The organism is Vibrio aestuarianus (assembly GCF_028858425.1).
Lineage (GTDB): Bacteria > Pseudomonadota > Gammaproteobacteria > Enterobacterales > Vibrionaceae > Vibrio > Vibrio aestuarianus.
On the sequence record NZ_JAKNYQ010000002.1, the window covers coordinates 346,028 to 461,370 of the forward strand.

Sequence of the window (115,343 nt, forward strand, 5' to 3'; positions counted from 1 at the left end):
ACCTGCTTTATCGCTGATATTTCGTAGCGAAACACGAGCATAGCCAAATTGACAAAACAGCTCAGCTGCGACCATTAAGATATCTCTTTTGGTCTGTTTGGCATCTTGGGCGCTTCTTCGGCCTTGTTTTTTTGTCATCTCACCTGCTCATTACTATTTTTTACGAGGGAGTTGTACCAGATTTACGCATCAGATTCACGGAAAAGCACATAACGAGTCGCATAAATACGCAATAATGGCACGAAATGACGTATTTATACCCAAACAACTTCAAGTCGGAAGGGTATAGATGGCGTGTGTTTTAATAATAGACGATCTCTGCTCTGGGAGGGCTAGTTGCTAAGTGTGAGCATCTGTGTTTATGAGAGTATGAGCTCCTCGAAAGAAGCTCATGTCTTATTGAATATTTCTACCACATCAACAACGGTGAGTTGTTCAGAGATAAGCCGCAAGCTTTTCCAGCAGCAAATCGATATCGCAGCGTGATACATCTTTATGAGTAACAAAACGGATAGGATTACTTGGTGAGATTGTAATACCATCTTGCGCCAGTTTTCGCGCAATTGCGTCGATATCTATCGATTGATCTAATTTAGCGAATACTATGTTCGTTTGTACAAAATCTGGGTTAACGGAGAAGCCCTTTAGCTTAGCAAGCCCACAAGCTAAGTATTGCGCATTGTCGTGATCCGTTTTGAGTTGTGCGACTTGTTCGGTCAACGCCAGTTTACCCGCCGCAGCTAAAATTCCTGCCTGGCGCATACCGCCACCGAGCATTTTCCTCAAGCGTCGAGCTTTAGCTATGTATTGTTTAGACCCTAATAACAACGAGCCGATTGGCGCGGCTAATCCTTTGGATAAACAAACCGTCATCGAGTCAAAGTATTGAGCAATCTCTTTCACATCTACCTCTAAGGCGACCGCAGCATTATAGACGCGCGCGCCATCCAAATGCATGGCAAGGTTGTGTGTATTTACAAACTCTCTAGCCTGCACTAAATAAGATAACGGGAGTACTTTGCCATTGATGGTGTTTTCTAAGCTGAGTAAACGTGTACGCGCAAAGTGGAGATCATCAGGCTTAATCGCCGCTTTTAGTTTGTTGAAGTCCAATGTGCCATCTGGATTGTTTTCGATAGGCTGGGGTTGGATCGAGCCTAAAACGGCGGCTCCGCCAGCCTCATATTTATAGTTATGCGCTTGTTGCCCACACAAATATTCATCACCACGTTCACAGTGTGACATTAAGCCAAGCAAATTTGCCTGAGTACCTGATGTAGTGAATAAGGCTGCTTCGAAACCGTGGCGCTCTGCTGCCCATTGCTCCAATGCATTAACGGTTGGGTCATCGCCATACACATCATCCCCAACATCTGCTTTTGCCATCGCATCACGCATTGCTTGAGTGGGTTGAGTTACTGTATCGGATCGAAAATCCATGATATCTCCTATAAATAGCCGCAAAGTTTTGCTTTGCTTAAGCAGGTAATTGTTTTGGAATCAGTGATTTGATCATTGATGATACGCTGTTCTAATTCCTCAATAGAAAGAAAAACAACTTCAATGACTTCATCATCATCACATCCCAAACGAGCAGTATTTGTTAGTTGTTTTGCCACGAATAGATATTGAATCTCATCGCAGAATCCGGCAAGCGGTGTTGCTTGGCCTAAATTAATCAGTTGGTTGGCTGAGTAACCAGTTTCTTCTTCTAATTCTCTGTGAGCACACTCATGAGGTTGTTCACCTTGTTCGATGGTGCCTGCAGGGAGTTCCAAAAGCCATTTCTTAAGAGATGGACGGTATTGATTGATTAAAATCACTTCACCTTGCTCGGTAATAGGCAGAATAACGGCGGCGCCTGGGTGAACAATGGTGGTGTGTTGAACGGTTTTGCCTGTCGGAAGACAAACGCTTTCTTCGACCAGTGAAATGTTTTTCCATGTATGTATGGTTTTGCTCATGCAACTCTTCTATTTATGTAGCCAACGCCGGGAATTTGATTCGACTTCCCACCTTACTGATTTCTTCTGCCAAGACAAATGAAAAATAGTCTGATGATGAGCATTTTATTGCTGCAATTAGTGATGTGTCTCTCATATTTGCAAACAATGATTCCATGAAATTTCATGTAAAAGAGATCTGCTATAAGGAGGGTTTAAAATAAAAAATCTCATTTGCAACAAAATGACAACAAATGTATAAAATTATTTATAAAGATACTATTCTGAGCCCTTTGGAGCATTGACGTGATAAACCCTAATCCTGCATCTCATGCACAAAAAGCACTGCTTTCTGAGCGTATTAATAAGCTTGCGAAAGCCTTATCTGATGGTGTTTATGAGCGTGAAGATACTATTAAGCTTTGTTTGCTTGCGGCATTAGCGGGTGAAAGCGTTTTTTTACTTGGTCCACCCGGTATTGCAAAGAGTTTGATCGCTAAACGCTTGATCCAAGCATTCGATAATAGTAGCTATTTTGAATATTTAATGACCCGTTTCTCAACACCAGAGGAAGTTTTTGGTCCTCTCAGTATCCAAGAATTGAAAGACAATGGCCGCTATGTTCGTTTAACGCAAGGCTATCTTCCTACTGCTCAAGTGGTTTTTCTTGATGAAATTTGGAAAGCAGGCCCGGCTATTTTGAATACATTACTAACCGTGGTAAATGAAAAAACATTCAAGAATGGCAGTGATATTGAACGTGTACCAATGCGCCTCTTAGTCTCCGCTTCCAATGAACTACCTGATGAAGATAGTGGCTTAGACGCACTGTATGACCGAATGTTGGTACGAGTATTTGTTAACCGTATTCAAAATAAGCAGAACTTCAAATCAATGCTGACCGTTGGTACTCCACAAGAAGCACGAATTCCAGACGGGTTAGCCATTACTGATGAAGAATACCATTCATGGCAACAGCAGCTTGATAGCTTACTATTGACTGATGACGTATTTGAGAAACTGTTTGAACTCAAAAACATGTTGGAACAATCGATAGCCAGCCTTCCCTCGGCATCAAGCAGCGATATGTATGTGTCAGATCGGCGCTGGAAGAAAGCGGTGAAGCTACTTAAAGCAAGTGCCTTTTTTAATGGACGAGATTCGATCAATCCATTGGACTTACTTTTGCTGCAAGATTGTCTGTGGAACAGCCCTGAATCTCGCGATATTGTGCGTGATGTGATCCGTGAATTTGCGCTAAAACATGCTTTTGACCAACAAGACGTTGAACAGCAAATTGAATTGTGCCGCGAAGAACTTGCCGACATTCAACAAGAACTAGAGTCTCAATTTGCTATGCCTGTTTCGCTTGAAACCTCAACGGGCTTGATTAAAAAGCAAGTATACCAATGTGACACCACAGCGGCGAAAACCTACAAAGTTGGTTCAGCATTTGATTTAGTCAAACTAGTATTGCTGCAAAGTAACATGTCGGTATCGGAATCAGAAAAAGGTGATAGTCGTTGGGTGTATGTACCTAAAAATGAGCTTGAGCGAGTGATCAAAGACGGCCATGGTGATGTTTACGGCTACGTAAACCAAAACACCAATTTGTGTCGTTTGAAGTTTGATCTGAGTGCCGACAACCACATAGTGATCAAAGACATTGCAAACCGTTCGGTGTTGGTCAGTTTAGTGACAGAACAAGGTTTAAACGATGAACTCTATCAGCAATGGGTCTCGAAAGCCGATCAAGCCGTAATGCAATTACAGCATGCAGAGCATCATTTGCGTAAAGTGCGTTCCACGTTCCATGGAGCATTGCCGCATAATTTTATTGATCCTGAATTACCAACTGCGATGGAAGCAACGTTGCAACATCTACAGCAGTTACTCGAATCGACTCAAAGGGAATGTGAGAAAACGGTTCAGCGCTTTAAAAACTTCAATCAGTTTTTTGAATAGGGGGCTGAGATGCTTGGTGCAGATGGCTTAAATTTGGCGTTAATGATTGCTGATTCTGGCATTATTGATACCGCGGTGAATGACTTGCTGGCTCGCTCTCAGGTGATGATGATGGCTGAGAATCGTGGTGTTTCAAGCACGGTTAAAAACCATCTCTCTAAGTGGCGGGGTAGTGTTAAAAAACGTATTACGCGGGTGTGTGAAACGGAACGCTTTCAGCAAGAGCTTGCGTTATACCAAGAAGTTATCCATTGGGATGAAGCGACTTTCTTTAATCAGATCAATGATGTTATCAAGAAATTAGAATGGCACTCAGCATTTTATCTTCAAGCTCGTCGTTTAATGGAAAAAAATAAGGGGTTAACTAACCCCATGTTCCCGCATTTTTTTTGCGACCAATGGTATCAAAGCCTTTCTGATGCGATTAAGCAGGCGCAAGTCAATGAGCTAGAAAGTAACAAAGAAAAGGTATTAGCCGATTTATACCAGCGCATGGAAACCATGAAAAACATGGATAAAGTGACAGAATCTGGCGATGAGTCGAGCGTTGGCCGTTTGTGGGATATGGCTTCAGCCAAACTGAGTAAGACGGATATTTCTGTCATGAAACGCCATGCTGAGTTCTTAATAAAAAATAAAGGCCTACAAGATATTGCGGAGCAATTAGGGCGAATGGCTGGAGAAGTGGATGATCCAGACCTAAACCGAGCCCCGGTTGAAGAGCTACAAATGGTGGAAGAAAAGTCTGATGAAGCAACGGATGACATTGTGGGGATTCATGAAAGCGATGATCTCAACAAACTTCTGCCAAATGAAACTATGTTTTTGGCTTATCCTGAACTTGAGGTTGTCTTTTACAAACACCTAGTCGATAAGCGGTTGATGAATTACCGCATGCAAGGAAAGTCACGTACGCTCAGAAAAGTAAAAGCCCATCGCCCTGAAAATAAACAGCATGATGTCGATAAGGGACCATTTATTGTTTGTGTTGATGCATCGGGCTCAATGAGCGGTTTTCCTGAGCAATGCGCTAAAGCGATGGCTTATGCTTTGATGCAGATAGCACTAGCGGAAGACCGTGAGTGCTATGTAATGCTATTTTCAACCCAGCAGATCACCTATGAATTAACCAAACAAGATGGTTTGCGAGAAGCGAGTGATTTTTTGAGCTACTCATTCCATGGCGGCACAGATCTAGAGCCAGTATTAATTCAGTCGATAGAATTGATGCAAGGGGATAAATATAAAAATGCTGACTTAGTGGTATTGTCAGATTTTATTGCTCCTAAGCAACCCAAAGAATTGCTCGAAAAAGTGGCGCAGTTGAAAGTACAAAAAAATCGCTTTCATGCAGTGAGTTTATCGAAATATGGTAACCCCGAATTGATGGCAATGTTTGATCATTGCTGGTCATATCACCCCAACTTAGTGGGACGGTTAATGAAAAAATGGTGATCTTAAGTATTTTAGTTACTGAGGCTGTATTATTCTTGATCAAAAACTGGTTGCCAAATAATCGTAAGTTTGCTTTTTAACCACTTGATTCAAAGAAATAAAATTTATTGTTGACTCATTTTCTCAATCCGTTAAAGTACACCTCGTTCTCACGGGGAAGCCCACAAGAACCACAGTGCGACACTAGCTCAGTTGGTAGAGCGCAACCTTGCCAAGGTTGAGGTCACGAGTTCGAACCTCGTGTGTCGCTCCAGATTTTACGATGGTGTGTAACGTTTCCGTTTACGGCATCGCAATTCAGAATTGCGTGCCCTGGTGGTGAAATTGGTAGACACAAGGGATTTAAAATCCCTCGACTTTCGAGTCGTGCCGGTTCAAGTCCGGCCCGGGGCACCATCTCTTCTTTGTTCATAAGAACAAAACACAAATAATGGCGCGATGGCAGAGTGGCTATGCAGCGGATTGCAAATCCGTGTACCTCGGTTCGACTCCGGGTCGCGCCTCCAAAAAATAAAAAGACGCTTTTTAGCGTCTTTTTTTATGCGTTAATTAAGGTTAAGTCAAACTCAAAAGCGCTTTACGAACATAAAGCGCTTTGCTGTTAGTGGTTACTAATTAGTGATCTAATTTATCCCACGCTGATTGCCAGTCAGAGCCCGTACCTGGTTCGAAGTGAGTGTCAGTTGGAGACCACTGTGAACAGTATCCACTATAAGGGAAAGCCTTACATTGGTATATAGCGCCATCTTTTGCCAAGACTTTGGTACCCGCTTTATAGTTAGTAAACTCGTTAGGGAAGACAAACTCATAATTGCCTGTTGGAGGTGGAGTAGTTTGTTCATCGACTAGGAAAAAGTTTTGTGTGTGTTGACTGATGAAGTTACCATCCATATCGAGAATTTTAGTCACCAACGTATGGTGCCCTGTCTCAGATTTTGATAACAATAATGTGGCATTTTTCACCTGACCATCTTTAATTCTTGTGCGGAAAGAGGCTAGTCTTTCACGGTCATGATTGAATACGCTTAACCTTGCTTTAATATCCCCCTTCGCTTCTAGAGCTAAATCTAGTTCTGTCGGTTGGTTGCCTACCACATATTCTTCTTTTAGCCCGGTTACCTGAAGGTCATATTCAGGACCTTCAGCGATATCATAGCCAATTTCAACACGCTCAATATTACTATTTTTGCTTCGATAAATAGGGTTTATGCCATAGAGCGGAGAGAAGTCACCAGTATCTTCATTTAACTGACCCGCTTTCATCTTGCTTTGCTTTCTGTTGATTTTTCTTGCTAATGCATAGGACCAATCATTTGCTTGCGTATGCTGTTCATCAATTTTAAATACCGTTGATAGTGTGGCGTTTTCACCAGAATGGTCAAATACACGCGTGAAAACACGATCGCCTACTCTGAGATTTTGCGCGGGAGTAATATGTCCTGCATTTATCCAGTCAGGATTTGGGGTGCCAGGATTATCACCATTAAACTGAACATCTATAACATTGTAGAAAGAAGCGGCAGTATCACCTACATCCCATACCGCTAAAATCACGTGATACCCTTCACGAGTTGGAACATCGCATTGATGTTGAACACTGGAAGGTGGTCGCTGCATATGGCCATCAACGACACAAAATGGATTAAGGTCAAAAGAACTACGGCTTAAAGTTTGATTAGGGTTCCAATTAGGCTTAGTAATGTAGTATTTCCAATCTTTGGTGACGTGAACTGCAGTAAAAGTCCACGCAAATGTTTGAAGACCAGATTGAATTGGACGTTTAACCCAACGATCACTCGTTTGTTCATCAAGCGCAGCTGCCAGGTGAACTCCAGCACTAGCTATATGCCCATCCGCAGGACCTGAGTTAGGAAAACCATCTGGTCCTTCAACACTTTGAGGCTCGTATTCAATAGATCCACATTCGATGTTTTTCTCATTAGTATCAGGTGCTGGGTTTTTACATAATGCGACACGACTACTTACTACACCTGAACCTGACTCTGAAACATAACCATGGCTTATGGCTATTGAACTGATACTGGCTAGCGCTAAAGCAAGTAATGTTTTTTGGGGAAATGTATTCATAAATATTCCAAATGAAGGTTGACAAAAATTATTACGCAACTGGGGTGCCATTTATAATGCCGGTATTCGTGTTGAGCAATTATTCAGCATTACAAAACCAAAACCCAAGATGGGAATGTGTTAAGATTCATATGATATTTAACACAGAGATGATTTCACTTCGAATGTAGGATGATAATATTGGAACTAATGTTATATTGGGTTTTTTTATCATTTTATTTCATTTGTTAAATTTTGTTTTTTTTGATTTTGCTCTTGTGCCTTACTCGAACAGTTATAAGTGCAGTAGTCTTAATTAATTTATGATATTTCATGTTTTAATGCGAAAACTAAAGTCAAATTTAATAGATTATGACTTATGATTGGGAATCTTAATCTCTGGATTGAAATATTCCTGAAGTTTCATGTGTTATTAATGCTACTCGATGTGATAATTTTTCTATTAATTCAAATGATAAAAATTTTTCATCAACATGATGCTTTATATAAAAAATTTAGTTTCAAAATTAGTAAAAGCTAATTCTGGTCAGTATGACGTACTCAGTAAATTACTCCATTGGTGTATGGCTATAATTATCATTTACGCATTAATAGCGGGATATGCCATGCATCTCGTTATGAACAAACCCAAGCTATTTCATATTCTATCGGTTCTTAATATGTCATGGGCGACGATCGGAGCATTTCTCTTGGTTTTACGTTGGATATGGCGATTTTTCCGTGTCGAACCAGAATTGCCATCTTCAATTCCAAAATTGCAAAGACACATCGCTAAATTAGCGCATAGCGTGATTTATCTTTTAATGCTAGTCGTGTTTGTCAGCGGGTTCTTAATGTTGAAAGAGAACTACTCGTTTTTTTGGCTGTTTGAAATACCGAATCCAGTAAAAAATGCTGAGGTTAATGCATTCTTCTTTTCAGTTCATCGAGTATCATGTGTTTTACTTTTGCTTATGGTAGTAATACACATTATTGCAGTTGTTAAACATCGTTATATTAATAGGAATGATGTGCTGAATAGTATGCTCATAACACGGCGCTTATCAGATTAATAATCCATTCTATAACGTGATATAAGGGTTTACGTTATGGAGCTTTCTAATGGACCTTCATAAGGGTGTGATGATGAAATTATCAGTTTTTTTTTAGTAACCATGTTTTCCTGCTCAGTATTTGCCACGGAAAAAATGTTGAATATGCGAATGTAGGAGTTGATTATCAGTCAATAATTGTGAAATTTAATTCGGACCAGAACCCATCGATGTATCTGATTCATCATTTGCCCCTGGTGTAGCTGTGGACCCTAACTGGGTAAATCAGCAATGGCAATTTCTTCGCCAATAAATAACGCCATCAAAATGATGGCGTTAACATGAAGTTTATTTCAGTGTAGTGAAGAGGTCACCGTCAAGCGGCCTCTTCAGTTTGATAATTTCCCAGTAGGGCACTATAAATTTCTTGATCGCTTAAAACACCGACGAGCTGATTATTTTCCATCAGAAGAATTGGGTTTTGAGTTCGGTGTTTCAATTCAATCGCGCTGCGCATGTCAATGTCAGGGGTAGTGACAATAATCGTTGATGAGTCGATGTTCGACATATCGCTAGCCTGAGTATCCCAATGGAGTAGTGTAGTTGATGTGGCTCCATATAATGTCAATTCTGTATCGTTTTGGGCTACCCAAACATCTTGTTTGTTGCAGATCTGCCAACGATCATCTTGTTGTTTTAACTGTTCGATAGGCTGCATTAATGAACGTCCTTTTAATACGTTAATGGGGTTAGTGTGTGCCACGAACTCTTTGACGTAGTCAGTTTTTGGAGTAAGGACTATTTCTTCAGGCTTACCGTGTTGAATCAGCTTACCTGACTCCATAATAGCGATGTTATTACCTATTTTTAGCGCTTCATCTAAATCGTGGCTAACAAATAAGATCGTCTTGTTTAATTTGCTTTGTAGCTCTAATAACTCATCTTGTAGTTGCGCGCGAATGAGTGGATCAAGTGCCGAGAATGGTTCGTCCATTAACAGGATGTCACTGTCCATTGCAAAAGCACGCGCTAAACCGACACGTTGCTGCATGCCGCCAGAAAGTTCATGGGGGAATTTATCTTCCCATTCAGCAAGGCCAACCATTGTTAGCTGTTCACGAGCACGTTGGTGGCGTTTTTTCTTACTCATTCCTTGCATTTCTAAGCCAAACGCCACGTTATCTAAAACTGATAACCAAGGCATAAGGGCAAACTTTTGAAACACCATCGAGACACGATTCGTCCTTAAATTCTGAAGCGTTGCTTTATCACAGCTGGCAAGGTCAACAAAGCGTTTGCCATCTTTTAATTCTAGTGATCCTCGGCTGATGGTATTTAAGCCATTCACCGCGCGCAGCAAGCTCGATTTCCCTGAACCAGACAGCCCCATCAAGACGCAAATTTCCCCTTCTTTAACAGTAAGGCTAACATTGTCTACCCCTACGACTTGACCGCAGGCATCGATAATCTCTTGGCGAGATTCACCTGCATCAAGGCGTTGCAGCGCTTCATTTGGATTGTGGCCAAACACAACATCGAGATTTTTAATGGTAATAGCATCCATGATTATGCTTCCTTATTATTTTGATTTGGGGTTTTGCATAAGCGATCGAGAATGATGGCGACTAAAACGATGGCTAAACCAGCTTCAAAACCTTGAGAAATATTGACGGCATTGAGTGCACGAATCACGGGTTTAACAAGGCCGTCATTATTATTTATTTTTGTTATTTGTTTAGTGTAAAAAACATTTGAAGTCGCTTTTGTTTTTGGTTTGGATGCTGGTTTTATCGTTCATCGAAAAAATCCTTATTGCGGATGTATTTACTCATGAGGTGATAGGAAAATGGGCGGACAAGCCAACTGAATAACGAACGTGCCATTCGTATCCATGTTGGTGTGTTTTCATAAATTTTACCGTTATACAGCCATAGTAATTTCCCTACATGCCAATAGAGCAATGGAATTGGTGGCATAAATGTCACAATGTCGAGATCACAGCAAATGCGGTAAGTTTTGTGACCTAAAGCATAGTGTTTGCGAAAGTTCCAATCCCCGATGGCTGGTTGACCAAAAGTCACAATTCGTTTGATAGATTTTGGGTGTTTTTTTTCTAAATAATCAGCAAATACACAACCAATCGCTCCGCCTGAAGAGTGGCCGGTAATGGTAATGCGCTTGCCATTTTGGATAAGTGGTGTAACAAAGTTTTCTAAACGCTCAATAACAGACAAACCCAACTTATCTTCATTGCGTGTAGGCTGGCTTTCTTGGTGAAGCAGATGATAAAAACCTGCATGAATGCGATAAGGTAAGCCAAGGTGCTGACAGCTTCGGGTCCACATTGCAAAGTTCAAAAGCCAATCACTTACGCTATGCGATCCTTTTATCACGACAATCACTTCTTCGTGATTTTGGCTCCACAGGACTCGTACCATGATTTTGCCAAATTGATTACGAATGATGCGTTGCCCATTAGGATCAAAACCATAACGTGTCTGTTTAAAAGTACGTTGGTACGTAAGGTTACACAGTACGGCGTAACGTTCGTACTGATAGCGTTTGAGTGGTTTCACATTCGACCTCGTTGTTGTCACGCTAACTTAACCAATGAATGTGAAGGCTTAATGAAAGGCTTGGTTAAGTGAAACACAAAAATGCTTGAAGTGAATGTTGGTTACATTTTGGTAATGTTATGAAATGTTTACAATGATACTCAGATATCTAAAAAGTCATTAATCCATACAATAAATATGGTTAATCACTGTTTTTACTGAAGAATGGCTGATTTTGTCTACCTCTTTAGGGTAGTTTGAATTTGTAATTGATTTACATCATTAATTCATTTTTCTTCATAACTGAGAATCTCGCTCAATAAATGGTTATATAAATTAGGAACCCATATGAGCAAGATGAAGCTAGTCATCATCGGTAATGGCATGGTTGGTCATCGCTATATCGAAGATTTGGTGGAAAAAATGGACGCATCAATGCTTGATGTGACGGTCTTTTGTGAAGAACCTCGTGTCGCTTACGACCGAGTACATCTTTCCTCCTATTTCTCACACCATACCGCTGAAGAGCTTTCTCTTGTTAAACAAGGTTTCTACCAAAAGCATGCCATCAATGTATTGATTGGCGAACGTGCGATTAACATTAACCGCGATAAACGCGTGGTTTACTCGAGCACTGGGCGCGAAGTGTCTTATGACAAACTCGTTCTTGCTACGGGCTCTTTCCCATTTGTCCCGCCGATTAAAGGTAATGAAAGTAAAGATTGCTTTGTATACCGCACGATTGAAGATCTTAAAGCGATAGAAGCGTGTTCGAAGAAAAGTAAAAGCGGTGCTGTGATAGGTGGTGGTTTGCTTGGCCTTGAAGCCGCTGGCGCGTTAAAAGCGCTAGGTGTGCAAACACACGTTGTCGAATTTGCTCCGGTGCTAATGGCAGAGCAACTTGATCTACAAGGTGGTTTGCAACTGCGCAATAAAATTGAGCGTATGGGAGTGCAAGTTCACACCAGTAAAAATACGTTAGAGATTGTGGCGCAAGGTGAAAACGCTCGTAATACCATGAAGTTTGCAGATGGCTCAGATTTAGAAGTCGACTTCATCGTATTTTCAGCAGGGATACGTCCTCAAGACAAATTGGCTCGTCAAATGGGCCTAGACATTGCTCCGCGTGGTGGTGTAGCTATCAACGATCACTGTCAAACTTCTGATCCTGATATTTACGCGATTGGCGAATGTGCTTCTTGGAATCAAACCTTTTTTGGTCTTGTTGCTCCTGGTTACAAAATGGCCACCGTTGCGGTTGATCATCTTGTTGGTAACGACAGCCAATTCGAAGGTGCAGACATGAGCGCCAAACTCAAATTATTGGGAGTGAAAGTTGGCTCAATTGGTGATGCGAATGGCCGAACTCCGGGTTGTAAGAGCTACGTTTATCAAAATGAAGAAGACGAAGTTTATAAACGCATTACTGTCTCGGAGGACGGCAGAAAACTGCTCGGTGCAGTTTTAGTTGGCGATACGTCAGACTACGGTGATTTACTGCAACTCAAACTCAATGAAATTGAGCTACCAAAACACCCCGATACGCTTATTTTACCGGCTCATGCAGGGGCTGAAAAACCAGCATTAGGTGCGGATGCGTTACCTGATTCCGCGGTGATCTGCTCTTGTTTTGATGTTACTAAAGCGAAAATAGCCCAAGCGGTAGCGGATGGTCACCATACTTTGGGTGCCATTAAAGCGGTCACCGGGGCAGGAACGGGTTGCGGTGGTTGTGTGCCATTGGTGACTTCGGTTCTGAATGCCGAGCTTGCTAAATCTGGCGTGGAAGTAAAAAACGACATTTGTGAGCATTTTGCGTATTCACGCCAAGAGTTATTCCATTTGATTCGTATCGAAGGCATCAAGAGCTTTGATGACATGCTGTACAAGCACGGTAAAGGTTATGGTTGTGAAGTGTGTAAGCCAACGATTGGCTCGATCTTAGCTTCTTGCTGGGGTGATCACGTTCTTGAGCCTTCACTCGTCAGTTTGCAAGATACGAACGACAACTTTCTTGGCAACATGCAAAAAGACGGCACTTATTCGGTGATCCCACGTATGGCTGGTGGTGAAGTCACACCGCAAGCACTTGCGGTGTTGGCGAATGTCGCTCAAGAATACAACCTTTACACCAAGGTTACTGGCGCGCAGCGTATCGGTTTATTTGGTGCTCAGAAAGACGATTTACCAGAGATTTGGCGCAAGCTGATTGATGCAGGATACGAGACAGGCCAAGCGTATGCGAAAGCACTGCGCATGGCGAAAACGTGTGTAGGTAGCACATGGTGTCGTTTTGGTGTGCAAGACAGTGTTGGTTTAGGTGTTCTGATTGAAAATCGTTACAAAGGTATTCGCACCCCACACAAAATGAAATTTGGTGTTTCAGGTTGTACCCGTGAGTGTGCGGAAGCGCAAGGTAAAGATTTGGGTATCATTGCCACCGATGCTGGTTGGAATATGTATGTATGTGGTAACGGTGGTATGAAGCCTCGTCATGCTGATCTTCTGGCTTCTGATTTAGATGAAGCCACTTTGCTGAAATACATTGACCGCTTCATGATGTTCTACATTCGCACCGCCGATAAATTACAACGCACCTCGGTTTGGTTAGACAACTTAGACGGTGGTGTCGATTATCTTCGCGAAGTGATCGTTGAAGACAAACTTGGCATTAACGACCAGTTAGAAGCGGACGTTGCAGAACTTATTGCCAACTACCGCTGCGAGTGGGCTGATACCATCAACAGCCCACAACAGTTGAAGCGTTTTTCGCACTTTATTAACTCTGATTTGCGTGATGACAATGTGGTTTTTGTTGCCGCACGTGAACAGCATCGTCCGGCCAGTCATAGCGAAAAATACCCACAAGCGAAAGGCGATATCCTGCATGTTGCTATTGGCAATCAAGCGACATCAACCGTTGGGGAGAAATAAACATGGTGAGCAATAAAGTATTCCAAGCAGTGTGTGACATTACTGATATCACCCCTGGTACTGGTGTGTGTGCATTAGTTAATGGTGAACAAGTCGCTATCTTTCGTCCGGCGCAAACTGAAGAAGTTCTGGCTATCAGCAACATGGATCCATTTGCGCACTCTAATGTGTTGTCACGCGGGCTCATTTGTCAGCATCAAGATCAGTTGTGGGTAGCAAGCCCACTTAAAAAGCAGCGTTTTAATCTAGTGACGGGGCTGTGCATGGAAGATGAACGCTTTAGCGTAAAAACTTACACCGTACGGGTCATGAAAGGCGTTGTTGAAGTTGCAGCGTAATCTTAAGGTCAGCGAGATTTAATAGCGAGAAGGCTTCTTGCTCACCATCCATTTACGGTGATGTTCAAAGAGCAGGAAGCCTTTGTCTATTCAATTTCATTTTTTAATTTTAACTTTTGTGACAATAAGGACCATTATGTCTTACGTAAAACCTGCTGACTTTGTACAAACTATGATTAATGCTGGCGAAAGCAAAGTATTTATGTCAACGCGCGACACTATTATCCGTGGCATCATGGCGGGGGCGATTTTGGCCATCGCTGTTGCGGTTGCAATAACCGCTGCTGTACAAACCGGAGTGCCAATTGTGGGTGCTTTGGTCTTTCCTGTTGGTTTTTGTATCTTAAACTTAATGGGTTTTGATCTTTTAACCGGTGTATTTGCTTTAGCACCTTTGGCTTTATTTGAAAAACGTCCTGGTGTAACCAAAGCCGGCATTTTACGTAACTGGGGATTAGTTGGTCTTGGTAACTTAATTGGCGCAGTATCGGTTGCTTTTCTTGTGGCTCTCACCTTCACTATGAATTTTAGTATGGAGCCTGGTGCGGTTGGCCAAGCGTTTATTAAAGCTTCTACCTCGCGCACTTTGGGTTTTGCAGAGCATGGTCTTAATGGTTGGATTACGGTATTTGTGAAAGGTATTTTGTGTAACTGGATGGTGTGTTTAGGTGTTGTTGGCGCTATGACATCAACCACAGTGAGCGGTAAAGTGGTTGCAATGTGGTTACCTATTTTTATCTTCTTCGGTTTGGTTTTTGAGCATGCGGTAGTGAACATGTATCTGTTCCCACTTGGTATGATGCTCGGGGCTGAATTTACCATTGGTGATTGGTTGGTGTGGAACCAAATTCCAGCTACGTTAGGTAACTTAGTTGGTGGTTTACTATTTACAGGTTTAAGCCTTTATATTACCCACGGTAAGACGCTTCCTCAGCGCAACGCGGCGTAACGACATATTACAAGAGAGGTTCGTCCTCTCTTGTGCATCGTATTCATTCTTCTTACCGCTAAGTAAAGGTATCATTCATGACAAACATCGTGACCTCTTGTGGTTTTGTTTCTTTAGTTGGCGCAGGTCCAGGCGATCCTGATCTATTGACGGTAAAAGGTTTGCGAGTGATAAGCCAAGCACAAGTCGTGGTATATGATCGATTAGTCTCACAACAGATTTTGGATCTCGCTCCTAAAAATGCAGAGATGATTTATGTCGGTAAGCAGCTCGATTTTCATTGTGTACCGCAAGATCAGATTAACCAAGTTCTGGTCGATAAAGCTAGGGAAGGTAAAAAGGTCGTCCGCCTAAAAGGCGGTGATTCGTTTATTTTTGGTCGAGGTGGTGAAGAGCTCGAAACGCTAGCTGAAAATGATATTGCCTATGAAGTGGTGCCTGGAATTACCGCCGCTATGGGGTGCACTTCTTACGCTGGGATTCCACTGACGCATCGTGACCATGCTCAAAGTGTTCAGTTCATTACGGGTCATTTGCAAAAAGATGGCTCAGAGATCAACTGGCGATGTTTAGCGCAAGACAATCAAACCTTGGTTTTTTATATGGGGTTAAAACAGTGCCCTAATATCACACGTAACTTGTTGGATGCTGGTCTGAGTGCAGAGACCTCTTGCGCCATTATTGAACGAGGCACAACCCCTTTACAGCGCGTTTTTAGCGGGTCTCTCAACCAATTGCCAGATTTAGCACAACAAGCCGAAAGCCCTGCATTGATCGTGGTCGGGAGTGTGACCAGTTTGCACGACAAATTGAAATGGTTTAGCGTATAATGCACTCAATTTGCAAAACAGCGGCGATGATAGGCCGCTGTTTTCGTTTCTGCTTGAGAGAAAACAGATGGAAAAAGTCGCTATTTTGGTCGACGTACAAAACGTCTACTACACCTGCAAAGAAAAGTACCGCCAGAACTTTGATTACAACCAGTTTTGGTACGTAGCTACTCATGGTCGTGAAGTGATCAAAGCTAACGCCTATGCGATTGCTAGCCAAGATCCAAAGCAACGTCAGTTTCACCATATTTTGCGTGGGATTGGTTTTGATGTGCAACTCAAACCATTTATCCAGCGTCGTGATGGTAGTGCAAAAGGGGATTGGGATGTTGGCATTACACTTGATGCGGTTGAATTAGCAGAGCAAGCTGACGTGATTGTCTTGGTGTCGGGTGATGGAGATTTTGAGCTATTGGTTGAACGCATTAAACAGCGTTTTAACAAACGAGTGGAAGTATATGGTGTGCCAAGGCTGACGGCTCAAAGTTTGATTGATGTCGCCAGCCGATTTGTTCCAATAGAGCAAGACTTACTGTTGTGATTCGCTTTCAGCAGTGACGGCATTAGTGTGCTGTTCGGTGTGCGTTGTTTCTGATGCTGTAGCTTGCTCTGCTTCTAATTTTGCTCGTTCAGCTTTAGAAATGTAACGTGGTTTGTTGCTAGGGTGCAGCTTAGCATTTTTCTTTTTAAGGTGTTTCTTCAGCGCTTGGTTGATTTTCTTTTTACGGTTCATAATGTGTGCTCTTTAACGGTGAATCATTGGTTCACAAGGAACAAGGTGGCGCAGGATACTTGTTTTTTGGTGTGAACTCAATGGAGGGATAGGGAATGAAAAAGCCGATAAGTGATCTTTTAACGGGCAAGCTACTTACAGAGTTTCGCACGGTGAAATCAATGTTAGAGATATACTGCCAGCGTCATCATGATGTGCAACAAGGTTTGTGTGATACTTGCAAAGCGCTGCTTGATTACGCTGAAATTCGATTGGATCGCTGTCCATACGGTCAACACAAACCCACTTGTAACCAATGCCCAATTCATTGCTATAAACCTGAGCCAAAAGAACAGATGAGATTGGTGATGCGTTACTCAGGACCAAGAATGCTATTACCACACCCTATATTAGCTATTCGGCATCTGTTACATGAAAAAAAGGCCATCCCTGCAAAACCAAAAGCGCACCTTTCAAATCGTCATCAACGATTGAAAAATGCGCCGTCCAGTAAGCCATCAGTTGAATAAGAGTAGGATTATTCGCCTGCAACCCATTGACGTTTGGTCTTCATACTTGCCATTAACATATAAAGACAGGTTGTCAGTAAAGCAACCAGTAGATAGCCCATCAGACCTTGCGAACGTTGCATAAACCAATCAGCAATCAGTGGCCCAGAAACAGACCCAATACTGTAGCTAAAAAGCATGACTTGTGTGGCTGATACAATGTAATTTTCATCCAGTTTGTCGCAGCCTAAATTAATGGCGATAGGGTAAAGAGCGAAAGTCGCCATTCCCAACACAAACAGACTGGCTGCCAACATCATGATGCCCGATTGCAATAGAGTCATGGCAATTGCTGCCGACCCAAGCAAGCAAAACATTGCCATCAGGAGTGTGCGGCCCATAAATTTAGATAGCCAAGGAACCATAGGTTGAACGGCCATGCCACCTAATACCACCAAAGCCATGAGGCTGCCTAAGTCAGTATGATTGATGCCACGTAATTCAAGTTCGATTGGCATTAAGCCATATATTGCACCAAGCGTTAAGCCAGAAACAGCACAGCCAAGCAAGGCGGCATGGTTAAGTTTGAAAACCTGTTTTAGTGACAAACTTGATGAGTGTTGAGTCGAAGGTTGATCAGAATCACCGTAGATTAATACTGTGCTCGCAATAAGTAATAAAGTAATGATGGCAATGAACGGTACGCCGCCGGATACTCCAAGGTAGCCAATGCCTAGTTGACCAAGTGCTGTGCCACCATAAAGTGCCGCCATATAAATACCTAAGCGTTTAGCTCGGCCTTTTTCATCACCGTGCATTAGCCAAGATTCAACCACAACAAAAACGCCAGCAACTGCAGCGCCAGCAATAAAGCGTGCTACTAACCACACTTCTGCGATGTGCATAGCAGGTAAAGCGATGATGGTGAGCATCAGGGCAACAAGACACCAAACAAATGCGATGCGATGTCCAACGCGGTTAACGAAAGGTTCCACCACTAATGCGCCAAGCAGTAGTCCCGCATAAAAGGCGCTAGCCAACCAACTGGCAAGCGAGCTTTCTAGCCCGTAATGAGGCAACATCAACGGGATCATACTCATTAGATAACCTGATGCTATCGCATAGAGCGACAGCGCAATAACAGGTACAGAGATGCGTGGAGAAGACACGTTAGCAGTGATGTTGTCCAATGACTTTGCCTCAAAATCAAAAAATAAAAGGAGGTGATTTCGGGCGAATATGGAGTTGATAGTGAAAAAGGTAAAACGAAAAATTGTGTTCTTAACGATTAATTTTATTAATCGTTGTCGTAAGGGAAGAAAACGAGCATAAAGTTGGCATAAATAATCAAATAATGCCAACTTTATTTGTGTTTTTAGAAGCTTTTTACTTAGTCAAAGCTTGGTTTAGCCATTGATTAAATTGACTTTTTGGTAGGGCGCCATTAATAACCTCTACTTTTTGACCATTTTTGAAGAGCATAACAGTTGGAATGCTGCGGATTTGATATTTTGCCGCGAGATTTTGTTGACTTTCTGTGTCAACTTTTACAAAACGCACATTACCTTTATGCTCTGTAGCAACATCAGAAAATACAGGAGTAAATCCAACGCATGGATTACACCACGGAGCCCAAAAATCGACTACCACAGGTTGGTTGCTTTTCAATAGGGCCGCAAAATTTGCTTCAGTGCCTTCGATGGGCGCACCGTCAAGCAATGACGCTTGGCATTTGCCGCAGTTAGGGCTGTCAGATACACGTTCTAACGGGACGCGATTAACACCGTGACACGCAGGGCAACGAGTATTAAATGTAGACATGATGACCTCTCTTTCCTTTTTCTAATTGTATATTGCTGACCATAAATTTAACGCTTGAGCAAAAGCACGTATACTAATTAATATTGCAAAGGCCTTTTTTCGCTCAGCTACCTTTCATAGGGCGAGTGCTTATTTAATTGAAAGTCTTTTGATCGCCTTAGAAAATACAACAAAAACAGGTTAATAATGACAAAATTTTATGCCGAAATTACAGGTTGGGGAAAATGTCTTCCGCCTGCAGAGCTCTCCAACCAAGATCTTAGTACGTTTCTAGAAACTTCAGATGAGTGGATCCGAACGCGTACTGGTATTGAAAATCGCCGCATTAGTCATGTCAATACTTCTGATATGGCCACCGTTGCCGCTCAACACGCTATTGCCTGTGCGGGCATTGATGCTTCGGAGATTGATCTTATCATCATCGCGACGTGTTCACCTGATTCGCTCATTCCCAATATCGCCTCGAAAGTGCAGCAAAATCTTGGTATTAAAAGCGCGGCTGCTTTTGATTTGAACGCCGCGTGCACTGGGTTTGTGTATGGTTTAGAAACCGCCACCCGCTTAATTCAATCGAGTCACTACCGCCATGCTTTAGTGGTGGGTGCAGAGCGTTTGTCTTTTTATATCGATTGGACCAAGCGTGATACCGCTGTGTTGTTTGGTGATGGTGCTGGGGCGGTTGTGCTGAGCAAAACAGAGCAAGAACTAGGTTTGCAAGAGGCTCAAATTGGTTGTGATGCGGAAGGGCGAGACATTCTCGCTGTGCCTAAATTTGGTTCATCAATGGACCGTTTTGCTGCTGACAACGGTTACTGGGATTTTGACTTTGTAGGTAAAGAAATCTTCAAACGAGCGGTAAGAGGAATGGGGGCGGCAGCGCAAACGGTATTGTCACGTTCTGATCTTTCAACCGATGATATTGATGTTGTGATCCCTCACCAAGCCAATGTGCGTATTATTCAAACGCTTTGTGATTTGTCGGGCATTAGCCAAGATAAAGCTTTCGTTAATATTCAACACTATGGTAACACCTCTGCCGCGACGGTGCCGATTGCACTGTGCGAAGCGGTTGAGCAAGGCAAGATCAAAGCGAATGATAACTTGCTTGTTGCTGCCTTTGGCGCAGGGTTGACGTGGGGGGCTGGGTATATCAAATGGGGGCAACGCGTGACACCAATTGCTCAAAGTAATGCTGTTTTAACTGAGTGTGAGTCAACGGCGTTAGAGCTGTTAGCCAATGCCATAGAGCATTGCCAATTACGCCCTTTAGCAAGTAAATAAAACTAAAAAGTCATTGAAAAGGCCAGACGCGATTGCAGTCTGGCTTTTTTGTTACTGCGTTTAAGCAATCGCCATCGCTAATAAGCTGATGGGGTGGATAGTCTCTAGAGCGGTATTCTCCTCGATTTGCCATTTGCACGTTTCGCAATCAGTAATGGCATAGTCTGCTTGAGAGGCTTTGATCGAATCAAATAAATGCGATCCAATTTTCATTGATACATCATAGTTTTCTTCTTTAAAACCGTAGGTTCCGGCTAAGCCACAGCACTCACTGTCAAGCACGATCAGTTCTAACCCAGGGATCATCTTTAACAGTTCAATGGTAAACATAACATTGCCGCTACGCTCTAGGTGGCAAGGGGTGTGATAGACCACTTTTAAGTTTACCGGTTTCATTCTGGGCGCATTGCCACTCATGAATTCTTTGAGTAAAAAGCGGGTGACATATTCAATTTTATTGACCACCTTACTATTATCAACGCCTAAAACATGTGGGTATTCTTGTTGTAAAGTGAATGAGCAAGTCGAAGAAGTCGACAGTACCGAGGTTTGACGATCTAACACCGCGGTTTCAATATTCTTCACATTCAATAATGCGTTTTTGCGAGCCTTATCGTGAAAACCGTTGGCAATTAGTGGCACGCCGCAACACTTCTCATTATCCAACAAACGTACACCAATATTCATCGCATTCATCACGGCAACGAAATCTTTGCCTAGTTGAGGATGGTTGTAATTCACATAGCAGCCGTGGAAATAACTAACTTGGCGTGTATAAAGAGGCTGACGAGTGCAGTTTTGTTTGAACCAACGACGAAATGTACCATGCGAATATTTAGGTAGTGATTTATGGTCGTGAACGCCAATGGTTTTATGCATCACTTTTTTAACTAGTGGCATAGAGGTAGCGACGTTAACAATTGGCGCAAATGGTGTAGCCAATGTCCCGAATAAATCGGTGTGGCTGAGCACGTAATCGCGCACCAATTTTGGACTGAATGATTTCTTGCCGTGCTTACCACGAGCAACGGCAATGATATCGCCGATCTTAACACCTGATGGACAAGCGGTTTCGCAACGTTTGCAGTTAGTACACAGCTTCAGTAAGTCATCGTAATATTCTGCACTTTTTATCCGTAGGCGTTCACCGTCCGGTCCGCACTGTTTTGGCCCTGGATAAAGAGGGTTCGCTTTCGCTACGGGGCAATACACAGTGCATACGGTGCATTTGATGCACTGATCAAATGAGGTGTTTTTAGGTGCAGCTTCGATAAAAGAGGTTGTCATGCTAAAGCCTCCTCAATGGAGTTTTTTGTCTGTGATTGGGCGATAATCTGCGATGTGGCGTGATAAGCACTCGCAATGGCAACCCCTCCGCCACTGCCTTCAAAAACAGGGTCATAGCCACCAAGCATTGAGCCACAGCAGTATAAGTTTTTGATCACAGTCCCTTGATGTATCGGATTTAAATGGTGGTTAGTTTCTACACCAAAGGTCATAAATGGATGTGATTGCTGGGCAAAGAATGCGTTATTTCGCCACTGAGTACGATCACTGACGCTGTTTACTTGCAACTGGAAAATCGGTTCAGAAACGCCATTATGCGAAGCGGATAAACCTTGACTGAAATAACTGCCTGTCGCCATTACAAAGTGATCCGCTTGAATAGGCATATCGGTGAGGTTTTGTGTATGAATCGCGGTGAGCTTGTCACCTTCAAACTCCCCATTCACGACTTTGTCACCTTTAAGATGAATACCGCCCATTGTTAAAAAGGCCCGACTTAGCGATTCTTCAATGCGAATCCCCATTAATGATGGCGGCATAGTGGGTACTTCATGCAGTTGTAGATTGGTTGCTAATTTGAGTTTGTTTAATAAGGTTAGCCCGTCACCGTTACCCATAATGGCGGGTAAAATGACAAGATCTTGCGTGTTGGCGTAGCGCATTAACTGGTCACAGAAACTGGTCCATGCTTGAGGCTGTTTTAATAGACGCGCAATATCGATTGAACGTAATTCGTTCGGGTTATGGCGAAGAGTTTCAAAACCAGGAATGGTCACTTGAATGATTTCGCTTGGTATCTCTTTAAATTCAGGTAGATGACTTAAGTTACCTTGCAACATCTGTGGTTGAAAGTCCCGGTAACCTTCAATCGCAAGCAAAATAATACGCTTAAACGGTGCTATGGTTTTGTGTTGATATACATAAGGTTGCGATAGCCAAGTGGCTTTCAGCGTGCCCATTGGCGTGATACGGTAATGGTTACTGCTGTCGGCCTGATGAGTTAATGGCATTCCTCGTTGTTGCAGCGTTTTTTGGAACCACAATAAGCTATTTTGTGTTATCTCAGCGCCAATTTTACTGTAAGGATGACTAGGTGCTTGTTTTGCTAGCTCTTTCATGGCTAAAAAAGGTGCGTCTACCGGCTGGCCTGAAGGTAATTTACCCAGAACATCAATCGAGCCTGAAGAAAAATGCAACGCACTCTGGCCTTGGCTAATTAACGCTGTCTTAAGGCCTGCTTGAAGGCAACGAATTCCAGCACTATAGCCTGCGATGCCTCCACCAATAACTGTGACGTCGTACTTAATCATAACGTCTCCTCATTTTCATTCTTGTATTGCTGCTCTGGGATATCATTAGCCCCGAACAAACCTTCGTAAATCCAATAACTGAATTCTGCCTCACGCAGAGCATCTCCCCAAAAAATGGGTTTAATACCTTTCCAACGTTCTTCTAAAAATTCAACCAACAACTGACTGGATTGCTGACCAGATACATTGCCATATTCATTAAATAAGCTGGCCGCTCGATAGCTGCATAATTCACCTTGGCAAGGGCCCATTCCTAAACGTGTACGACGACGCAAGTCGACCAAATTGTTCACGTCGAGCTGCTTAATGGCGTATTCAATTTCACCAGCGGTCACCATTTCACATTCACAAATGATGGCTTGGCTTTTTACATCATCTGTCAGGAAGTTTTTAGCACGCTCACCGTGTCGGTAGATGGCTGACTCATAGATAGGTTTGGCAATGCTGGCGGTTTTTTTCACTTGCTTTGGCGTTTCATTTGAACCAGGCAGTGGGCGAGTGTGGGTTTCACAAGCCGTCGTATTGCCCAGTTTTTTGGCAACTAAATCGGTTGCCCATTCAGCCATTAAACGGTAAGTCATTAATTTACCGCCAGTAATTGTAGTCAGCCCTTTCAAACCATCACGTTGTTGGTGATCAAGTAGCACGATACCACGGCTGATATTACGACCGCTGCCATCATCATCTACTGATACGAGTGGACGTACGCCAGCATAAGCACGCAATACCCGGGTGTTCGCCATGATTGGTGCAAGTTTAGCGCCTTCAGCAAGGAGGACATCAACCTCTTTCTCTGTGACATGCAAATTGTCGATTTGGTCGTAATCAATATGTTCAGACGTGGTGCCGATAAGTGAAATGGTATCACCAGGAACAAGAATGTCGGCATCTGACGGCTTGCGGCAACGGTTAATCACTAAGTTATTGATGCGGTAATCTAAAATGAGTAACGAACCTTTGGCGGGAAACATTTTAATGTTGAGATCGGCATATTCGCAGATGTTTTGACCCCATATTCCCGCGGCGTTAATGACTTCTTTAGCGAAGATCTCGTATTGTTGGTGAGTGTTAAGCTGTAAGCAACGCACACCCAAAATTGTATCACCTTGGCGAATGAGCGAAGTGACAATTGTTTTGTTGAAAATTCGGGCGCCATGTTCTTTGGCGTCTAAAACGTTGGAAGCACACAAACGAAAAGGGTCAAGCGTACCATCGGGCACTTTTACCGCACTAATCAGGTTGGGGTTTACGTGCGGCTCGAGTTTCAGCGCCTTTTTGGCTGAAAGTTGCTCCGTGGCGATACCCGCCTCACTGCATTTTTGAATAAAAGTACTTTGAAAATTCAGGTCGTCTTCAGGCAACGTAATGAACAAGCCATCGGTATTTTCAACACAATGCCTAGCGATATTTTTTAAAATTTGATTTTCTTGGATACATTCTTTGGCTGACTCTGGGTCTGTTACTGCGTAGCGTGCTCCAGAATGCAGCAAACCATGATTGCGTCCAGTCGTGCCCGATGCAATATCATCTTTTTCTAGCAAAATACAATTAATACCACGCAGCGCACAGTCGCGCATAATTCCAGTACCGGTTGCTCCGCCACCAATGATGACGACATCGGTTTCAAATCGGGTTGCTGTGGTCATGGTGAAACCTTATTCGATGAAAAACTTACATTCAGTGTGGCATTTTTTGTCATAAATGTTCGATATGTTGCTCACAAAAGTTCGAACGAACTATAAGTTGTATGTTTAATCGATGGGATTAATGAAAGTTTGGTGATGGATGTCAAAATGGAAAATTAATTAACATTTTTACTGTTAATGATTTAACAACTTGGTCTGTTTTGAACGTGATATGCGCTTATGAGCAGCTCAAATTACTGACGGTTAACTTGCTATTGAAAATGATGAATTATCTACTTCATGCTTTATTCTACGTATTATCCGTGATGTTAATTAGTATTTGCTTAAGTTTATGGAGGTTTGTACTGTTCATCCGTATGGGTGATAAGATCAAAATAATGAGTTAATTAACAAAATTGGATATTTGAAGTAACAAAATTGTGCTCGAACGCTCATAAATGTTGATTTTTTATTTTCGCGATACGAAAAGTGTGCAAAATGTGTCTCACACAGAAATCGTGTACATAAAAATAAACAAGGACACTTACTATGACTCGAACAAAACAACATACTCTTCTAGGAGAGTGTATCGCGGAGTTTATCGGCACCGGATTGCTGATCTTTTTCGGTGTAGGCTGTGTTGCGGCGCTGGTACTAACTGGTGCGCAATTTGGTCAATGGGAAATCAGTATCATGTGGGGCTTAGGCGTCGCCATTGCTATCTACTGTACTGCAGGGGTTTCTGGCGCACACATTAACCCGGCTGTTACTATCGCATTAGCTGCATTTCATGGCTTTGATAAAGCGAAAGTTATTCCTTACATTATCGCGCAAATGCTTGGTGCATTTTGTTCTGCCGCACTGATTTATAGCTTGTACAGTAACCTTTTTACCGATTACGAAATCGCACACAATTTTGTACGTAGCAGCCAAGAAGCGCTAGCCACTGCGGGTATTTTCTCTACTTATCCAAATGCATCTCTTTCCTTTACTGGTGCGCTCGCTGTTGAATTTGTCATAACCGCTGTATTAATGTTTGCAATTTTGGCGTTGGGTGATGAAAACAACGGTGCGCATCGTAATGCGATGAACCCACTATTTATTGGCATTTTGATTGCGGTTATTGGCGGTTCATTAGGCCCACTAACTGGTTTCGCGATGAACCCTGCTCGTGACTTTGGCCCTAAATTATTTGCTTACTTAGCCGGTTGGGATTACGCCCTGACAGGTGCTAAAGATATCCCATACTTTATTGTTCCTATTGTAGCGCCAATCGCTGGTGCCTGTTTTGGCGCTTGGGCATATCCTAAATTCATTGGTGCTTATCTACCCGTTGTTGGTGTAGGTTGTACCATTCCAAATCAATGTGATGATGTAGAAGAAAGCGAACAAGCACACATCTAACATTAAAATAACTATAACAATCGATATGACGATTAACGTGAAATAAATAAGGAAACGACCATGACTGAGCAGAAATACATTGTTGCCCTAGACCAAGGTACAACCAGCTCACGCGCTGTTGTGTTGGACCACGATGCCAACATTGTGAGTGTTTCTCAGCGTGAATTCACTCAGATCTACCCTCAAGCTGGGTGGGTTGAGCACGATCCTCTAGAAATTTATGCAACTCAAAGTTCTACGCTTGTTGAAGCTCTTGGTAAGGCTGGTATTCGCAGCGATGAAATCGCAGGTATTGGCATCACCAACCAACGTGAAACTACCGTAGTATGGAACAAAGAAACGGGTAAACCCGTTTATAACGCGATTGTTTGGCAATGCCGTCGCACGGCTTCGATCTGTGAAGAATTGAAAAAACGTGATGGTTTGGAAGCGTACATTCGTGACAATACAGGCCTTGTGTTAGACCCATATTTCTCAGGCACGAAAGTGAAGTGGATTTTGGATAACGTCGAAGGAGCAAGAGAAGACGCAGAAGCTGGCAAATTATTGTTCGGCACGATTGATACCTGGCTAGTATGGAAAATGACTCAAGGGCGTGTCCATGTCACAGACTACACCAACGCATCACGTACCATGCTTTTCAATATCAATAACTTGCATTGGGATGAGAAAATTTTAAAAGAGTTTAATATTCCACTCGCAATGATGCCTGAAGTGAAAAAATCTTCAGAAGTTTATGGTCAAACGAATATTGGTGGTATTGGCGGTACGCGTATTCCAATTGCAGGTATTGCTGGTGACCAACAAGCAGCGCTTTATGGCCAAATGTGTGTTGAAGCAGGTCAGGCGAAGAATACCTATGGAACGGGCTGTTTCTTATTGATGAACACTGGTAAAGAGAAGGTGACTTCTCATAATGGTTTGTTAACCACGTTAGCTTGTGGGCCATCCGGTGAGCCTGCATATGCGCTTGAAGGCGCGGTGTTCATGGGGGGGGCTTCGATTCAATGGCTACGTGATGAACTGAAGCTGATTTCTGATGCCCATGACTCTGAATACTTCGCAACCAAAGTTGACACTTCTAATGGTGTATACGTGGTACCAGCCTTTACTGGTCTTGGCGCACCATATTGGGATGCTTATGCCCGCGGTACGATTGTTGGTTTAACGCGTGGTGTTAACTCGAATCATATCATCCGAGCCACACTAGAGAGTGTTGCTTATCAAACTCGTGATGTACTTGATGCAATGCAAGCTGACTCGGGAATTAAACTGTCGGCTCTGCGTGTTGATGGTGGTGCTGTAGCTAATAACTTCTTGATGCAGTTCCAAGCGGATGTGCTTGATACAGAGGTTCATCGTCCTAAAGTGACCGAAGTTACAGCGTTGGGCGCTGCATATCTTGCCGGTTTGGCGGTTGGCTTCTGGGGAAGTCTCGATGAGTTAGCTAATAAAGCGGTGATTGATCAGACATTCATACCTCATCAAGATGAAGAGAAAAGAGCACGTCGTTATAGAGGTTGGAAGCGTGCAGTGAACTGTGCACAAGCCTGGGCAACTGAACACGACGAAGAATAACCCCCTAATTGCCTCTATGTGTCCCCCGCTAGAGGCTTTTTTAAATGGTACTAAAATAAAAATGCTCTGCCTGTTAAGGCAGAGCATTTTTCACACGTCGATTTTAAATGCGTTCTATTGCTTATTTACGCGGCATTTTTCGCTTCAGCTGTTTTTTTTTCCTGTTGCATTTTGACCAGGAAGTAGACATTAACACAAGCGATAAAGCTATTAGTTAAGACGACTGGCCATGCATCAATCATCAAGCCGTAAGCGGTAAACAGCGCACAACCCACGAAGTTAAGAATACGTAGCTTAACGATATCTTTCATAGTGAGAGATATGGCTACCATGATCGAAGCAGCATAACCTAAAATTTCAATCACGTTCATTTCCATAATTTGACCCTTTTTAATATGCCGAACAGTGTCAGTGTCGGTACCAATCTTCTCGTCGTGAGATAATTGAGGAAGCTCCCTGCCTCGAATGGTCATAATTGTTTAACTGTGTATAAATATAGCAATAGCTAATCTGTGATGAAAGGCTCAAAATCAGGTTCGGTGAAGGTTAGCGATTACGCAAACGTTTAATGCCTCTCACATAAAAATAATCACAGCTTTTGTTGATATAATTATTGATTGATTTTGTGAATTATTCAAAAAAGAAAAACCCGCATTAAAGCGGGTTTTAAAAGATAGAAAAGCGTTCGCTTTATTTCTTACCTTGTGTCATCTGTTTATCTTGATTAGTCAGTTCGCTAATACGACGACTGATGTCACGGCGTTCTTTTGAAATCTCTGCACTTTTAATGATGTGATCATCAACGCGATCTTCATAATCGGCTTTCATGTTAGTGACGATTTCCATGATTTCCTGATAAGTCATGTTAGGTTTGATGTAATCAAGCAGGTTCTCTAAAAGTTCTACTCTTTTACGGTTGTCGCGAACTTTTTTTTCGTTGTCTAGCAGTTCACGCTTTAGCTTGTTTTTACGGCGAGCTTGGCTAACGATTTCAAATACAATACTCATAAGTTCTCTTCCTAGCTTAAATGTAGACTGCCAATGATTAAATCATATTGGGCGGCCTCGTAACAGTCTTTAGATCAATCCTAGCGTTAACTTGACCAATAAATAGCCACACTAACGACTAGTGATTGTACTGATAAGGTTTTGCGCTATATGATGTGCGCTTCAGATGACAATGTAATTATATAAAGATGCAACTTTCAGAAATTGTAGTACCACAAATTGAGTACGCACCAGAAGAGTCACATCATAATGTCAAATTGCGCGAAGCTTATGTTAGTGAGCGTGAAAAACTAGAAATGACTGAATTAGAGCTAAGCCGCGCTAAAATAGTGATGATTGATGAAAATGGGAATGTGACCCGTATTTCACTGTTGCTAGAGCATTGAGCGTGGTGATAATAAGGGAATCCCCCTTAGAAGAAGGAAATGATAATGAATATTGAGCTTTCTCCCCTTGAAGCAAGGATCATTGGTTGTTTGATCGAAAAAGAAGTCACAACTCCGGATTATTACCCATTAACCCTCAATAGTTTAACTACTGCTTGTAACCAAAAAAGTAACCGTGAACCAGTATTATCTTTAAGCGATGCAGAGGTACAAGATGCCGTTGAAGGCTTGGTTGCTCGTCGTTTAGTTAGCGATGAAAGTGCATTCAATAGCCGGGTAAGTAAATTTCAGCACCGTTTTTGTAACACCGAATTTGGTGACCTAAAACTGACGGAGCAAGAACTTGGATTAGTCTGTTGTATGTTGTTGCGTGGAGCACAAACACCAGGGGAATTACGCACTCGTACTGCTCGTTTATGTCATTTTACGGATGTAAAAGAAGTCGAAGCGGTATTGGATAGCCTAGCTAGTCGTGAGTCTGGAGCTTTGGTCGTAAAATTACCTCGTGAAGCTGGTAAGCGTGAGTCACGCTACCAACATTTGTTTTCGGGTGAAGTTGACTTAGACGCTTTTTCACAAGCCAATAGCGTTGTATCGACTGACGCTGATACGTCTCGCATTGATGAATTAGAGCAAGAAGTTAATGCATTAAAAACTGAATTGGAAGATTTAAGAACGCTAGTTGAAAGTTTAATCTAAGCAATGCCTGAATCGTACGATATGAGTTCTAATTGGTGGGTGTATTTGATTAGGACTCGTCATCAGTCGTTGTACTGCGGTATTACGACTGATATTAAAAGACGTTTCGCCCAGCACCAAGCGGGTAAAGGTGCTAAGGCATTACGTGGCAAGGGGCCGTTGCAATTGGTGTGGTCACAGAGTTTAGGGGGCAGTAAAAGCCACGCTCTCAAAATTGAGCTAGCGATAAAAAAGCTCAACAAACGACAAAAAGAACAGTTGGTCATAACCCAAGAACCGTTTTATTTTCCGACAGATCTCCCTTCCTAAGTCAAAATGAGAGCTGCATCCTCTAATTTTGTGTCTGAATTGTAAAACTGTATTAACCTTGTTCATAGGACGACTAAAACAAGGTTGATAATGATGGATACATACAAAAAATGGTCTGTGGTAGCATTGCTTATATTGTCTTCGGCATCTGTACAATCGGCGAATACAGTAGCCGATGCGCGCGGTAATGGCATGGGGAATACTGGCGTCACAACCGCGGACTACTTAATTGCTCCGTTTTATAACCCAGCACTGGTTGCAGTCTACCGTGACCGCGATACTTTTGGTGTGCTTTTCCCTGCAATTGGTGCAACTGCAAGAGATCCTGACAAAAGCCTTGAGACAATTGACGACTTACAAGACAGCATCAAGACTTTCGAAAACACCAGTAACCCAAATCAGAGTAATGTTACACAACTGAACAGTTACCTAGATCAATTAGCTGATGATAAACCTTTGGCGGTTTCTGCTGGTGTTGGCATGGCGGTCGCTGTTCCACTCGATGTTTTGTCGCTGAATATTTTTGCACGTGGCTACGCTGAAGTTATTTCTCGGTCAGACATTGCTGCCAATGGTGGCGACAGTATCGCTGCTGTTGAAAACCGCTACCAAAACTCAACGGTTGACTTAATTGCGTTTGGTTATTCTGAATTTGGTGTGGCCATGGCTAAAATGTATATCTTGGCTGGTCAGCAATTGTCATTTGGTATTACCCCTAAAATTCAACAGCTTAGGACCTACAAGCAAACGGTTTCGGTCAAAGATTTTGACTTGTCAGATTATGATAAGAGTGAAACCAACGATAACGCTTTTAATCTCGATTTTGGTGCTATTTGGCTCATAGATAACTTTCGTATTGGTGTCGCCGTTAAGGACCTTTTTGCTCAGGAGTTGAAAACTATTGATGGCATCAGCGCCTATCAACTTGATACGCAGGTTACCTTCTCTGGTGGATACGTCACAGAATTATTTTCGGCTGCTATCGACATCGATGCGACTAAACAAGAGCGATTCAAAAATCTAAAAGATGACACACAATATCTACGTTTTGGGGTAGAAGGGAATGCTTGGGGTTGGGTGCAATTACGAGCCGGTTATGAAATGGATCTTGAAGATACATTAGATGATGCGTTTACTTTTGGTATTGGCATCAGTCCGGGGGATTTAGTGAGCTTTGATCTTGCAGGTAACTACGCGGGAGACAACCAATTTGGTGTTTCAGGTAATTTAGCTTTTACCTTTTAAATCGATCGGATAAATGGTGCTTGGTAATTGAGCAGTTATCAGTGCAAGCCAGTTTTTTTGAAGGCTTGCACTATCATTTGTATAACACATGTTTGATAATCAATACGATATGCTGCATTTTGTTTTGTGAAATATAAAACAGCAGCGTTTGTATATTTTATCAGGGTTAAGTCGATCATTATTTGTTTAAATTCTGAATCTGGTATAGAGAATTCCATGAAAAAAATTTTGCTCAATTTTTTAGTCTTAAGTTTTGCATTACTGATGACGGCTCAGGCTTCTGCTCAACTCTTAAATGGTTACTGGCAGTATCAAGAGTTTTTGGATCTGAATCCAGAGCAAAAAATTTTAACTAACAAGATGACTGAAACGGTCAGTCATGCTCCGATCCCACTTTCTAAAAAGCAAACCAAGCCAGTTAATATTTCGGTCGTGTACCCTGGACAGCAAGTTTCTGATTATTGGATCCGTAATATCAAAGCATTTGAAATGCGATTAGATGAATTAGGTATTAATTATCAAATTAATCAGGTATTTACTCGCCCTAATGTTGATATTCGCCAACAAAGCCTTTCTTTGATAGAAGCGATTAAAAATAAGTCCGATTATTTGATTTTCACCCTCGACACCACTCGCCACCGTAAGTTTATTGAGCAAATTCAAAGTGCTAAAAAAACTAAAATCATATTACAAAACATCACCACACCCTTGAAAAGCTGGGCTGATAGGCAACCTTTTATGTATGTGGGTTTTGATCATAAAACGGGTGCAATGCAGCTAGCGGATTACTATAAGAAAACAATACCGGCTCAAGGTTCTTATGCTGTGCTTTATTTTTCTGAAGGGTATGTAAGTGATGCTCGCGGTGATACGTTTATTCAAGAAATGACCCACGATGATAACTATCAGTTAGTCTCTTCCTTTTATACCAAGGCAACTCGCGAGAGTGCGTTTGATGCCACCATAGCTCTTCTTGAAAAAACACCACACATAGACTTTATATACGCTTGTGCTACTGATGTAGCATTAGGAGCTATGGATGCTTTGAAACTTCACCATAGAGAAGATATTAAATTAAACGGTTGGGGTGGGGGATCGGCTGAACTAGAAGCGATACAAAATGGAACGCTTGATGTCACTGTGATGCGTATCAATGATGATACAGGTATTGCGATGGCTGAAGCCATCAAGTGGGATCTAGAAGGTAAGCCCGTTCCGACAGTGTATTCGGGAGGTTTTGAAGTGGTCACCCAAGATGTTCCGCCTCAGCACATTGAAATGCTCAAACAACGTGCATTTCGTTACTCAGACCGTTAACGGTTGATCTGACGATGAGTTTAAGATCTAGCAGCGTTAAAAAAAAGCAGAAAATAGCCACTCTGATTACCAAGTCGGTTATCGCTGTGATCGGTATATTGACGTTGAGTGTGTTATTTCAAAGCTATCAGATCAGTAGCAATATCATTGCTCAAGAAGTGCAGCGAACAGCGGTACAAACTTCTCGTTTGATTCAAAATCTGTTTAATTTTCGACTTTCATTGTTACAAATTAATCAAGATAGCAGTGCAAAGAATGCTAATTTAGTGAAAGCCATCCGCCAAGACAGTAATCAATTATTGGATCTCTACTTTCTGGGAGTAGATCAGCTTGAACCTATCAATACTCCAGATATTCGCTTTATTTCGAATGTTGATGAGTTGATATGGGAAGATGGTAACGCTCAATTTTATGGTATAGCACGACTAGATTTAGCGAAAATGGCCCGTAAGATTGCGCTCAGTAGCAACTGGCATATGATTAAGTCTGGGTCGATTTATTTGATGGCTAGGCGTTCACCAATTATTGATTTGGTGTCTGGTGAAGTGGTTGGTTTACTGCATATTGCTACTGTATTGAATAATAATTTCATATTAGCTGAAACATTACGAGATGGCAGTAACTCAGAAAACTTACTCATTACGGCTGGTGAAAATATCTTAGCTTCAACGCTCAACGGCAATGAAATCTACTCTGAAAATGATGTGTTAGCTGATAGCATCAACCAAGATGATTTTGAAGAGCTTATCGTTAGTCGCACTAATTTGACGATTGAAGGTGTGCCTATTTATATTGATGTGCTCAGTGTTCAAAGTAATGAGAATGTACTCAAATTACGCGATAATTTCTATTTTTGGATGGTTTTCGCCTTAATTGCAATGGCGTGTATATCGGTGTTAACTCGCTGGTGGCTACACCGACGAGTTAAGAACGAAATCAGTAGTTTGATGATTTACACCCATAAGGCGGCAGAAATCGGTAGTTATGAGCTATTTTCAGGTTCTAAAATTTATGAATTTGATCATTTTGGACGAACGCTAGAGCACACTTTTAAGCTCCTGTCTGAGCAAGAAAAACAGTTTGAAGATCTGTTCAATTTCTCACTTTCCCCCATTATTGTATGGGACATCGACGGTCAACCGATCAAAATGAATCCGTCTGCGCAAAAGCATTTTATGCACCTGAATGAGAATCAGGAGTGTCTATTTGACGCTTTACAATTGGAACTACAACCTAAAATACGCCAAGCGGCGAAAGAAGAAACTTTCCGTGAAGTGAATGTAGAGGTGGGGAATAAAGTTTTCCGCTGGAATTTGTCGCCAATAGTGTTTGAACAAGAAATTGAATCGATCATTACCCAAGGACAGGACATTACGACCATTGCTGAAGCAGCCAAACAGAGTCGCCTTGCAAGGCAAGAGGCGGAAGAAACGGCCAGAATTCGTGCCGAATTCTTAGCAAAAATGAGTCATGAACTGCGAACGCCATTAAATGGTATTTTAGGGGTATCCCAATTACTCAAGCGAACCGTTCATAGCCAAGAGCAGCGTGAGCAAGTGGATGTGCTATGCAATAGTGGCGAGCATTTACTGGCGGTACTCAATGATATCCTCGATTTTTCTAAAATTGAACAAGGTCAATTTAGGATTCAAGAGGCTAATTTTAAATTGGTTGAAGTGATTTCTGCGGTTGAGAGTATCTACCGTCCACTTTGTGCAGCGAAAAAGATCGACTTCAAGATCGAAGGAAATATTGCATCAGATATGGTTATCCATAGTGACCAGGTGCGTTTAAACCAAATTCTTTTTAACTTGTTAAATAATGCAACCAAGTTCACCCATCAAGGTTCTATTTGCGTCGAATTTCTTCACAAGCAAGTCAACGATTTAGATTATCTGCACATTGCTTTGTCTGATACTGGCATTGGCATTAAAGAACAAGATCTTGAATCAATTTTTGAGCCCTTTATGCAAGCAGAATCGAATACAACTCGTGAATATGGAGGAAGTGGTTTAGGGCTTGCGATAGTGAAGAGTTTGGTTGAGATGTTAGGTGGTTGCATTAGCGTTGAAAGTCAATTTGGTGTGGGGACGCGGTTTTATATTGAGTTGCCACTTACCTTAGGTCATGCCTCCCATGATGCGTTTACTGCTGAAGGCGTACTGCCAAGCAACATGTTTGAAAGTACGATCAAAGTTTTACTTGTTGAAGATAACCATACCAACGCTTTTATTGCCCAAGCTTTTTGCAAGAAATATAAAATGGAAGTGATTTGGGTTGAAGATGGTCTACAAGCAATTGATTATTTGAAGGAGCATAGGGTAGACCTTATTCTCATGGATAACCAACTTCCATACTTAGGCGGTGTGGAGACTACACAATTGATTAAGTATGAATTGGGGTTAGATACGCCAGTTTATGCTTGTACTGCCGATGGCATGCCGTCAACCAGTGAAGCGTTTCTTAAGGCTGGCGCTGAGTATGTGATCGTCAAACCGATCAAAGAAAAAGCACTGCATGCTGCATTTAGTCACTTTCAGCAACAACGGGTTAATTTAAATCGTAACCTGAGAAGTTAAGCCTGCCATAAAAGAGTGTTCGAGCACTTCTTGTTTTAGTTCAGGTGTCATCTCGATTGGTTGTGTAAACTTAACACCAACCAAATATCCATTCTCGTGAGAACGAATGCTAATAATTTGGCTGGTTAAATCACTAGGTAGTAGCGGTGTTAAAGCTGACTTCACATTAATTATCGTTTCTTTTTCTAAGTCGTTAGTTGTTGTGATAAACAGAGCACACCCCGAAATGGAAAAGTCGACCAATTTTGCCTTTATTTTTCGTTCATTGTCAGTAATCGTAGCAGGAAGCGACAATTTATAACGTTCATGCTCTCGAATTGCTTTGGTTACAAAGTGGTTGGGGAAGCGAATGAAAAATAACCCAATAGGTTTGGACATCGAGCGAATGATTGTCGATTTAAACGCAAGAATATGGCCAAACTCAGTGTCACAGATACCACGAAGGGTGACTTGGACATTGACTATTTTACGCATTACTAAATCTTCTTGCACTTTGGTTGGCATATCGAGTAACGCATAGCGATCTCGCTTATATCCAACAACCGAGGTTGAAAAGCTATAAGAATCTTCAGGTCCGAATTCTATATTAGCCATCATTTTCATACCGGGTTTGAGAAGCCGGAGTAACTCAATTAGGTTTGTATTTGGTATCGGCATTGACGTCACGCTGCTACATTGACATATGTTAACTATAACTCGTGATGTATGTCTGAACTACTAAGATCAAGGAAAAAGCTCTTAGAATGTGAGGTTTCTAAGAGCTTACGTCAAATCATCTGCTACCTATCCACATTAACTTTCAGGCACTGATGCGTTTATCATTATCTTGCTGCAAATAAACAAGATATTCTTCGAGCTGTTGAAGTTGTGGTTTGGTTAACGTTAATCCTAACTTACTGCGACGCCAGATGATATCTTCGGCGGTAGCCGCAAATTCGTAGTGGACCAAATAATCGACCTCTTGTTGATAGAGACCTTCACCGAAATCTATGCCAAGTTCTGTTGCACTATTAACGCCATCAAGCATCACTTTAACATGGCTACCATAATTGGTGACCCAGCGTTTGATTGTGCTGCTTTCTAGTTGTGGAAACTGTTGTTCAAGATGTTGTCTCAGTTGTACTGGATAAAAATCTTCCCCGCCGGGGAGTGCTTTATCAGCGGTCCAACTGCCGGACATTTGATTGAAAAATGGTTTTAAATGGCCCATTGCCGATTCGGCTAGCTTACGATAAGTGGTTAGTTTACCACCAAAAATGGACAGAAGAGGCGCGTTATCAGCAGATTGGTCAAGAGACAAAGTATAGTCACGAGTGATCGCTTGTGGTGAGTCAGATTCATCATCACAAAGTGGTCGAACGCCACTAAAGTCAGCAACTATATCTTCTAACCCAATTTGGTGCACAAAGTGCTTATTGACGACTTCCAGTAAGTAGCGCTTTTCTTCGCCACTGATAGCCACCTGACGGGGGTCGCCTTGGTATTCTACATCTGTTGTACCAATCATTGAGTATTGATCAAGGTATGGAACGACAAAGACGATCCGCTTGTCTTCATTTTGCAAAATGTAAGCTTGTTCTTCATCGTGTATTTTCGGCACGATGATATGTGAACCTTTGATCAATCGAATGCCATAAGGTGATTTAATATCAATTTTATCATCAATAAACTGCTTTACCCATGGCCCAGTCGCATTGACTAAAGCATGACTTTGACGAATAAAATGGGTCTGCGTTCTTTCATCAAACAAGCTGACCTGCCACAAGTCACCGACACGTTTGGCTGATTCAACTCGGCAATAATTTCTTACCTCGGAACCGAGTTCACGAGCTTGCATCGCATTTAGCACAACTAAACGTGCATCATCTACCCAGCAGTCTGAGTACTCAAAACCCACTTTCATGTCAGGTTTTGTCACACTGCCAGCTTCCAAGGTGATTTTTTTACTCGCAGGAAGTGATGTTCGTTTGCCCAAATGATCATAGAGAAACAAGCCAGCGCGAATCATCCATGCTGGCCTTAAAAAAGGACGGTGTGGCAGACGAAAACGCATTGGCCTGGCAATATGCGGTGCTTTACGAAGTAGAACCTCTCGTTCTGCTAAGGCTTCTCCTACAAGGCGAAATTCATAGTGCTCAAGGTATCTCAAGCCACCATGAATGAGTTTTGAACTGGCTGACGATGTTGCGCTTGCAAAGTCTTGTGCTTCATATAAGCCAACTTTCAGTCCACGACCGGCAGCATCAGTCGCAATACCAGCACCGTTGATACCACCACCCACAACAATAAGATCAAGCACATCATGTTCATTATCATTAGGGTTTGAAACAGAAATATTGTTCATTGAGCATGCCTTTATTTTCGTTTTTATTCTTTAATGTTCGTATGAAAACATAAAGTGAGTGTTTTGGTTAGTTTTTTGTGTTTTTATTTTGATCTTGATCATTGTTTGAATTGAATCCGAAATACAAAAAAGGCCCTGCGTAATGGCAGGGCCTGATAAAAATAAAAACTGAAAGCGTGAGAGCGCTAGTTTGTTAGCGAGCGAGTTTGTGGTGCGCGCGTGAGAAATGCCCGGCGCAAAACGCGCCTACAATAGAAAGTTCACCAGCTAAGCAAAGTGCTGCTGCAACTTCTGCTAGCGCTTGTGATTGCCCTGTGCCATGCAGACCGAGAATGTCTAAACACGCTTTTTGGCTTGGTAGGCCAGTTCCGCCCCCAACGGTTCCTATCATCAAATTTGGCAGCGTTACGCTAGCGTATAAATCGCCATTTTTATCGACTTCCATACGAGTCATGCCCACCGCTGATTCAGCAACACACGCTGCATCTTGCCCACATGCAATATAAAGAGCGGCAAGGGCGTTGGCATAATGAGCGTTAATACCAATGGTTCCGCTGAGTGCACCACCAACGGTTGTCATTTGACCAAACTGCATCATGGCTTGTGGGGTAGTATGTAGGTACTTGTTGATTAACGATGCTGATAGGTGAATTTCAGCCGTTACTTTTTTACCTCGTACACTGCGCAAAGTTTGGCTATTTGCTTTTTTGTCACCCGATAAATTGCCATCAAGAAACGCATATTCTGGCGCGATAGGTGTTGTGGCTAAAATGGTTTGAAATACGGCATTGGTAGCAATGGTTACCATATTCTGGCCAGATGCATCGCCCGTTAAAAATTCAAACACAAGGTAGACATGATTGCCCTCAATATTGACGTTGATATCAGTGAGTTTGCCGTGTGAAGTGGTCGATTCTGCTATTTGCTTAAAATAATCATATTGTGTCACTAGCCATGCGACAAATTGACCAGCTTCAACCAGATTATAGAAAGCGAAACCGGGAGTTCGAGTTACTCCTTCATTGAGTAACATAGCACTAGCGCCACCAGCTGCGGTGATGAGGTTGGCTCCACGGTTGTAGGAAGCAACCAAAGCGGCTTCTGTTGTGGCGAGTGGGACTAAATAATCATCTGTGGCAAACAAGCCATTTACTCGTAATGGGCCTGCAATACCCACCGGAACTTTGACTGTACCAATAAAATGTTCGATATTTTTGCTATAGCACAGCATATCTTGTGCTGTTGAAGGGTCAAATAACGCTGATTTGTTCGTTCGCTCATCAAGTACTTGCCAACGGCGATGTACATTTTTCTCGGTAAGATAAGGACTTGGGGGTAATTTCAGTGTCGGACGGGCTATATTTGGCTGAAGTTTTTGCTCTAATTGTTGAGCAGAGACGTCATTACCCAAAACAGATACATAGTCTCGTCGATGCAGATTTAACTTAGGCATTGCGAATCGTCATAAAGAATTTTCAGGCATTGTACTAATCAAGCGCGTAAACACAACGCTTGCTCAATTTCTCTTACAGTTTATTGCTCGGCATGTTAATTTTTTGAGAGAGGTGAAAGCTATACTTGGATATCTAGCAGAGAACCAATCATATCTTGATCTCGCTGAATGACATTAGTACCAATGCGGCTGTATTGGGTTGCTTGATTTAATTTGACTAAGCTATCTACTTGCGGAGGTTTTTCTGGTGGTCTTGTATATTCGATTTTGTTAAAAGAAAGGGCTTGATCGGCTTTACCAACGGGAGAGATCTCTTTCTCTATATTAATTTCACGCGCCGCTTCATCAGCCATTTTTCCTGACTGATTGAGTATTTGATAACCCGAATGAACTGCTGATATTGCCATAGACTCACCCTCGTTGCTCTTACAAGCATAAGTCTGGTTTGCTATTTTAGCAAGCTGTGCTATTGGTTGCGAAATAAGCTCGAAATGACACTTATCTCTTCATCAGTTAGTAAGATGTCACAACTCTTCTCAAGTGAATTTTGGATTTCATTTTGTAATGATCTCAGTTGCTGAGGGGTCAAGTGATGCAACTGTGATTTTAAAGATTCAAACTGTACATGTGTCATAGGGGCTTTTCCCAGAAAAAAATGATTGTCCTTATGATTGCTATAAGCTTGATTTCCTTTCATTGCTCTGTGTCTGTAAGAAATTTCTCAATCTAGGTTATTGGCGGATAAGTGTTTTTTTGTCCGAACAATGTCAGTTTACAACAAGGAAAAAGTAAGAGCGCACTTAACTAGAGGCGCTCTTATTTTTGTGACAGAGTGTTAGTTGACTCTTACGGCGAATTTACTGGCTAGCGAGTGAAGCTCCGGAAGCATACGGTAAATAAGGTGCAATTGTTGGAGTACCATTCTGGCTGAATTTTCGTCTTCTTCGCGCCATTCAGATAATCTTTTTTCTAATCCTGAATCTTCAATGTCACTGGTATCACATGCATCACAATGCTCGTACAGTTGCTTATGCAATATGTCTAGATGACGATGAATAACGCGGTGCGTTTCTAAAACCAATTGATGGGTTGTTTCATCTTCAATGCGCGTTCGGTGAGCACCGAGTGCTGAAATGTAGCTCAACAGTGCATGGTTTAAGGTAAGAAAACGGAAACTTTCATCGACAGCGGCCCTATATTTTCCTGGTTCTACCAGCATATTACTAATAGCTGCTGTTAAGTTTGCATCTTGGTTATGAGCATTTCGGCGGGAAATTCGGTAGCTCAAGCTATCTTTTTTACCGATGCGGTACTGCCCAATGATTTGCCCTAAATACGTTTTGTTGGCATCTATCGCTTCAGCCATCACTTTGTGTAACCGTTTGGATTGCCAGTCTGGCAAAATCATGACGACTGCGGCAACGGCTAATGCACAGCCGATCAACGTATCAGCTAGCCTTGGCAGTACTACCGCGTACCCTTCACCCAATTGATTAAAACAAAATAAAACCAATAGGGTAATAAAACCAGTAGCGTATCCGTAATTATTAAGTCGGAAAGCAAAGAACATCACGCCAGATAAAACGATAAAGACCAATTGGCTTTCTTGTGAGGGAAAGAAGGTGAGCAGTAACACACCGATAAACAGGCCAGCCAGCGTCCCGATAATACGAGCAGCGAGTTTTTGACGTGTTGCCGAATAGTTTGGTTGGCAGACAAATAGAGTGGTCAGTAAGATCCAATAGCCTCGCTCAATATCAAAACCTTGGATAATGGCATAGCCAATAGTCAGTGCGATAGACATACGCAAGGCATGGCGAAATAACATCGAATCTTTATTGAAGTTAGCTTTTACCCGCAACCACATCGCTTTCAATGTATGCGCTTCGGTATCATCCAGCACGCCCTCTTCTGGCTTGTTTATATCTGGATTACTGACGTTGCTCAGCTGTTTTTCTACTGTTGCTAAGTTATTGAACAGGTAACCTAACTGAGCAAGCAGCATGCGCCAGTCTGAGCGTTTTTGTTCTTGCAGGTGATTGAGTGAACTTTGTAATTCGTCTAACGCGATAACGGACTCTGAACTGTGCTGATAGCTGCGACCCAGTTGGATCGATTGGGCAATGTCGCGACATGCGGTCGCTTGTGTTTCCAATAAATATTTAAACCGAAACAGAACGTCTGTTCGCCCGAAATGCTCAGCTAATTCTTGATAGCGGTAGTGGGTCGAACTGACACGTTCATGGATGTCTTGTGCTAAGAAGTAGATATTTAGAAAACGGTCACTAGCACCATCGATGTGTCCACGTTTTGAACGACTTAGTAGCGTTGCTTTACATTGGTTTAAAGCGGTGACAGTCGCAGCATTTAGATTCGCTTCGGCAATACGATGTGGCTGTGGAACTAAGTCTGATACTGGATGAAATAGATGACTTTTCGACTCAAGGTAGTTCGCTAGTTGCAAAAATACGTTGGCTAAGCTTTGTTGTACCGGTTGCATTGGCCAAATGATGTGCCAAATCATCGACATAAAATAGTACCAAGCCGCTCCAGTTAATAACAGTACGGGTTGGAACCAGAGGTTAACGCTTTGATGCGCGCCCAGCATGGTGTAAATGGCAATGAGTAGCGAACCAAATGCAATACTGGCATAACGAGGACCAATAGCTCCGAGAATGATAAAGCCAAAGGTTGAGATAAAAAGCCCAGTAGCGAACAAAATTGGTGTATGAAACAAAAATTCGATCGAAAACGCCGCAATCGCAAAACAGATAAAAGTCAGTGTGAGTGACTTTATCCTACCAGTGAAACTGTCGTCACTTTCCGCCAATGCCGCTGCAATAACACCCAGGATAAGCGGTGTTATCCAAGTATTTAAGTCGAAATGCCAAGCTGGTATCACCACTCCTAATAGGGTGAGGAGTATAAGAATGCTGTAATTGACTGTTTTGTTCGCCCAATGTAGACGCAATTTGCTTGAGAGCTGCACGGTTATTCAACATATAAAAAATAAAAAACTAGTGTAGCAGAAGCTTAAACTAAGACCCTGATCAAAATAAAGAAAAGTGATTACTTGCTGAGAAAAGAAGCATTGCAGTATTGACATTAATTTTTCAATGACCACAGTGATTGGTATATCATACTTACACCGTCATTAAAGAGCATAAAACAATGCAGCTAAGCGCAAATAAGACTGCACAATACCTAATTCAAAATGAATACCACCAAGTTGAACTAGAGCATGAACTTTTGATCATTGCTTCCACAGTTAGTGAAGAGCGTATTCCATTTAATGTTTGGAACGGTAAGGTTCGAATTAAACGTGGCTTAGTGTGGGGAACATTACAGTTTTTTGCTCATGAAGAAGAAGATATTCAGCAGTCTTGGTTAGTACAAGGGTTACCCTGGCCGCAATGTCGTCAGTTTGCTCATACTGCTGTGGCCGCTTATCAAGAGTGGCATCATCATCAGTGTTTACAGTTGAGCCAGTATTTGCCTCGCTGGGAGCTCGAACTTGAACGCCTTAAGCGTTTACCTTCATTTTTGCCTCACTCTTTATTAAATGCATGGATTGCTCAAGTTGAAGATGATTTCCAGACGATGGGGATGAATCTCACAGAAGCTCACCAGCGCTTACCCGATGCAATTGAAAAGTTATTGCCGTGGTTAACGGAACCGTCAACGTGTATCGCCGAGCGTAACCAAAGTTGGTTAGAAACAGAGCGCAAAAATTGGGAAGTGTTATTTTCTCAAGTAGAGCGTTCACCGCTCAATCTTTCCCAACAATATGCAGTGCTGCTTAATGATGATCACAACCTTATTTTAGCAGGCGCAGGTTCAGGTAAAACCAGTGTATTGACGGCACGTGTTGCGTATTTGCTGCAAAGTCACCTTGCTCAAGCTGAAGAGCTACTTTTAGTGGCATTTGGTCGTGATGCTGCAAAGGAAATGGAGCAGCGGATTGATGCTCGTATTGGTATGGCGGCTGAACAGGTGCGTGTTAACACCTTCCATCAACTGGGTTTGAAAATTCTAAATGACGTTGAAGATGGTGATGTTGTTATTTCACCGATTGCTTTAGATAGTAACTTAAAACAAGCGTGGTGCGTCGACTGGTTGAAAAAACATTGGATGACGCCAACCAATTTCAAGCGTTGGCAAAAGCATTTATCGAATTGGCCGATTGCTTATTTGGCCGGTGATGATGAGCTAGGCAGTCATGTTGAAAATCCAAAGCTGATTGCGTGGCTTGAAAAGCAACTTGATCAACTTGCGATGCTTGGCCTTGGGAAAAAAGAGCTACAACAACGTTTGATTGATCACCATGACTATACGCGCCTTAACAGCGAGCTTTCATTGTGCTGGCCTTGCTACCAAGCATGGCAACAAATGTTGAAAGAACAGAAGCAGATTGATTTCAATATTATGATCAGCCGTGCGACTGAATATGTTGTAAAAGGCAAATTTAAGTCGGCGTGGAAATTTATCATGATTGATGAATATCAAGATGTTTCGCCGCAACGTATGGCGTTGATCCAAGCTTTGTGTGACCAAAACCCTCAAACATGCAATTTGTTCGCAGTTGGCGATGATTGGCAATCCATCTATCAATTTGCAGGATCTGATGTCGACTTAACCATGGGCTTTACCGAACGGTTCCCACACTCGACTGTTCATAATCTCGATACGACGTATCGCTTTAATGATCAGTTGGGAGCGGTGGCGAATCAATTTATCCAAGTGAATCCGAACCAAATTCGCAAAACGCTCAATAGTTTTAAGCAGCAAAAACAAAAGTCGGTATTTATTGCGCCAAGCAGTAATCTTGAGAAAATCTTGGATCAATTAAATCGTCAGGCCAGCCAGACGAAATCGGTGTTGCTGTTAGGACGTAACCACTACCACAAACCTGAATTGCTCAAGGATTGGCAAAACCATTATCGCTCGCTTGATATTGAGTTTATGACTTGTCATGCAAGTAAAGGGAAAGAAGCTGACTTTGTTATTATTGTCGGGGTCGATGAAGGCCAGTTCCCAGCTCGCGTCAAAGCGCTGCACATTGATGGTGCTTTAGCTCAGTCATCGGATGATTTCCCATATGCAGAGGAACGACGTTTATTTTATGTGGCGTTAACGCGTGCTAAAGAGAAAGTATGGATTACACACAGCGGCAGTGGTTCGATGTTCGTGCGAGAATTGTTATCGGGTGACTATCCTGTTGTGAAGCAGAAATGATCTGCCCCCTATATTTAGGGGGCAGTGTTTATCATTCAACTCAACGTTGCTAACTTAATATTCAGTTACATACGCTCAGCGAGATAGGCCTGATAGTCAGGAATTTCAATATCGACTTCTTGTTCAATTAGCTGTGATGAAAAGAGAAATTTTGCGCTAGCGCGGTTGGTGGCGACAGGAATATTCCACACGCTAGCAATTCGTAATAGCGCTTTGACATCAGGGTCATGCGGAACGGCGTTGAGTGGATCCCAGAAAAAGATCAATATATCAATTTTACCTTCCGAGATAAGCGCACCGATCTGTTGATCGCCGCCCATAGGGCCGCTGATCATGCTTTTGATAGCCAAGCCCGTTTCTTTACTGAGCATACTGCCGGTTGTACCTGTAGCGTATAAAAAATGACGTTGCAATTTTTCTTTATTTTCTTTAACCCAGCGAAGTAATTCTGGCTTGCAGTTATCATGAGCAACGAGAGCGACATGTTTATGCGCAGGCATAGTACGAGTCGTGTTTTGCATTGAAGTGTTCCTAATATTTTAAATAAGCACTTTAAATAACGAAATCGCCGCTTTTATTCAATCTCTTTTACGCTAAAAGTTGGCCTGTATTCGGATGGGGATAACGAATCTGCAATTATCTGCTTATTAAGTGAATGTGGTGTTAGCGGCTCAATGATGGGGGCTGCGTTTTTTTGATAAGTTTCATTATTCAAAAAAGCAGCCGCTTGCTGAATCGATAAACGCCCTTGTTGAACCATTTTATCTGTAGGGGAAAATTGTACTCGCCCACGCAATAACCCACGATAAACGCCGTGACTCAAGTAGGTAGAAACTAAGCCAATATTCTCTGTTTTGCCGGTTGTTCTTAATTCGCTAATAGCTGCTTCAATAGCCACTGCACTGCCTACGATGTAATTGATGTCGGGAATATCAATCGCTTGTTGGACTAAGTTGCGTTGTAGCTCTTTATCGTTGTCTGCCCATAAGCTTTCGATTACCTCAATATCACTGTCTTTAATGGCACTATAAAATCCTTGCGTTACTGGCTTTGTGCCCCCGCTGACTTTAGGACCAAGCAGAAGTGCTATTTTGGTTGTTCCACTGCCCTTCGGGTGCTTATCGGCAAGGTATTTCCCTGCGTAGTAGCCCATCCAGTACCAATCGACACCGACTTGACCCTGCAGTAATTGAGATTGTGTTTTATCCAAAAAAAGGTGATTGACTACAGAAAAGACAGGCGTTGAACCTACATATTGGTTTAGTTCAGAAAAGTATAGATCGGGTGACACGGTACCTAAAATAATCGCATCGGCTCCCCAGCGGACACATAATGACAGTTGCTCTTTTTGGCGTTCATGGTTTGGATAACCGCCAGATTCTAAGACGCGTAAATTTAGTTTCTGCTTTTGAGCTTCATCAACCATGCCATAGTTGACTGACAACCAGTAAGAATCTTTAAGATGCGGGTACAAGGCGCATACTTTGTTTGGTGTATCGGCAATAGCAGAACCGGTAAATAGGGTAAGAAGCACGGCTGCTAGCGAACGTAAAAGGCATTTGGATATCAATCGCATTAGGGATTCATTGGCATAACAAGAATAAACACTGCAAAATATAGCCTATTCCGTCTTGCTTAAGAAGTTATGTTTAAGGTTGAGTGTCATGCGATTAGCTAAGGCCAGTATTGGTAGAAAATTAATGTTGTCCTTTTCAGCGATGGCATTACTGGTTTTGATGTCAGCGTTGATTGGCGTATTTGGTTTTTCTTTGGTCGCAAAGACAGAGCGTGATGTAGTAAATAGCGCCATTCCATCAATGTTAGAAGCTCGTCAAGTTTCAGAACTAAGCAGTCGAATTATCGCATCTGTACAGACATTGACCAATGCAAAAACGGAACAAGAACGCAAGCAATCAGGTAAGGAGTTATTCGACCAGTTAGACTCTTTACTCGGTCATATCAAACAATTAGGAGCGGATTCTTTTGATTCAGAACTCCTGACGCGTTTAGAAAACCATGTACAAAATGTTATTGATGCGCTGGCACAACTCGGCATCACCGTTGAGCGCAAATTGTATATTGCGGATGACTTAGATATTCGAGTTGAAGAGATGCGTCAGTTAACGCAGCAACTCGAAGAACTAACGCGCACACAAGTGTTGAACACGAGTACCATTGCGGTAGCCAATATCACGCATATTTATGACTTATTGCAGGCAAATAAAACACAACAAGTTTATCAAGCGCTTGATGCATTGGTTGAGGTTGATTTAGATCTTTCTGAACGGTTGCACGAGTTGCATCTACTTGCCTTTAAGATGTTGAATCATATCGAAGAAATACGTACCGCCACTAACGTGGAACGTATTGAGCAAATCCAGAGCGAGTTCTTACACAACCTTTCTATTATGCAAAGACGTGTTCAAGTAGTGGAAGATCCAACCCGCTCAAAACAAATGCTCGCACTGGTTAACGATCTACAAAAGCGCACTGTAGTCTTTGATGTTTTACAGCAGCGTTACCAGAATGAGCAAGCGGCTTTAACTCTGATGCAAAACACTTTGCGGCAGTTATCTGAATTAAATACTACCGTTAACCGCTTAGTGGATGACTCCAACCAAACGACCACCAATGCTGTTGAGGCACTGTCGAGTACCTTAAATTTGGCTCAATTAAGCTTAACTATTTTGACGTTGATCGGTTTTTTAGTGGCGGTCTTGATCATGTGGAAAGTCGTTTATCTTTCGGTGGTTAAGCGCTTAGCGCAATACTCTTCAGCGTTGCTTTCTATTGCTCAAGGTCAGTTACAAGTTGAGTTGACTGTGAAAGGGAGTGATGAGCTTGCGCAAATGGGTAAGGCTATTATCACCGCAAGAAACACAGCCAATGCGCTAAAAGAAGTTGCACAAGCAGAAGTGAAAGCCAAACGAGAGTTACAAGAGCACAAAGAACACTTGGAAGAGGTGGTGACTGAGCGCACCCAACAATTACAACAAGCGAATGTTAAGCTAAATGCAGAGGTGTTGAATCACACCAAGGCCCGTAACCAAGCAGAACAGGCCAACCGTGCGAAATCGGCTTTTCTTGCGACGATGAGTCATGAAATTCGCACGCCGATGAACGGCGTATTAGGGACAGCTCGTTTACTCCAAGATACTCCATTGACTAACCAGCAAAGTCATTATGTAGATGTTATCAACCGTAGTGGTAGCACATTACTGGCTATTTTGAACGATGTATTAGACTACTCAAAAATTGAGGCAGGGCACTTGGAAATTCGCCCTACTAATTTTAATTTGCACCGTATGGTCGAAGATATTTATCAACTGATGGAAGGGCGCGCGCAACAAAAAACACTTGAATTTACCAAGCAGATTGAAAGCGAGGTTACGTCTTTCTGGTTTGGTGACGTGACTCGTTTAAGTCAGGTTTTGACCAATTTAGTCGGTAATGCCATCAAATTCACCGACCAAGGTTATGTCGATATCTACGTTAGTATTGATGCTGATAACTCTGAAAAGGTGATATTCGAAGTGGCTGATTCAGGGATAGGGATTCGTGAAGATGAACAAGAAAACCTGTTCGAAGCGTTTACTCAAGCTACGGGGGGGGTTGGCCATAAAGGGGGAACAGGGTTGGGCCTAGCGATCAGCAAACGGATCGTAGAAGCGATGGGCGGCGAGCTACATATGGAATCCGAATCGGGTAAAGGCAGCCGATTTTGGTTTTCTGTACCACTAAAACATGGAGAAGCGATAACTGTTCAGCCAACTCAGTCAACCTTATCTGTGCACGCTAAAGTGTTATTAGTAGAAGATAATCCGGTAAACAGCATGGTTGCTGAAGGTTTCTTGGTACATATGGGGCACGAGGTGCTAACCGCCAAAGATGGCGCTGAAGCGCAAGTATTGTTTGCACAGCAACAGTTTGATATCGCATTACTTGATATCAATTTACCCGATTGCAATGGGGTTGAGCTTTTGGCGCAATTGAAATGTTTAGAAGTCAATCGAGCAGAGCACAAATCAACCCCGATGATCGCAGTATCTGCTCATGTTTTTAACGAAGAGGTCGAGCAATATTTGACAGCAGGTTTTGATGGCTATCTTCCTAAGCCGATTGTAAAAGAAGATCTTGAGCAGATAATCCAACGTAGTCTTGAAGGCAAACCGTTACCACTCACTCAAGATTCAAATCCATCAAACCATGTTGAAGCTAAATGCACTGTGATTGATAACCGTATTGTGCTGGCCGACATTGATGTTCTTGGCCATGAGAAGATGCAACAGATCGTGGAGTTGTTCGCCAGCAGCGCCAGTGAGGCGTTGCTAGAGTTACAGCATCACGCGGACAATGGCGAGCAAATTAAGTTGATCGTACACAAACTTAAGGGCTCTGCCGGTAGCTTGGGTTTAGATGCTTTGTTTGATGCGTGCCTTGAGATAGAAAAAAATAGTGCCCCAGAGAAAGTTTACCAAATGCAACGAGTAAAGTTAGAAAAGGCAGTGGCGTTGTCAGTGCAAGCGCTTAGGGCACTTTTCAATGTAGAGTGAATGGTTCAATGGCTGATTTGATCTACAGTGATGATCTGAGCAATGTGGGATAAAGCTTCAATCGACTTTTGATGCGTTTGTTCATTTTTTGCCGAGCAAGCATTCTCAATAACAGTAACGAGATAATCTCTATCATGCGCATCTCGAACTGTCGATTCTATGGCCCAAGTTGTGCTTACGCCACACAGATAAAGATGTTCAACCTTGTTGGCTCGTAATAATGTGTCGAGTGGTGTGGCATAAAAACCGCTGACGCGAGGTTTTTCAATCACAAAATCACACGGTTGAACATCGAGTGAGCTATGAAACTCAGTGCCCCAACTTCCTAATTGCAATGCTTTGTATCGATTGGCCGTTCCAAACATAGGGGAATTTTTAGGTTGTAAATGATAGTTTTCATCAAAACCTACTTTGATCAATATCGTTAGCCAGTCGTGTTCTCTGGCATGAGATAGAGCCAAATTGGCGTTATAAATTGCGTTTTGCTGCTGCGTATGAGCTGCCGAAGATGAAATTTTTCCATCGGGGTGAACAATATCGTTAATAAAATCGATAACAAGAAGTGCGTTATTCATGTTGAAACCTCACTTGAATTTGAAGCCGTTAAATAAATACTAGGCGGTTAAACTAGCGAGTACGGATAGCGTAATTAACCCTTGTGCGGTGTAATACGTTACCATGACTACATGTCGAGAGAAATGAGAAGCAGAGCGAAACCTATCAATGGCAAGTACTAAGTCAGACATCATAAACATTAATGCTCCAACCAAAGCCAATAGCCCCGCCGATGAGCGATAAGCCACCCAAAACTCGGCCGCTGATGCAGTCATAGCCACAATTACAACAATGTAGAGAGCGACTGGAATGATCATCGCACCTAAACTGGGTAGTAGCAGTAAAAATACCAATACACCAACCGCTAGGAGTCCTGCGGGTATCCACCAAGTGATGGACTCTATCGTTTGAAAAAAGCCGATGCTATAGGCAATGTGCGCAAACAAAAAACAGCTTAATCCAGCAACAAATTTATCTTTTGGGTGCATCAGAAAAGCGTCACCCATCGCTGAAAGCAGTAGTCCTACAAGCACCCATAAACCGAATGAATTATTCATAGCATGAAAGGATGCGTCACTGATACCAGCAAGATACAGTGACGCGGCCATTAGTAGTATTGGTAGCGGTTTGCTAATATAAAACAACCACTTAGGGCCTCGACTGATCGAAAATAAATGAATAGTACAAATAACGATGATGCTTGACCACATAGGTTTTCCATAGGTTTTCTACAAACAAAAAAGCAGCGCCTATCAGCGCTGCTCGGATTGTAACAGAATATTTTTTATGAAATCTTATTTATGAGCCAAACGGATCGAATTAGATGATAGCCTGCTCTAATATTTCACGAGATCTTTCAATGGTAATTGATTGCTGCTCACCTAATACGACCATACCATGAGCTTCTAGTTGCGCAATGACTGCGTTGACCGCTTCTTGTTGGCTGCTGTTGTGGTCAGCAAATTGAGTGGCAACATTTAAGCTATGGTAAAAGGCTTCGATAGCGTCAATTGTACGTAGTGCTAGGTCTTCGCCTGCTGGTAGAGCAAATACATTTTTGCCCATTTGCTCTAACTTAGCCCGTTTGTTTTCAAGCTGATTACGCAACAAAGAGGGTTGTACAATAGCCAAAGAACGCGCGTGGTCTACATGCCACAAAGCAGTAAATTCATGACCAATCATATGCGTCGCCCAATCTTGAGGAACACCGCTACCAATCAACCCATTCAGAGCTTGGTTTGCTGTCCACATTAGGTTCGCTCGCCACTGATCATTGTCTCTTTCTGCGTATTGCTGGCCAAGTACCAACAGGTTTTTAAGGAGCGTTTCAGCATAGCCGTCTTGAACCATCGCATTGGTTGGTAGAGTAAGGTACTGCTCACAAACGTGTACCCAAGCGTCTACTAAGCCATTGATCAACTGGCGTTCTGGTAATGACTTCATGACATCTGGGTCAAGTACGGCAAACTTCGGTTGAACCGCTGGTGCCATGAATGCCAGTTTGTCTTGTGTCTCAGCTTTGGTGATTACTGCGCCCATGTTCGATTCAGAGCCTGTCGCAGGCAAAGTCAAGATTGCACCAATAGGTGTTGCTTCAACTACTTGGTGTTTGCCGAGCATAATATCCCAACCATCACCATCGTATTTGGCGGCCGCTGCAACGTATTTTGAGCCATCAATCACGGAACCACCACCAACGGCAAGAATAAAATCAATGCCTTGCTGTTTCACTACCGCAACGGCTTTGTCGAGTGTTTCCTTGGTTGGGTTCGGCTCTACACCGGCAAACTCAACCCAGTTATGATTCGCTAGTGCACTGACGACTTGATCATAAACACCATTGTTTTTGATTGAGCCACCGCCATAAATAACCAAGGTTTTTTTGTCTGTAGGGATTGCACTGCTGATCGCTGCAATTTGTTCTTGGCCGAAATAAATTTGAGTAGGGTTAACATAAGTAAATTTCATTATTCTCACCTTTTTGCTTCTAAAAATGGAGGAAAACCTCCAAGGCAGTGTTTTACAATGTGCATATTAGTACTTGATTGACATTGAATATAGGCCAATTCCTCGAAATAAATTGCCTAATTCTATTTGGTTGGTATCCTTTAGCCATATTGTCTCTTTAGGAGGTGCCATGAGCGAACTTGCGCAACTGATGCAACGATACGTAGAAAAACAGTCTTTAGATCAACTGGAGGGAATTCATCAGACGGTCATCGCTGACGTATGGTTTTATCGCAGCAGCCAGGGTAACCAACGGCAGCCGTTTGTTTATCAGTCCGGCATTATTCTTCTAGGCCAAGGGCATAAACAGATCCATATTGGAGGTAACCCCGTCCACTATGGGCCGAATGACTATTTGGTTGTAGGCGTTCCATTGCCACTAGAATGTGAAGCTTTTGCCACAGAAAACGAACCGTTACTGGGTTTAACCATCAATATTGACCATTCGATGTTACTCAAACAGGTAAGTAAGCTTGAAGAGTCGGGTTTTGATCGAAACAGCAGTGATAAAACATCGAAATGTGGTCTTAAATCGGTAGAAATGAACAAAGAAATGCTGGCGAGCACTATTCGCTTAATGTCCGCATTGGTGAATGATCTGGAAGCGAAAGTATTGGGAGAGGCGATACTTGAAGAGATCATATTTCGTGCCCTAACCAGCAGTGAAGGGCATGTGTTGTTTGATCTCGCTCATCAAGAAGGTCATTACGCACGTGTAGCGAAAGCACTGAGCAAAGTCCATCAAGAGTATGATCAATCAATTACCGTGCAGCGATTGGCTGAAGAGGCCAATATGAGCGTTTCTGCATTCCATCAAGCTTTTAGAACCGTCACTTTAGAGTCTCCCTTACAATATTTGAAGAAAGTACGACTCAATAAAGCCAAAGAGCTTATTCATGTGGAAGGCAAAAGGGTCAATGATGCCGCACGTATGGTCGGTTACACCAGTGCATCACAATTTAGTCGAGAATATAAAAGACACTTCAACGAAACGCCAAGAGGAGTTCAGCGATAAAAGAGGAAAGATAAAACATAAGGTTTACTCTTTTATTGTTACGAGCACTGCGACATTATTCCCAAAGCAGTGACGATAGCAACGAATCTTCATTGTTCCTCCTAAAGAATGCTAGTCACGTTCTGCCTACAAGCCCTTATTTGAATCAATCTATGCTGAATTCAATAGGGGCTTTGTTTTTCATCACATTAATCAGAATTCATTCACTAAAAAAACCGTTATGTGCTAAACCTAAAGAGTAGACAAATCGTCATTCAAGGGAATTAGGCAATGGATCTTTTTGCAGATTATCAGCAAGAAAATGGAAGTGAGCATAAGATTTCATATGAGCCGAAAGTTGAAATTAGGTCATGGTATGTGCTGCTTGTGGATGATGATGAGCAAATGCACCAAATTACCCGTTTGGCACTAAACGGTTTTACATTTCAAGGCCGACCTCTTGATCTCATATCCGCAATGTCAGGCACTGAGGCTCAAGAGAAACTGAGAGAAAACGACGATATAGCTTTAGCATTAATCGATGTTGTCATGGAAACGGAACATGCTGGTCTGGAATTAGTAAAATACATTCGTGAAGAGTGTAATAACAAGATGATTCGCTTAGTGCTTCGTACAGGACAGGCGGGTCAAGCACCTGAAGATACTGTTATCCAAGAGTACGAAATTGATGATTATAAAGAGAAGACCGAACTCACGACGCAGAAGCTTAGAACGCTGCTGTATTCCATGCTTCGCGCTTATCGTGACTTATGTTTGATTAAAGAACAAAAAGAAGGCTTGAGCCGCGTCATTCAAGCTTCTGCCAATGTGCAAAATACCACCACATTGAAAACTTATGCTGAGTCAGTGCTGGGGCAACTGACCTCACTTCTTAAACTTCATTCGTCAGCTTTTTACTGCATTGTTCAGCCTAGGCCGGAGGGGGAGGAGTGCCGAGCGCTGACATTAGCGGCTACTGGCGACTATATTGATTTTTATTCTGAGTGCAACCTCGGGCGTTTACCCGACCTAGTTGCGACTCGTTGTCGATATGTATTGGATTCCCAGCAATCACAAGATTTTGGTGATGCTTCCGTTTTATTTACGACGGACGATCGTGGCGTAGATAACTTACTGTACATTAATATTGAAGATGATTTGTGTGAGCTTGATAAACAGCTACTGGAGATCTACATGCACAACATCGGACTGACCTTTGAAAAATTAAACTTGTTAGTGGACCTGCGGGAAACCTCAAAAGAGCTAGTGTATAACTTAGCCAATGCGGTTGAAGCGCGGAGTAGAGAAACCGGTGCACATGTACAGCGAGTTTCTCTGATCAGTGAAAAACTAGCAGTATTGTATGGTTTACCGGAACAAGAGGTAGATATGCTCAAGAGTGCCTCACCGCTACACGATATCGGTAAGGTTGCCATTCCAGACAGTATTTTGCATAAACCAGGCAAGTTGGACGCGCAAGAATGGGAGATTATGCAAAAGCACGTTGAATATGGAGTGGAAATTTTAAGTCGCTCCAAGCGTCGCCTGATTGCCGTTGCAAAAGAAATTGTGGCTACTCACCATGAAAAGTGGGATGGAACGGGTTATCCCCACCAATTGATCGGTAATCAGATACCGATCAGCGGTCGTATTACTGCATTAGCCGATGTATTTGATGCATTGGGTTCTAAGCGAAGTTACAAAGAACCGTGGACAGATGATGCAATTATGCAAGAAATTGTTGCCCAAAAAGGGAAACATTTTGATCCAGACTTAGTTGATCTAATGATAGAGCATTGGGATGACTTTATCGCCATTCGTAATCAACTACCCGATTAGTCATTTGTTTCGAGTTAAACTTTGTTTATCAATGTTGCATCACCGCTAATGGCGGTGATGCATGTTTAAGGCTTTATATTCCGTTCTAGTGTCTTAGGTAGGGTGAAAGTGTAATGTACGCCTTCATCGACATCGGATTCAAATAGCAACTGGCCACTCAGCTTTTGCTTCATCAAATTAAAAACGAGATTTAAACCTAGCCCCGAGCCCCCTTTGCCTCGCTTAGTAGTATAAAAGGGCTCAAAAATTTTGTGGTGCAAAGCAGGTTCAACACCGCAGCCGTTATCTTGATACTCTAAAATAATATTATCTTGTTGCTGATAGAAACGAATTGTTATTTCCGGATTTGGCTGCTGTGCAAAAGCATGGTTAATGCTATTCATCACTAAATTGGAAACAATTTGAGTCAATACACCCGGTAAACTATTCATAGTGATTGTTTCATCGCCTTCTATCTTAGGCACAACAGGCACCTTGCGTGTTTCTGGATGAAGACTTGCGATTAAAGCATGCAGAACTTGATGAATAGAGAACTGGCTTCGGTTCTCAGAGACTTGATCAACCGCTGTTTGTTTGAAGTCTCGTACCAGTTTTGCTGCCCGGTTTAGGTTGCTTTCCAACATTTGAGTCGTGTCATTCATGCGCAGCATCAACGATGAAAACTGACTGCTGGTCAGTGTTTGGTCGGCAAAGGCTTTATTCAGTTCGTTTTTGATGTCGTTAATCACCGATGTTGCGGTTACGGCAATACCTAGTGGTGTATTGACTTCATGAGCGACCCCGGCCACTAGCCCACCTAATGCGGCCAGTTTTTCTGATTCAATCAACTGACTTTGTGTTTCCTGTAGCTGTTGCATGCTCTGTTTTAGGTCTGAAGTTCGCTGTTGAAGATCAAGCGTTCGTCGCGCAACTTGCCGCTCTAAGTTTTGGTTGAGCTCTTCAAGTTCGGTTTGCGCTAGTTTTAATTCAGTGATGTTAATTGCTGTACCTCTAAAACCGATGAATTGCTCATTACGATAGCGTGCAATCGCCTGAAACATGAGATATTGCGTGACACCGGAAATAACGATATTTTCTTTACACTTGGAAAAGTCTTCTTTTTTTTCAAGAAGATATAAAAGGTGCTCCAAATCTTTAAATTGCGTTAGTTCAGAGAGGAATGGCTTCTCATTTGCCGCAATGTTTAATGCATGGCGCATTGGTTCTGAAGCATAAATGAGCTGATTGGATGCGTTTGTCTCCCATAACCAATCTGATGAAACTTCGGTGAAATCTGCAAGTCGCTCTTGTTCAAACTTGATATTGTTGTAAAGCGTTGTCAGGTTGGTTGTGATTTTATTGGTCTCATCGGCTAACCATACCAATTCATCGTGGTGTCCCATGATCCACTTTTTATGTACTAGCTGAAGAGGTTTAGGTGGGTGTCGAGGGTTGTATTTACGTAAGTAGTTAGCAATGGCAAATAACCTCCGATTCACGCTTTCGTGGAAAATCATTAGAATCACATAACATACAAAAACAGTCTTCATCGCGTTCACGACAAGTACAACTAAAAACTGCCGAATAAGATAGGTATAGATTTCTTGAGCATTGGACTCAATGTAGATAGTGCCTACTTGCTCTTTAATGCCAGTATCAGGGTTTAGGTAGAGCATGGGATAGCTGTTTTTTAAGACACGTTCAGTTACTTTATTACCAGCACTGAAGTGATAATTCCCAGAAGAGATGAGCAAATAATCAATTTTGGGTAAATTAACCAGACCATCCAGACGTTGTTGAAGGGTCACGAGATCATAACTCCACAAAGCAGTGGCCAGTAGATCGGCATGAACAAATTCTATTTCGTGATGGCGCTGAGCGACGTCATTAAACTCACGATTATAGTCGAAATAGGTTTGTGCTAGGGTGGTCATTAACGTTACTAGCCCACTGAGAATAACTAGAAAAATAATGATTCGCCGGCCAATATGGCTAGAGATCGGGCTGCTATCACTCTCTTCAAATTGACGACTTCTATTCATTTCTCTACTCATGTTTTGGCGTGATGTATTTCAGTATAGATGCTGAATCTAAAGTATGAATGAGGGGGTATTGGCTACACTTAACAAAATAAATCAAATTATTGGAGATAACTCATGCGTTGGATGTTGCTATGGTTGCTGATCAGCCCTTCGGTTTTGGCAGAAAAAATTTTAGTCATTGAAAGTTATCACCAACACAACGAATGGGATCAAAGTTATCTGAAGGCCCTTAAGCATACGTTAACACCTCGCTATGAACTCGAAAACTTTGAGATGAACACCAAGCGAATTCCTGCTAGTCAATATTCGGTAATGGCTGAAAAAGCATTCGCGGCCTATCAACAGGCTAAACCTGATGTAGTGGTGCTGGGTGATGATAACGCTTTAGTTTATATGTTGCCGAAACTGTATAACGAGCCGATTTCAATTGTATTTCTGGGGATCAATGACAACCCGAGAAAACTCATTATGCAATACCAAGGACAAGCCAAAGTCACGGGGATATTAGAACGACCTCTGTTTGTGAAAACCATGGGCGAAATAGGCCGTATGCTGGAAGAGGATAAGCGAAAAGTACTCGTGCTGTTTGACTCTGGTAATACCGCGAAAATCGCTTTGGAATATATGAAAACTCAAGTCAGTATGGTTGAGAATAATTTAGGCATCACAACGGAGATTTCCTCGATCACTACTGATAGAGAATGGTATGAACAGATTAATACAGCGAATAAAAGAGGCTTTGGTGCGATTGTTGTCGGTTTATTTCAAACACTAATGGATGACGCTGGGAATCATGTTGATGCTGAAAAAATCATGACATGGACCAACCAAAATACCCAAGTACCGCTATTCGGTTTTTGGGACTTTTCGATTGGTAAAGGCAAAGCCGCTGGTGGCGTTGTACTTGCAGGAAGTGATCAAGGGCAGATGGCCGCTGATATAGTGGTCCGCATTTTGGATCACAATGAAGATGCAAGCCAAATACCAATACAAATAGGGCTACAAGGAAAAGCAATTTATCACGCGGACGAAATGGCGCGTTGGGGGTTATCGATACCTAAAGGCTGGACTGCGATAGAGTGATTCTTTTCATTGCACTTGTTTTTACTTAGACTGACGCTTTTACTAGTCAAAAAGAGAGTCGACATGGAATTGAACGAACTGCTCACCTTGTTAACACGGCAGCCTGACAGCATAGTCTTTAGCCAAGTGATTGAAACCATTGATGAGAATTATCACTTTACACCAACGGAGTTTAAAAATGGTGAAATTCTCAATGCGGAGAATCAAAACAATGGCTCATGCAAAATTTTTGCTTTTGCACAATTACAGCAGTTAGATAAGGCGCAAACATTGGCTTGTTTTGGTGACTATTACCGTAAAGATGTTCTGCAAAACCCAGAGAATGATGATCACCAAAACATTCGAAACTTCATTGAATATGGTTGGGATGGTATCCAGTTTTCTAATCAAGCCTTAAGTATCAAGTAGGAATAGAAGAGGGAGGCTATACGCCTCCCTGACCACTTTAAATTGCCAATGGCATTTCATTGGATGGGTCTTGTTTGCTGTAGACTCGAATCAGTCCTAGAGTCGCAAACACCGACATCAATAGCATTAAACCACCTAATGGCATTTGGCTATGAGCTGGAATGGCTGATGCCAACAGTGTTGCTAAACCTGCGCCTAGGTTTTGCATGCCGCCTAAGACTGCGCCGCCTGTTCCTGCGTGATAAGGCAGTGGAGTTAATGCTCCTGTTGTCGCAGCAGGGAATAAAATACCCGCCCCTAGGAAATAGACCGTAGCCCCACCAATTAAAGTGAGTGCCGTTGTTTTCTCAAACAAGCCTGGAATAAACACCACGAGCGAGCCGATGGCTATCGCAACTAGTCCAACGTACAGCGCACTTTTTTCATTAACGCGCTGTGCAATAACACTCGACAATCCGGCACCAATTAAATAGCCAGGAATTGGTAGTACAAACAACAAACTTACGGTTGTCGCTGGTAATTGTAATACACCGCCCAATAGCACACCTGCCGCTGCTTCAAACACCGCAACGCCAGAAAAGGTTGCCACAAGGCAAATTAAGTAACCTTGAAAACGTCTGTCACTTAGTACATAACGATAGCTGCTAGAGACGCGCTCATGTTTTCTCAGGTTTTTCGGTAAGGTTTCCACCATACTGGTCATCATGGTAATGATTACCGCAATGGCAAACAGTGACAGAAAAAGATAACTAGAACGCCAACCAAAGCTTTCAGTTAAATAGCCGCCCAATACAGGAGCAATAAGTGGTGAAAAGATCACACACATGCTGATCAAACTATTTGCTTTATGCAGTTCTGCCCCAGAAAAGCAGTCGCGCGTTAGGGTACGAGACATTGCGCCACCGCAACCAATACCTAGCCCTTGCACAAAACTACCCGCTAAAAACCATTCATATTGATTGGCAAACAAAGCCAATATTGAACCTACGATGTAAATCAACAAACCAGCAATAATGATAGGTTTTCGGCCAAGTCGGTCTGACAATGGGCCGTAGACAAATTGCGATAAACCATACGGAATTAAGTAACACGCCATAACGGCTTGCAATGATGCTGGCGTAACCAAAAACTCACCCGCCATATGACCAATGGATGGTACATACATAGTTTGTGTCATTTGACCAACAGCGGTCAAAATCGCAATTAAAAACGTCAGCTTCACTAATGGAAACGATGCGGACATGATGAATCTCCTGCACAAAAATGCAACAACGGAATGAGAGTTAAATGGATACTGAAACTAATGATAATATGAGAAAGAGTAGCTCTTTCGGTGCGAGATATTAGTAGGGGTTTGGCTGTTTATCAATCGAAAAGTGTGATCTCAAGCAAGATAAAAATCTATAGGAATCATTAGTTAAACTAATCCAAAAATCACACAATTGGCAGTGATGTAAGGCAGTGTCGACATAAGCATTTTGCATGATTATCAAGCGATGAGGTATCTCTATCTTCTAGCTCAAAACACCAGCAGGTAGTTTTACCTTCACTGATGTCACAATGAGCGCTTTGTTTACAACTTGGGCAGCGGTGGGTTCCTTGGTCACGTTTCAGTTTTGTCATGATCTCATCGCGTTGTTGCACAGAAAAGTTACGCCACTGTACAATTTCTTGCATTGTGCGGTGGCAACCAGAGCATATTCCACCTTCATTTTTACACGCTGCAATACAAGGAGTTTTCATCAACTTAAGCCTAGTTATTTGGGAAGCTTGGATTGTATATCATCTTGTATGGATTGTTTACCTGTGAAAGGTTAACACGACCTAGTATTCACAATACGTATAAGGTAGGATTGCCGACCTTTTTTCGATGCTAGGAAGCAATAATGTTTATTGGTTTTGATTACGGTACGGCAAACTGTTCTGTGGCGATGATGCAAAATGGGCAGCCCACATTGCTGCCGATAGAGGGAGAGAGCTACTACATTCCTTCGACTATTTGTGCTCCGACGCGTGAATCTGTCTCTGAGCATTTATTTCGCCACCATAACATCAAACCGAGCGACAAAATTGGCGAACAGGTATTAAGAAGAGCGATCAACTTCAACCGTGAAGAGAGCATCGACCTTGCTGTACAAGATATCGCGTTTGGACAAGCTGCACTGGATCTCTATTTACAAGATCCAAGAGACATCTACTATGTGAAATCTCCGAAATCGTTTTTAGGCGCATCGGGTTTGCACGATATTCAAATCAGCTTTTTTGAAGATTTAGTCTGCGCCATGATGGTTAACATCAAACAACAAGCAGAGCTGAACTTAAAGCAGAGCATTCAAGACACGGTTATTGGTCGCCCGATTAACTTTCATGGCCGAGGTGGTGAAGATGCCAACCGTCAGGCTGAAGCTATTTTGGCAAGAGCCGCCAAACGTGCTGGTTTTAAGCAAGTCAGTTTTCAGTTTGAACCGGTTGCCGCGGGTTTGGAGTATGAAGCGACTCTTGAACAAGACAAAACCGTGTTAGTGGTGGATATTGGTGGTGGTACCACAGACTGCTCATTGATCGAAATGGGGCCAAGTTGGCGAGGTCGCGATGACCGCAGCGCCAGTTTGTTGGCTCATAGTGGGCAACGAGTTGGCGGGAACGATCTGGATATCTACCTTGCGTTTAAACAGTTAATGACACCGTTTGGCTTGGGTAGTAAAGCACTATCAGGAATTGATATGCCGTTGACTCAGTTTTGGAACCCGATTGCGATCAACAATGTTGAAGCGCAACGTGATTTTTATTCTCAACAAAACCTAACGGCACTTAAGTTATTGCATAAAGAGGCGCAGCAACCAGACAAATTGGCAAGACTACTTAACGTTTATTTCGAAACGTTGGGCTATCACATTGTGCGCCGAGCTGAAGAAGCGAAGATCGCGCTATCGGACCTTCCTCAATGTCAGGTGATGCTCAACCTTTTGTCTGAACAGGTTGAAGTTGACATTAAACGTGAACAGATGATTGAAGCGATTGAATCACCAAAATCAAAAATGGTCGATCTAGTGAAAGAAGCTGTCGAGCAAGGCGGGGTAAAACCCGATGTCATTTTCATGACGGGCGGTTCGGCGCGTTCCCCTATATTGCGCCAAGCTGTTGAACAGCAACTGCCACATGTGCCAGTGGTAAGCGGCAACTATTTTGGCTCAGTAACTGCGGGCTTAGCTCGCTGGGCTGAAATCTGTTATCGCTGATAGGGTTGTGCCCTTGGTTTTTGATGCGTTGGCGGTTGATAGCTGAGTGACGTATCGTGTTTCATCAGCACATTACTGGCCACTAAGCTACCAATGCAGATAAAGCTGAGAGCTCCCCAAGTGAAAGTGGAGGGTATTTCTCCGAAAATAGGAATTGCTAACAGTGCTGCCACGGCCGGTGTTGCTGACCCAATAGCGGCCGAGTGTTCTGCACCTAATGTGGATACTGCATATAAGTAGGTGAATGCTGCAATTAAACCTGCTCCGACGCCTTGCAACAGCATATGCCCAATCACTGTCTTCCACGGCCAATCAATCAAAGGTGTGACGGCTAAGTAGCTGTCTAGCACCCCAATCGATATTAGCAGTACGAGTGCAATTACTGATAATAAGGAAATAAACCCAGCGCTGACTAAAGCATGCAAATTTGCCACTCGCGCGCAAATGGTAAAAATAGCCCACATCAAGCTGCCCATTAGAAACAACATATGGCCTGCAAGACGGTTTGATGCAAAATCAGTCATACCTGAATACAGAAAAAGGGCCACACCCATCATGACCAGAACCAGTCCAATGATTCTGTGAATGCTTAACGGCTGCTTAAACAGCATAACCGCAATGCCAGAGACAAATAAAGGCAGCACGCCCGGCACGAGTGCACTTCCGTCAGCAACAGGCACGTAGTGCATCGCGTTACTTGCCACTAACAAATACGGTAAGCCACAACCTAAAAACATACCCAGTAAATAACGATTAGAGACAGCTTGCACATTTTTTCTTGCTTTCCATAGCAATGGAAATAGAACAATGGCAGGCAAAAGAAAACGTGTAAGGGCTATATCTGCTGGCGTCAGATTACTGATTGCGCCGCCTTTCAGAGAGAGAAAAAAACCAGACCATAGTAAAAGGGTTGTAATTATTGCCAGATAGCCAGAGATCATAATGGTATTAACATTCAGTTAGGATGTTTAACAATTATCTATCGATCTGCACGCTTTTATCTGGCAAATTAGCGCTTGATTATCATTATTTTTGCCAAAATCAGTTAAAAATTAGAGGTTTTGGGGTGGAATTTATCAAGGATTACAAAGTGGATAAGATAGATCGTCGAATGTTGGACTTGTTACAACAAGACGGCCGCCTAACAACGGCCGAGTTGGCAGATAAGGTAGGTTTGTCGCCTTCTCCTTGTGCTAGGAGGTTGAAACGTTTAGAAGAAAGTGGGGTGATTGATGGTTATCAAGCGAGCTTAAATCGCCAAGCTATTGGGGTCGGTATGACGGTGTTTGTTGAAGTCAGCCTTAGCAACCACCAAGCTAGCTCGATTGAGGATTTCGAATCTGCTGTGCTTGATATGGAGGAAGTGATTAGCTGCCATGTGGTATCGGGTGCGTACGATTACCTTCTGGAAGTGGTGAGTCGAGATTTGATAGGCTACGAGAGTTTTACTCGTAAATTACAACGTCTGGAAAACGTCAAAGATATCCACACTCATTTGGCAATTCGACAAGTAAAAGCCGCTAGCGCTATGCCTATATGGATTGTATAGGCTGATACTGCGAGCGGCTGTGGATGTATTTTCAGTCAGTGATTATTGTCAAAAATTAAATTGCTTAAGTGATGTCTTGATTATTTGATCAGCAATGAACTTATGTGTAGCTGTGGTTGGGTGAGTGACTCCCCAGAACACATATTTATCCGAACCATGATATGCACAGTCATTGGTCAGGCTATGGCTATAGAGATAATCTTTTGCAGAACTACGATTAATATCTAAACAAGCATCGGATGAATTTTCAAAGCCATAATGTTGAGGATTTGATGCTAGGTTTTCAAACAGAGTATATGCATCAAACAACGCGATATTGATCCCTTGCATTTGATAATAAAGCGCTTGCTCTTTGATGAATATGTTGAAAGATTTAATTTTCGAGCTGACTTTAGCCATTTCTTCCGCAGTAGAGTATTTGAATTGAGGTGCTCTGGTTGCATCGGGTAATGTAAATAAAATGATATTTTTCGCCCCAGAATCGACTAGTCTTATCATCGCGCTACTAAAATCGGCTTTTACTTCATGGGGAAATGTTGATTAGATGATTATTTAAATTTCGGAATTATTAAATAAACCTTAGGCATTGTTGTTGATTAGTGCCTAAATTAGTTAATAAACATTAATACTTAATACATTCTAATTTTTATCAAAAGCACTATTGATCTATGTGCCAATTTATATATGGAAATTTTCTTCATTTTAGACGATTAATAAATGATGGAATACCTAAGTAATTTTTTAGATTTTCACCAGATAATAATTAAAAGTGCTTTATCTCCATTATGTCAGGTTTGGTATGGAACATCGCAATGGCTTAGCTCAATCAGCCTCATGGTTTGGCCATTGAAATATTCAGTGAGATTCAGGGTGACAGCCAAATAAATTAATTAAATGCTAGCTATTGGTTGCAGAATGATGTCGAGCCACTAACCCTAGCTGAAATTAGTGATAATGTACTCAGTCAACATCACGTTACTTTGTTGATTTGAGTAATATGATGATGAGGTAAGTATGATCTTGGTTCACTTTATATAAAGTAGTATGAACTAAATTAGGTCTTTACTTTTCTCTCATTCATATAAATAAAAATATTGCCTATTTTTGAGTTACATCTTTAAACGGTATTTTTATTGATAAAGGAAATAATGACACTTTTGACACCTTGCGAGAGGAGCATAAACATGCTTTATTGAAGATACTGTTATCTAGTTAGGAATATTCCCACTATGTGCCGCTGGCTCGCTTACCAAGGAAGTCCCATTTATCTTGACCAACTGGTTTATCAACCGGAACATTCATTAGTTCATCAAAGTTTAGAAGCACGTAAAGCCGTGACTCGAGTTAATGCTGATGGTTTTGGATTAGGTTGGTATACCGAGAGAAGTACCCCCGGACAGTTTCACGAAGTCTTACCGGCATGGGGCGATGAAAATTTACGCTCTCTTGCTCATCATATCTGCTCTCATCGATTTATGGCACATGTACGTTCTTCCACAGGGACACAAGTGTCGCGTTCAAATTGCCACCCCTTCATTTTAGATAATTGGATGTTTTTGCATAATGGGCAAATCGGTGAGTTTGAGAAAGTGAAATTTGCCCTAGAGAGAAAGCTGCCAGAAGCACTTTATATAAAGCGTATGGGGACCACAGACAGTGAGCTAATTTTCCTACTTATGGTTAACAATGGCTTGTTTATTGATCCGATCAAAGCGATTCGTTCTACGATCAGTGAAATTGAAAATTTAATGGTGGAAAAGGAAATTGAACTGCCATTTAAAGCCTCTATTTGTATCTCTGATGGACGTGAATTTTGGTTAGTTCGTTATAGTTCGGATGGTGTGCCACCCACTATATTTAGTAAGGTCGAAGGGGATGACATCGTATTAGCATCCGAACCTTTGGACAGCCATAATGGCTGGAAAATGATTGATCCACAGACCATTACTCACGTTGTGTTATCTGAGTGTATTGCCTATCCAATTATTGATTAACATTATTATTAATTGGTTTATCGTTTGCTCTTTTATTAGGAAAAATTACTTTTGAATATTTATCAATGTGTTATCTATATAACTCCATTAAAATAACAACAAAAAATGTTTTGATCTATATCCAAACTATTTGGAGTTGCAGGTAGGTGGCAAGTGAGTGAATCCCCATGAGCATAGATAAACTATGTGATTGGGGTGAGCAAACGTAGCCAACACCGCTAGGAATGGTATATTCCTACTAAATCAACTGATTAGAAGAAAAATGGCGCTACATTAACACTTGTTAATTTAATGTTTGCTAAAGCTTAATTTGATCTTGTGGGCGAAATATAAAATATCATTATATTTTTATATTGAAAGAATAGCGTTCGGTGATACTGTATTCTTGTGGAGCATTTACTCTATATGTGTGGCTCTAATACTAATAACCCCTTGCAAATTGATGTGTCTATTTCAGCTGGCAAGGGAATAATAACGAGAATATAAAGGGTTCATTATGAAATATATAACACCCGTTTCATTACTACTTGTGGTAACGCTGGTTGGCTGCCAATCTGAAGAGACGAGTACGACTAACTCGGCACAATTTAATGCTGATGCCATCACACAGCAAAAACGCGAATTGGCGCTGAAGTTAAGTGAAAGTTATAGCGAGTTTGAAGCGACGCTTAAAACGCAAATTAGTGCTCAAAACTTATCCATTTCGGTTTCCACTTTGAAAGAAAAACAGCCTGATTCTGACTTTAGCCAGCAAATGGTTGCGGTTGATGCCCAAATTCGCTCGATGAAAGGGATTGAGGAGTTTACTCAACAGCTGCTACAACTTCGTATTGCTGATGCATCCATGGTTAAAGAATGGCAGGAAGGGCAGAGCCCACTATTTGCATTCGAGCCGAAAGGAAATGATGCATCATGGCAATATATTGAAGCTTTTGATGTGTACGGGCAGGTTCATCAACTTGATGTGTACCAGATGCCAGATGTGCCTGTTTTTGTTGTTGATAGCAATAGTGAAGTGGAACTGCGTGCTGGTTTACAAGCGATGCGCGTTGAAATGAATAAACTTGGTCAACCTACCATGCTGACGACGACGGAAAGTGGTCAAGTTGAAGCAGTTTCAATGGCACGCAGCACTGAAGTTAGCAGTGTTGATCCAATCTCCACGACAGTACTAAAGAAAATTCAATTAGCGGATGATAAAGAACCGTGGATTTCTGGCAGAGCTGAAATCTACGCCATTGTGACCGGAGTGAACCCCAGCCGTGATGAACCGACTATTGATTTAGTTGAAATGCCTTATTTGGACTACGACAAGCAAGACTATTTTCCAAACCAAGTGATGATCCAATGGTCTCGTTACCGTTGGGGAGCGGCTGATCTCATTCTAATGGAGCAAGATGATGGTACTGATTATAAGGAATTGGGTAAGTTATTGGTCAAAGTAGCTGAAGAAGTTATGAAGCTTATCCCAGATCCAGAAGTACAAGCTTATGCGATTATCCCACAGATTACCGGGAAGATTATTGATGCAATCCCAGACGGTTTGCTCACTAATGACGATGATTACGTAGATGTTTTTTATACGATTATGCAAGACACATCTTACATTGATCATCCTGGAGCAAGTGGTAATGCAGTGGCAACATTTGAACCACTAACGATTAATCCGACCCGCCCTTAACGACTCTTTTCTTTGTTTTCAGCCTCACCAAACCACCTACTTCAGTAGGTGGTTATCATTTATATAGCGCTAACGTTTTGTTGTTGTTAGTTTTTTCGACACTCTGCCTATTTCATCATCTTATCGTCAGTTTTTCAGGTAAAGACGGTTGCTCTTAGCGATGTCTGCAATTATATTACCTCCAAATCTAATGCGAATGATTATCAAAATCTGTCGCAATTAACTTCAAATGGAAATCTGTATGAAATCGCTTATTAGTTTGGTGACGGTAGGGTTGTTTGCCTCTTTTTCTTTGCACGCAAACACTGTTTCAGTGGAGCATGAACTCGGTACCACTACATTAGAGCAAAAACCGCAACGTGTTGTTGTCATTGGTTTGGGTGCGCTTGATGCACTAGATAGCTTTGGTGTGGAGCCTGTTGCCGTTTCGAAAGTCGCCCAATTACCAAGCTATTTGGACAAATATAAAACCAAACAATACGTTTCAGCTGGTTCGTTATTTGAACCCGATTTTGAAGCTATTTACATGCAAAAGCCGGACGTTATTGTGATAGGTTCACGAGCGGCAACCAGTTATGACGAGCTATCAAAAATTGCTCCAACCTTTGTGTTTGCTGCTGACGCGAGTAAAGGCTACTGGCAGAGCACTCAAGAGCAGTGGCGCAATTTGGGTAAAGTCTTTGCGATTGAAGACAAAGTAGAAGCAAAAATTGCTGCTTTGGATAAACAGTTTCAAACGATTCGCCACTTCAACCAAACCAGTCATATAGATGCTCTCACAGTGATGAGCTCTGGTGGCAATATTACTACTTTTGGTCCTGAATCACGTTTTTCTGCCATATACAAAGATTTTGGTTTTCAACCGACAGTGGAGAGTATTAAGGCGACACGACATGGTGACCTTATCTCCTACGAATTTATTCGCGAGCATGATCCAAAAACATTATTGATCATTGACCGCGATAGATTGGTCAATAAAGGACAAAGCAATACTCGTCAAGAGTTCGAGAATGATTTGATCAAAGCAACGCAAGCTTATCAAAATAAACATATGGCCTTCCTAGACCTTAACGCTTGGTATCTTTCTATTTCTGGCGTAACAGCAACAGAGCAGATGATCCAAGACGTTAAAAATTCAGTTGGTATTCAATAAGTTCCCACAAACAAGCTGAGGTTAGCTTTGAAAAAGTTATTGCTTGTTTTATTGGTAATTGCTCTATCTTCACTGTTTGTGGGGGTAGGCAATTTATCGTTGACAGCGTTATTCCATGGTGATGCTAGTGCGTGGCAGTTATTGTTTACCAGTCGCTTGCCTCGTTTATTAGCTGTGGTACTGGCAGGTGCCGGGCTAAGTATCGCCGGGCTTATTATGCAGCAAATTAGTCAAAATCGATTTGCTGCTCCTTCCACTTCCGGCACCATTGAATGTGCAATGCTTGGTTATGTACTGAGCCTAGTGTTTTTTGGGCATGGTGATAATTTGTGGCTTATATTTTCAGTCGCGATTGCTGGCACTTTAGTGTTTGTGCAGCTTATCCAGCGTATTCAGTTCAAGAATGCCATTTTTGTCCCTTTGATCGGCATTATCTTTGGTAATGTTATCGACTCTGTCGCTTCGTTTATTGCTTATAAATACGATGCCGTACAGAACTTGTCTGGTTGGGCGGTTGCAAACTTTGCTAATTTATTGAAAGGGGATTTCGAGCTTCTGTATATCGCACTTCCTATTGCTTTGTTCAGTTACTTGTATGCAGCGCGAATTTCCGCTGTGGGTATGGGTAAAGATTTTGCAATGAACTTAGGACTTAACTATCAGCAAGTACTTGTCATTGGTGTATGCCTAGTTTCTGTAATGTCAGCCACAGTAGTGATGATCATCGGACAGTTGCCTTTTTTGGGGCTGATTGTACCGAACTTAGTCAGTCATTATTACGGTGATAATTTGCGCAAAAACATTCCGTGTACCGCGATGTTTGGTGCGCTGCTAGTGTTGCTGTGTGATTTAGCTAGTCGGCTGATTATTTTTCCTTATGAAGTCCCTATTTCGATGATTATAAGCATTCTTGGTGGTGGCGCATTTGTGTTGCTGATTTTACGAGGTCGCAGCCATGCGTGATAATACAAAGCTTTTGTTGCTAGTTTTGCTTTCGTTAATATTTGCTGGGTTATTTATTGGTATTGGCCTCAATCTTGATAATTATCAGTACTTTTTATCTCGTCGGGTACCTAAAGTCTTAGCAATAGTATTAGCGGGAATTGCGATCGCACAATCTTCTCTGGCATTTCAAACCATTACTCATAATCGAATTTTAACACCTAGCATCATGGGGTTTGATTCGCTGTATATGTTTGTTCAGGTCATGGTTGTGGTGCTGTTTGGCGGGTTAAGTAGCTACGCTCTGAATCCATATGTGAACTTTTCACTTTCTGTTGCTGTTATGTTGGCTTTTTCGAGCTTATTGTTTGCATTCTATTTTCGTAGGCAGCAAAGCAACCTGATGGCGCTACTACTCTTGGGTGTCATATTGGGGCAATTATTTTCCAATATATCCTCGTTTTTCATCATGCTGATGGATCCGAACGACTTTTCATCAGTTCAAGCCAATATGTTCGCTAGTTTTAATAACGTTAAAGTGGAATTAGTTTATTGGGTGACACCCTTGTTATTACTGGTTTGTTTCGGATTGTTTCAAATGCACCGTTTACTTGACGTGTTCTGGTTAGACAACGATAACGCGGTCAGTTTGGGGGTCGACGTACGGTTGGTTACACGTAACGTCTTGATGCTTAGTGCGATTCTAATTGCAATTTCGACGGCATTAGTGGGGCCTGTGATGTTCTTTGGCTTGCTAGTGACCAACTTAACCCGAGAATGGTTTCGTTCATATCAACACCAGACGTTGTTGATTGGTTGCTCCGCGATATCGGTGTGTGCACTGCTATCTGGGCAGTGGGTGGTAGAAAAAGTGTTCCAATTTGAAACCACGCTGAGTGTGGTGATCAACTTCATTGGTGGCATTTACTTTCTCTCACTCCTTTTACGCAATAAAGTGGTTTAATTTTTATGATCCAATTAGATAAATTGACCAAAGTGTTTGGTCAACAAGCAGTAGTCGACAAAGCCAGCGCTCAGTTCGAAAAAGGTAAAGTGACTTCAATTATCGGCCCAAATGGTGCAGGTAAAAGTACCTTACTATCTATGGCAAGCCGATTAGTTAGCCGCGACAGTGGTAAAGTTTGGATTGAAAACCAAGAATTAGTGGAGTGGGATACTAAAGCCCTCGCGAAAAAACTTTCGGTACTGCGTCAGGCTAATACATTGACGATGCGTTTTACGGTTAAGGAGCTTGTTGCGTTCGGCCGTTTTCCTTATTCACAAGGTAAACTTACCGCAGATGATCATGCCGTCATTGAACAATCTATCGATTATCTCGATCTGAAAGCCATTCAAGATAAATATTTAGATGAATTAAGTGGTGGTCAGCGCCAGTTAGCGTTTATTGCGATGGTTATCGCGCAAGATACCGATTATGTATTTCTTGATGAACCCCTAAATAATCTCGATATCAAACATTCCCTGCAAATCATGGCGACTATCCAGCGTTTAGCTCATGATCTAAACAAAGCCGTGGTTGTTGTTATCCACGATATTAACTTTGCTTCTTGTTATTCTGACCGCATCATAGCGCTTAAAAAAGGTAAAGTGGTTGCGACGGGAGCCGTCGAAGAGGTGATTGAATCTTCGGTACTTAGCGATATCTATGAAACGCCATTTAACGTATTAGAGATCGAAGGTAAACGTATTTGTTTGTATCACAATAATTAACCCACTTCTAATATACATTCATACAAGTTAAGTCAGTAGATGCATATCGATCTTAATCATTCGAGTTCGTCGGCTATGATATTCAATGGTGCCAAGAATGGTAAGGATGTAAACGTTTGCTTCAATAAGCACTTGTGTCGATACAAAACGATATATTTCTCAGTTCGAAAAAAATAATAGTTTGCGTTAGATCAAGAAAAAATCGTTTGGTTTGGATAAAAAACTAAAACAAAGTTGAAAGATTCAAAAATTATTGAATAATGGTCCTTATATCTAAACAAGCGATAAAGCTTGAAAGTTGGTCTCACACAGGAATCTTACCCCCATGTCTAATTCGTATGTTCTGGTTATTAACTCTGGCAGCTCTTCACTGAAGTTTGCTGTAATTGATTCAAATACGGGCGACGCCGTACTTAGTGGTCTAGGTGAGTGTTTTGGGCTGGAAGATGCTCGAATGAGCTGGAAGTTTAATGGCGAAAAAGCAGATTTTGCGATTAAAGGTGAAGAGAACCATCACCAATTGGCTGTCGCAAAATTAGTTGAGTTAGTGAAAACCTACGGTCTGATTGATGATGTGGTTGCTGTTGGGCACCGAGTGGTACATGGCGGTGAGAAGTTCACTAAAACCGTTAAGTTAGACGATAAAATTGTGCAAGAAGTGGAAGCATTGAGCGATCTTGCGCCACTACACAACAAAGCACATGCTATCGGTATGCGCGCAGCAATGGCTGCATTCCCAGAACTGCCACAATTCGCGGTTTTTGACACGGCTTTCCACCAAACCATGCCTGCAAAAGCGTATACCGGCGCAATCGCGAAAGAGTTGTACACTGAATTTGGCATTCGTCGATATGGTTTCCATGGTACAAGTCATTACTATGTGAGCCGCGAGGCTGCCAAAATGATCAACAAGCCAATCGATGAAAGTAGTTTTATCTCTGTACACCTTGGCAACGGTGCTTCTGTGTGCGCGATTAAAGACGGGCAAAGTGTTGATACAAGCATGGGTTTCACACCACTTTCAGGTTTGATGATGGGTACACGTTGTGGTGACCTTGACCCAGGGATTATCGAGTTTCTATTGAAGAAAGGTTGGTCGCAAGAGCAAGTATTCAACTCACTCAATAAAGCGTCTGGTTTCCTTGGTGTATCAGGTTTAACCAGTGATGCTCGTGGTATTTTAGAAGCGATGGAAGAAGGTCATGAAGGCGCAACTTTAGCATTCCAAGTCTTTACTTATCGCGTTGCAAAATACATAGCTTCTTACCTAGCCGCTTTAGATTCATTAGACGGCATCATTTTCACTGGCGGCATTGGTGAAAACGCACTACCAATTCGTCGTGAAATTCTGCGTAACCTGAAAATTCTAGGTTTTGTTGAAGATGAACAAGGCAATGAGCAAGCTCGCTTTGGTAATGCTGGTATTATCGCAAAATCAGACATGCTAAATGCAGTAGCGCTTGTTGTACCAACCAACGAAGAATTCGTCATTGCCCAGCAGTCGGTTGAATTGCTGTAATTACATTTAAAATCAAACAGATAGAAGCGAGCTTTGTGCTCGCTTTTTTTTTGTGCTCATATGTTGGGTAGATCATCGCAAAGCACGCGAATGGCGACACACCTATTACTCACTACATCGACTGCTGCAATTGCCCCTTAGTTAGCCAAGTTAGTGTTGGCTTGGTTATGCCCAGACATTTCTCAGCGCGATCATTGCTAGCAAGGTTTTGCCCCTTTATTCGCTAGAGTAAATACCCATTCACATGCTGCGAATGTGCGTTCGCCATACTAAAATCTAATCCGATGAAAGAGGATAAGACCATGCTCATTAGGGGTATGAGCAGGTTGAAAATCGCATTTTTCAGAATCTGCCGGAGTGCTCTTGGTTATCTAAGCCCTGTTAACTTTGAAAATCAAAATGTCGCTTAATGAAGTGTCTAGTCTTGCTGGGGCAGAGCGGTAAAGAAACGGCCTTGCAGTGAACAAGGCCGTGAAGTTAAATCAGAGAAATGTGTGTTAGCTGATAATTAGTAGTAGGCAAAAAAGTTAATCCACAAGGCATTTACGATATCGATGAAGAAACCACAGACCAGCGGCAAAATAATAAAGGCCCGATGGGCGGCGCCGTGTTGTTGGGTTACCGCTGTCATGTTCACGATGGCTGTTGCCGTGGAGCCTAATGTCACCCCCCCAAAGCCGGCACAAATAACTGCAGCTTCGTAATCTTTACCCATGGCTCGAAACACCACAAAAATCGTGTAAAGCACCGACATCAATACTTGTAGACCAATAATGACGAGGATGTAGAAGAAGCTGCCTTCTAGCTCCCATACCTTTAGGCCCATTAAGGCCATGGTTAAGAACATGCCTAAACAAATATCTTGAATTAATGTCAGGCCTTTTTCACCATCACGCACATTATTTAATAATTTAGTACGGTTCTTTCGTAATACGTAAATCTTTAAGCTGTTACCGATGAGGATACCGGCTAACAAACAGGCCACAAACATGGGTAATTTTAAACCTAGCTCGGTTAAGCCGGCATCGATGAAATGCCCTCCGATAAGGGATAAATTTAAGAATAACCAAGCCCTTAAAACACCAAAATAATCAACTTGTAGCCCTTTTTCACCGTCTTGGTGAGTGGTACCTATATCAAGTTCGCTATCATGGTTACCGGTTAGTTTATGGCGTTTCATTAAATAAGCGGCGATGGGGCCACCAATCGAACACGCTGCAATTAAGCCTAAGGTATTGGACGCAAGTCCTAGCTCTAAGGCATTGGCAATACCCAAATCGTTGACAAAGGTTGGGCCCCACGCCATTGCGGTGCCGACTCCCCCTGTGAGGGAAATTGAGCCAGACATTAAACCGGCCTTGGGGTCAAAGCCAAATAGAGTGGCAACACTGATACCTAACAGGTTTTGCAAAAAAATGTATAAACCGGCAAGCAGCAATAGTACTAATAAAGGTTTTCCCCCCTTGATAAGGGTAGCAAAGTCGGCTTTTAGGCCAATCCCCGCAAAAAAGTAGAGCAATAGTATATCGGCCACGTCTAGTTCAAATTGAACTTGGATATTAAAGGCGTAATACAAAATACCGACGATACTGGCGCAGAAAAAGCCGCCAACGACCGGCTCTGGAATACTATACTTTTGTAATACAGCACTTTTGGAAATGATGAATTTTCCCATAAATAAAGCAGTGATAGCCAAAGTAAAAGCCAAAAAGGCTTGCACTTGGACCAGTTGTTTAACTGCTTCATGAATTATATTTGGTTCCATTGGAGAGTTTACCCTTGTCAAAAAAGTCGATTTTACTGAGTTAGTGCAATCGGGTTACTGCATTCTAGATGGTATGGCTAAAAGGATAAAGGAGTAACAATAAAAAAAACAATGGCTTGATATTGCAGAATAACAGGATATCTTAAACACTTTTTGATACAGACAAAATGCCAATAGCGTGTCGAGTCAGCTTCACTGGCGCGATGAGGAGTTTGTACGGTGTTTGTTGGCAAAAACATAGAACAAAAACTGATCTGCACCATCAATACTGGACAACAAGCTAAGCGACTTTCCATACTTTTACTTATTCATGAATTGCTAATGTTCAATGTTCCGAAACTGATTTCTGTCCAAACGTGTTTCAGGTGGTGCATTAAAGCATTTGTGATACTAATAGAAAACCCACTAACGAAGAATTCGTCATTGCCTAGCAGTCGGTTGAATTGTTATGATAGATTCAATATTTGACAGTGAAGAGTGAGCCAAGTGGCTCGCTTTTTTGTTTTTGGGGTTAAAACAAGCGAAGTCCTATCGATAGCCAAGTTGTTGCCGATTACATTGAAATCTAAGCGGTTTTCCTTTTAGTGTGTCGAGAAAAATACAATTCGTCTCTATTGTGTTTAAACCACTTATTCTAGGATTATATAGCGCACCCAAGCAGAACGGCTCGCATGACTCCATGGTTTTATAATATAATCTATTGTGAAATTGCTTTTTACTACGGACATCAAAATATCTCTATGCATACTCGTCATCTAGCCTCCACTCTAGCTAAGTTTGCCACTTTAAACTTTTTATGCATGACCAGTTTTAACATACATGCTCAAAGTCTAGAGATAGAAATTGGTAGCTTTTTCTCCAAAACTGACACCGATATTCGCGTATATGACCCATTTAATGGTAAAGAGTATGATCTTAACTTTGAATCAGAACTAAATCTGCCTGAAGATAAGAACCTAGCCTATTTCAACTTAGAGTATCGTTTTGCTGATAGGCATCAGGTTTACCTAGATTGGCGGCGCTTGCATCGCCAAGGGGTACAAGAATCCGTTAGTCGGCCCTTTCAAATCACCCTAGGTGGGAATACTTATCACGTTGGTGCGGACGCTTTTCTCGCAACCCAACTTAATCTTGACTTAGCGCGTTTTGGCTACGGATATCGCTTTATAAAAACAGAGCACCTTGATGTTCACTTTCTCACTGGCTTCCATATTACTCGTCTTGGTATTGGTTTCGAAGGTGATCTCGAGCTCGTCATAGATAATAACCGCACTGAGTATGGCTTGCACCGAAACATATTTGAGCAAGTGACGGCACCACTACCCAACGTGGGTTTTTTGGTTGAGCATCATATTAGCCCTAAATGGTTACTAAAAAGTCATGCTCATGCATTTTATCTCGAATTTAAAGACTTGAAAGGTTGGATGTATGAGCTTGAATTTGCAGCAAAATATTCAATCACAGAGCATTTCAATTTTACGGCGAGCTTTAACTACTATGAGCTTGGTGTTGATTACCAAACTAGTATCACCGACTTAAATGTTACTTATCAGTTTTATGGTCCGATGATTAAGATGGCGTATAAATTTTGACCGACCTGAGCAAGGGCTGAGTGTTTTTTGCGGCTTTGTTTCCTCATTCAAGGTGCCTAATCATCGACCAGTGGTAAGATCAACTAAGTTCATTCCAATACTCAAACTATTGGCCAAGCTTGGCTGCAAAATAATCAACTAAAGTCACTATAACCAACTTTTAATCCACTGTTGTGAATTGGTATTTTGGAGGTAAATTTGACGCAAATACTAGGCTTACCACGGCAATTGAGTTCCATCGTAGACAAAAAATGAGCCTGAATGCTTAAGTTTTAAATTGTCGATAACATTAAGCATGCCTTTAACACTCTCTTCTACTGTTACCTTGCCATCCTTTCCGCCCATATCGGTTTGTACCCAACCAGGATGAATTGCCATAGTCTTCACACCCGCTTCGGATAGTTCACAAGCCAAAGACTTAATTATTTGGTTGAGGGCGGCTTTTGATGCGCGATAACTGTATCGACCACCAGAGCGGTTATCATCAATGCTAGCGAGTATTGAGGTCATCCCAATGATGGTTTTATCTTCGCCAGCAAGAATGTTATTAAGTAAAGCCTGTGTGATTAACATGGGTGCAATGGTGTTGACCTTTAACACATTTATCCATTCTTTTTGCCCCATGTTGCCTAAGCTTTCACATTCATCTCCGCTCACACCTGCGTTATGGATGAGTACATCAATGGCGGTATCTGCAAATTTTTCTGTCAAAGCGAGAATGTGGGATTCATTACTAACGTCCAGAGTATGAATACCAATCGTTGGATAAGTTTGTGTCAAGAGGGTCAATGCGTGAGCGGTGTTAATGTCACGACAGCAGGCAATCACATGCCATCCACGCTGAGCGTATTGTTTAACAAGCTCTAGGCCTAAGCCTCGATTAGCTCCAGTGATAAAAACCGTTTTCATTGTGTGGTTCCTAAATTGATGCAAAGTAAGAAGAACTGGTCAATGTGGAGCATTGACCAGTTTCTAATGGAAATTATGATGCTTACTTTACAAGTACGCTTTCTTGTTCCCACTGACTTTCTGTTCGTTTGTCTAGGCGTCCACTTATTCGAGTAAGGGCGAGCGCAACGAGTACTATCACTGCACCAATCCAAGGGGTATGCATTAGGCCCATTTCTGACACAATCATACCGCCCCCCCAAGAGCCAAGCGCAATGCCCACGTTGAACGCCGCAATGTTTAGACCAGAGGCAACATCTACCGCATCGGGGGTGAATTTTTCAGCCAGTTTGACCACATAAACTTGCAAGCCAGGAACATTACCGAATGCAAAGGCACCCCAAACTAAAATGGTTGCTACTGCGGCGATAGGGTTAACGGCAGTAAAGTTAAATACAACTAATACTGTGGCGAGTCCCGCAAAAATAATCGTTAGTGCTTTAATTGGTCCTATCTTATCGGCCATCTTTCCGCCCCAAATATTACCAATCGCCACTGATACGCCGTATACCAACATAATTAGGCTGATTGCATTGGCGCTAAATCCTGTTTCTTGTTGCAAAATCGGCGCAAGGAAAGTGAAAGCGGTAAATGTGCCACCGTAGCCCAGTGCCGTAATCGCATAAACCAGTAGTAACCTTGGTTGAGTTAATACTTTTAACTGTGATGACAGTTTCGCTGCGGCTGGCTGTTTCAAGTCGCTTGGCACTAAGAAAACACTACCAATCAACGCAATAAATCCCAGCAGCGCAACAATCAGGAAAGTCGATTGCCAACCAAAGGTTTGACCAATGTAAGTACCGAGTGGTACACCTGTTACTAATGCCACGGTTAAGCCTGTGAACATAATCGCAATCGCGCTGGCTGCTTTTTCTTTGGGCACTAGGCCTGTCGCAATCGTAGAGCCGATAGAGAAAAAGACACCGTGGGCTAAACCAGTCAAAATGCGAGCAACGATAAGGGTGTTGTAACCAGGTGCTTGCCATGCCAATAAGTTGCCTATCACAAACAGTGACATAACAGTAATGAGTACGTGCTTACGGTTCCACTTACCCGTTAGTGCGGTTAAAGCAGGTGCGCCAATCGCAACACCGAGTGCATAAAGGCTCACCAGCAGTCCTGCGGATGGCAGTGAGACGTTTAGGTCCGAAGCCATGGTCGGGAGCAACCCCACGATCACAAACTCCGTTGTTCCGATAGCAAAGGCGCTGAGCGTCAATGCGAGAAGTGCTAATGGCATATCATTTACTCTCTTTTGTTAGGTTCTAGTACACAGCAGCGAATGTGCTTATCAACGTGTCGCGCTGCCGTGATTTGATGGAGAGATTTTGCGTGGAAATTTCATTGCGAAAAATAGGTTATTTGACAAATGATATTTGTTATAAATGCAATAATTAAAAAGAAACTCTTAAGTAAATGGTAGGCAGCATGCGCACGAAATCGGACGATTTAGAAATTCTACTTACTGTCGTTGATACTGGCGGGTTTACTGCAGCAGCAGAGAGTCTAGATATACAGGTTGCACGTGTATCACGAGCGGTGAGTAAGGTAGAAAGCCAGCTTGGTGTGACGATCTTAAACCGAACTACAAGACGGATTGAATTAACGGATGAGGGGCGGCAATTCGTTGAGTCGGTGCGAATTGGGCTGATGCAGTTACAGCAAGCAGAAGACGAGATCATATCCCGTGGGGAATTACCCAAAGGGCGGCTGCGTGTTGATGCTGCCAGTCCGTTTGTGTTTCACCAGTTAGTCCCGCTCGTTCAGCCATTTAATCAAGCCTATCCTGATATTGAGTTGGAGTTGACCTCCAATGAGGGTTTTGTTGATTTACTAGAAAAGAAAACCGATATTGCTATTCGTATCGGTGCATTAAATGATTCAACCTTACATGCTCGGCCTCTTGGCCGAAGTTTACTTTACATTGTTGCTTCACCTGATTATTTATCAAAGCGCGGCTTTCCGAGTAAGAGTAGTGATTTGGAACATCACGATACCATCGGATTTTCAACACCAAGAACACTCAACGAATGGCCTCTAAAAGGATTTTCAGGGCTGACACCCACGCTGACCTCAAGTAACGGTGAAACGGTGAGACAACTCGCATTGATGGGAAATGGAATCGCCTGTCTATCGGGCTTTATGGTGAAAAAGGATATTGCGGAAGGAAGATTAATTGCTTTGTTAGAAGGTGAAAAAATCGGTAACTCAGGCCGGGAACAAATCAATGCGGTTTACTATAAGTCTTCTTCTGTTGCCAAGCGGATTTCTGCTTTTATAGATTTTATCCAGCCGAAACTGGATCTGTAAATTGTTCCAAGCGAGGCCATTACTTACCTCGCTGATGCTATTTCTTCTGGCACTTTTGGCAACCTTAAATGGTACCGTAGATGCAAACCCTATCGAGACTTATACCGATGCTGCTGCGCTACTGAATAAGCACGGTATTGTTTATTCAGTAGCGCTGAAGTTGATTGGGACGATGTCCCTGATTCGCCAGTCTTTTTTAAACGCGCATTACGAGAGGGTTACCAAGGCGTTCTGATTTATGCAGGTCGCGATGAGGTGGTCACGGTGAAAACAGTACTTCCTAATGGAAAAGTACTGCACTTTCAATGCTAGCGAAATTTTTTAGCTGAGCGAGCTTTCTCCTGAACGGAGTTCACCATCTTAGTAAACGCACGGTCTTTCGCTCTTTTCTCCGCTAACGTCGCACTGTTGTGAGCCTCTTCGCGTAATAGCTTTTTGTAATTATCTAATCGCCTAGAGGATAGCTCTCCTCTTTCTACTGCTTCTCTGACCGCACAACTCGGCTCATTCTCATGCAGGCAGTCACTAAAACGACATTGAGAAGCGAGTGATTCAATATCTGCAAAAGTGAGTTGAATCCCTTCTTTGACATCACTCAGTTGTAACTCTCGCATTCCTGGCGTGTCCATCAATAGACCACCTCTGGGTAACCATTTAATCGTACGATAGGTGGTGGTATGGCGACCTTTGCTGTCTTGTTCGCGAATATGCCCTGTTTCCATTTCATTGTGACCAAGCAAGCTATTGACCAGTGTCGATTTTCCTACACCCGAGGAGCCGAAAAAGGCAATAGTCTTGCCTTTCTGACAGTAACTTTCCAATACAGAAACATCTTGGTTATCCAATGCGTTAACACAGTGAACACTTAACAGCGGATCGAGCTTTTGAACTTGCTGGCGAATATCATCAGGATCAGGGTGTAAATCGGCTTTTGTTAGCACAATCACAGGTTGAGCGCCTGCTTCATTAGCCAAAGCCAAATAGCGCTCAATTCGATTTAAACTGAAATCCTCATTTAATGAACTCACGATAAAAACACTATCAATGTTGGCCGCGATCAACTGACGTTTAAGAGCGCTTCCAGCCGCCTTGCGTTGGAACAAGGATTGTCTTTCGAGTACACGTATTATTCGCTCGTGATCGAACACGACCCAATCTCCCACGCATACTGCGTCGAGCTTAGGCGGGAGATTCAATCGTAAAGTCCCATTGTCCCCCATCAGGACAACGTCAGATTTATGATGTTCGATGACTCGCCCCAGCGAGCAGTTCTCTAGCTCCTGCAAAGAAAGCTGCTGCTGGAAAAAAGGCCGCATACCTAAGTCAAGTAATGAAGGAATGCTCATGTTTAACCACCTACCAATAATATGGATTGTCGATTGCGGGTAAACATATTGGTTTACCCACAATGTGAGGGATCACTTCACCGACCAAAGATGGTGCAATAAACACATAAAAGTCCTCATCTTTGGTTGGTAAAGTGAGAAAGTTTTCTACCAGTTTAGCAATTACTGCGCCTTCTTCTTTGTCTTCTGAATCCGAAAATGTGTCATTGAACAGTACAATGATTTCTTGAGTTTGTTCTTGTTTGTACAATCCGTATTTCATTTGTCTATCTCTAGCTTACTAGTTTTAAAATAAAGTACTGATAGGTAAAATCTTTTGCGGCACTACGCTCGTAAATCGAAATCTCTTTCTTAATGTCCAATAACGCTTGAGATGCAGGCATAACAGCTTGTAATTCGTGAACTCTGTCTTTCAACGGTAGCCAGTAGTTCTGCCAGGCATCGACACCTAATGAAAAGTGTTCGACCACGTGGTAGCCATGCTTTTTGAACAAGGCTAGCCGTTTAGGGATCGATTGGATATCGGGATAGTCTGCCAGCCAAAACTGTGTGGCCTCTTCGTCGGGTGAGTCGGTGAGCCACACCAAGTCACTCACCATCAACACGCCATCGTCTTTTAACAGAGGCTTCCATTGTTTTAGTGCGTTCTCCATTCCCATAATGTATACGCAGCCTTCCGCCCAAATCGCATCAAAACATTTTGCTTGAAATGGCAGTTTCGTCATGGATGCACAAACAGGAGAAATGCGCTCGTGTAACTGTGCGTTTTGTATTTTTTTATCGAGCTGTTCGATGGCAACAGGCTCATTATCCACGGCTGTAATGTGCGCGGTACTGTTGTCGGCTAGCAGTAATGTTGAGGTGCCAGTACCACAACCAATGTCTAAAATATGAGTCATTGTCTGAGGCGACATTAATGAAATCGCTTTTAAAGAGTCCTTGTGACTCCCTGGCCCCCATCTTTCCAATGTTGCAAAGACCTTCATAAAATCTTTCATGTAACTATCGTGTTCGTTCATATCTTTTGATAACCACTTTAATCTGAGCGCCTCTTTCTCATTGTAACCCTGCGTGCTTAACCAGTTTAAGTAAGCACTAGGTGCATTTTGACTCAGAGAATGGTGTAACTCTCTTTGTGGGCGTTCTCCAAGTAATGTCAGTAGCAACTCGCGAGCGTGAACTTTCTTATCAATCTCATGGCTGAGTTGCGCTAGTCTATTTTCCAACAAGCTTTTGCTTAACTTCGCGTCTAAGCATTGTTCGCACTCTTTCAGTGAAAGTCCCGCGCTTTGAAGTTGTTGAATCAAAAATAGTCGTTGCAAATCGTTTTCATTGTAATAGCGATATCCATTGTCAAGGCGCTGTCCTTTAATCAACCCTAACTTCTCGTAATAGAGTAGGGTGGTGCGAGAGAGACTTGCCTTCGCTGCCAATTCCGAAATCAAATACATGTTAGATTTGACCTAAATGTTCTTAATATCTGGATAGTATGAACTGTAGAGTGGTAGACAGGTCAAGTGAGCTTGTTAGAATTTTTCACCAATAGTGGCAGAAATGAGGTGAGTTCTGAGTTATCTAGGCTCTCTTTGAGGCTTGGGATGAGTTTAACCTTAGACATATTGTCTACCCAGATTTGGGTTGTGATGAACAGTTCGTGATTGCTCAGCGGTCAGTGGAATGGTTGTAAGATTCAAAGAATATTGAACATCGAAAGTGAGCTGTTAGATAGCTCGCTTTTTTTGTGGGGGGATTCGTTATTATTAGGGTGTTGGTTTTTATCACTAGCAGTGAATCTCTTGAACATGAGAATCACTTTAAGATGTCAACGCATCACCTTTATGTGTAAGCGAGCTTGTTATGCCTGATACTTCTCATCCTACCGTTGTTCCATGCCTTCTTCAGACTTGGCATTTAACGGAGTCTGAGCTATTTCATTGGCTACTTAAGCAATGTGGTAACAAAGAGCTAGCCTTTGATCTTCTTCAAGAGACATTTTTACGTGCCTTGCTGCAGAAAAAAGCATTTTGTGATATCAAAAATCAACGTTCCTGGTTGTTTCGTGTCGCCAACAATTTACAAGTTGATGAGTGGAGAAAGACGAAAGAGGTAATGTTTGATGATGACGCAATATTGTCATTACATGGCGAATGTGATGAAGATCCGCACGTAATTGATAGCCTCGCGCAATGTTTACCCAAAGCGTTGGATCAACTTTCTCAAGCGGATAAAGCAATCATAGAAGCGTGTGATCTCAATGGCGAACCACAGCAAATATTTGCACGAAAACATGGCTTAACTTTACCGGCAACCAAGTCACGTATTCAACGCGCGCGTTATAAATTAAAGCAGATTCTGAAAATACAATGCCGGATCCGTTTTGATGAACAGCAGCGAGTTTGCTGCTTTTTTCCTGAAAAATAACTCATCCATCTCATATTTGGTCAATTAATCCTAAAACCTTGCATCTTTTTAGCTCGTCTTTCGTCTTATGACAAAGCGATAAGTCGATGTATCAGGTTATCGGCTCAACAATAGCCATATGGGAGCTGTCATGTTTGAAGTATTCTCGCTGCTTGCAGATTGGTTGACCTATTCAGTCTTTTCTATTACGCCCAATTCAAAATTGGCCGATGGCGTACATTTCTTCATTGAAGACACCAGCAAGATCATGGTGTTGCTGGTGGTCATGATTTACGTAATTGCTCTTTTTCGGGCTTCGCTAAATGTAGATAAAGTCCGCCATTACCTTGCGGGCAAAAGACGTATTTTCGGATATGTAACTGGTAGTTTCTTTGGGGCAATTACACCATTTTGTTCATGTTCTAGTATCCCGGTGTTTTTAGGATTTACAACAGCAGGTATTCCGTTAGGGATAACCATGGCTTTTTTGATCACATCTCCATTAATCAATGAAATTGCGGTGTTGTTGTTAGTGAGTTTACTTGGGTGGAAGTTCATGCTGATGTATGTGTTTGTCGGAATGTTAATTGGTGTTACTAGCGGATGGTTTTTAGATTCGATTGGCGCAGAACGTTGGCTTCAACCATTAGCAATGAAAGCACTTCAGCGTGGTCAAAATGCTAAAGCACAAACGTCAATCACGACTATGACTGCACAGATGACATTGGCAGACCGCCACGCTTTTGCCAAACACGAAATGGTAGTTATTGTTTCGCGAGTTTGGATATGGGTATTTATCGGGGTGGGTATAGGCGCGGGTTTGCATGGGTTTGTGCCCGATGGCTGGATAGAAGCTCACCTAGGGCAAGGGCAGTGGTGGTCTGTTCCTGCCTCTGTTTTGTTGGGCATTCCACTTTATTCTAATGCAACTGGAGTGATCCCCATCATGGAAAGTCTGTTGATTAAAGGATTGCCGATTGGGACGACGTTGGCATTTTGTATGAGTACTGTTGCTGCCAGCATTCCGGAGTTTGTGATGCTCAAGCAGGTCATGCAATGGCGTCTATTAGGGCTACTTTTTTGTTTGTTGCTCGCTGCATTTACGGTCATGGGGTGGGTGTTTAATTTATCTATTTGGAATTACTCCCTTCCTACTTGAAGTTGCAGCGGTGTTGGCCACGTTCACTCACCCCAATCACATAGCTTATCTATGCTCATGGGGATGAACTCACTTGCCGCCTACCTGCAACTTCAAGTTGTTTGGGTATATTAGGAGTCGATGATGAAAATATTTAAAGTACTAGGTTCTGGTTGTGCTAATTGCGTCAATACAGCGAAGCTTATTGAAAAAGTGGCAAATGAGATGGGTGTTACAGTCACCGTCGAGAAAGTGACGGATCTTGAAACGATTATGGATTACGAAGTGATGTCTACACCTGCGGTAGTTTTGGATGAAACGGTTGTCCATTGTGGCTCCATCCCAACAGTGCAAATGATATGTGCCTGGTTGGAGGGTTAACTTGGTTCGCCTAACACACTTTATGCCAGCGATGATGTTAGGCGACCCCTACTAAGTTTTGTTACTGTCACAAGTTTCTCTTTGTGTCGTTCATATCTCATGTTTTGTATATACCATTTCGGTAGACTGAGTTTATCCATACCCTTCCGACTTGAAGTTGCAGCTGTGTTGGCTAGGTTCGCTCACCCCAATCACATAGTTTATCTATGTTCATGGGGATGAACTCACTTGCCGCCTACCTGCCACTTCAAGTGGTTTGGGTATATATATTGGTCTTTATTTAAGGTTCAGCAAAGTGATGCACTATCAATATCGTGGCGACAATATTATTTTCAATATTCCAATTCAAGCGAGCAATAATATCTTTTTTGTCGGTAACGCAACCAATTGGAAAGTAAAAGAGGATTTTAAGTTTCACCGAGAGGGCGATTCGCTGACGCTGATTAAGCCCAAAGAGTTAGCACTGCACATCGGCAATTCTGGCTATTGTGAGTACTTTTTTTGGGATCAAGATTTAGAACAAGCGTTACCTTTCGACCATTGTCATCCGCAAGGTTATTTTTTCAACAATCAGTTTAATGGAAGTTTCAACTATTTACTGTTGGCTGAAAATCCAAGCCAGAATGAATTGGTACAGATACATCAAGCAAGTGAAGCCTCTTTTATGATTAAGCAGCAACGAGAAGATTATTTGAGTGAAGAGTCGCTAGCCAACTTTAGATCAGTATTAGGAGGAGCTTTAAAACCCAAGCGTCTATATCGTTCTTATCATCCGATTTCACCATCTCGATCTCATATAGCAGAACTTAAATCGCTCGAAGAGCTCCGACAAATAGCGGTACGTAAACTGCTCTTACAGTACCAGATCGCCAATATCATCAATTTGTCTGAAACGGATCACCAGCTTAAACAAGAAATAGAACAACAGGGGGCCAGTTATTATCAACAGCTCTGGTCTCAAGGGTGTGTCTATTCAGTGCCGATGTCTTACGAGACGGTTTATTTTATGTCGCATCTTAATCAGGCTTTTAATGATAATGAACTTGGTTTTCAAGATGGTATCAAACAGATCATCACGATCATTGCAAACGAGCAAGCACCATTCCATGTTCATTGCCGGTTAGGGTCTGATCGTACTGGTGTCGTTATTGGTTTTTTACAACTGTTTATGGGGGCCACTAAGTCTGATATAGAAAACAATTACTTGCTGACCAATCAGCTGGGTATTGGTGAATATCGAAGCTTTAAATTGCTTGAAGTTGCGCTCACCAACGCGCTTGGAGAGAATTGTTTTGATGATGGTCGTCAGGTTGTGTATGACTATTTATTAAATTTAGGGCTTGAAAAATCAATGATTAATAATGCGTATCAAAAGTTGAGTTAGAGAATCAGATGGGCGGTTAAATTTTGGTGGTTAATTATAAATCAGGAGTCTTACCTTTATCTGTTTCAAGCTTTGGTTGAATGCTGACATTTTTTCTACATCGCTGGTGGAATACTCAGCAAATTGATACAAAAACTTGATGTTAGTGCACACGAAAGTAAAGAGTCTTTAGGAAAAATGAGGAACTTATTCGTTTTAGCTATGCCATACAGTATCATCCACCAATCCAGTCAATAATAATGCGTCTTGAAATTTATGCTCAATAAACTAAAACCTTACTTCGGTCCCTTGTATCCTATCGTTGCCGTTTTCCTTATGGGGATTGCAATATTTTTCGTATCTCGCTTAGGGCTCGCGATCTGGCATTCTGACAGAGTCAGTGACGCTCACGGTTGGCTGACCATTTTCTTTAGTGGCTTGCGAGTCGATATTGTATCGCTATGTTATCTACTGATTTTACCCGCGCTGCTCTCTTGTTTATTGTCTGGTAACCACATTGTTGGACGCGCCTGGCATTGGGTTCTAAGAGTCTGGATCACACTGGGTCTATGGCTCATAGTGTATATGGAAGTGGCCACTCCGCCATTTATCATGGAATATGATTTACGTCCAAACCGCTTGTTTGTTGAATATCTTATTTATCCGAAAGAAGTGTTCAGCATGCTGTGGACGGGCTACAAGTTAGAGCTGCTTATCGGCGCGGTTGTTTCTACTCTGACGGTTGTTTTAGGTTGGAAGTGGAGCAAGCAGTTAGTTGCTAACCTAAGTTTTCCTAAATGGTACTGGCGACCACTATTGGCAGTGTTAGTCATTGCTGTGGGTGTGCTAGGTGCGCGTTCTTCATTGGGTCATCGTCCTCTAAACCCAGCCATGGTTTCATTTTCCAGTGATCCATTGATCAACGATTTAACGCTTAACTCATCATTCTCTGTTATTTTTGCGGCTAAACAGATGAAATCTGAAGCGAACGCATTTGAGTTCTATCCCAAAATGGAGAAGCAAGAGGTGATCGATGAGATTCATGCATCGATGAACATTGATGCTCAATATTTTGTTTCAGATACCCAACCAAGTATGGCTAAGCATCAAGCAACATATCAAGGGAAACCAAAGAACATTGTTATCTTACTACTTGAAAGTCACGGTGCACGCTATGTCAGTCGATTAGGCGGGATTGATGTCTCACCTAACATGGATAAGCTGATTGATGAAGGATGGGCATTTACTCGTTTGTACGCAACAGGTACACGTTCGGTACGTGGTATAGAGGCGATGACAACCGGTTTTTCTCCAACACCAGCACGCTCTGTTGTCAAGTTAGGTAAAAGCCAAACTAACTTTTTCTCGATAGCAGACTTGCTAAAGTCGCGTGGCTACCATACTCAATTTATTTATGGTGGTGAAAGCCATTTTGATAATATGAAGAGCTTCTTCTTAGGTAATGGTTTTGTCGACATGCAAGACTTCCCAACCTTTGCTGATCCTAAGTTTGTTGGTTCTTGGGGCGCATCAGATGAAGATCTATACCAAAAAGCAAACCAACAATTCACACAAATGAATGAAGAAGGGAAACCTTTCTTCAGTTTGGTATTTAGCTCATCCAATCACAGTCCATTTGAATATCCTGACAACGTGATTGAGCCATATAATGAGCCGAAACAGACGGTTGAAAATGCGGTGAAATACGCTGACCATGCGTTAGGGCAGTTTGTTGAAGCGGCTAAAAAATCGGATTATTGGGATAACACCATCTTTATTGCGGTTGCAGACCATGACGCAAGAACGCAAGGTAACCAACCAGTACCAGTTGATTACTTCAGAATCCCTGCGGTGATTTTTGGTGGTGGAATTGAACATCAGATCGATGATCGTCTTGTGAGCCAAATAGACCTAGCACCGACGCTGCTTTCACTAGCCGGTATTAGCAGCCAAAACCCAATGATTGGACATGACTTGACTCGTGATGTTCCTGTTGAAAAACAGCGTGTTATGATGCAGCGTGATAAGAATTACGGTTATATGACAGCTGATAACCAAGTGGTAGTTATCCAACCTGGACAGGGTATCTCAACTTATGAATACGATCAGAAAACAGACACATTAACAGAAAAAGCGGTAGATCCAGATGTGGTGAAGCGAGCTCACGCAAATGCCATGTGGGGAAGTTTAGCGTTTAAAGAAAACTACTACGTTGCTTCTGATAAATATTAGTTTTTAGCGGTTTAGTGAATAATAAAGTACAAGGCGAACCATTGGTTCGCCTTTGTTATTTCTTTCATTCAATGTTTACAATATATCCCCTTCCTACTTGAAATTGCAGCGGTGTTGGCTACGTTATTTCACCCCAATCACATAGTTCATCTATGCTCATGGGGATGAACTCACTTGCCGCCTACCTGCAACTTCAAGTTGTTTGGGTATAGATGATGATTGAAATGAAAATTACCATTTTCTTTAACATAAGAATGACACACTTGAGTTTGTCAGATAATTTATTCATTTATAAAGACATAAAAATCGTATCAATTGAGCTGATGTGAGTATTTGAACTGTATTGTTGTGAACAAGGTATCAAAATTTCGATAAATTAAGAGAGTTAATGGATTTAACCTCTGGGATTCTATTCACTATTTTCGAATCATTCTTGTGCTAAATATTAATTAATCTAATTTATTCCTAGAAATGTGGATAATTAGTCGTTAAGTGACTATTTATCCGGTTTTTTATGGTCTTCTAGAAAATGATAATTTGTACTATGTCACATTTACACCGAGTAAATTTACTTACCATTGCGCCACTTTAATCATTCTTTCCAATACGATCTATTAAATATAAATACGTATTCCTGCAATATATAATAGGATAAATTTCGATATGACTGGCGATATTGTAAAAGTTTCAAGAAATACAGACAACGCACCTAAAAGCACAGTATCTACTCAAACTGTAGCTTTTTCTCATTATAATAATATTTCAGCTCAACTACCTATAGATCCTACAACAGGTGAAATTGTAGTGGGTTGTGTAAAGGACCAAGCCAAACAGTGCTTAAAAAATATTAAAGCGATAGTGGAAAGTATTGACCATGTTATGGACGATGTGGTGAAGATTAATATCTTCGTTAAGAATATTGCCGATATTGAGGCTATCGATGAAGTTTATCCAGACTTTTTCCAAAGTTCTCTTCCTACCCGCACGACTGTCGCGGTTGCCGCTTTACCGATGAGCGATGCTTTAGTTCAAATGGATGCGCTTATTTCAAACGGTGAAGGTACAGCTCCACAAGCTCCATGTGCACTTATTAAAGTTTCAAGGAACACAGATAATGCACCACAAGGCTTGTATTCACAAACCGTTGCCTTTTCTCATTACAATAACCTTTCATCTCAACTGCCTATTGATCCAACCACAGGTGTATTGGTTGCAGGTGGTGTTAAAGAGCAGGCAAAACAATGTCTAAATAACATTAAAGCCATTCTAGAAAGTATCGATCATGTAATGAGTGATATCGTTAAAACAACGATATTCCTTAAAAATATCTCAGATATTGAAGTGGTCAATGAAGTTTGTGCTGAATATTTCCCAAGTTATGTTCCGGCACGTACTGTTGTTAGCGCAGCCGCTTTACCTATGGATGCGTTGGTGCAGATTGATACCGCAGTGTCACACGGTGACGGCACACCGCCACAATTGCCAGAAGATACTCGTCTACTTGTGATTGAAGCAAATAATACAGAAAATGCACCACAAGCGCCTTACTCGCATACCGTGGCTTTTTCTCATTACAACCATGTTTCTGGCCAATTACCTGTTGTTCCACAAACAAGTGAAATAGTTGTCGGTGATGTAAAAGCGCAAGCGGAACAATGTTTGAAAAATATTAAGGCTATCATAGAAAGTGTTGACCATGTTATGGATGATATTGTTAAAGTAAATATTCAACTTAAACATATTGAAGATATTGACGCGGTAAACGAAGTTTATACTACTTTCTTTAAAGGTGAGCTTCCTGCAAGAACAGTCGTTGGTGTTTCAGCTATTCCTATGGATGCATTAGTACAAATTGATGCAGTTGTTTCTAATTGTGAAGGAACTCCTCCGCAAGAATAAGTAATTTATTGTTATTTACGAAGGTTAAACTATTTATCCTAATTAAATAGAGAATAAGCAGGTCTATTTGTTTGTTGATTTCAGTATCAGTCAAGTGATTATTCCTGCTTTTAGTTTTTAGTTTTTAGTTTTTAGTGATCAATATAAAAATGTGTGTAATTGAAAATAACTCACTATAACATTTATGTTCGTGGTGGGTTGATTATCGTCTTCATATAAGCACTTGGTGTTAAGCCAAAATTTAGTGCATGGTTCATCCGTACTTTAGACAATAGCTCTCGGTATTGTGTTCCTTCCTGTTTCAATTTACGTATCAACGTCGCCAGACCATTCTTCAGGGTGTGTGATTAGGGTTTTGCCGGCAAAGGTTTCTGCTCGAATATCTTGCGGGTTGTAGATAGCGCATGATTCCATGGATAAGCAACCGCAGCCAATACAACCTCCGAGATCATTTTGTAGTGCCTTGAGCTGCCGAATACGATGCTCAAGCATAGCGCTCCAATTTGAGGCCATTTTTTCCCACTGCTGACGACTTGGTGCCTGATGTTTTGGTAAATTAGCCAACGAGTCTGCTATTTCTTCTAAGGTAAGACCAACCATTTGCGCGGCTTTGATCACCGCAATTCTGCGCAACACATTTCGATGATAGCGACGTTGGTTGCCTTGATTACGCCAACTATAGATAAGCCCTTTCTGTTCATAAAAATGTAAGGTGGAAACTTTAACACCAGCTCTTTGAGCGACTTCACCAACCGTCATTTCCATATTTTTCTCCAATCGACCGAGCTTTGTCCCTAATAAAATGAAAAAGCGCTTTACCTAAAGTTAACTTGAGGCATTAACGTAGCATCAAATTGGCAATCGATGGAATACAAATATGGAATTGAATGTAATAAAAACTCCCACACAATTTTATCTGGCCGGACGCTTTTTTGATGGCATCTCCTCAGGGCTATTTATGATGGCACTACCTTGGATCATGCTATCTACGCCTAATATGGGTTCTTTTGTTGCTATGGTTGCTTTAGCTTGCACAGGTCTTTCCTTTATTCTGACACCATTTTTCTCAACCTTGATTGATCGTTGTTCGAGAAAGCGACTGCTGATATTGGTTCAATTATTACAAGCAAGTACTGCCGCATTAGTCGCTTTGACTTATGGATTTGGATATCAATCTCATTGGTTACTCGCCGCAGCCCAGATGGTGTTTTGGACTTCTAGCAATTTAGCTTGGTCAACCAATAATGCTTTTACCCAAGAGAATTTTTATCAACACGAATATGCTTCGATTTCTGGAAAACAAGAGGTCATCATGCAGGGAACGACTTTGGGGGCAGGGGCGTTGGGTGTTGTGCTACTAGAAATATGGGGGATGTTTGAATTCTCGTGTTTCGCTGCGATAGCTTCTGCAATCGCGAGTGTTAGTTATATATTGACACCTTATCGCCGACAATTACGTCAGTCAATGTCGGTCTCTTTTATGGCGCAAATGAAGGCGAGTAGAGAGATATTCACGCAGCGACCACATTTTTATGCTTTTTTAATGCTCTCGGCGTTGAGCTACCCAATACTCACTTTTCTCACTAAGTTAGTGCCTATTTGGTTTTCAGAAATAGGCATCTCGGGTGAGTGGTTTGCGGGTTATAACATTGCCTTTGGAATGGGTTCATTAGTGACTGGTCTGTTTGTCGGAAGGTTATTAGGTTTAGGCTCTCATCGAGTTATTATGATTGGCTCAATGGGGCTAGTCGCTATCATGCTCATTGGCATGAGTTTATCATTTTCTCCGCAACTACTACTGATGTTTACGTTCTTCTTTGGCACATTTAACGCCTTAAACCGTGTTGCTCGTACAAACTGGATGCATCACAGTATTAGTATTGATCAACGTGGCCGAGCAGACGGAGGGCTACAAATGTTTGCGACCTTAGCTCAAAGTATCAGTTATGTCGCCATCGCCTTTTTAAGTCATTTCGGCATAACGCAACTCGGTTTTTTGCTTGCAGCCGGTGTTATGGTTATGGCGGTCTTGATTATGATACGCCTGAACAAAGGGCCAGAGCTTACAACGAGGACGATTATTCAACCGAGCGTAGGCTCATAAATTAGTTTGGTTACTGAGGTTGGAGACGGAAGATTTTTCCACTATCGGTTGAAAAGTAAATATAACCATCGGGGCTGATAGTGATGTCTCTTACACGTTCGCTAAGGTTTTTCAGCAACCGATCTGATTCTGTCAGCTTACCGTCTTTAATCGATACCACATTAATGTGTGCTAATTTCAGTGCACCCGCTAATATTTTACCATTCAATTCTGGGTACTTTTCACCACGATACAACACCATGTTACTTGGTGCGATAGAGGGAATGAACACCAGTTTTGGATCTTCCATGTTCGGTAGAGATTCGGCTTCACCGACATCCAGTGGTCCCCAATATTCTTTACCGTGAGAGACTCTTGCCCACCCGTAATTTGCGCCTTTCTTAATCAGGTTGATCTCGTCACCCCCACGAGGTCCGTGCTCGATAGACCATAGTTGTTTGGTTGCTTTGTCATAAAAGAGACCTTGAGGGTTTCGATGACCGTAGCTCCAGATTTCAGGTTTGGCTTGGGCTGATTGAAAAGGGTTATCTTGAGGAACAGAACCATCGAGATTAAGGCGCAAAATAGCCCCCGCATGTGTTTGGATATTTTGTCCGTTGTCGCGATCGCCTCGGTCACCAATGGTGAAGTAAACCTTGTCGTCGACAAACGCAATTCGGCTTCCATAGTGCCGGCCAGTATCAGTTATCGCGTCAGCAACAAATAGATCTTTCCAGCCGAGCAGAGCATTGTTTTGTAGTGTTGCGGTGGCTAATGCAACAGTATTACCTTTGTCGGTGCGTTTAGTATAAGTGAAGAAAAGTTTCGGATTTTGTGCGTCTGTATTAGGTGAGAGTGCAACATCAAGTAACCCACCTTGGCCGCTAGTGTTAACATCTGAGACGCGATGGAGCATTTCTTTTTTTCCAGACGCAACATCGAGCAACGAAACCGTGCCATTTTTCTCTGTCACAACAGCGTGTTGGTCGTCAAGAAACTCAATTCCCCAAGGGATCTGGAATCCATTAGCCACTTCTTGAGCTCGGTATTCTGCCGCTAAGGTTGAGAGGGATAGACAAATAAGTAGTGTTGTGACAACTGTTCTCATGGTTCTTTCCGATCTGAAGTATGCCTGTATCTACAAATTAGCATCAAATTCGGCTAATGGCAGGGCATCAGTTGTGTATAAATGTAAAATATTCGATATGAACTACATCGACTAGTGCTGAGCATTGCCGTTGTAAAATTCATTTTTATCGCTTAGTTGATTTCGATAAACTAAAGTCAAATAGCGATCAACCAAAACTAAAAATCCAGCGTCTTATAGGCACTGGATTTTTTATTGTATAAAGGTATTTAGAGTTATTAAATAACGACTTCTTCAGCCTTACTTACAAGTATCTTTTGACCAATTCACCCCATCATCTGAACACTCAAGCAAATTTGTTCCATTCTGGTAGTAATAGCCTTTAGTCCATTGACCTTTAGAGTATTTAGACGTTATCGTTTGAGTATAATCAAACGGAGTATTTTCAATGTACGCATACTGATGTCTAGCCCAACTATCAGAACCATAGGCGCTATTATCATTAAAATCTACCGATAAGTAGTTTAGCACATCAAAGTCGCTGCGAGAGACACTGTCCAATGAATCTCCTAGATCAACCCACTCTGGGTGTGGAGTGTTATTCTCAAAATTAAAGCTTGCTTGTACCAGGGGAGACTGACCTTTGTAGTCACTTACAACATCTGACGTCAAGGTTTGCATGAATCCAGCACCTATATTTTGACGTGAGCAACTTTCCCAATCCGGCTGCTGAGACGAATTACGGTTCTCCACACCAAAGATGGTCAGTGAGTTGGGTTGTACCTGTTGCTTAATTGTTTCCTGAACAAAACACGAATATTGCATTCCATCATTTTGCAATGAGAACCAAGCTTCTTTGTCATACTCCAAACCATTTTTCTTCTGGCTATTACGCTCAATATATTTATTTAAAACCAGTTCTGTATTTAGGTCTGCTGAAACTTCATGTTCGATAACAATAAGCTTTTCAGCGGTCATCACTGTTTTAACTTTGTACCACTTATTAATTTCCGTTTTTTTAGAGTAATCCCAATGTTCCCAGTAATAATCAACATAAGCTTGCTGGGCTGTTGGGTTCTCTTTTTGAATGTCTTTGGTCTCTTGATACGATTTTTTGATAGCTGGCATCATTTTCTGCGCTAACTCATAGAGCTCGGTATTTTTGTACAGCACATTGTGCCTCTTAGCATCGGTGACTAGTCACATAGGGAGGGTACCGTCCTGCATATACGATTAACTTGATTCCCATCACCGCAATAGACTATTGAAGTGTAAGATTAATGCAAACAGACATATGGCTTCTTTGGTAAAAAAAATAGTGGGTATATCCATCTGTGCGTCGCTCCCGGTTTGCAATGTTTTTGCAGCGGAATTTACGATTCAAGGGTTGGCTAAACCACTAGAGAAAAACCTCGAATACTATCTCTCGCCATTGTCTGAAACCTCTGCTAAGAACATTTCTCAAGGGCAACTCAGAAAGTTAGTTAATGATGCACTAAACCCATACGGCTATTATCACCCCAAGTTTAATGTATCTAAAAGTGCAGATGAACAGGTGTCCATTGATGTGGACGTTGGTCCAGTAACGCTTATCTCGAGCTCTAGCATCTTGATCACGGGAGAAGCAGCCCAAGATCAAGATTTTATTAATTTGACTGATGCCGCCAAGCTTCAACAAGGGCAGCCCCTTTCTCATTCAGACTACGATTCATTGAAGCGAAACTTATTGTCCCTTGCACAACAAAAAGGCTATTTAGAAGGTCATTTTGTGAAGTCAGTGATAGAAGTTATCCCAAGCATGAACCAAGCGAATGTAAAGGTGCATTTTGATAGTGGTGTTCGTTATCACTTTGGCGAAGTTTCTGTGGTGAGCTCGGTTATAGAAAACGATCGTATTGAAGCTTTAAGTCCATTTGCTAAAGGGGACGGATTTAATTCCATCAAACTGGGCGAATACCAATCTAACCTTTCACAGACTAACTGGTTTCGCAGTGTCGCGGTAAAAGGCAATTTTGATCAAAAAACCGAAGACAACCAAGTGCCTATCGAAGTGTCGACAGTCCCTAATTCGCGAAACATAGTCCAAGTTGGTGGTGGTTATAAGACAGACTTAGGTCCTAGAGCATCACTTAAATGGACTAAGCCCTGGTATAACAGTCGTGGGCATAGTTTGAATGCGGAAGCATCGCTCTCTCAACCTGAACAATCGCTTTTGATGGGTTACAAAATACCGACCAAAAACGTTCTAACGGATTACTACGGTATTCAGTTTGAATCTACGCGTGTCGATTATAGAGATACAGCGAGTTTTACCAATAAACTTACGTTCGAAAAGCACTGGCAGTTAGAGCGTGACTGGCAAAGTACGATGCATGTGAGGTATTTACGAGAGCAATATCAACAGGCATCGGAAGATAGTCAGTCACAATTGCTAATGCCAGGTATCACTTTTTCTCAGCTTGAGCGTAAAAATGATCAACTGGAATTGAATCATAGGCATATTTATTCTTTAGAATACTCAGAGCCTTACTTACTTTCAGATTCTCGGTTGCTTCATTTTGAAGGGAACAGCGTGTTATCTTGGGATATAAGCGAGAAGCAAAAATTTCATTTTCGTTCAAATGTCGGCATTAATATTGTTAATTCACTTGAAGATGTTCCCTCGTCGCTTCGTTTTTTTGCTGGTGGTGACGAGAATTTACGTGGGTATGATTATGAGTCGATCTCACCACGAGATGAAAATGGTGCGTTAACAGGGGCTCGTTATATGTTTGCCGCTGGTTTTGAATATCAGTATCAGGTTTATCAACAAGTTTGGCTGGGCGCGTTCTATGATATTGGTGATGCGTTTAACGACGATATTGCCTTGAAGCGTGGAACAGGCTTGAGCTTAATTTGGAATTCCAAGTACGTACCAATGAAAGTTGATTTTGCTTACGGATTAGATGCACCTGAGGGCGATGAGTTTCGAATCCATTTCTCAATTGGGACTCAGTTCTAACTTAAAATTGTATTAAAAAAGGGCTTAACCAATGGTTAAGCCCTTTTTTGTTGTCGGTTACAGCTCGAACTCAGCGTCCATTTTCCTAAAAATCCAATCGATAAACTCGTGTTCAGCACCATAGTTAGGGTTATCAACGGAAGTTTCACTAGGGGATGACCATAGAGGCTCACCTTGTTCATCCAGTGTCACTTTCCAGAACAAGTCTTTGTCTCCCAGTAGATACTCTTGCAAGTGTTTGGCAAAAGCGTCACTGCGGATAAACAATCCAAACTCCAGATTTAAAAAGTCTGATCTGGGGTCAAAGTTGGAAGATCCAATAAAGCTTAGCCTGTCGTCAAAGATTAGCGCCTTGTTATGATAAAAAGTATCACCATGATAAAAATGATCTTCGTTGTGGGCCGTATCTTTATATTCGTACAGGTCAACACCTTTATTTAATAGTGTGATGCGATGCTTTTGGTAATACGCTGGAATAAACCCAGAGTCATTCGATGCCGAAGAGTTGGTGAGTATAGTCACCTCTGTCCCTTGCTTTTCGAGCTGTTCTATTACAGAGAACTTACCTTGCGTCGGCACCATATACGGGGTTGAAATGATCACATTTTTAGCGGCATTCAACTCAGCTTTGATGGTTCGCTCGGCTCGCGTACGAAAATAAGGCTTGTTGTTTTCGAGTTTTTTTAACGAGTCGAAGACGGGAGTAACCTCAGCACTAATTAAGTCAGGCTGTTTCAATTTGGCGACTTGATCATAGATATCTTGGATGACCAGTTTATTGCCTTTGTTTGCCTTTGCCATTGCTTTGTAGAAGTCAGCATAACGATGATTCTCATCGACTTTGATAAGTTCTTGGATAGGGGTCACATGCTTACTGTTCCACGTATAGTTGTAGTTGGCATCAAAGGCTTTGATGACATCACCTTGGAATAGTACGTCCAAATCAAAGAAATTTGCTTTTTTGTTGTAACCGAAATAATCGCTACCAATATTCCGCCCACCTAAAATCATGTTCGTATGGTCAACATTAAAATATTTCTCATGTAAGCGGTTGTCTAATCTGTCTTGATTCGAGGCAAAGTTAATCGCACGGCCAAGCCACCCTATTTTTCGAGAATCAAACGGGTTGAATATACGGATTTCAATATTTTCGTGGCTATCGAGTTCGGCAAGCCACTTTTCGTTGAATACCATAAGGTCATCAAGGGTGAGCCTTACTTTTACGCCGCGGTTGGCGGCAAATTTGATTTCGCTTAACAGCAAGATGCCTAAGGTGTCTTTCTCCCAGTCGAAATACGTCATATCAATCGATGATTTTGCGTTGCGAACCAATTGGATACGTCTGGCAAAAGCCTCTGGTGCACTCGCGAGCAGGGCAACTTCTGCATGATAGCTTTGCGCCTGCCAATCTGATTCAAAGTCTGGTTCTACTTTGGGGTAAGGCTGTGCGCATCCTGCGACAAATGCGACACACAATAGGACACATAAGGTACGAAGTGTTTTGTTAAACATGGGACTCTCGTAGGATTTAAAAAGGGTAGTTATAAAAAAGGCCAGCGAACTGGCCTTTAGGGATTGCTATAACGAGTTAAGGTATTAGGTAATGACCAATCAAACCCATATTTTCTAGCCCTTGTAAGCGGCCGTTTCTTAGTTTAGGGTCAATAGCTTCGTTGTTTAACATGTCCCAGTCTTCTTGGGTCTTTATTTGACCATCTTGATCAATTACTAATACAGAATCAGTTGATGCATTGTACTGATAATTATTAAACAGCTCATCACTAAACCATAGACGAGACATTTCGTTCATTAGTTGTTTATCTGATGAGCTTGGATGAACCTCTGTACCATCCATTTTAACTGCTTTGTTAAACACAAATGGAAGTTCAGAACCGTTACATGCACCGCTAATACAACTAATAGATTTCAACAGGTCAAAGTAATTTGTTTCACCATTTTGGCCTGTATTATATGTCCAAATATTGAAGCTTGGAGAGTGATCAAAATAGTAAAAAGTAGTGTCGTTATAATTACTGTTTGATGCTTTAAGTCTCGCAGGGCCAGTAAAGAACAAATCATTGATCATTGCCTTAAATTGTTTCATGTTAGCGATTGCACCACCAATATCACCTTCATTGTTAGCGTAAAAGTCGGTTAAGCCCAATAGCTGCGAGTTTTGTTCAATATTGCCTAAACCTAAGAATAGCTGCGTGACGGTTCCATATGCTGTTAGGTCGAGGGTTGGTTCTTCTCCTGCTTCTGCTATTTCAATCAAGGTTGAGTTGATAGCGTCTTCAAGCTGCTGCTTATTTGACGCGTCAGCAAATAGCGACAACATACCAGTTAATATTTCTTCCGGGCTTTCTAGATCGATAGGCTCTGGAAGATTTTTTAAGATCATCGGAACTAAAAACGTCAAACTTGGTAGCATTGCCGTTGTGTTTGACTCTTCAGCATTAACACCTAATACGGTTGGAACTTGGAACTTGCTTAGAGCTGGTTGCTCTTTGTCCGTTATACAAGAGCCCAAGATTGGTGTTGTTGCACATTCTAAATATGGAGCGAAAGGCATAAATACTGAATTAGGTGTTTTACCTGCATTTAATATATAGTCTTTTTTATCAAGGAGGTAATTAATTAAATCTTCAGTTTCAATATCTGTATGAATTTCTTCAATGCCAACATTATTGTCAGAACTAATACCTAGAATGGAACATGTATACTTTATTAGGTCTGGTAAATCAGGGGCACTACAAATCTGTTGTAGTACTCCCCCCATATTAGTCAATAACCAACTTTCAATGGTCGCAATTGGAGAATGAAGCTTTTCCTTTTGTACTTTCAAAATTTCTTTTAATGATTCTTTTAGCTCTTCCTCGGTACCAGAGGCTGGAAGGTTGCCTAAATCTAAATTGTCATAACGTGCTTTTCGTGCGTTGTAACTAGGGTACTCGAACCCATAAGGAACACTTTGCATGATGGCACGATGAAAAGTGCTAGCTTCTAGTTCACCCATTGCAACTTTCTGTTGTAGAAGCTCGATAGACATGGCACCGGAACCTTGGCCCATCAGGGTGACGTTACCAGCGTTACCACCAAAATCTTGAATGTTGTCTTGCACCCATTTTAATAGGGATTCTTGGTCACCAAGGCCATAGTTACCGTTGACTTTTTTACCTTTAACCCAACGAGTACCTAATAGACCTAAACGGTAGTTAAAAGTGACCGCAATAAATTTGTTGCCTTCGTCTGCGCCTTGCGCCACCACTTTGTCACCGTGGATCATCGGGTTTGCACCTGAGCCGTACTCGAAATCACCACCGTGGATAAATACATAAACAGGCAGGTCTTCACCTTGAACGGTGCCTTCAGGACGCCAGATGTTTAGGTTTAAACAGTCTTCGCTCTGTGCTTGAGTCGTTGCTTTGATTTGTGGGCAAGCATCACCAAATTGAGTCGCATCAATATCACCTGAAAAATCAACGGTATTACTGTGATCAAACCGCGCGGCCTCAGCAAAGGTGATGCCTTTGAAAGATTCAACAGAGCCAAGCTTTTCTTCACCTTCAGCGGTTGTGATAACTAGAGATTCTTTCATTGCTTTAACATTGGCATTGCCAACTGCAACATCAACCGTTTGGGCTGGTTGAGGCTTTAATGGTTCAGGTTTCACTGGTGCACCAGAGTTTCCAGAGTCATCGCTGCCACAGGCAGAAAGTAAAGCTGCAATAGAGATTGCAAGTATTGAGCGTTTAGTGATTTGCATTGTCATGTCCACAGTTGTTTGTTGTTATCAAACAAGCGGCTCCGTACGCTAGTTTCATCCTGAAGTATTGCTTGATATATTTATTTCGCTGATGGGATGTATCTTAAAGCTATTTATTATATCGATGTAATCGCATAAAGAGGACGCTCTCCTACAAGAGCAGCCCGTAGGTGATTCTTGTAGGAGAGTCTGTCTATCACAACGGATTAGAATCGATATCCAAAGTTAAGCGTGAAGGCACTTCGAGTGCTACCAGTGTTATACAGGCCAGTGAAATTGTAGTTTTTGCCAATTTGCTTGTTAAAACCAATCAAATAGGCCCACGGGTCAACATCAACACCGACGTCATAATCAAACTGGATATCACCGGTAATCACACGGCCATCCAAACGATTGTCTAAGTCTTGGTATTCTGCGCCAACAAAAATTTGGGCACGATAGTCAACTAATTGATAACCCAACATCGGCTGAACGGTAAGAATTCCATCCCCCCATTCTTGGCCACCTTTAATGCGCGTTTGCGCAAATGAGCCTGTCACCGACGCAAAAAATTCTTTATAACCGACCGATAAGGTAGTACCGACACCACGTAAGTCATATTCTAGATGTAATGGCACGTTTAAGCGCCCACGGTTACATAGGGCGGACAAACCATCGCACAACTTATCCCCAAGACCAGGCAGTTTGTCGTTCAACTTGTCTTGTAGGTATTCGCCTGCCGCGCCAGTATAAGCGGCGTCAACGTTGGCATCGACGTTCACTTTACCGATAAAGCCGAACACATTCCAAAATGGCAAAATGTTAACATCACCACGAATGCTCACACTTTCTGCGTAGACGTCAGCAATACTATCCTCAGGGTCGAACAAATCATTCAAACGCACCCCTTGGATGAGGTAGTCGGTCATTGGGATATTCATGTCTTGACCACGGTAGGCGACAGAAATGCCAAATGGTAGTGGTAAATCAATACCTTGGCGGCGGACCATGTCCCCCATTAGTGGGAAGACGCGGTTAAGTTCGACACTTTCTTCATGCATACGCGGATCAGAGACTTCTTGAAGTTTCTCTTCGTCTATAACCTGTACGTTCATACCTTCATCATAAAAGGCCACTGGTTCTATCTTGGTGATGATCTCAAGCGGTTTCTTTTTATGTGTGCCAAGCAGTTGTGTTTGTTTGGTGCCGATAATGACCTTACCTGATTCCAAGGTGCTAAAGGTGATCTCTTGTTTATAAGATTCAATATTATTGCCATTAAAATTGAACGGCTTTTTGTTGGTGATCAGCATGTTTTTAGGCTCGCCGTCTACCAAAAAGATTTTGACGGTCATAAAGCGGAAGTAAGCAATGTCTTGTGGCAAACCGTATTTAGAGTAGTCAAAGCTGATCTCAACATTGCCTTTTCCGTCATCTTTGGCTTCAACACTTGATGAGTCATACGCCTCAGAATAGTTTCTTAGGCGGTATTCGTTACGTGTGAAGGTTTCAATCTGCTCGATCAAATCTTCGTGTTTATCCAGATGATTCGGGTCGTACTTCATACGTAGATCGATATTGCCTTTGGTATCGGTATTTTTAATCAGATATACGGATGACTCTTGAACGTCTTCACCGATAGTTACTTTTCGGTAAGCGTGCTCCACGAGGTGATCGCCTTGCATAAGCGAACTCAGAGCAAGTTTAGGTAGGTCATGATCAATACCATATTGCTCAAATACTTTTTTACCATGGGTACTGATTTCAGAATACGTGGTTAGAGTTTGAGTCTGCTCTTCGGCAGAAACAACAGGTGACGTTGCCAGCAACATAGAACTAGCAATAAGTGACAGTGTCGCCATTTTTGGTGTTTTAGTAAAAATCATGTCTAAGTCATTTCCAGTATAAGATTTTCAATACTATGAAAACTCGGCTGTTAATTTATCGCTGGACACCTTGTCCCACATTTTTATTAATGAATAAGTTTCTATTTAGCGTTTAAATGTGAGTTTGAATTTCACATTGGCTTGGCTGATGGATTTATTTTAAGTAGGGAAGGGCAAAACCAATAATCAGTTATGGAGGACAATATCCATCAAAACTAGGATGAGGTCAGTGATAAATAAAAAATGGTGAGATAGTAAAGAGTTAGCGTGTCGTTTGAGACATATTAAACAATGAACCAATAACAGGGTTACCACTAAAACAATAAACAGGACTGGTATCATGACAAACGACGTAGTTATCTCTTCTCTGATACTGACAAAATCACGGTATAGCGTTGGCAGAAAATCTTGCATCACATGAAATAGCTCATTCTCTGCATCTTCAATCGCTATTGGTAAATGACATCGTAATGCTTTAATGGACTGAGTGAAAATAACTCCGTACTCAGCCGCGAGTCCTCTGATTTGGTTGGCCAGTGCAGTTCTATTCTCGACTAACGTTTACGAACGCTGCATATCGCTTTAAGGTATTGCTGCTCAACCGATTTTACGGGAGCGAAAAATCTCAGGTCTAGAAAAGGCCTCACAAATCGCTCTTATTGCTCCTATTCTCATTGATTGGCATCATAAGTTTGGTACAACTATGTTAGAAGGAAGGTGCGTCTATCACATCAAGGCCGATGAACAGTAGAAAAAATACCAGTTAAACGTAAACGGTTATCGATGACTCTATCCTACATTCGCGAGTACTTAACCAAATAAAAATCCGATATGATTAGTGAGGTTAATATTATTTGAGCAAAATTATGAAAGGTATACTTTCGATTCAGAGTCATGTCGTTTATGGACATGCAGGGAACAGTTCTGCTGTATTTCCCATTCAGAGAATGGGACTGGAAACATGGCCGATTCATACCGTCCAATATTCTAACCACACGCAATATGAACAGGGTTGGAAAGGGCAAAGGTTTAATGCTGATGAAATCACAACCATTGTCAACGGCCTTGATGATATTGGTCAACTTTCCAATTGCGAAGCGGTTATTTCTGGATACTTAGGCAGCGCGCAGCAATGTCATGCTGTCGCCGAGGCTGTAGAGCGAGTGAAAGAGAACAATCATTCTGCACTCTATGTTTGCGATCCAGTTATGGGTGACCCAGATAAAGGCTGCATCTTACCCGAAGGCGTAACAGAAGAATTGATTCAAACCTTAATGCCAATCGCGGATGTTATCGTACCCAATCAGTTTGAACTAACCCAATTTACCGGAGTGAATATAACCTCTCTCTATGACGCGATTACGGCGTGCAAGAAAGCGATAGAGCTTGGCCCAAGGTTTGTGCTGGTAAAACATTTGAGCACCTTATCTGAGGGTGTATTTAGTTCGTTGCTTGCCACGCCGAAAGCTTGTTACTTGGTTCAGCGCCCTGAAATTGAATTTGATAAGCCACCGGTTGGCGTGGGTGATTTAATTACCTCCGTGTTTACCGCTTGTCTAGTGAAAGGTATGTCGCCAGTAGCCGCATTCCGTCATACCAATAATGCCGTTTATGGAGTGCTAGAGGTCACACGAGATAATGGTGAGTGGGAATTGCAGACCATTTTAGGCCAATATGAGTTCGTAGAACCCACCCATGATTTTGAACCGAAAAAAGTGGCTTGATCGAAAATGAAAGCCCAGCCATATAGTACTGGGCTCTACGGATATTCGCTTCCTTCAGTTGTGTTAAGCTGATACCTCATATCTATTGTTTGGACACCATCAGACAGTGAGACGGAACTCTTTCCAACATGAGTTCTGAGGCTGTCTTCTACCCTTGATATCCTTGTGGGAAATCGACCAGTATTTTATCGACGTCAAGTCCCAATCGCTTCGCCAATGCAATGCGTTGGTGAAGGTCGTCTTTTTCCATTGGTTTGTGTTGCTCTGGTTGACTGGTCATGGGATGACTTTCTTGTTGAATAAGTACTTGAATGAATGCTGCTAATAGAAGAGTAGCAATGAAAGACAAAACCATCATCATAGTGTGCCTTCTAAATATTACATTTACCTGAATAATTATAGCGAGTGAAGGTTATTGGTTTATACAATGATTGAAGGGCGAAATCCTACATATGTGAGTTATGTATCTGCAAACTACAGCTTAAAATAGGTACATTCAGTAACCAACTCACCGCATTTTTGGTGACAAACTAAGAAGACACAATGAAAAAAATTCAGACGCTTTTAACGACTTTTTCTATTGTTGCAGTACTTGCAGGTTGTACTTCAACTGCTCACCAAATTGAAACGCGAGTGACGCAAGACAACTACCGCCAAGTAGAGCTACCAATTGAAGCACATAACCCGACCGCTGAACCAATGAGAACTTGGATGGGCGATGGTACACAATATTTTTATTCAGAAGAGACGCAAACTACACCAATCCGTGTTACTGGCGATCAATTAAATGTAATGGTTCTTTCAGGAGGCGGTGCCAATGGTGCCTTTGGTGTGGGTTTTATAAATGGTTTGTATGAGCAAGACAAATTGGATGACTACTCTATCGTTACCGGTATCAGTGCCGGGGCGCTCATGGCACCTTTTGTTTTTGTGGGTGGTGAAGAAATTCCTAAATTGAAAAATACTATTTTGGGATTGGATGACAAAATGGTGCTCGGTAAGAAAAACTTCTTAAACGCCATTTTTAAAGATGCTTTATCCAAAGGTGACAGCTTTATGTCATATATTGCAAAAGTATATGACGAGGAGCTAATCGAGAAGATTGCCATTGAGCACGACAAGGGGCGACGTATCTTGATTGGAACGACACAATTTGACTCTGACGAATTAGTGATCTGGAACTTAGGTCAGATAGCAGCAAGCGATTCTGAGCACAAGATGGATTTAATCCACCAAATACTCGCAGCAAGTTCGTCTATTCCTGGTGTATTTCCACCGCAGTTTATTGATGTCAATTACAAAGGCCAAAAATTAGAAGAATTGCATGTGGACGGAGGGTTATCGGCTCAAATGTTCCTCCAAGCTGTAGATATCGATTTTAAGAAAATTAATCAAGCATTAGGTCTAAAGAAGAAGCCTCAGGTTCATGTAGTAAGAAATGGCATGTTCAAAATGCCGTATGAGACTGTTGAAGATAAAGGTGTCAACTTGCTCAGTCGAACTCTTAAATCAATGACTACCTTACAAAGTCGGGGTGATTTGTATCGCATGATGTATTACAGCGAAATACAAGGTTTCGACCTCCAGTTTACTTACATCGCTGATGACGTTTCTGCGACCAAAACAACTAAGAAAATGTTTGACCACAATTACATGAACTCACTTTACGAATACGGTTACCTTAAAGCTCAAGGCTTAACACCTTGGACGCAAGATGTCCCATTTTAAGAAGGCCATACCACAGCTTGCTCAAGAGATGGCTTCGTTACAAACACCAATCGCTGAACAAGGTGTTATCTAGGTAGATTTTGCTACAAGCTATGAAGCTGCAGAGTATTCTGGTTATGTGATTAACCTATACTGACTGCAGTTCTCACTAAACATGCCCGCTAATTTTAGCGGGCATGTTTAGTTTTACTGGACGCCAACGTGCATATGAGCGATTCTTCTACTAAAGTATTGAATATTAATACTGAACATTGATTCTAACTCGCTCGGTAATAATTGCTATGAATTTTAGTCTAGAACAACTCCTCGCTTTTGTTGCGGTATATGATGAACTTTCGTTCAGCAAAGCAGCCGTTAAACTCAATAAACATCGCACGACAATTGGACAAGTGGTAACGAACCTCGAAGACCAGCTTGCGGTGACATTATTTGATCGTATAGGGCGTTCAGTGGTGCCAACTGAAGATGGTGAATTGTTATACCATTACGCTAAACAAACCATTGAGCGCGCTCGTACACTGGACAAAGTTGCATTAAGCCTCTCATATGGTGGTTTAGAAAATATTACTATTGCCTATCCGAGTTTTGTCCCTCATCGCGTTCTGACGGATATCAGAATACAGCTAGCAAAAGATTTCCCACTAATGAAAGTTAACTTCCTTGTTAGAGGAAAAGCGGAAATCAAGCAAGGAATGGAGTCTGGTGATATCCACTTTGGTATCGTCAATTCTCATGATAGTACTGCCATGCACAGTGTTGATGGAATATATGTAGGACATGTCGAATTTCTCCCCTTCGTAAAAAAAGGTGGTCGTTTTTCTCACTTGTCTCCCGACAAAGCGCTCTCTGAATTGTCCAGTGCGCGCCAATTTGTTTTAAGAACCTTTTATGAAGAGGGGATCGACGAGAAAGTTGTTCTGAGCTCAGAACATGAAGTAATCGATCAGCTTGCTCTGGCCATAAAGTTTGTAGGTGAAGATTTAGGATGGTCGCTGTTGCCTAAAATGCTGGAAGAATCAGAGTATTCAATTGATAAGATTGAAGTGCTACAACTATCCCAAATGAAACAAGGCTTTAAGTTTGGCGTTGCGCTGTGGTCGCAACATTCCAAGCAAGTGAAAGAAGTCAAAAAATCGATTGTTAAAGTGCTAGATGACTATGTTAATAAAACCAACATTTCATAGAGCGGCGCAACAGTGATGGGTTTGGTCCTACATAACCGATTATCACTTCTCTCTCTTTATGCTTAATATAACTCTGTTGTCAATAATTACTGCAGCATAGTGTTTTACATATTTATGTCCTGCATGGACGCAATATTTAGCCGGATTAATCATCCGGCTCTTTTTTAGAGAGATGACTGTGAAAATAAAATCGATCGCTTTTCTTACCATGTTAAGTTCTTTTACGTCCTATGCTAGTGATATTTCTTTTACGGATCCTGTAGATCAGCGTTTTGACATGGGTGAGTACATGGCCGAAAAAGCAGTCGGATTTTTACCTGTTCCAATTATTATCACTGAACCTGCTGTCGGTTATGGCGGTGGTATTGTGGGGCTGTTTCTTCATGAAACCGAAGAAGAAAAGCAGCAACGTAAGGTAGCTTCATTATCCGCGATTGATGGTGGTGCACAGCTTGTCCCTGCGGCGATGAGTGTCGTCGGGGCGCTAGGTACGGAAAATGGCACTTGGTTTGCTCTTGGTGGGCACCGTCGTTCTTGGAAAGGTGATTCTATTCGCTATACTGGTGGTGGTGGCCTTGGGGTGGCAAATATCGATATTTATAAAAATATTTCGACGCCTGAAATTGAAATCCCCGCATTTCCTGGGTTTCCTGGATTTACCATAGGTCCTATAGATAAGACGCTTTCTTATGGGACTAAAACAAAGGTAGCAGCTTTGATGCAACAGGTGCAGTTCCGTGTTGCGAATACGCCACTGATGTTGGGCATTAAACAGGTTGCTGCGATATCTAGCGTCGAGTCAGATAACGAGTCCGTGTCAAAAATAATACAGTATGCACTTGGTGAAGAAGCCGTTTCATCAGGGTTAGGAATATTGGCCGAATACGATACGCGTGATAACTTGTTCTACCCAACCAAAGGTTTTCAATTAAGCGCTGACTATATGATTTATGACGAGGCGTTAGGGAGCGATTATAATTACGATCATTTCAACTTTGATGGACAAGGCTTTATTCCATTAGCGTCCAAGTGGACCTTAGGTTTGGCGGGGAACTACCAATACTTTAAAGAAAAAGATACGCAAGTGACCCCAACGTCAAAACCTTACGTTAAGTTACGTGGTGTCTCTTCTTTTCGCTATCAAGGTGACGAAATTAGCACCGTGCAGAGCCAAATTACCTACAGCATTGATAATCGCTGGAAGGTTTCTGCATTTTACGGTATTGGGAAAGCGATCAATGATCATGATGATGCTACCAGTGACTCTGTACAGGCCGGAGGCGTGGGCTTCCGTTACCAAATTGCTCGACGATATGGTCTACATATGGGTATGGATTACGCGAGAAGTAAAGATGAAGATGCTATTTACTTCAATGTCGGAAGTGGTTTTTAGACTAATAATTGAATGGACAAAAATAATCGTCAGGAAAAATCCCTAGTTGTGGCAATACGGCTTTCTAGGGTTAATCAGCTTCAGTTACAAGTCACATCAATTAAAATAGCCAGCATAAAGTTGCTAGCTATTCCAAATTATCGAATACTCACTACATCTTAGCAAACTTGTAAGTACGATAACCGCCAATCAAATTACGATCTTTCAAGCCGTTGTTGACTAGTTGACGATAAATGACGTTACCGTGTAACTCAAATTGACAGTGGATCACAATCTCTTTGTCTTTTAGTAGCTCGTATGGCTGGCGGTGTTCCCTGTTCACTCGGCTATGTCTGATTGAGGTGCCTTACTAATCCTCAAGCAACTTTTTCAACCATTCTATAAACATAAAATTATGTCGAGAAAAGTTGTGCAAACTGGTCAAAGAACTTAGGTAATGTGCCTAGCTATGACGAATTACCGACGCAAGTTAAGAGCTAACCACATATAAATGTTTAAGGCTTCACCACACTTGGCATTTTATAACTCAAAAATTCCCACAAGACGTGTCAGCACTGCTAGTTACCCAGATTTGAATAGCCATTTTCGCAATACTTGAATTCATGGCAGGCAAAAAGTGGGACTGACCCCAAGGTATTCAATCTGACTGATATTCAAATACCTTATATTTGTTTGAGATAAAAGAGAACTAGTAACAAACTAATTCACTGGCGATTACGTAAGATTATGGTCGTCTCTCTAATATAAAAAGGCCAGCACTTCAGTGCTGGCCAATATCTAACTAATAGAAATCGATATGTTATTAAGCTTTCGCAAACAGGTAAGTACGGTAACCACCAAGTAGGTTGCGTGCTTTATAGCCGTTGTTCACTAACTGACGGTATGCCACGTTTCCGCGCAGACCTACCTGACAGTAGATCACAATCTCTTTGTCTTTTGGTAGCTCGTCCATACGTTGACGAAGTTGGTCAACAGGAATGTTAACTGCACCTGGTAGGTAACCATTTTGTAGCTCACCTGGGTTACGAACGTCTAACAACAGTTGGTCTTCGGTTAGGTTATCAATTTCATCAAAGTGAATTGCTGTTGAATCACCTTTGATTAGGTTGTTCGCTACGAATGCCGCTTGGTTAATTACGTCTTTCGCACTTCCGTATGGTGGCGCGTAAGTCAGCTCTAGGTGTTGTAGTTGTTCTACTGTCATGCCTGCACGTTGAGCTACCGCCATCACGTCGATACGCTTGTCGATGCCGTCTTTGCCCACTGCTTGCGCACCGAAGATTTTGCCTGATTTTGGATCGAACAGCATTTTGAACGACACCACTTCAGCGCCCGGATAGTAGCTCGCATGGCTGGCGGTGTGTACGTACACTTTTTCGTACTCAACGCCTTCGCGTTTTAGCTGCTTCTCGTTCTTACCTGTTGAAGCCACCGCTAGGTCAAAGATCTTACAAATAGCAGTACCTTGAGTACCTTGGTAAGTTTCGCTGCGGCCAAGCATGTTATCTGCTGCCATACGACCTTGACGGTTAGCTGGCCCTGCTAGAGGAACCATAGTTTGTTTGCCAGTGACGAAGTCTTTCTCTTCGATAGCATCACCGACCGCGTAGATAGATGGATCGCTGGTTTGCAGGTATTCGTTAGTATAAATACCACCAAGCTCACCAATTTGCAGACCAGCTTCTGAAGCTAATTTAGTCTCAGGGCGTACACCAATCGCCATGATTAGGATATCAGTAGTGAGTGTATCACCATCGCTTAGCGTCAACTCAAGTTCGCCATTAATATGTTGGTGTTCTTTCTGACCAGAATCCATGCTTGCTAATGATGTTGTTGGCTTAAATTCTACTGATTTCAGTGCTGTAGATAGGCGTAAATCAATGCCTTTTGCGCGAATTTCTGCGTGAGCAAAACCAGCCATTTCACGGTCTACTGGCGTCATCACTTGGTCTGCCATTTCTAGCAAGGTTGTTTTAATGCCAAGTTGGTGGAACGCTTCCATCATCTCCAAACCGATAAAACCACCACCCACAACAGTTGCGTGGTCAACTTGGTTGGTATTAATGGTTTGGATAATTTTATCCATATCAGGGATATTGCGCAGTGAATGCGTCAATGGGTTATCTAAACCTGGGATCGGCGGAACAACTGGGCCTGCACCAGGGCTTAGAAGTAGGAAATCGTAGCTTTCAGTGTATTCACTTTGGTCTAACAGATTACGAACCGTAATGGTTTTCTTATCGCGGTTGATACGAAGTACTTCATTCATCACACGTACGTCTACATTAAAACGTGCAAGGAAACTTTCCGGCGTTTGAAGTAGAAGATTACCGCGTTCTTTGATGTCTCCACCGATATGGTACGGTAACCCGCAATTAGCGAATGAAACGAAAGGGCCTCTTTCAAACATAATGATTTGTGCATCTTCACTAAGACGTCTTGCACGAGCTGCTGCTGATGCGCCACCTGCAACACCGCCAATAATTACGATTTTGGTCATGCTGATCTCCATAAAATCAATGATATAGATAAATTAAAAAGGAAAAATCAAAAAATGTAGTCAATTATCTATTTCACTAAGGATGCATAAGGGCCGCGCTCGAACATGATGATTTCAGCATCTTGACTTAGACGATGGGCACGGGCAGCTGCTGATGCGCCACCAGCAATAATCACAATTTTAGTCATAACTCACTCCAAAAAAATTAATCAAAAGGTTGGTTTAGGGATATACCTCCCTTAACTTAGGCCAAGCTTCTTCAAGAAAAATACAGCAGGACAAATCCCTGTAAAAGCGCTTTGGATAAGGTTTACACCGACAAATACGGTTAACCAAACAAAGTTGGGATGTACAAACATCGTGAGAATTACCGAAAGCAATATCATACTGCCCGCCAATACTCGTACGCCATTTTCAATAGTCATATTGTTACCCTCCGTTGGAAATTGAAATCACTATAATCCTGTAAATTAGAAAAGTCTAATGTTAATTTGTCTAAATTCATATTAACTAAATAAGCATTGACTAAATTACATTTATTAGTATCATCTAATTTAAATGTATCGCGGAGGAATAATGATGGATGCTACATCGATCAATATTGAGCAAATGAAAACCAATGCTATCGAAGTGTCTGAGCTGCTAAAAACGCTAGCTCACCCAGAACGCTTGATGGTGCTTTGCCAATTAATAAATGGTGAGGTAGGGGTTGGGCAGTTGCAACAAAGTTCAACGTTGAGCCAGTCGGCGTTTTCTCAGCATCTAACCGTAATGCGTAAGCACGGCATTATTCAAGCAAGAAAAGAGTCACAACAGGTGTTCTATTCGTTGTCTGATTCGCGCATTGCTCAGCTTATCCAAAGCTTACAAACCGTATTTTGTAATTAGTGAGAATAGAGGAAAAATAATGGCTTTTAGCATTCCTTGGGAATCGTTGTTTGGTGGTGTTTTACTAGGGATATCAGCCACATTAATGTTGCTATTTAATGGCAAGATAGCAGGAATTAGTGGTGTTTTAACTGGGTTGATGACGCCCAAAACGCGTGACTTTGCATGGCGTTTATTGTTTGCGCTTGGCATGGTTTCAGGTGGTGTGTTGGGTGTGCTTTTCTTCAGTGCAGAAGTACCTCAAACCTTTACGATTGGTAGTGGCATGCTGGTATTGGCAGGGTTACTGGTTGGTATTGGTACACGCTTAGGGAACGGTTGCACAAGTGGGCACGGGATTTGTGGCATCGGTCGCTTATCTCCTCGCTCTATTGTTGCTACTTGTGTTTTCATGGTGGTTGCAGCCATGACTGTGTTTGTGCGTCTTCATCTTAGTTAAGTGAGTGTAAAAATGAACAATCTGTTGTTTCGATTGACGTCTTTAGTGGCGGGCCTGTTGTTTGGTTTAGGTATGGTGTTATCTGGCATGGCAGACCCAGCAAAAGTCGTCGGTTTTCTAGATATCACTGGCGCATGGGATCCAAGTTTAATGTTTGTTATGGGCGGAGCGCTTGCAGTTTTTATGCCAATGTACTTATTGGTCATTAAACCAAGACAGAAACCAGTTAATGCTGAACAATTCTGTTTATCGAATAACCGTAATATCGATGCAAAGTTAGTATCCGGCGCGGCAATCTTTGGTATTGGTTGGGGATTGGCTGGTATTTGTCCGGGACCAGCGCTGTCAAGTTTAGCATTAGGAAATAGTGGCGTTTGGATTTTCTTCGCTTCGATGATGGTTGGACTAGGCGCTACTAATTTATTGATCTGTATTAACAATAGTAAAAAACGTCAAACACAAACTGCCTAGTGTATCTAAACTGGTATAGGCAGATGAAATCGTCATGATAAGTGAGGGGGAAAGATGAAAAGGCTATCTTGGAGTGTATTAATTGCCTTAGTCAGTAGTAGTTACGGGATCAGCGCCTATGCTAGTGCGTTATACACAGTAAAAAGTGAACGACTACCGCAACGAGTTGAACTTGACGGTGTTGTTCAGCCTGTGAATAAGGGCACAGTGGCAGCGCAAACGTCTGGCCGTGTTGTTGGTCTATATGTTGACGTAAACGACTATGTTAAAAGCGGTGAGGTTCTGCTTGAAATCAGTGCGGTTCAGCAATCGGCATCTTTAGATGCATCTCAAGCTCAGTTAGCCAGCGCTGAAGCACAAAACCGAGAAGCCCAAGCTCAGGTTAAACGTTATCGTTTACTCTTTCCTAAAGGCGCGATCTCTCAAGACCAAATGGATGGTGCTGAAGCGAAAGCGCGCAGCAGCGCTGCCGCTGTGAAAGCGGCAAAAGCTGCCGTATCACAAGCGAAAGAATCACTAGGCTACACCAATATTACGGCACCTTATGACGGTGTTGTGACTCAACGTCATGTTGAGTTAGGCGAAACGGTTTCGCCAGGAATGGCACTGATTAGCGGTTTTTCATTGGATAAATTGCGAGTAGAAACCGAGATCCCACAACGTTATCAACCTAATGTGACGACCATTGACCAATTTCAAGTCATCGCGCCTAGTGGCGAAAAAATCACACCAACAGAATTTAGCCTGTTTAGCTATGCAGATCCTCAATCTCACACCTTCAAAATTCGCTTAGATTTACCACAAACAGGGCAATTCAACTCTGCAGAAACTCTTATGCCAGGAATGTGGGTCAAAACTGAATTTAACTACGGTCAACGTGATGTCATGCTTGTGCCGAATTCGGCAGTTTTGCGCCGAGCTGAACTTAGTGCGGTGTATCGCATGGTGGATGAACAACGTATTTTGAACCCTGTACGTTTAGGACAAACCTATGGTGAATATGTCGAAGTGTTGTCTGGCTTGGAACAAGGTGACACGGTTGTAAGTCGTGCGTTTACACAAGTGGGTGAGTGATATGGATAATCGTTTAGGCATTTCAGGTCGAATAGCAAAAGCATTCCAGAATTCAGCAATGACCCCTTTGTTAGCTTTGGTTGGGTTGTTGATGGGTGTATTCGCTGTGATGGTGACCCCTAAAGAGGAAGAGCCGCAAATAGATGTCACCTTTGCCGATGTTTATATCCCTTTCCCCGGCGCTTCACCTGCGGAAGTTGAAAGTTTAGTCACCAATCCTGCTGAACAGATCATTTCTGAAATTCAAGGAATTGATAAGATCTATTCTTTTTCTCAACCTGATGGCGCAATGATTGTGGCCATCTTTGAGGTTGGAGTACCACGCAACGAAGCTGTAGTGCGTATTTATAATAAGCTCTATTCAAATAAAGATTGGATGCCAGCCGGTGTCGGCGTCGGTGAACCAATCATTAAACCCAAAGGCATTGAAGATGTGCCGATTGTCAGCATAACCTTATCAGACAAGTCAGGGCTTTATGATAGTCAACAACTAACGCAAGTAGCTCATGGTTTAGAAACGGAGCTTAAGCGGATTGATGGCACACGTGATATCTACACTGTTGGACGCCAACCTACGATTGTCGATGTTCGATTAGATCCCGTCAAAATGAATAGCTTTGGTATCACGTTAGATCAACTTAATCAGCATTTACCGGCGGCGAATGCCAGTTCAACTATGCTGAAGTTAACACATGACAATCAGCAGTTTCCGATTCAGGTAGGTCAGTTTTTAACTCGAGTAGAAGAAGTAAAACAACTGGTTGTTGGGCTACATAACAATACGCCAGTCTATTTATCTGATGTCGCTACAGTGAACTTAGGTGTCGATACCCCAACACAACATGTTTGGACTAGTGATAAGCAAGGCATTTATCCTGCGGTCACACTAGCCATTGCTAAGAAAGGGGGCGAAAATGCGGTGCGAGTCGCTCAAGTTGTTGAGGCGCGTGTTGCTGAATTAGAGAATCAATTGATACCTAAAGGTATCAATGTCGAAATTACCCGTGATTATGGCCAGACAGCTGCTGACAAAAGTAATACCTTAATAGCCAAATTAATTTTTGCTACCACAGCGGTTGTGATTTTAGTTGTGCTTGCGATGGGCTGGCGTGAAGCGATAGTGGTTGGTATTGCAATTATTGTTACGTTGATGATCACACTCTTTGCCTCATGGGCGTGGGGCTTTACCCTCAATCGCGTTTCACTTTTTGCGTTGATCTTTTCGATCGGCATTTTGGTTGACGATGCTATTGTCGTGGTTGAAAACATCCATCGACATATGGCGCTGGGCAAGAATAAATTGTCGGAGCTTATCCCGGTTGCTGTTGATGAAGTCGGTGGGCCGACGATTTTAGCGACGCTAACAGTGATTGCCGCTCTATTGCCGATGGCTTTTGTTTCGGGGCTAATGGGACCGTATATGAGCCCAATTCCGATCAATGCATCGATGGGGATGTTGATCTCTCTGGCGGTGGCGTTTGTGCTTTCACCATGGCTTGCAGGGAAATTTCTTAAATCAGCGCCACATCATCCAGAAGGCAAAGCCGCGAGCGGTATTTTCCATCGCATCATGAACCCCTTTGTAACCTCATCGTCACAGAGGCGTAATCGTTGGTTGTTGCTGTTGGGGGTATTTGCTCTTATTACTGGGTCAATCTTGCTACCAGTGACGAAAGCCGTCATCTTAAAAATGCTGCCTTTTGATAATAAATCTGAGTTCCAAGTTGTACTTGATATGCCAGAAGGTGCATCACTTGAAAAAACGCAACGTGTGTTGTTTGAATTAGGTGCGGTGCTTAATAATGTTCCAGAAGTGAGTGGCTACCAAATTTATGCAGGTACGGCGGCTCCGATTAACTTTAATGGTCTTGTACGTCACTATTTTATGCGTAACCAAGCCAACCAAGGGGATATTCAAGTTAACTTACTTGGGCGTAAAGAGCGAGATAAAGACAGTCACAGCATTGCAAGTGAAGTTCGCCCATTACTTAATGAGGTTGCTCAGCGATTTGGCGGTAAGGTAAAGGTCGTCGAAGTACCACCCGGGCCACCCGTTTGGTCGCCTATCTTAGCGGAAGTGTATGGACCAACACCTGAAATCAGAGCACAAGCTGCGCGACAATTAAGAGATATTTTCCGTTCAACACCAGATATTGTTGATGTCGATATGTACTTGCCTGAAATTCATCAAAAATGGCAAGTGGTGATTGATCGCAGCAAAGCTTCTCACTACCAAGTACCTTATGCGTCGATTGTTGATGCATTGGCAACAGCTGTGGGTGGAAAGCCTGTCACTTATCTGCACAGCGAGCACAGTAAATATCCGATTCCCGTTCAAATTCAAGCGACTGAAACGGCAAAAGTTCGCTTAGAGCAAGTGCTGAATATGAAAGTGGGGAGTTTGACGGGCAGTGCGTACCCATTATCGGATTTGGTAGAAGTGCGTCAAACGCAAATGGATGACTATATTGTGCATAAAAACCTGCTACCGATGGTGATGGTTGTTGCTGATATGACGGGTGAAATTGATAGTCCACTATATGGCATGTTTGAAATGGCACTTAATATGGATGAGTTGGGGCTACCGGTTGAGCAGTACTATATTCATCAACCCACGGGTTTAAATGGTGTGGAAATATTCTGGGATGGTGAATGGACCATCACTTATGAAACCTTCCGCGACATGGGTATTGCCTACGGCGTGGGAATGATTTTGATCTACTTATTGGTGGTTGCTCAATTTAAATCTTATCTTGTGCCTTTGATTATTATGGCTCCAATTCCACTCACTATTATTGGTGTGATGCCAGGGCATGCCATTTTAGGCGCTCAGTTTACCGCCACGTCCATGATTGGGATGATCGCACTGGCGGGGATCATCGTGCGCAATTCGATTTTGCTGGTGGATTTTATCAACCAACAGGTTGAAGCCGGAATGGAATTTTCGGAAGCGGTAATTCAATCGGCCGCGGTGCGAGCAAAGCCGATTATGTTGACAGCGTTAGCGGCAATGATCGGTGCGGTATTCATTCTCGATGATCCCATTTTTAATGGGCTAGCTATCAGCCTTATCTTTGGCATATTTGTATCGACGGTACTGACCTTGCTGGTGATTCCTGTTCTGTACTATGTGGTGATGAAGAAACGTTTTTGCCACCATTAGCATGAAATGCGCAATCTAGTCGTTGGCCGCCTTATTTAATAATGAGGCGGCCTTTTTAGTTTAATAATCGATCACACTGGTTATTGGACAGTGGTCACTCAAGTGGTATTTAAGGACTTGCTCACTTGGGTAGGTGATCTGTTGA

Annotated in this window: 95 protein-coding genes, 3 tRNA genes and 8 pseudogenes (2 of these 106 running past the window's edge); 56 read left to right on the plus strand and 50 right to left on the minus strand. The window is 42.2% G+C overall.

The genetic code is table 11. The features are described from left to right. The 3 genes from MCT08_RS15155 to MCT08_RS15165 form a co-directional block, all read right to left on the minus strand. Nucleotides 1–138, minus strand: the start of a protein-coding gene (locus tag MCT08_RS15155) for a TetR/AcrR family transcriptional regulator (RefSeq protein ID WP_053310496.1). Its footprint begins 573 nt before the window's first position; 138 of the gene's 711 nt are visible here — the first part of the coding sequence; the start codon lies at nucleotides 136–138; its stop codon lies off the left edge, out of view. A gap of 297 nt (nucleotides 139–435) precedes the next feature. Beyond that, nucleotides 436–1,440, minus strand: coding sequence for a low-specificity L-threonine aldolase (gene ltaE / locus MCT08_RS15160; protein ID WP_261916214.1), 1,005 nt, complete (start codon nucleotides 1,438–1,440; stop codon nucleotides 436–438). Nucleotides 1,441–1,448: 8 nt separating this feature from the next. Further along, nucleotides 1,449–1,964 carry an NUDIX hydrolase gene (locus tag MCT08_RS15165; RefSeq protein WP_261916215.1) on the minus strand — a complete coding sequence of 172 codons (516 nt, stop codon included), beginning with the start codon at nucleotides 1,962–1,964 and terminating at the stop codon, nucleotides 1,449–1,451. Nucleotides 1,965–2,249: 285 nt separating this feature from the next. On the opposite strand from MCT08_RS15165, the gene MCT08_RS15170 reads away from it, so the two are divergent. The 5 genes from MCT08_RS15170 to MCT08_RS15190 all read left to right on the plus strand — a co-directional run bounded on the left by MCT08_RS15170 (nucleotide 2,250) and on the right by MCT08_RS15190 (nucleotide 5,869). Next, nucleotides 2,250–3,908, plus strand: coding sequence for an ATPase RavA domain-containing protein (locus MCT08_RS15170; RefSeq protein WP_274678783.1), 1,659 nt, complete (start codon nucleotides 2,250–2,252; stop codon nucleotides 3,906–3,908). 9 nt (nucleotides 3,909–3,917) lie between these two features. Next, complete coding sequence (gene viaA / locus MCT08_RS15175) at nucleotides 3,918–5,363, plus strand: ATPase RavA stimulator ViaA (RefSeq protein WP_274678784.1); 1,446 nt, start codon at nucleotides 3,918–3,920, stop codon at nucleotides 5,361–5,363. A 177-nt stretch (nucleotides 5,364–5,540) separates the two neighbouring features. Beyond that, nucleotides 5,541–5,616: transfer RNA gene (locus MCT08_RS15180), tRNA-Gly, on the plus strand. Nucleotides 5,617–5,672: 56 nt separating this feature from the next. Continuing rightward, nucleotides 5,673–5,759, plus strand: a tRNA-Leu gene (locus MCT08_RS15185). A gap of 36 nt (nucleotides 5,760–5,795) precedes the next feature. Beyond that, nucleotides 5,796–5,869, plus strand: a tRNA-Cys gene (locus MCT08_RS15190). A 109-nt stretch (nucleotides 5,870–5,978) separates the two neighbouring features. Here the strand turns inward: MCT08_RS15190 and gbpA are convergent. Further along, nucleotides 5,979–7,451 (minus strand): N-acetylglucosamine-binding protein GbpA, encoded by a 1,473-nt coding sequence (gene gbpA / locus MCT08_RS15195; RefSeq protein WP_261916217.1) that lies wholly within the window; start codon nucleotides 7,449–7,451, stop codon nucleotides 5,979–5,981. 473 nt (nucleotides 7,452–7,924) lie between these two features. Here gbpA and MCT08_RS15200 point away from each other — a divergent pair, with 473 nt between their 5' ends. After that, the gene (locus tag MCT08_RS15200; protein WP_261916218.1) at nucleotides 7,925–8,503 is read left to right on the plus strand and encodes a cytochrome b; all 579 of its coding nucleotides are present in this window, start codon (nucleotides 7,925–7,927) and stop codon (nucleotides 8,501–8,503) included. 355 nt (nucleotides 8,504–8,858) lie between these two features. Here MCT08_RS15200 and choV read toward each other — a convergent pair whose 3' ends face one another. The 3 genes and pseudogenes from choV to MCT08_RS15215 all read right to left on the minus strand — a co-directional run bounded on the left by choV (nucleotide 8,859) and on the right by MCT08_RS15215 (nucleotide 11,058). Beyond that, nucleotides 8,859–10,046 (minus strand): choline ABC transporter ATP-binding protein, encoded by a 1,188-nt coding sequence (gene choV / locus MCT08_RS15205; protein ID WP_274678785.1) that lies wholly within the window; start codon nucleotides 10,044–10,046, stop codon nucleotides 8,859–8,861. A 2-nt stretch (nucleotides 10,047–10,048) separates the two neighbouring features. Then, a pseudogene (locus MCT08_RS15210) lies at nucleotides 10,049–10,192 on the minus strand (choline ABC transporter permease subunit); the annotation flags it as partial. Between the two features lie 77 nt (nucleotides 10,193–10,269). Beyond that, nucleotides 10,270–11,058 (minus strand): lipase family protein, encoded by a 789-nt coding sequence (locus MCT08_RS15215; protein WP_053310510.1) that lies wholly within the window; start codon nucleotides 11,056–11,058, stop codon nucleotides 10,270–10,272. Between the two features lie 327 nt (nucleotides 11,059–11,385). Here MCT08_RS15215 and nirB point away from each other — a divergent pair, with 327 nt between their 5' ends. The 5 genes from nirB (at nucleotide 11,386) to MCT08_RS15240 (ending at nucleotide 16,629) form a co-directional block, all read left to right on the plus strand. Next, entirely contained in the window at nucleotides 11,386–13,971 is a 2,586-nt protein-coding gene (gene nirB, locus MCT08_RS15220; RefSeq protein ID WP_274678786.1) for a nitrite reductase large subunit NirB, read from the plus strand. 2 nt (nucleotides 13,972–13,973) lie between these two features. Then, nucleotides 13,974–14,309 (plus strand): nitrite reductase small subunit NirD, encoded by a 336-nt coding sequence (gene nirD / locus MCT08_RS15225; protein WP_053310512.1) that lies wholly within the window; start codon nucleotides 13,974–13,976, stop codon nucleotides 14,307–14,309. A 136-nt stretch (nucleotides 14,310–14,445) separates the two neighbouring features. Further along, nucleotides 14,446–15,258 carry a formate/nitrite transporter family protein gene (locus MCT08_RS15230; protein ID WP_053310513.1) on the plus strand — a complete coding sequence of 271 codons (813 nt, stop codon included), beginning with the start codon at nucleotides 14,446–14,448 and terminating at the stop codon, nucleotides 15,256–15,258. A gap of 77 nt (nucleotides 15,259–15,335) precedes the next feature. Next, a complete protein-coding gene (cobA, locus tag MCT08_RS15235) occupies nucleotides 15,336–16,088 on the plus strand; it encodes a uroporphyrinogen-III C-methyltransferase (RefSeq protein WP_274678787.1) in 753 nt (250 codons plus the stop codon). A gap of 67 nt (nucleotides 16,089–16,155) precedes the next feature. Further along, entirely contained in the window at nucleotides 16,156–16,629 is a 474-nt protein-coding gene (locus MCT08_RS15240; protein ID WP_053310515.1) for a LabA-like NYN domain-containing protein, read from the plus strand. Here the strand turns inward: MCT08_RS15240 and MCT08_RS15245 are convergent. Beyond that, nucleotides 16,618–16,821: a DUF2986 domain-containing protein gene (locus tag MCT08_RS15245; protein WP_274672265.1), complete on the minus strand. Its 204-nt coding sequence runs from the start codon at nucleotides 16,819–16,821 to the stop codon at nucleotides 16,618–16,620. The two genes, MCT08_RS15240 and MCT08_RS15245, sit on opposite strands and share 12 nt — an antisense overlap. Before the next feature lie 107 nt (nucleotides 16,822–16,928). On the opposite strand from MCT08_RS15245, the gene MCT08_RS15250 reads away from it, so the two are divergent. Beyond that, on the plus strand, nucleotides 16,929–17,330 hold the full coding sequence (locus MCT08_RS15250; protein WP_274679075.1) for a nitrous oxide-stimulated promoter family protein: 402 nt from the start codon (nucleotides 16,929–16,931) through the stop codon (nucleotides 17,328–17,330). Nucleotides 17,331–17,338: 8 nt separating this feature from the next. Here the strand turns inward: MCT08_RS15250 and MCT08_RS15255 are convergent, their stop codons facing one another. Together MCT08_RS15255 and trxC are read right to left on the minus strand one after the other, a co-directional pair. Further along, on the minus strand, nucleotides 17,339–18,607 hold the full coding sequence (locus tag MCT08_RS15255) for an MFS transporter (RefSeq protein WP_373682366.1): 1,269 nt from the start codon (nucleotides 18,605–18,607) through the stop codon (nucleotides 17,339–17,341). A gap of 88 nt (nucleotides 18,608–18,695) precedes the next feature. Next, a complete protein-coding gene (gene trxC, locus MCT08_RS15260) occupies nucleotides 18,696–19,130 on the minus strand; it encodes a thioredoxin TrxC (protein ID WP_274678788.1) in 435 nt (144 codons plus the stop codon). 186 nt (nucleotides 19,131–19,316) lie between these two features. Between trxC and MCT08_RS15265 the strand changes: the two genes are divergently transcribed. Next, the gene (locus MCT08_RS15265; protein WP_172532452.1) at nucleotides 19,317–20,411 is read left to right on the plus strand and encodes a ketoacyl-ACP synthase III; all 1,095 of its coding nucleotides are present in this window, start codon (nucleotides 19,317–19,319) and stop codon (nucleotides 20,409–20,411) included. A gap of 60 nt (nucleotides 20,412–20,471) precedes the next feature. Here the strand turns inward: MCT08_RS15265 and glpC are convergent, their stop codons facing one another. The 3 genes from glpC to glpA are packed head-to-tail and all read right to left on the minus strand — an operon-like array spanning nucleotide 20,472 to nucleotide 24,654. Next, nucleotides 20,472–21,698 carry an anaerobic glycerol-3-phosphate dehydrogenase subunit GlpC gene (gene glpC / locus MCT08_RS15270; RefSeq protein WP_053310540.1) on the minus strand — a complete coding sequence of 409 codons (1,227 nt, stop codon included), beginning with the start codon at nucleotides 21,696–21,698 and terminating at the stop codon, nucleotides 20,472–20,474. Further along, the gene (gene glpB, locus MCT08_RS15275) at nucleotides 21,695–23,008 is read right to left on the minus strand and encodes a glycerol-3-phosphate dehydrogenase subunit GlpB (protein ID WP_176246020.1); all 1,314 of its coding nucleotides are present in this window, start codon (nucleotides 23,006–23,008) and stop codon (nucleotides 21,695–21,697) included. Before glpB ends, glpC begins: the two co-directional genes overlap by 4 nt. Next, nucleotides 23,005–24,654, minus strand: coding sequence for an anaerobic glycerol-3-phosphate dehydrogenase subunit A (gene glpA / locus MCT08_RS15280; RefSeq protein ID WP_274678789.1), 1,650 nt, complete (start codon nucleotides 24,652–24,654; stop codon nucleotides 23,005–23,007). Before glpA ends, glpB begins: the two co-directional genes overlap by 4 nt. 528 nt (nucleotides 24,655–25,182) lie before the next feature. On the opposite strand from glpA, the gene MCT08_RS15285 reads away from it, so the two are divergent. Together MCT08_RS15285 and glpK are read left to right on the plus strand one after the other, a co-directional pair. Further along, complete coding sequence (locus tag MCT08_RS15285; protein ID WP_274678791.1) at nucleotides 25,183–26,037, plus strand: MIP/aquaporin family protein; 855 nt, start codon at nucleotides 25,183–25,185, stop codon at nucleotides 26,035–26,037. A 60-nt stretch (nucleotides 26,038–26,097) separates the two neighbouring features. Continuing rightward, nucleotides 26,098–27,615 (plus strand): glycerol kinase GlpK, encoded by a 1,518-nt coding sequence (gene glpK / locus MCT08_RS15290; RefSeq protein WP_053310544.1) that lies wholly within the window; start codon nucleotides 26,098–26,100, stop codon nucleotides 27,613–27,615. A gap of 125 nt (nucleotides 27,616–27,740) precedes the next feature. Here the strand turns inward: glpK and MCT08_RS15295 are convergent, their stop codons facing one another. Together MCT08_RS15295 and MCT08_RS15300 are read right to left on the minus strand one after the other, a co-directional pair. Then, nucleotides 27,741–27,992: a YgjV family protein gene (locus MCT08_RS15295; protein WP_053310545.1), complete on the minus strand. Its 252-nt coding sequence runs from the start codon at nucleotides 27,990–27,992 to the stop codon at nucleotides 27,741–27,743. A 313-nt stretch (nucleotides 27,993–28,305) separates the two neighbouring features. Then, on the minus strand, nucleotides 28,306–28,623 hold the full coding sequence (locus MCT08_RS15300) for a DUF496 family protein (RefSeq protein WP_053310546.1): 318 nt from the start codon (nucleotides 28,621–28,623) through the stop codon (nucleotides 28,306–28,308). Between the two features lie 188 nt (nucleotides 28,624–28,811). On the opposite strand from MCT08_RS15300, the gene MCT08_RS15305 reads away from it, so the two are divergent. The 6 genes from MCT08_RS15305 (at nucleotide 28,812) to luxQ (ending at nucleotide 35,158) form a co-directional block, all read left to right on the plus strand. After that, nucleotides 28,812–29,009 carry a hypothetical protein gene (locus MCT08_RS15305; protein ID WP_053310547.1) on the plus strand — a complete coding sequence of 66 codons (198 nt, stop codon included), beginning with the start codon at nucleotides 28,812–28,814 and terminating at the stop codon, nucleotides 29,007–29,009. A gap of 45 nt (nucleotides 29,010–29,054) precedes the next feature. Further along, nucleotides 29,055–29,708: a YceH family protein gene (locus tag MCT08_RS15310; RefSeq protein ID WP_168524526.1), complete on the plus strand. Its 654-nt coding sequence runs from the start codon at nucleotides 29,055–29,057 to the stop codon at nucleotides 29,706–29,708. Between the two features lie 3 nt (nucleotides 29,709–29,711). Beyond that, a complete protein-coding gene (locus MCT08_RS15315) occupies nucleotides 29,712–30,017 on the plus strand; it encodes a GIY-YIG nuclease family protein (RefSeq protein ID WP_168524527.1) in 306 nt (101 codons plus the stop codon). Nucleotides 30,018–30,110: 93 nt separating this feature from the next. Next, nucleotides 30,111–31,262 carry a conjugal transfer protein TraF gene (locus MCT08_RS15320; RefSeq protein ID WP_261916327.1) on the plus strand — a complete coding sequence of 384 codons (1,152 nt, stop codon included), beginning with the start codon at nucleotides 30,111–30,113 and terminating at the stop codon, nucleotides 31,260–31,262. Between the two features lie 216 nt (nucleotides 31,263–31,478). After that, nucleotides 31,479–32,579 carry an autoinducer 2-binding periplasmic protein LuxP gene (locus MCT08_RS15325; RefSeq protein ID WP_274678792.1) on the plus strand — a complete coding sequence of 367 codons (1,101 nt, stop codon included), beginning with the start codon at nucleotides 31,479–31,481 and terminating at the stop codon, nucleotides 32,577–32,579. Between the two features lie 14 nt (nucleotides 32,580–32,593). After that, on the plus strand, nucleotides 32,594–35,158 hold the full coding sequence (gene luxQ, locus MCT08_RS15330; RefSeq protein WP_274678793.1) for a quorum-sensing autoinducer 2 sensor kinase/phosphatase LuxQ: 2,565 nt from the start codon (nucleotides 32,594–32,596) through the stop codon (nucleotides 35,156–35,158). On the opposite strand, the gene MCT08_RS15335 is transcribed toward luxQ, so the two are convergent. The 5 genes from MCT08_RS15335 to yccS form a co-directional block, all read right to left on the minus strand. After that, entirely contained in the window at nucleotides 35,135–35,815 is a 681-nt protein-coding gene (locus MCT08_RS15335) for a PilZ domain-containing protein (RefSeq protein WP_261916225.1), read from the minus strand. The genes luxQ and MCT08_RS15335 overlap by 24 nt on opposite strands. Nucleotides 35,816–35,957: 142 nt before the next feature. Then, nucleotides 35,958–37,493, minus strand: coding sequence for a glycerol-3-phosphate dehydrogenase (gene glpD, locus MCT08_RS15340; protein WP_425609365.1), 1,536 nt, complete (start codon nucleotides 37,491–37,493; stop codon nucleotides 35,958–35,960). Between the two features lie 202 nt (nucleotides 37,494–37,695). Beyond that, a complete protein-coding gene (locus tag MCT08_RS15345; RefSeq protein ID WP_274672979.1) occupies nucleotides 37,696–38,955 on the minus strand; it encodes a hydroxymethylglutaryl-CoA reductase in 1,260 nt (419 codons plus the stop codon). A 119-nt stretch (nucleotides 38,956–39,074) separates the two neighbouring features. Continuing rightward, nucleotides 39,075–39,362, minus strand: a complete 288-nt coding sequence (locus tag MCT08_RS15350) for a hypothetical protein (RefSeq protein WP_053310557.1) — start codon at nucleotides 39,360–39,362, stop codon at nucleotides 39,075–39,077. 428 nt (nucleotides 39,363–39,790) lie between these two features. Next, nucleotides 39,791–41,944, minus strand: a complete 2,154-nt coding sequence (yccS, locus tag MCT08_RS15355; RefSeq protein ID WP_274678795.1) for a YccS family putative transporter — start codon at nucleotides 41,942–41,944, stop codon at nucleotides 39,791–39,793. A gap of 182 nt (nucleotides 41,945–42,126) precedes the next feature. On the opposite strand from yccS, the gene helD reads away from it, so the two are divergent. Then, nucleotides 42,127–44,190 carry a DNA helicase IV gene (gene helD / locus MCT08_RS15360; RefSeq protein ID WP_274678796.1) on the plus strand — a complete coding sequence of 688 codons (2,064 nt, stop codon included), beginning with the start codon at nucleotides 42,127–42,129 and terminating at the stop codon, nucleotides 44,188–44,190. Nucleotides 44,191–44,255: 65 nt separating this feature from the next. Here the strand turns inward: helD and MCT08_RS15365 are convergent, their stop codons facing one another. Both MCT08_RS15365 and torT read right to left on the minus strand, forming a co-directional pair. Beyond that, nucleotides 44,256–44,711: a methylglyoxal synthase gene (locus MCT08_RS15365; RefSeq protein WP_053310561.1), complete on the minus strand. Its 456-nt coding sequence runs from the start codon at nucleotides 44,709–44,711 to the stop codon at nucleotides 44,256–44,258. Between the two features lie 53 nt (nucleotides 44,712–44,764). Continuing rightward, nucleotides 44,765–45,766 carry a TMAO reductase system periplasmic protein TorT gene (gene torT / locus MCT08_RS15370; protein ID WP_274678797.1) on the minus strand — a complete coding sequence of 334 codons (1,002 nt, stop codon included), beginning with the start codon at nucleotides 45,764–45,766 and terminating at the stop codon, nucleotides 44,765–44,767. Between the two features lie 88 nt (nucleotides 45,767–45,854). On the opposite strand from torT, the gene torS reads away from it, so the two are divergent. Then, nucleotides 45,855–48,743 (plus strand): TMAO reductase system sensor histidine kinase/response regulator TorS, encoded by a 2,889-nt coding sequence (torS, locus tag MCT08_RS15375; protein WP_274678798.1) that lies wholly within the window; start codon nucleotides 45,855–45,857, stop codon nucleotides 48,741–48,743. 5 nt (nucleotides 48,744–48,748) lie between these two features. On the opposite strand, the gene MCT08_RS15380 is transcribed toward torS, so the two are convergent. The 3 genes from MCT08_RS15380 to MCT08_RS15390 form a co-directional block, all read right to left on the minus strand. Then, nucleotides 48,749–49,318, minus strand: coding sequence for a cysteine hydrolase family protein (locus MCT08_RS15380; RefSeq protein ID WP_274678799.1), 570 nt, complete (start codon nucleotides 49,316–49,318; stop codon nucleotides 48,749–48,751). A 39-nt stretch (nucleotides 49,319–49,357) separates the two neighbouring features. Continuing rightward, nucleotides 49,358–50,008 (minus strand): lysoplasmalogenase, encoded by a 651-nt coding sequence (locus MCT08_RS15385; protein ID WP_274678800.1) that lies wholly within the window; start codon nucleotides 50,006–50,008, stop codon nucleotides 49,358–49,360. A 109-nt stretch (nucleotides 50,009–50,117) separates the two neighbouring features. After that, nucleotides 50,118–51,266 (minus strand): iron-containing alcohol dehydrogenase, encoded by a 1,149-nt coding sequence (locus MCT08_RS15390; protein WP_171980461.1) that lies wholly within the window; start codon nucleotides 51,264–51,266, stop codon nucleotides 50,118–50,120. 169 nt (nucleotides 51,267–51,435) lie between these two features. Between MCT08_RS15390 and MCT08_RS15395 the strand changes: the two genes are divergently transcribed. Both MCT08_RS15395 and MCT08_RS15400 read left to right on the plus strand, forming a co-directional pair. Then, nucleotides 51,436–52,320: an AraC family transcriptional regulator gene (locus MCT08_RS15395; RefSeq protein ID WP_274678801.1), complete on the plus strand. Its 885-nt coding sequence runs from the start codon at nucleotides 51,436–51,438 to the stop codon at nucleotides 52,318–52,320. A gap of 270 nt (nucleotides 52,321–52,590) precedes the next feature. Next, complete coding sequence (locus MCT08_RS15400; RefSeq protein ID WP_274678802.1) at nucleotides 52,591–54,138, plus strand: DUF3369 domain-containing protein; 1,548 nt, start codon at nucleotides 52,591–52,593, stop codon at nucleotides 54,136–54,138. 65 nt (nucleotides 54,139–54,203) lie between these two features. Here the strand turns inward: MCT08_RS15400 and MCT08_RS15405 are convergent, their stop codons facing one another. Next, nucleotides 54,204–56,159 (minus strand): PAS domain-containing sensor histidine kinase, encoded by a 1,956-nt coding sequence (locus tag MCT08_RS15405; protein ID WP_274678803.1) that lies wholly within the window; start codon nucleotides 56,157–56,159, stop codon nucleotides 54,204–54,206. Nucleotides 56,160–56,273: 114 nt separating this feature from the next. Here MCT08_RS15405 and MCT08_RS15410 point away from each other — a divergent pair, with 114 nt between their 5' ends. Both MCT08_RS15410 and MCT08_RS15415 read left to right on the plus strand, forming a co-directional pair. Then, the gene (locus MCT08_RS15410) at nucleotides 56,274–57,242 is read left to right on the plus strand and encodes an ABC transporter substrate-binding protein (RefSeq protein ID WP_274678804.1); all 969 of its coding nucleotides are present in this window, start codon (nucleotides 56,274–56,276) and stop codon (nucleotides 57,240–57,242) included. 63 nt (nucleotides 57,243–57,305) lie between these two features. Further along, the gene (locus tag MCT08_RS15415; protein WP_172532433.1) at nucleotides 57,306–57,650 is read left to right on the plus strand and encodes a HopJ type III effector protein; all 345 of its coding nucleotides are present in this window, start codon (nucleotides 57,306–57,308) and stop codon (nucleotides 57,648–57,650) included. A 37-nt stretch (nucleotides 57,651–57,687) separates the two neighbouring features. Here the strand turns inward: MCT08_RS15415 and emrD are convergent, their stop codons facing one another. Together emrD and MCT08_RS15425 are read right to left on the minus strand one after the other, a co-directional pair. Continuing rightward, nucleotides 57,688–58,893, minus strand: coding sequence for a multidrug efflux MFS transporter EmrD (gene emrD, locus MCT08_RS15420; protein ID WP_053310572.1), 1,206 nt, complete (start codon nucleotides 58,891–58,893; stop codon nucleotides 57,688–57,690). Nucleotides 58,894–59,084: 191 nt separating this feature from the next. After that, entirely contained in the window at nucleotides 59,085–59,393 is a 309-nt protein-coding gene (locus MCT08_RS15425; RefSeq protein WP_053310573.1) for a cysteine-rich CWC family protein, read from the minus strand. A 143-nt stretch (nucleotides 59,394–59,536) separates the two neighbouring features. Here MCT08_RS15425 and yegD point away from each other — a divergent pair, with 143 nt between their 5' ends. Then, the gene (gene yegD / locus MCT08_RS15430) at nucleotides 59,537–60,889 is read left to right on the plus strand and encodes a molecular chaperone (RefSeq protein WP_274678805.1); all 1,353 of its coding nucleotides are present in this window, start codon (nucleotides 59,537–59,539) and stop codon (nucleotides 60,887–60,889) included. Here yegD and MCT08_RS15435 read toward each other — a convergent pair. Further along, entirely contained in the window at nucleotides 60,880–61,830 is a 951-nt protein-coding gene (locus MCT08_RS15435) for a DMT family transporter (protein ID WP_274678806.1), read from the minus strand. The genes yegD and MCT08_RS15435 overlap by 10 nt on opposite strands. Before the next feature lie 149 nt (nucleotides 61,831–61,979). Here MCT08_RS15435 and MCT08_RS15440 point away from each other — a divergent pair, with 149 nt between their 5' ends. Further along, nucleotides 61,980–62,438: an Lrp/AsnC family transcriptional regulator gene (locus MCT08_RS15440; protein ID WP_141652849.1), complete on the plus strand. Its 459-nt coding sequence runs from the start codon at nucleotides 61,980–61,982 to the stop codon at nucleotides 62,436–62,438. Between the two features lie 48 nt (nucleotides 62,439–62,486). On the opposite strand, the pseudogene MCT08_RS15445 reads toward MCT08_RS15440, so the two are convergent. Beyond that, nucleotides 62,487–62,963 (minus strand): annotated as a pseudogene (locus MCT08_RS15445) (SGNH/GDSL hydrolase family protein); the annotation flags it as partial. Nucleotides 62,964–63,667: 704 nt separating this feature from the next. Here MCT08_RS15445 and MCT08_RS15450 point away from each other — a divergent pair. From MCT08_RS15450 to MCT08_RS15480, 7 genes are all read left to right on the plus strand, one after another. Then, the gene (locus MCT08_RS15450; protein WP_053310582.1) at nucleotides 63,668–64,432 is read left to right on the plus strand and encodes a class II glutamine amidotransferase; all 765 of its coding nucleotides are present in this window, start codon (nucleotides 63,668–63,670) and stop codon (nucleotides 64,430–64,432) included. 496 nt (nucleotides 64,433–64,928) lie between these two features. Beyond that, entirely contained in the window at nucleotides 64,929–66,113 is a 1,185-nt protein-coding gene (locus tag MCT08_RS15455) for a DUF3103 domain-containing protein (protein WP_171981610.1), read from the plus strand. 241 nt (nucleotides 66,114–66,354) lie between these two features. Continuing rightward, entirely contained in the window at nucleotides 66,355–67,266 is a 912-nt protein-coding gene (locus MCT08_RS15460; RefSeq protein WP_274678807.1) for a siderophore ABC transporter substrate-binding protein, read from the plus strand. 27 nt (nucleotides 67,267–67,293) lie between these two features. Next, the gene (gene vctD, locus MCT08_RS15465; RefSeq protein WP_274678808.1) at nucleotides 67,294–68,229 is read left to right on the plus strand and encodes an iron chelate uptake ABC transporter permease subunit VctD; all 936 of its coding nucleotides are present in this window, start codon (nucleotides 67,294–67,296) and stop codon (nucleotides 68,227–68,229) included. Beyond that, the gene (vctG, locus tag MCT08_RS15470) at nucleotides 68,222–69,172 is read left to right on the plus strand and encodes an iron chelate uptake ABC transporter permease subunit VctG (protein WP_274675335.1); all 951 of its coding nucleotides are present in this window, start codon (nucleotides 68,222–68,224) and stop codon (nucleotides 69,170–69,172) included. Before vctD ends, vctG begins: the two co-directional genes overlap by 8 nt. A gap of 5 nt (nucleotides 69,173–69,177) precedes the next feature. Then, on the plus strand, nucleotides 69,178–69,939 hold the full coding sequence (gene vctC, locus MCT08_RS15475; RefSeq protein ID WP_168787017.1) for an iron chelate ABC transporter ATP-binding protein VctC: 762 nt from the start codon (nucleotides 69,178–69,180) through the stop codon (nucleotides 69,937–69,939). Between the two features lie 325 nt (nucleotides 69,940–70,264). After that, a complete protein-coding gene (locus MCT08_RS15480; RefSeq protein WP_053310587.1) occupies nucleotides 70,265–71,458 on the plus strand; it encodes an acetate/propionate family kinase in 1,194 nt (397 codons plus the stop codon). Between the two features lie 508 nt (nucleotides 71,459–71,966). On the opposite strand, the gene gltS is transcribed toward MCT08_RS15480, so the two are convergent. Then, nucleotides 71,967–73,223, minus strand: a complete 1,257-nt coding sequence (gltS, locus tag MCT08_RS15485) for a sodium/glutamate symporter (RefSeq protein WP_274678809.1) — start codon at nucleotides 73,221–73,223, stop codon at nucleotides 71,967–71,969. Between the two features lie 800 nt (nucleotides 73,224–74,023). Between gltS and MCT08_RS15490 the strand changes: the two genes are divergently transcribed. Then, on the plus strand, nucleotides 74,024–74,815 hold the full coding sequence (locus tag MCT08_RS15490; RefSeq protein ID WP_274678810.1) for a hypothetical protein: 792 nt from the start codon (nucleotides 74,024–74,026) through the stop codon (nucleotides 74,813–74,815). A 216-nt stretch (nucleotides 74,816–75,031) separates the two neighbouring features. Here the strand turns inward: MCT08_RS15490 and MCT08_RS15495 are convergent, their stop codons facing one another. Both MCT08_RS15495 and MCT08_RS15500 read right to left on the minus strand, forming a co-directional pair. After that, the gene (locus MCT08_RS15495; protein WP_274678811.1) at nucleotides 75,032–75,724 is read right to left on the minus strand and encodes an SDR family oxidoreductase; all 693 of its coding nucleotides are present in this window, start codon (nucleotides 75,722–75,724) and stop codon (nucleotides 75,032–75,034) included. Between the two features lie 82 nt (nucleotides 75,725–75,806). Next, nucleotides 75,807–77,003: an MFS transporter gene (locus tag MCT08_RS15500; RefSeq protein WP_274678812.1), complete on the minus strand. Its 1,197-nt coding sequence runs from the start codon at nucleotides 77,001–77,003 to the stop codon at nucleotides 75,807–75,809. Between the two features lie 188 nt (nucleotides 77,004–77,191). Here MCT08_RS15500 and MCT08_RS15505 point away from each other — a divergent pair, with 188 nt between their 5' ends. Beyond that, a complete protein-coding gene (locus tag MCT08_RS15505; protein ID WP_274675352.1) occupies nucleotides 77,192–78,073 on the plus strand; it encodes a LysR family transcriptional regulator in 882 nt (293 codons plus the stop codon). A 46-nt stretch (nucleotides 78,074–78,119) separates the two neighbouring features. Then, nucleotides 78,120–78,322: pseudogene (locus tag MCT08_RS15510) on the plus strand (alkene reductase); the annotation flags it as partial. A 59-nt stretch (nucleotides 78,323–78,381) separates the two neighbouring features. Here the strand turns inward: MCT08_RS15510 and rsgA are convergent. Genes rsgA through MCT08_RS15525 form a run of 3 tightly spaced genes read right to left on the minus strand, consistent with a single transcriptional unit; the run spans nucleotide 78,382 to nucleotide 80,870 of the window. Next, nucleotides 78,382–79,419, minus strand: coding sequence for a ribosome small subunit-dependent GTPase A (gene rsgA / locus MCT08_RS15515; protein WP_274678813.1), 1,038 nt, complete (start codon nucleotides 79,417–79,419; stop codon nucleotides 78,382–78,384). 10 nt (nucleotides 79,420–79,429) lie between these two features. Further along, complete coding sequence (locus MCT08_RS15520) at nucleotides 79,430–79,681, minus strand: acetyltransferase (RefSeq protein ID WP_274678814.1); 252 nt, start codon at nucleotides 79,679–79,681, stop codon at nucleotides 79,430–79,432. 10 nt (nucleotides 79,682–79,691) lie between these two features. Then, nucleotides 79,692–80,870: a MerR family transcriptional regulator gene (locus tag MCT08_RS15525; protein ID WP_274678815.1), complete on the minus strand. Its 1,179-nt coding sequence runs from the start codon at nucleotides 80,868–80,870 to the stop codon at nucleotides 79,692–79,694. 406 nt (nucleotides 80,871–81,276) lie between these two features. On the opposite strand from MCT08_RS15525, the gene MCT08_RS15530 reads away from it, so the two are divergent. The 6 genes from MCT08_RS15530 to MCT08_RS15555 all read left to right on the plus strand — a co-directional run bounded on the left by MCT08_RS15530 (nucleotide 81,277) and on the right by MCT08_RS15555 (nucleotide 88,832). Beyond that, nucleotides 81,277–81,840: a sigma-70 family RNA polymerase sigma factor gene (locus MCT08_RS15530; RefSeq protein ID WP_171981189.1), complete on the plus strand. Its 564-nt coding sequence runs from the start codon at nucleotides 81,277–81,279 to the stop codon at nucleotides 81,838–81,840. Between the two features lie 130 nt (nucleotides 81,841–81,970). Next, nucleotides 81,971–82,978, plus strand: coding sequence for a permease (locus MCT08_RS15535; protein WP_053310610.1), 1,008 nt, complete (start codon nucleotides 81,971–81,973; stop codon nucleotides 82,976–82,978). A 120-nt stretch (nucleotides 82,979–83,098) separates the two neighbouring features. Beyond that, nucleotides 83,099–83,338, plus strand: a complete 240-nt coding sequence (locus MCT08_RS15540; protein ID WP_246203264.1) for a thioredoxin family protein — start codon at nucleotides 83,099–83,101, stop codon at nucleotides 83,336–83,338. A gap of 298 nt (nucleotides 83,339–83,636) precedes the next feature. After that, nucleotides 83,637–84,722, plus strand: a complete 1,086-nt coding sequence (locus MCT08_RS15545; RefSeq protein ID WP_210731464.1) for a tyrosine-protein phosphatase — start codon at nucleotides 83,637–83,639, stop codon at nucleotides 84,720–84,722. Between the two features lie 255 nt (nucleotides 84,723–84,977). Then, the gene (locus MCT08_RS15550) at nucleotides 84,978–86,933 is read left to right on the plus strand and encodes an LTA synthase family protein (protein WP_274675356.1); all 1,956 of its coding nucleotides are present in this window, start codon (nucleotides 84,978–84,980) and stop codon (nucleotides 86,931–86,933) included. Between the two features lie 663 nt (nucleotides 86,934–87,596). After that, nucleotides 87,597–88,832 (plus strand): RidA family protein, encoded by a 1,236-nt coding sequence (locus MCT08_RS15555; protein ID WP_274678816.1) that lies wholly within the window; start codon nucleotides 87,597–87,599, stop codon nucleotides 88,830–88,832. 182 nt (nucleotides 88,833–89,014) lie between these two features. Here MCT08_RS15555 and MCT08_RS15560 read toward each other — a convergent pair. Continuing rightward, nucleotides 89,015–89,155 (minus strand): annotated as a pseudogene (locus tag MCT08_RS15560) (AraC family transcriptional regulator); the annotation flags it as partial. After that, a complete protein-coding gene (gene soxR / locus MCT08_RS15565) occupies nucleotides 89,139–89,597 on the minus strand; it encodes a redox-sensitive transcriptional activator SoxR (RefSeq protein ID WP_053310615.1) in 459 nt (152 codons plus the stop codon). The gene soxR and the pseudogene MCT08_RS15560, both read right to left, overlap by 17 nt. Nucleotides 89,598–89,709: 112 nt before the next feature. On the opposite strand from soxR, the gene MCT08_RS15570 reads away from it, so the two are divergent. Then, on the plus strand, nucleotides 89,710–90,936 hold the full coding sequence (locus MCT08_RS15570) for an MFS transporter (RefSeq protein WP_274678817.1): 1,227 nt from the start codon (nucleotides 89,710–89,712) through the stop codon (nucleotides 90,934–90,936). 10 nt (nucleotides 90,937–90,946) lie between these two features. On the opposite strand, the gene MCT08_RS15575 is transcribed toward MCT08_RS15570, so the two are convergent. Together MCT08_RS15575 and MCT08_RS15580 are read right to left on the minus strand one after the other, a co-directional pair. After that, nucleotides 90,947–92,023, minus strand: coding sequence for a PQQ-dependent sugar dehydrogenase (locus MCT08_RS15575; RefSeq protein WP_274678818.1), 1,077 nt, complete (start codon nucleotides 92,021–92,023; stop codon nucleotides 90,947–90,949). Nucleotides 92,024–92,302: 279 nt separating this feature from the next. After that, nucleotides 92,303–93,166: pseudogene (locus tag MCT08_RS15580) on the minus strand (hypothetical protein); the annotation flags it as partial. A 130-nt stretch (nucleotides 93,167–93,296) separates the two neighbouring features. On the opposite strand from MCT08_RS15580, the gene MCT08_RS15585 reads away from it, so the two are divergent. Then, entirely contained in the window at nucleotides 93,297–95,003 is a 1,707-nt protein-coding gene (locus MCT08_RS15585) for an autotransporter assembly complex protein TamA (protein WP_274678820.1), read from the plus strand. A gap of 57 nt (nucleotides 95,004–95,060) precedes the next feature. Here the strand turns inward: MCT08_RS15585 and MCT08_RS15590 are convergent, their stop codons facing one another. The 4 genes and pseudogenes from MCT08_RS15590 to MCT08_RS15605 form a co-directional block, all read right to left on the minus strand. Continuing rightward, nucleotides 95,061–96,515 (minus strand): phospholipase D-like domain-containing protein, encoded by a 1,455-nt coding sequence (locus tag MCT08_RS15590; protein ID WP_274678821.1) that lies wholly within the window; start codon nucleotides 96,513–96,515, stop codon nucleotides 95,061–95,063. A gap of 76 nt (nucleotides 96,516–96,591) precedes the next feature. Continuing rightward, entirely contained in the window at nucleotides 96,592–98,769 is a 2,178-nt protein-coding gene (locus MCT08_RS15595; RefSeq protein WP_274678822.1) for a carboxylesterase family protein, read from the minus strand. Between the two features lie 206 nt (nucleotides 98,770–98,975). Continuing rightward, entirely contained in the window at nucleotides 98,976–100,634 is a 1,659-nt protein-coding gene (locus MCT08_RS15600) for a hypothetical protein (RefSeq protein WP_274678823.1), read from the minus strand. Between the two features lie 357 nt (nucleotides 100,635–100,991). Further along, nucleotides 100,992–101,291 (minus strand): annotated as a pseudogene (locus MCT08_RS15605) (IS110 family transposase); the annotation flags it as partial. A 209-nt stretch (nucleotides 101,292–101,500) separates the two neighbouring features. Here MCT08_RS15605 and pdxY point away from each other — a divergent pair. Further along, nucleotides 101,501–102,358, plus strand: coding sequence for a pyridoxal kinase PdxY (gene pdxY, locus MCT08_RS15610; protein ID WP_274678824.1), 858 nt, complete (start codon nucleotides 101,501–101,503; stop codon nucleotides 102,356–102,358). A gap of 148 nt (nucleotides 102,359–102,506) precedes the next feature. Here the strand turns inward: pdxY and MCT08_RS15615 are convergent, their stop codons facing one another. Beyond that, nucleotides 102,507–102,719: a hypothetical protein gene (locus MCT08_RS15615; RefSeq protein ID WP_274678825.1), complete on the minus strand. Its 213-nt coding sequence runs from the start codon at nucleotides 102,717–102,719 to the stop codon at nucleotides 102,507–102,509. Nucleotides 102,720–102,901: 182 nt separating this feature from the next. Between MCT08_RS15615 and MCT08_RS15620 the strand changes: the two genes are divergently transcribed. The 3 genes from MCT08_RS15620 (at nucleotide 102,902) to MCT08_RS15630 (ending at nucleotide 106,663) form a co-directional block, all read left to right on the plus strand. Beyond that, nucleotides 102,902–104,086 carry a patatin-like phospholipase family protein gene (locus tag MCT08_RS15620; RefSeq protein ID WP_274678826.1) on the plus strand — a complete coding sequence of 395 codons (1,185 nt, stop codon included), beginning with the start codon at nucleotides 102,902–102,904 and terminating at the stop codon, nucleotides 104,084–104,086. Between the two features lie 281 nt (nucleotides 104,087–104,367). Further along, a complete protein-coding gene (locus MCT08_RS15625; protein ID WP_274678827.1) occupies nucleotides 104,368–105,270 on the plus strand; it encodes a LysR family transcriptional regulator in 903 nt (300 codons plus the stop codon). A gap of 172 nt (nucleotides 105,271–105,442) precedes the next feature. Further along, complete coding sequence (locus MCT08_RS15630) at nucleotides 105,443–106,663, plus strand: BamA/TamA family outer membrane protein (RefSeq protein WP_425609360.1); 1,221 nt, start codon at nucleotides 105,443–105,445, stop codon at nucleotides 106,661–106,663. A gap of 151 nt (nucleotides 106,664–106,814) precedes the next feature. Here MCT08_RS15630 and MCT08_RS15635 read toward each other — a convergent pair. The 4 genes and pseudogenes from MCT08_RS15635 to MCT08_RS15645 all read right to left on the minus strand — a co-directional run. Then, a pseudogene (locus MCT08_RS15635) lies at nucleotides 106,815–106,958 on the minus strand (rhodanese-like domain-containing protein); the annotation flags it as partial. Between the two features lie 507 nt (nucleotides 106,959–107,465). Next, nucleotides 107,466–109,163, minus strand: coding sequence for an FAD-dependent oxidoreductase (locus MCT08_RS15640; protein ID WP_053310628.1), 1,698 nt, complete (start codon nucleotides 109,161–109,163; stop codon nucleotides 107,466–107,468). Between the two features lie 80 nt (nucleotides 109,164–109,243). Beyond that, nucleotides 109,244–109,351 (minus strand): annotated as a pseudogene (locus tag MCT08_RS18705) (pyridine nucleotide-disulfide oxidoreductase); the annotation flags it as partial. Nucleotides 109,352–109,402: 51 nt separating this feature from the next. Beyond that, nucleotides 109,403–109,588: a YgaP family membrane protein gene (locus tag MCT08_RS15645; protein ID WP_053310630.1), complete on the minus strand. Its 186-nt coding sequence runs from the start codon at nucleotides 109,586–109,588 to the stop codon at nucleotides 109,403–109,405. Between the two features lie 151 nt (nucleotides 109,589–109,739). Here MCT08_RS15645 and MCT08_RS15650 point away from each other — a divergent pair, with 151 nt between their 5' ends. The 5 genes from MCT08_RS15650 to MCT08_RS15670 are packed head-to-tail and all read left to right on the plus strand — an operon-like array spanning nucleotide 109,740 to nucleotide 115,198. After that, entirely contained in the window at nucleotides 109,740–110,051 is a 312-nt protein-coding gene (locus tag MCT08_RS15650; protein ID WP_053310631.1) for an ArsR/SmtB family transcription factor, read from the plus strand. 19 nt (nucleotides 110,052–110,070) lie between these two features. After that, complete coding sequence (locus tag MCT08_RS15655; RefSeq protein WP_168524576.1) at nucleotides 110,071–110,490, plus strand: YeeE/YedE family protein; 420 nt, start codon at nucleotides 110,071–110,073, stop codon at nucleotides 110,488–110,490. A gap of 12 nt (nucleotides 110,491–110,502) precedes the next feature. Next, a complete protein-coding gene (locus tag MCT08_RS15660; protein WP_053310633.1) occupies nucleotides 110,503–110,961 on the plus strand; it encodes a YeeE/YedE family protein in 459 nt (152 codons plus the stop codon). A 54-nt stretch (nucleotides 110,962–111,015) separates the two neighbouring features. Continuing rightward, nucleotides 111,016–112,035 carry an efflux RND transporter periplasmic adaptor subunit gene (locus MCT08_RS15665; RefSeq protein WP_053310634.1) on the plus strand — a complete coding sequence of 340 codons (1,020 nt, stop codon included), beginning with the start codon at nucleotides 111,016–111,018 and terminating at the stop codon, nucleotides 112,033–112,035. 1 nt (nucleotide 112,036) lies between these two features. Continuing rightward, nucleotides 112,037–115,198 carry an efflux RND transporter permease subunit gene (locus MCT08_RS15670; protein WP_171980487.1) on the plus strand — a complete coding sequence of 1,054 codons (3,162 nt, stop codon included), beginning with the start codon at nucleotides 112,037–112,039 and terminating at the stop codon, nucleotides 115,196–115,198. A gap of 60 nt (nucleotides 115,199–115,258) precedes the next feature. On the opposite strand, the gene MCT08_RS15675 is transcribed toward MCT08_RS15670, so the two are convergent. Continuing rightward, nucleotides 115,259–115,343 carry the end of an endonuclease/exonuclease/phosphatase family protein gene (locus tag MCT08_RS15675; RefSeq protein ID WP_274678829.1) on the minus strand. Its footprint extends 818 nt past the window's final position, so only the last 85 of its 903 coding nucleotides appear in the window; the start codon falls outside the window, past its right edge; the stop codon is at nucleotides 115,259–115,261.

Bases quoted from the DNA above. Each gene is read 5' to 3' on its own strand.
- ltaE (WP_261916214.1), bottom strand. From the start codon at position 1,440: ATGGATTTTCGATCCGATACAGTAACTCAACCCACTCAAGCAATGCGT.
- MCT08_RS15165 (WP_261916215.1), bottom strand. From the start codon at position 1,964: ATGAGCAAAACCATACATACATGGAAAAACATTTCACTGGTCGAAGAA.
- viaA (WP_274678784.1), top strand. From the start codon at position 3,918: ATGCTTGGTGCAGATGGCTTAAATTTGGCGTTAATGATTGCTGATTCT.
- gbpA (WP_261916217.1), bottom strand. From the start codon at position 7,451: ATGAATACATTTCCCCAAAAAACATTACTTGCTTTAGCGCTAGCCAGT.
- MCT08_RS15200 (WP_261916218.1), top strand. From the start codon at position 7,925: ATGATGCTTTATATAAAAAATTTAGTTTCAAAATTAGTAAAAGCTAAT.
- choV (WP_274678785.1), bottom strand. From the start codon at position 10,046: ATGGATGCTATTACCATTAAAAATCTCGATGTTGTGTTTGGCCACAAT.
- nirB (WP_274678786.1), top strand. From the start codon at position 11,386: ATGAGCAAGATGAAGCTAGTCATCATCGGTAATGGCATGGTTGGTCAT.
- nirD (WP_053310512.1), top strand. From the start codon at position 13,974: ATGGTGAGCAATAAAGTATTCCAAGCAGTGTGTGACATTACTGATATC.
- MCT08_RS15230 (WP_053310513.1), top strand. From the start codon at position 14,446: ATGTCTTACGTAAAACCTGCTGACTTTGTACAAACTATGATTAATGCT.
- cobA (WP_274678787.1), top strand. From the start codon at position 15,336: ATGACAAACATCGTGACCTCTTGTGGTTTTGTTTCTTTAGTTGGCGCA.
- MCT08_RS15240 (WP_053310515.1), top strand. From the start codon at position 16,156: ATGGAAAAAGTCGCTATTTTGGTCGACGTACAAAACGTCTACTACACC.
- MCT08_RS15245 (WP_274672265.1), bottom strand. From the start codon at position 16,821: ATGAACCGTAAAAAGAAAATCAACCAAGCGCTGAAGAAACACCTTAAA.
- trxC (WP_274678788.1), bottom strand. From the start codon at position 19,130: ATGTCTACATTTAATACTCGTTGCCCTGCGTGTCACGGTGTTAATCGC.
- MCT08_RS15265 (WP_172532452.1), top strand. From the start codon at position 19,317: ATGACAAAATTTTATGCCGAAATTACAGGTTGGGGAAAATGTCTTCCG.
- glpC (WP_053310540.1), bottom strand. From the start codon at position 21,698: ATGACAACCTCTTTTATCGAAGCTGCACCTAAAAACACCTCATTTGAT.
- glpB (WP_176246020.1), bottom strand. From the start codon at position 23,008: ATGATTAAGTACGACGTCACAGTTATTGGTGGAGGCATCGCAGGCTAT.
- glpA (WP_274678789.1), bottom strand. From the start codon at position 24,654: ATGACCACAGCAACCCGATTTGAAACCGATGTCGTCATCATTGGTGGC.
- MCT08_RS15285 (WP_274678791.1), top strand. From the start codon at position 25,183: ATGACTCGAACAAAACAACATACTCTTCTAGGAGAGTGTATCGCGGAG.
- glpK (WP_053310544.1), top strand. From the start codon at position 26,098: ATGACTGAGCAGAAATACATTGTTGCCCTAGACCAAGGTACAACCAGC.
- MCT08_RS15295 (WP_053310545.1), bottom strand. From the start codon at position 27,992: ATGGAAATGAACGTGATTGAAATTTTAGGTTATGCTGCTTCGATCATG.
- MCT08_RS15300 (WP_053310546.1), bottom strand. From the start codon at position 28,623: ATGAGTATTGTATTTGAAATCGTTAGCCAAGCTCGCCGTAAAAACAAG.
- MCT08_RS15305 (WP_053310547.1), top strand. From the start codon at position 28,812: ATGCAACTTTCAGAAATTGTAGTACCACAAATTGAGTACGCACCAGAA.
- MCT08_RS15310 (WP_168524526.1), top strand. From the start codon at position 29,055: ATGAATATTGAGCTTTCTCCCCTTGAAGCAAGGATCATTGGTTGTTTG.
- MCT08_RS15315 (WP_168524527.1), top strand. From the start codon at position 29,712: ATGCCTGAATCGTACGATATGAGTTCTAATTGGTGGGTGTATTTGATT.
- MCT08_RS15320 (WP_261916327.1), top strand. From the start codon at position 30,111: ATGGATACATACAAAAAATGGTCTGTGGTAGCATTGCTTATATTGTCT.
- MCT08_RS15325 (WP_274678792.1), top strand. From the start codon at position 31,479: ATGAAAAAAATTTTGCTCAATTTTTTAGTCTTAAGTTTTGCATTACTG.
- luxQ (WP_274678793.1), top strand. From the start codon at position 32,594: ATGAGTTTAAGATCTAGCAGCGTTAAAAAAAAGCAGAAAATAGCCACT.
- MCT08_RS15335 (WP_261916225.1), bottom strand. From the start codon at position 35,815: ATGCCGATACCAAATACAAACCTAATTGAGTTACTCCGGCTTCTCAAA.
- MCT08_RS15345 (WP_274672979.1), bottom strand. From the start codon at position 38,955: ATGCCTAAGTTAAATCTGCATCGACGAGACTATGTATCTGTTTTGGGT.
- MCT08_RS15350 (WP_053310557.1), bottom strand. From the start codon at position 39,362: ATGGCAATATCAGCAGTTCATTCGGGTTATCAAATACTCAATCAGTCA.
- helD (WP_274678796.1), top strand. From the start codon at position 42,127: ATGCAGCTAAGCGCAAATAAGACTGCACAATACCTAATTCAAAATGAA.
- MCT08_RS15365 (WP_053310561.1), bottom strand. From the start codon at position 44,711: ATGCAAAACACGACTCGTACTATGCCTGCGCATAAACATGTCGCTCTC.
- torT (WP_274678797.1), bottom strand. From the start codon at position 45,766: ATGCGATTGATATCCAAATGCCTTTTACGTTCGCTAGCAGCCGTGCTT.
- torS (WP_274678798.1), top strand. From the start codon at position 45,855: ATGCGATTAGCTAAGGCCAGTATTGGTAGAAAATTAATGTTGTCCTTT.
- MCT08_RS15380 (WP_274678799.1), bottom strand. From the start codon at position 49,318: ATGAATAACGCACTTCTTGTTATCGATTTTATTAACGATATTGTTCAC.
- MCT08_RS15385 (WP_274678800.1), bottom strand. From the start codon at position 50,008: ATGTGGTCAAGCATCATCGTTATTTGTACTATTCATTTATTTTCGATC.
- MCT08_RS15390 (WP_171980461.1), bottom strand. From the start codon at position 51,266: ATGAAATTTACTTATGTTAACCCTACTCAAATTTATTTCGGCCAAGAA.
- MCT08_RS15395 (WP_274678801.1), top strand. From the start codon at position 51,436: ATGAGCGAACTTGCGCAACTGATGCAACGATACGTAGAAAAACAGTCT.
- MCT08_RS15400 (WP_274678802.1), top strand. From the start codon at position 52,591: ATGGATCTTTTTGCAGATTATCAGCAAGAAAATGGAAGTGAGCATAAG.
- MCT08_RS15405 (WP_274678803.1), bottom strand. From the start codon at position 56,159: ATGAATAGAAGTCGTCAATTTGAAGAGAGTGATAGCAGCCCGATCTCT.
- MCT08_RS15410 (WP_274678804.1), top strand. From the start codon at position 56,274: ATGCGTTGGATGTTGCTATGGTTGCTGATCAGCCCTTCGGTTTTGGCA.
- MCT08_RS15415 (WP_172532433.1), top strand. From the start codon at position 57,306: ATGGAATTGAACGAACTGCTCACCTTGTTAACACGGCAGCCTGACAGC.
- emrD (WP_053310572.1), bottom strand. From the start codon at position 58,893: ATGTCCGCATCGTTTCCATTAGTGAAGCTGACGTTTTTAATTGCGATT.
- MCT08_RS15425 (WP_053310573.1), bottom strand. From the start codon at position 59,393: ATGAAAACTCCTTGTATTGCAGCGTGTAAAAATGAAGGTGGAATATGC.
- yegD (WP_274678805.1), top strand. From the start codon at position 59,537: ATGTTTATTGGTTTTGATTACGGTACGGCAAACTGTTCTGTGGCGATG.
- MCT08_RS15435 (WP_274678806.1), bottom strand. From the start codon at position 61,830: ATGATCTCTGGCTATCTGGCAATAATTACAACCCTTTTACTATGGTCT.
- MCT08_RS15450 (WP_053310582.1), top strand. From the start codon at position 63,668: ATGTGCCGCTGGCTCGCTTACCAAGGAAGTCCCATTTATCTTGACCAA.
- MCT08_RS15455 (WP_171981610.1), top strand. From the start codon at position 64,929: ATGAAATATATAACACCCGTTTCATTACTACTTGTGGTAACGCTGGTT.
- MCT08_RS15460 (WP_274678807.1), top strand. From the start codon at position 66,355: ATGAAATCGCTTATTAGTTTGGTGACGGTAGGGTTGTTTGCCTCTTTT.
- vctG (WP_274675335.1), top strand. From the start codon at position 68,222: ATGCGTGATAATACAAAGCTTTTGTTGCTAGTTTTGCTTTCGTTAATA.
- vctC (WP_168787017.1), top strand. From the start codon at position 69,178: ATGATCCAATTAGATAAATTGACCAAAGTGTTTGGTCAACAAGCAGTA.
- MCT08_RS15480 (WP_053310587.1), top strand. From the start codon at position 70,265: ATGTCTAATTCGTATGTTCTGGTTATTAACTCTGGCAGCTCTTCACTG.
- gltS (WP_274678809.1), bottom strand. From the start codon at position 73,223: ATGGAACCAAATATAATTCATGAAGCAGTTAAACAACTGGTCCAAGTG.
- MCT08_RS15490 (WP_274678810.1), top strand. From the start codon at position 74,024: ATGACCAGTTTTAACATACATGCTCAAAGTCTAGAGATAGAAATTGGT.
- MCT08_RS15495 (WP_274678811.1), bottom strand. From the start codon at position 75,724: ATGAAAACGGTTTTTATCACTGGAGCTAATCGAGGCTTAGGCCTAGAG.
- MCT08_RS15500 (WP_274678812.1), bottom strand. From the start codon at position 77,003: ATGCCATTAGCACTTCTCGCATTGACGCTCAGCGCCTTTGCTATCGGA.
- MCT08_RS15505 (WP_274675352.1), top strand. From the start codon at position 77,192: ATGCGCACGAAATCGGACGATTTAGAAATTCTACTTACTGTCGTTGAT.
- rsgA (WP_274678813.1), bottom strand. From the start codon at position 79,419: ATGAGCATTCCTTCATTACTTGACTTAGGTATGCGGCCTTTTTTCCAG.
- MCT08_RS15520 (WP_274678814.1), bottom strand. From the start codon at position 79,681: ATGAAATACGGATTGTACAAACAAGAACAAACTCAAGAAATCATTGTA.
- MCT08_RS15525 (WP_274678815.1), bottom strand. From the start codon at position 80,870: ATGTATTTGATTTCGGAATTGGCAGCGAAGGCAAGTCTCTCTCGCACC.
- MCT08_RS15530 (WP_171981189.1), top strand. From the start codon at position 81,277: ATGCCTGATACTTCTCATCCTACCGTTGTTCCATGCCTTCTTCAGACT.
- MCT08_RS15535 (WP_053310610.1), top strand. From the start codon at position 81,971: ATGTTTGAAGTATTCTCGCTGCTTGCAGATTGGTTGACCTATTCAGTC.
- MCT08_RS15540 (WP_246203264.1), top strand. From the start codon at position 83,099: ATGATGAAAATATTTAAAGTACTAGGTTCTGGTTGTGCTAATTGCGTC.
- MCT08_RS15545 (WP_210731464.1), top strand. From the start codon at position 83,637: ATGCACTATCAATATCGTGGCGACAATATTATTTTCAATATTCCAATT.
- MCT08_RS15550 (WP_274675356.1), top strand. From the start codon at position 84,978: ATGCTCAATAAACTAAAACCTTACTTCGGTCCCTTGTATCCTATCGTT.
- MCT08_RS15555 (WP_274678816.1), top strand. From the start codon at position 87,597: ATGACTGGCGATATTGTAAAAGTTTCAAGAAATACAGACAACGCACCT.
- soxR (WP_053310615.1), bottom strand. From the start codon at position 89,597: ATGGAAATGACGGTTGGTGAAGTCGCTCAAAGAGCTGGTGTTAAAGTT.
- MCT08_RS15570 (WP_274678817.1), top strand. From the start codon at position 89,710: ATGGAATTGAATGTAATAAAAACTCCCACACAATTTTATCTGGCCGGA.
- MCT08_RS15575 (WP_274678818.1), bottom strand. From the start codon at position 92,023: ATGAGAACAGTTGTCACAACACTACTTATTTGTCTATCCCTCTCAACC.
- MCT08_RS15585 (WP_274678820.1), top strand. From the start codon at position 93,297: ATGGCTTCTTTGGTAAAAAAAATAGTGGGTATATCCATCTGTGCGTCG.
- MCT08_RS15590 (WP_274678821.1), bottom strand. From the start codon at position 96,515: ATGTTTAACAAAACACTTCGTACCTTATGTGTCCTATTGTGTGTCGCA.
- MCT08_RS15595 (WP_274678822.1), bottom strand. From the start codon at position 98,769: ATGCAAATCACTAAACGCTCAATACTTGCAATCTCTATTGCAGCTTTA.
- MCT08_RS15600 (WP_274678823.1), bottom strand. From the start codon at position 100,634: ATGATTTTTACTAAAACACCAAAAATGGCGACACTGTCACTTATTGCT.
- pdxY (WP_274678824.1), top strand. From the start codon at position 101,501: ATGAAAGGTATACTTTCGATTCAGAGTCATGTCGTTTATGGACATGCA.
- MCT08_RS15615 (WP_274678825.1), bottom strand. From the start codon at position 102,719: ATGATGATGGTTTTGTCTTTCATTGCTACTCTTCTATTAGCAGCATTC.
- MCT08_RS15620 (WP_274678826.1), top strand. From the start codon at position 102,902: ATGAAAAAAATTCAGACGCTTTTAACGACTTTTTCTATTGTTGCAGTA.
- MCT08_RS15625 (WP_274678827.1), top strand. From the start codon at position 104,368: ATGAATTTTAGTCTAGAACAACTCCTCGCTTTTGTTGCGGTATATGAT.
- MCT08_RS15630 (WP_425609360.1), top strand. From the start codon at position 105,443: ATGACTGTGAAAATAAAATCGATCGCTTTTCTTACCATGTTAAGTTCT.
- MCT08_RS15640 (WP_053310628.1), bottom strand. From the start codon at position 109,163: ATGACCAAAATCGTAATTATTGGCGGTGTTGCAGGTGGCGCATCAGCA.
- MCT08_RS15645 (WP_053310630.1), bottom strand. From the start codon at position 109,588: ATGACTATTGAAAATGGCGTACGAGTATTGGCGGGCAGTATGATATTG.
- MCT08_RS15650 (WP_053310631.1), top strand. From the start codon at position 109,740: ATGATGGATGCTACATCGATCAATATTGAGCAAATGAAAACCAATGCT.
- MCT08_RS15655 (WP_168524576.1), top strand. From the start codon at position 110,071: ATGGCTTTTAGCATTCCTTGGGAATCGTTGTTTGGTGGTGTTTTACTA.
- MCT08_RS15660 (WP_053310633.1), top strand. From the start codon at position 110,503: ATGAACAATCTGTTGTTTCGATTGACGTCTTTAGTGGCGGGCCTGTTG.
- MCT08_RS15665 (WP_053310634.1), top strand. From the start codon at position 111,016: ATGAAAAGGCTATCTTGGAGTGTATTAATTGCCTTAGTCAGTAGTAGT.
- MCT08_RS15670 (WP_171980487.1), top strand. From the start codon at position 112,037: ATGGATAATCGTTTAGGCATTTCAGGTCGAATAGCAAAAGCATTCCAG.